Origin of the sequence: Paraburkholderia dioscoreae, assembly GCF_902459535.1 — a bacterium.
Classification (GTDB): Bacteria; Pseudomonadota; Gammaproteobacteria; order Burkholderiales; family Burkholderiaceae; genus Paraburkholderia; species Paraburkholderia dioscoreae.
In genome coordinates, this window is sequence record NZ_LR699553.1 from 2,399,772 (window position 1) to 2,515,114 (window position 115,343).

At 63.1% G+C, this 115,343-nt stretch carries 96 protein-coding genes and 5 pseudogenes; 35 read left to right on the plus strand and 66 right to left on the minus strand.

The features are described 5' to 3' along the window. The first annotated feature begins 223 nt into the window (after window positions 1–223). A complete protein-coding gene (locus tag PDMSB3_RS10670; RefSeq protein ID WP_007181750.1) occupies window positions 224–1,153 on the plus strand; it encodes a LysR family transcriptional regulator in 930 nt (309 codons plus the stop codon). A 47-nt stretch (window positions 1,154–1,200) separates the two neighbouring features. Here the strand turns inward: PDMSB3_RS10670 and PDMSB3_RS10675 are convergent, their stop codons facing one another. Further along, window positions 1,201–1,452 (minus strand): DUF1488 family protein, encoded by a 252-nt coding sequence (locus PDMSB3_RS10675; protein WP_007181749.1) that lies wholly within the window; start codon window positions 1,450–1,452, stop codon window positions 1,201–1,203. 252 nt (window positions 1,453–1,704) lie between these two features. On the opposite strand from PDMSB3_RS10675, the gene PDMSB3_RS10680 reads away from it, so the two are divergent. Next, complete coding sequence (locus PDMSB3_RS10680) at window positions 1,705–4,041, plus strand: hypothetical protein (protein WP_165186097.1); 2,337 nt, start codon at window positions 1,705–1,707, stop codon at window positions 4,039–4,041. 244 nt (window positions 4,042–4,285) lie between these two features. Here the strand turns inward: PDMSB3_RS10680 and PDMSB3_RS10685 are convergent, their stop codons facing one another. The 5 genes from PDMSB3_RS10685 to PDMSB3_RS10705 all read right to left on the minus strand — a co-directional run bounded on the left by PDMSB3_RS10685 (window position 4,286) and on the right by PDMSB3_RS10705 (window position 9,684). After that, complete coding sequence (locus PDMSB3_RS10685; RefSeq protein WP_007181747.1) at window positions 4,286–5,731, minus strand: amidohydrolase family protein; 1,446 nt, start codon at window positions 5,729–5,731, stop codon at window positions 4,286–4,288. 51 nt (window positions 5,732–5,782) lie between these two features. Next, window positions 5,783–6,541, minus strand: coding sequence for an ABC transporter permease (locus PDMSB3_RS10690; protein ID WP_035518100.1), 759 nt, complete (start codon window positions 6,539–6,541; stop codon window positions 5,783–5,785). Between the two features lie 161 nt (window positions 6,542–6,702). Continuing rightward, on the minus strand, window positions 6,703–7,536 hold the full coding sequence (locus PDMSB3_RS10695) for an ABC transporter ATP-binding protein (RefSeq protein WP_007181745.1): 834 nt from the start codon (window positions 7,534–7,536) through the stop codon (window positions 6,703–6,705). A gap of 2 nt (window positions 7,537–7,538) precedes the next feature. Further along, the gene (locus PDMSB3_RS10700) at window positions 7,539–8,585 is read right to left on the minus strand and encodes an aromatic ring-hydroxylating oxygenase subunit alpha (RefSeq protein WP_165186099.1); all 1,047 of its coding nucleotides are present in this window, start codon (window positions 8,583–8,585) and stop codon (window positions 7,539–7,541) included. Window positions 8,586–8,658: 73 nt separating this feature from the next. Continuing rightward, window positions 8,659–9,684 (minus strand): ABC transporter substrate-binding protein, encoded by a 1,026-nt coding sequence (locus PDMSB3_RS10705; RefSeq protein WP_035518600.1) that lies wholly within the window; start codon window positions 9,682–9,684, stop codon window positions 8,659–8,661. Between the two features lie 573 nt (window positions 9,685–10,257). On the opposite strand from PDMSB3_RS10705, the gene PDMSB3_RS10710 reads away from it, so the two are divergent. The 3 genes from PDMSB3_RS10710 to PDMSB3_RS10720 all read left to right on the plus strand — a co-directional run bounded on the left by PDMSB3_RS10710 (window position 10,258) and on the right by PDMSB3_RS10720 (window position 12,113). Continuing rightward, entirely contained in the window at window positions 10,258–10,437 is a 180-nt protein-coding gene (locus PDMSB3_RS10710; RefSeq protein ID WP_007181742.1) for a hypothetical protein, read from the plus strand. Between the two features lie 212 nt (window positions 10,438–10,649). Beyond that, window positions 10,650–11,732 (plus strand): glycosyltransferase family 2 protein, encoded by a 1,083-nt coding sequence (locus tag PDMSB3_RS10715; protein WP_007181741.1) that lies wholly within the window; start codon window positions 10,650–10,652, stop codon window positions 11,730–11,732. A 159-nt stretch (window positions 11,733–11,891) separates the two neighbouring features. Then, complete coding sequence (locus tag PDMSB3_RS10720; RefSeq protein WP_007181740.1) at window positions 11,892–12,113, plus strand: hypothetical protein; 222 nt, start codon at window positions 11,892–11,894, stop codon at window positions 12,111–12,113. Window positions 12,114–12,233: 120 nt separating this feature from the next. Here PDMSB3_RS10720 and PDMSB3_RS10725 read toward each other — a convergent pair whose 3' ends face one another. From PDMSB3_RS10725 to PDMSB3_RS37835, 13 genes are all read right to left on the minus strand, one after another. Further along, window positions 12,234–13,538, minus strand: a complete 1,305-nt coding sequence (locus tag PDMSB3_RS10725; RefSeq protein ID WP_165186102.1) for an MFS family transporter — start codon at window positions 13,536–13,538, stop codon at window positions 12,234–12,236. A 236-nt stretch (window positions 13,539–13,774) separates the two neighbouring features. Beyond that, entirely contained in the window at window positions 13,775–15,505 is a 1,731-nt protein-coding gene (locus PDMSB3_RS10730; protein ID WP_007181738.1) for a SpoVR family protein, read from the minus strand. Beyond that, window positions 15,502–16,773, minus strand: coding sequence for a YeaH/YhbH family protein (locus PDMSB3_RS10735; RefSeq protein ID WP_007181737.1), 1,272 nt, complete (start codon window positions 16,771–16,773; stop codon window positions 15,502–15,504). Before PDMSB3_RS10735 ends, PDMSB3_RS10730 begins: the two co-directional genes overlap by 4 nt. Before the next feature lie 140 nt (window positions 16,774–16,913). Then, window positions 16,914–18,836 (minus strand): PrkA family serine protein kinase, encoded by a 1,923-nt coding sequence (locus tag PDMSB3_RS10740; RefSeq protein WP_007181736.1) that lies wholly within the window; start codon window positions 18,834–18,836, stop codon window positions 16,914–16,916. An 806-nt stretch (window positions 18,837–19,642) separates the two neighbouring features. Beyond that, on the minus strand, window positions 19,643–20,404 hold the full coding sequence (locus PDMSB3_RS10745; protein WP_165186105.1) for a 2-keto-4-pentenoate hydratase: 762 nt from the start codon (window positions 20,402–20,404) through the stop codon (window positions 19,643–19,645). Between the two features lie 414 nt (window positions 20,405–20,818). After that, window positions 20,819–22,618: a methyl-accepting chemotaxis protein gene (locus PDMSB3_RS10750; RefSeq protein ID WP_165186108.1), complete on the minus strand. Its 1,800-nt coding sequence runs from the start codon at window positions 22,616–22,618 to the stop codon at window positions 20,819–20,821. Window positions 22,619–23,066: 448 nt separating this feature from the next. After that, window positions 23,067–24,107 carry a LacI family DNA-binding transcriptional regulator gene (locus PDMSB3_RS10755; protein WP_007181733.1) on the minus strand — a complete coding sequence of 347 codons (1,041 nt, stop codon included), beginning with the start codon at window positions 24,105–24,107 and terminating at the stop codon, window positions 23,067–23,069. Between the two features lie 191 nt (window positions 24,108–24,298). Further along, window positions 24,299–25,387 (minus strand): ABC transporter permease, encoded by a 1,089-nt coding sequence (locus tag PDMSB3_RS10760; protein WP_165186110.1) that lies wholly within the window; start codon window positions 25,385–25,387, stop codon window positions 24,299–24,301. Beyond that, window positions 25,384–26,982, minus strand: coding sequence for a sugar ABC transporter ATP-binding protein (locus PDMSB3_RS10765; protein WP_007181731.1), 1,599 nt, complete (start codon window positions 26,980–26,982; stop codon window positions 25,384–25,386). The genes PDMSB3_RS10760 and PDMSB3_RS10765 overlap by 4 nt, the downstream gene beginning before the upstream one ends. Before the next feature lie 301 nt (window positions 26,983–27,283). Then, complete coding sequence (locus PDMSB3_RS10770; RefSeq protein WP_165186113.1) at window positions 27,284–28,246, minus strand: sugar ABC transporter substrate-binding protein; 963 nt, start codon at window positions 28,244–28,246, stop codon at window positions 27,284–27,286. A gap of 352 nt (window positions 28,247–28,598) precedes the next feature. Beyond that, a complete protein-coding gene (gene corA, locus PDMSB3_RS10775) occupies window positions 28,599–29,576 on the minus strand; it encodes a magnesium/cobalt transporter CorA (protein ID WP_007181729.1) in 978 nt (325 codons plus the stop codon). A 181-nt stretch (window positions 29,577–29,757) separates the two neighbouring features. After that, window positions 29,758–29,901 carry a hypothetical protein gene (locus PDMSB3_RS37830; protein WP_232064174.1) on the minus strand — a complete coding sequence of 48 codons (144 nt, stop codon included), beginning with the start codon at window positions 29,899–29,901 and terminating at the stop codon, window positions 29,758–29,760. Between the two features lie 37 nt (window positions 29,902–29,938). Continuing rightward, window positions 29,939–30,187 (minus strand): hypothetical protein, encoded by a 249-nt coding sequence (locus tag PDMSB3_RS37835; protein WP_232064175.1) that lies wholly within the window; start codon window positions 30,185–30,187, stop codon window positions 29,939–29,941. A 309-nt stretch (window positions 30,188–30,496) separates the two neighbouring features. Between PDMSB3_RS37835 and cydX the strand changes: the two genes are divergently transcribed. Both cydX and PDMSB3_RS10790 read left to right on the plus strand, forming a co-directional pair. Beyond that, on the plus strand, window positions 30,497–30,646 hold the full coding sequence (gene cydX / locus PDMSB3_RS10785; protein ID WP_007181728.1) for a cytochrome bd-I oxidase subunit CydX: 150 nt from the start codon (window positions 30,497–30,499) through the stop codon (window positions 30,644–30,646). Continuing rightward, window positions 30,643–31,257: an AAA family ATPase gene (locus PDMSB3_RS10790; RefSeq protein ID WP_007181727.1), complete on the plus strand. Its 615-nt coding sequence runs from the start codon at window positions 30,643–30,645 to the stop codon at window positions 31,255–31,257. The genes cydX and PDMSB3_RS10790 overlap by 4 nt, the downstream gene beginning before the upstream one ends. A 138-nt stretch (window positions 31,258–31,395) precedes the next feature. On the opposite strand, the gene PDMSB3_RS10795 is transcribed toward PDMSB3_RS10790, so the two are convergent. The 3 genes from PDMSB3_RS10795 to PDMSB3_RS10805 all read right to left on the minus strand — a co-directional run bounded on the left by PDMSB3_RS10795 (window position 31,396) and on the right by PDMSB3_RS10805 (window position 34,572). Then, window positions 31,396–32,493 (minus strand): saccharopine dehydrogenase family protein, encoded by a 1,098-nt coding sequence (locus PDMSB3_RS10795; protein ID WP_007181726.1) that lies wholly within the window; start codon window positions 32,491–32,493, stop codon window positions 31,396–31,398. Window positions 32,494–33,083: 590 nt separating this feature from the next. Further along, window positions 33,084–33,542 carry an Lrp/AsnC family transcriptional regulator gene (locus tag PDMSB3_RS10800; RefSeq protein WP_007181725.1) on the minus strand — a complete coding sequence of 153 codons (459 nt, stop codon included), beginning with the start codon at window positions 33,540–33,542 and terminating at the stop codon, window positions 33,084–33,086. Between the two features lie 145 nt (window positions 33,543–33,687). Next, window positions 33,688–34,572 carry a LysR family transcriptional regulator gene (locus PDMSB3_RS10805; protein ID WP_007181724.1) on the minus strand — a complete coding sequence of 295 codons (885 nt, stop codon included), beginning with the start codon at window positions 34,570–34,572 and terminating at the stop codon, window positions 33,688–33,690. Window positions 34,573–34,770: 198 nt separating this feature from the next. Here PDMSB3_RS10805 and PDMSB3_RS10810 point away from each other — a divergent pair, with 198 nt between their 5' ends. Both PDMSB3_RS10810 and PDMSB3_RS10815 read left to right on the plus strand, forming a co-directional pair. After that, a complete protein-coding gene (locus PDMSB3_RS10810) occupies window positions 34,771–35,289 on the plus strand; it encodes a Spy/CpxP family protein refolding chaperone (RefSeq protein WP_007181723.1) in 519 nt (172 codons plus the stop codon). Window positions 35,290–35,591: 302 nt separating this feature from the next. Continuing rightward, complete coding sequence (locus tag PDMSB3_RS10815) at window positions 35,592–36,029, plus strand: PGDYG domain-containing protein (RefSeq protein WP_035518598.1); 438 nt, start codon at window positions 35,592–35,594, stop codon at window positions 36,027–36,029. A 91-nt stretch (window positions 36,030–36,120) separates the two neighbouring features. On the opposite strand, the gene PDMSB3_RS10820 is transcribed toward PDMSB3_RS10815, so the two are convergent. Continuing rightward, window positions 36,121–37,425: an MFS family transporter gene (locus PDMSB3_RS10820; RefSeq protein WP_007181721.1), complete on the minus strand. Its 1,305-nt coding sequence runs from the start codon at window positions 37,423–37,425 to the stop codon at window positions 36,121–36,123. A gap of 281 nt (window positions 37,426–37,706) precedes the next feature. Here PDMSB3_RS10820 and PDMSB3_RS10825 point away from each other — a divergent pair, with 281 nt between their 5' ends. Continuing rightward, window positions 37,707–39,776 carry a hypothetical protein gene (locus PDMSB3_RS10825; protein WP_007181720.1) on the plus strand — a complete coding sequence of 690 codons (2,070 nt, stop codon included), beginning with the start codon at window positions 37,707–37,709 and terminating at the stop codon, window positions 39,774–39,776. A 141-nt stretch (window positions 39,777–39,917) separates the two neighbouring features. Here PDMSB3_RS10825 and PDMSB3_RS10830 read toward each other — a convergent pair whose 3' ends face one another. From PDMSB3_RS10830 to PDMSB3_RS10865, 8 genes are all read right to left on the minus strand, one after another. Next, window positions 39,918–40,283 carry a DUF3022 domain-containing protein gene (locus PDMSB3_RS10830; protein ID WP_007181719.1) on the minus strand — a complete coding sequence of 122 codons (366 nt, stop codon included), beginning with the start codon at window positions 40,281–40,283 and terminating at the stop codon, window positions 39,918–39,920. 108 nt (window positions 40,284–40,391) lie between these two features. Continuing rightward, window positions 40,392–41,222, minus strand: coding sequence for a YhfC family intramembrane metalloprotease (locus tag PDMSB3_RS10835; RefSeq protein ID WP_165186116.1), 831 nt, complete (start codon window positions 41,220–41,222; stop codon window positions 40,392–40,394). Window positions 41,223–41,293: 71 nt separating this feature from the next. Then, complete coding sequence (locus PDMSB3_RS10840) at window positions 41,294–42,376, minus strand: LacI family DNA-binding transcriptional regulator (protein ID WP_035518597.1); 1,083 nt, start codon at window positions 42,374–42,376, stop codon at window positions 41,294–41,296. Window positions 42,377–42,443: 67 nt separating this feature from the next. After that, window positions 42,444–43,409: a 2-hydroxyacid dehydrogenase gene (locus PDMSB3_RS10845; RefSeq protein WP_007181716.1), complete on the minus strand. Its 966-nt coding sequence runs from the start codon at window positions 43,407–43,409 to the stop codon at window positions 42,444–42,446. A gap of 4 nt (window positions 43,410–43,413) precedes the next feature. Next, window positions 43,414–44,703 (minus strand): MFS transporter, encoded by a 1,290-nt coding sequence (locus PDMSB3_RS10850; protein WP_165186118.1) that lies wholly within the window; start codon window positions 44,701–44,703, stop codon window positions 43,414–43,416. 111 nt (window positions 44,704–44,814) lie between these two features. After that, window positions 44,815–45,798, minus strand: a complete 984-nt coding sequence (locus tag PDMSB3_RS10855) for a sugar kinase (protein WP_007181714.1) — start codon at window positions 45,796–45,798, stop codon at window positions 44,815–44,817. A gap of 171 nt (window positions 45,799–45,969) precedes the next feature. Next, complete coding sequence (locus PDMSB3_RS10860) at window positions 45,970–46,743, minus strand: TIM barrel protein (RefSeq protein ID WP_165186121.1); 774 nt, start codon at window positions 46,741–46,743, stop codon at window positions 45,970–45,972. Between the two features lie 172 nt (window positions 46,744–46,915). Next, window positions 46,916–47,806: a LysR family transcriptional regulator gene (locus tag PDMSB3_RS10865; protein ID WP_007181712.1), complete on the minus strand. Its 891-nt coding sequence runs from the start codon at window positions 47,804–47,806 to the stop codon at window positions 46,916–46,918. Between the two features lie 121 nt (window positions 47,807–47,927). On the opposite strand from PDMSB3_RS10865, the gene PDMSB3_RS10870 reads away from it, so the two are divergent. The 6 genes from PDMSB3_RS10870 to PDMSB3_RS10895 all read left to right on the plus strand — a co-directional run bounded on the left by PDMSB3_RS10870 (window position 47,928) and on the right by PDMSB3_RS10895 (window position 54,219). After that, complete coding sequence (locus PDMSB3_RS10870; RefSeq protein WP_007181711.1) at window positions 47,928–49,025, plus strand: YeiH family protein; 1,098 nt, start codon at window positions 47,928–47,930, stop codon at window positions 49,023–49,025. A gap of 157 nt (window positions 49,026–49,182) precedes the next feature. Continuing rightward, complete coding sequence (locus PDMSB3_RS10875; RefSeq protein ID WP_007181710.1) at window positions 49,183–49,920, plus strand: glutathione S-transferase; 738 nt, start codon at window positions 49,183–49,185, stop codon at window positions 49,918–49,920. A 112-nt stretch (window positions 49,921–50,032) separates the two neighbouring features. Then, the gene (locus PDMSB3_RS10880; RefSeq protein ID WP_007181709.1) at window positions 50,033–51,766 is read left to right on the plus strand and encodes a ClcB-like voltage-gated chloride channel protein; all 1,734 of its coding nucleotides are present in this window, start codon (window positions 50,033–50,035) and stop codon (window positions 51,764–51,766) included. Between the two features lie 166 nt (window positions 51,767–51,932). Beyond that, entirely contained in the window at window positions 51,933–53,270 is a 1,338-nt protein-coding gene (locus tag PDMSB3_RS10885) for a C45 family autoproteolytic acyltransferase/hydolase (RefSeq protein WP_007181708.1), read from the plus strand. 267 nt (window positions 53,271–53,537) lie between these two features. Further along, the gene (locus PDMSB3_RS10890; protein ID WP_007181707.1) at window positions 53,538–53,792 is read left to right on the plus strand and encodes a hypothetical protein; all 255 of its coding nucleotides are present in this window, start codon (window positions 53,538–53,540) and stop codon (window positions 53,790–53,792) included. Between the two features lie 196 nt (window positions 53,793–53,988). Then, a complete protein-coding gene (locus tag PDMSB3_RS10895) occupies window positions 53,989–54,219 on the plus strand; it encodes a DUF2795 domain-containing protein (RefSeq protein ID WP_007181706.1) in 231 nt (76 codons plus the stop codon). A gap of 155 nt (window positions 54,220–54,374) precedes the next feature. On the opposite strand, the gene PDMSB3_RS10900 is transcribed toward PDMSB3_RS10895, so the two are convergent. Further along, window positions 54,375–55,442, minus strand: coding sequence for a LysR family transcriptional regulator (locus tag PDMSB3_RS10900; RefSeq protein WP_165186124.1), 1,068 nt, complete (start codon window positions 55,440–55,442; stop codon window positions 54,375–54,377). 281 nt (window positions 55,443–55,723) lie between these two features. Between PDMSB3_RS10900 and PDMSB3_RS10905 the strand changes: the two genes are divergently transcribed. Continuing rightward, on the plus strand, window positions 55,724–55,936 hold the full coding sequence (locus tag PDMSB3_RS10905; RefSeq protein ID WP_007181704.1) for a hypothetical protein: 213 nt from the start codon (window positions 55,724–55,726) through the stop codon (window positions 55,934–55,936). Window positions 55,937–55,945: 9 nt separating this feature from the next. Here the strand turns inward: PDMSB3_RS10905 and PDMSB3_RS10910 are convergent, their stop codons facing one another. Next, window positions 55,946–56,563, minus strand: coding sequence for a TetR/AcrR family transcriptional regulator (locus PDMSB3_RS10910; protein WP_007181703.1), 618 nt, complete (start codon window positions 56,561–56,563; stop codon window positions 55,946–55,948). A gap of 218 nt (window positions 56,564–56,781) precedes the next feature. On the opposite strand from PDMSB3_RS10910, the gene PDMSB3_RS10915 reads away from it, so the two are divergent. The 3 genes from PDMSB3_RS10915 to PDMSB3_RS10925 are packed head-to-tail and all read left to right on the plus strand — an operon-like array spanning window position 56,782 to window position 62,599. Beyond that, on the plus strand, window positions 56,782–57,933 hold the full coding sequence (locus tag PDMSB3_RS10915; RefSeq protein ID WP_007181702.1) for an efflux RND transporter periplasmic adaptor subunit: 1,152 nt from the start codon (window positions 56,782–56,784) through the stop codon (window positions 57,931–57,933). Then, window positions 57,930–61,067: an efflux RND transporter permease subunit gene (locus PDMSB3_RS10920; protein ID WP_165186127.1), complete on the plus strand. Its 3,138-nt coding sequence runs from the start codon at window positions 57,930–57,932 to the stop codon at window positions 61,065–61,067. The genes PDMSB3_RS10915 and PDMSB3_RS10920 overlap by 4 nt, the downstream gene beginning before the upstream one ends. 2 nt (window positions 61,068–61,069) lie before the next feature. Beyond that, complete coding sequence (locus PDMSB3_RS10925; protein WP_165186129.1) at window positions 61,070–62,599, plus strand: efflux transporter outer membrane subunit; 1,530 nt, start codon at window positions 61,070–61,072, stop codon at window positions 62,597–62,599. 831 nt (window positions 62,600–63,430) lie between these two features. Here the strand turns inward: PDMSB3_RS10925 and PDMSB3_RS10930 are convergent. From PDMSB3_RS10930 to PDMSB3_RS10960, 8 genes and pseudogenes are all read right to left on the minus strand, one after another. Next, the gene (locus PDMSB3_RS10930) at window positions 63,431–63,706 is read right to left on the minus strand and encodes a hypothetical protein (RefSeq protein WP_007181698.1); all 276 of its coding nucleotides are present in this window, start codon (window positions 63,704–63,706) and stop codon (window positions 63,431–63,433) included. Beyond that, complete coding sequence (locus PDMSB3_RS37840) at window positions 63,707–64,087, minus strand: hypothetical protein (protein WP_035518095.1); 381 nt, start codon at window positions 64,085–64,087, stop codon at window positions 63,707–63,709. A 96-nt stretch (window positions 64,088–64,183) separates the two neighbouring features. Next, window positions 64,184–65,269, minus strand: a complete 1,086-nt coding sequence (locus tag PDMSB3_RS37845) for a hypothetical protein (protein ID WP_405044916.1) — start codon at window positions 65,267–65,269, stop codon at window positions 64,184–64,186. 73 nt (window positions 65,270–65,342) lie between these two features. After that, window positions 65,343–65,549: pseudogene (locus PDMSB3_RS10940) on the minus strand (IS3 family transposase); the annotation flags it as partial. A gap of 12 nt (window positions 65,550–65,561) precedes the next feature. After that, window positions 65,562–66,610 (minus strand): annotated as a pseudogene (locus PDMSB3_RS10945) (IS110 family RNA-guided transposase). 213 nt (window positions 66,611–66,823) lie between these two features. Beyond that, window positions 66,824–67,800 (minus strand): annotated as a pseudogene (locus PDMSB3_RS10950) (IS3 family transposase); the annotation flags it as partial. Window positions 67,801–68,059: 259 nt separating this feature from the next. Then, complete coding sequence (locus PDMSB3_RS10955) at window positions 68,060–68,938, minus strand: lipid A biosynthesis lauroyl acyltransferase (RefSeq protein WP_007181697.1); 879 nt, start codon at window positions 68,936–68,938, stop codon at window positions 68,060–68,062. 426 nt (window positions 68,939–69,364) lie between these two features. Further along, window positions 69,365–71,866 carry a penicillin-binding protein 1A gene (locus PDMSB3_RS10960; RefSeq protein WP_007181620.1) on the minus strand — a complete coding sequence of 834 codons (2,502 nt, stop codon included), beginning with the start codon at window positions 71,864–71,866 and terminating at the stop codon, window positions 69,365–69,367. A 492-nt stretch (window positions 71,867–72,358) separates the two neighbouring features. Between PDMSB3_RS10960 and PDMSB3_RS10965 the strand changes: the two genes are divergently transcribed. The 3 genes from PDMSB3_RS10965 to PDMSB3_RS10975 all read left to right on the plus strand — a co-directional run bounded on the left by PDMSB3_RS10965 (window position 72,359) and on the right by PDMSB3_RS10975 (window position 75,339). Beyond that, on the plus strand, window positions 72,359–72,985 hold the full coding sequence (locus tag PDMSB3_RS10965) for a hypothetical protein (RefSeq protein WP_165186132.1): 627 nt from the start codon (window positions 72,359–72,361) through the stop codon (window positions 72,983–72,985). A gap of 392 nt (window positions 72,986–73,377) precedes the next feature. Continuing rightward, window positions 73,378–74,058 carry a PspA/IM30 family protein gene (locus PDMSB3_RS10970; RefSeq protein WP_007181618.1) on the plus strand — a complete coding sequence of 227 codons (681 nt, stop codon included), beginning with the start codon at window positions 73,378–73,380 and terminating at the stop codon, window positions 74,056–74,058. Between the two features lie 87 nt (window positions 74,059–74,145). Next, window positions 74,146–75,339 carry a tetratricopeptide repeat protein gene (locus tag PDMSB3_RS10975; RefSeq protein ID WP_165186135.1) on the plus strand — a complete coding sequence of 398 codons (1,194 nt, stop codon included), beginning with the start codon at window positions 74,146–74,148 and terminating at the stop codon, window positions 75,337–75,339. Window positions 75,340–75,446: 107 nt separating this feature from the next. Here the strand turns inward: PDMSB3_RS10975 and PDMSB3_RS10980 are convergent, their stop codons facing one another. Further along, window positions 75,447–76,139 carry a TetR family transcriptional regulator gene (locus PDMSB3_RS10980; protein WP_197740226.1) on the minus strand — a complete coding sequence of 231 codons (693 nt, stop codon included), beginning with the start codon at window positions 76,137–76,139 and terminating at the stop codon, window positions 75,447–75,449. Window positions 76,140–76,282: 143 nt separating this feature from the next. On the opposite strand from PDMSB3_RS10980, the gene PDMSB3_RS10985 reads away from it, so the two are divergent. The 3 genes from PDMSB3_RS10985 (at window position 76,283) to PDMSB3_RS10995 (ending at window position 80,676) form a co-directional block, all read left to right on the plus strand. Continuing rightward, on the plus strand, window positions 76,283–77,773 hold the full coding sequence (locus PDMSB3_RS10985; protein ID WP_165186138.1) for a flavin-containing monooxygenase: 1,491 nt from the start codon (window positions 76,283–76,285) through the stop codon (window positions 77,771–77,773). A 90-nt stretch (window positions 77,774–77,863) separates the two neighbouring features. Further along, window positions 77,864–78,853: an alpha/beta fold hydrolase gene (locus PDMSB3_RS10990; RefSeq protein ID WP_165186140.1), complete on the plus strand. Its 990-nt coding sequence runs from the start codon at window positions 77,864–77,866 to the stop codon at window positions 78,851–78,853. Between the two features lie 419 nt (window positions 78,854–79,272). Beyond that, the gene (locus PDMSB3_RS10995) at window positions 79,273–80,676 is read left to right on the plus strand and encodes a methyl-accepting chemotaxis protein (protein WP_007181612.1); all 1,404 of its coding nucleotides are present in this window, start codon (window positions 79,273–79,275) and stop codon (window positions 80,674–80,676) included. Between the two features lie 58 nt (window positions 80,677–80,734). Here PDMSB3_RS10995 and PDMSB3_RS11000 read toward each other — a convergent pair whose 3' ends face one another. From PDMSB3_RS11000 to PDMSB3_RS11015, 4 genes are all read right to left on the minus strand, one after another. Then, window positions 80,735–81,553, minus strand: coding sequence for an ABC transporter permease subunit (locus PDMSB3_RS11000; protein ID WP_007181611.1), 819 nt, complete (start codon window positions 81,551–81,553; stop codon window positions 80,735–80,737). Further along, entirely contained in the window at window positions 81,553–82,482 is a 930-nt protein-coding gene (locus PDMSB3_RS11005; RefSeq protein ID WP_007181610.1) for an ABC transporter permease subunit, read from the minus strand. Before PDMSB3_RS11005 ends, PDMSB3_RS11000 begins: the two co-directional genes overlap by 1 nt. Beyond that, complete coding sequence (locus PDMSB3_RS11010) at window positions 82,479–83,645, minus strand: ABC transporter ATP-binding protein (protein WP_007181609.1); 1,167 nt, start codon at window positions 83,643–83,645, stop codon at window positions 82,479–82,481. Before PDMSB3_RS11010 ends, PDMSB3_RS11005 begins: the two co-directional genes overlap by 4 nt. Before the next feature lie 92 nt (window positions 83,646–83,737). Next, complete coding sequence (locus PDMSB3_RS11015; protein ID WP_165186143.1) at window positions 83,738–84,838, minus strand: polyamine ABC transporter substrate-binding protein; 1,101 nt, start codon at window positions 84,836–84,838, stop codon at window positions 83,738–83,740. 494 nt (window positions 84,839–85,332) lie between these two features. Between PDMSB3_RS11015 and PDMSB3_RS11020 the strand changes: the two genes are divergently transcribed. The 3 genes from PDMSB3_RS11020 (at window position 85,333) to PDMSB3_RS11030 (ending at window position 88,607) form a co-directional block, all read left to right on the plus strand. Further along, a complete protein-coding gene (locus PDMSB3_RS11020; RefSeq protein WP_007181607.1) occupies window positions 85,333–86,637 on the plus strand; it encodes an Nramp family divalent metal transporter in 1,305 nt (434 codons plus the stop codon). Between the two features lie 272 nt (window positions 86,638–86,909). Then, on the plus strand, window positions 86,910–88,259 hold the full coding sequence (locus tag PDMSB3_RS11025; protein ID WP_007181606.1) for a phospholipase A: 1,350 nt from the start codon (window positions 86,910–86,912) through the stop codon (window positions 88,257–88,259). 144 nt (window positions 88,260–88,403) lie between these two features. Next, a complete protein-coding gene (locus PDMSB3_RS11030) occupies window positions 88,404–88,607 on the plus strand; it encodes a DUF1289 domain-containing protein (protein ID WP_007181605.1) in 204 nt (67 codons plus the stop codon). 154 nt (window positions 88,608–88,761) lie between these two features. Here PDMSB3_RS11030 and PDMSB3_RS11035 read toward each other — a convergent pair whose 3' ends face one another. The 4 genes from PDMSB3_RS11035 to PDMSB3_RS11050 all read right to left on the minus strand — a co-directional run bounded on the left by PDMSB3_RS11035 (window position 88,762) and on the right by PDMSB3_RS11050 (window position 93,988). Continuing rightward, entirely contained in the window at window positions 88,762–89,418 is a 657-nt protein-coding gene (locus PDMSB3_RS11035; RefSeq protein WP_007181604.1) for an OmpW/AlkL family protein, read from the minus strand. Window positions 89,419–89,488: 70 nt separating this feature from the next. Then, complete coding sequence (locus PDMSB3_RS11040) at window positions 89,489–90,679, minus strand: NAD(P)H-dependent flavin oxidoreductase (protein WP_165186145.1); 1,191 nt, start codon at window positions 90,677–90,679, stop codon at window positions 89,489–89,491. A gap of 133 nt (window positions 90,680–90,812) precedes the next feature. Continuing rightward, window positions 90,813–92,237: an aldehyde dehydrogenase family protein gene (locus tag PDMSB3_RS11045; protein WP_165186148.1), complete on the minus strand. Its 1,425-nt coding sequence runs from the start codon at window positions 92,235–92,237 to the stop codon at window positions 90,813–90,815. Between the two features lie 158 nt (window positions 92,238–92,395). Beyond that, window positions 92,396–93,988 (minus strand): ABC-F family ATPase, encoded by a 1,593-nt coding sequence (locus tag PDMSB3_RS11050; RefSeq protein WP_165186150.1) that lies wholly within the window; start codon window positions 93,986–93,988, stop codon window positions 92,396–92,398. Window positions 93,989–94,252: 264 nt separating this feature from the next. Here PDMSB3_RS11050 and PDMSB3_RS11055 point away from each other — a divergent pair, with 264 nt between their 5' ends. After that, the gene (locus PDMSB3_RS11055; RefSeq protein WP_007181599.1) at window positions 94,253–94,459 is read left to right on the plus strand and encodes a dodecin; all 207 of its coding nucleotides are present in this window, start codon (window positions 94,253–94,255) and stop codon (window positions 94,457–94,459) included. Window positions 94,460–94,585: 126 nt separating this feature from the next. Here PDMSB3_RS11055 and PDMSB3_RS11060 read toward each other — a convergent pair whose 3' ends face one another. The 4 genes from PDMSB3_RS11060 to PDMSB3_RS11075 all read right to left on the minus strand — a co-directional run bounded on the left by PDMSB3_RS11060 (window position 94,586) and on the right by PDMSB3_RS11075 (window position 99,496). Beyond that, the gene (locus PDMSB3_RS11060) at window positions 94,586–95,680 is read right to left on the minus strand and encodes a BMP family ABC transporter substrate-binding protein (protein WP_007181598.1); all 1,095 of its coding nucleotides are present in this window, start codon (window positions 95,678–95,680) and stop codon (window positions 94,586–94,588) included. Between the two features lie 57 nt (window positions 95,681–95,737). Then, on the minus strand, window positions 95,738–96,667 hold the full coding sequence (locus PDMSB3_RS11065) for an ABC transporter permease (protein WP_007181597.1): 930 nt from the start codon (window positions 96,665–96,667) through the stop codon (window positions 95,738–95,740). A gap of 45 nt (window positions 96,668–96,712) precedes the next feature. After that, window positions 96,713–97,819 carry an ABC transporter permease gene (locus PDMSB3_RS11070; protein ID WP_007181596.1) on the minus strand — a complete coding sequence of 369 codons (1,107 nt, stop codon included), beginning with the start codon at window positions 97,817–97,819 and terminating at the stop codon, window positions 96,713–96,715. A 75-nt stretch (window positions 97,820–97,894) separates the two neighbouring features. After that, complete coding sequence (locus tag PDMSB3_RS11075; protein WP_165186153.1) at window positions 97,895–99,496, minus strand: ABC transporter ATP-binding protein; 1,602 nt, start codon at window positions 99,494–99,496, stop codon at window positions 97,895–97,897. Between the two features lie 251 nt (window positions 99,497–99,747). Between PDMSB3_RS11075 and PDMSB3_RS11080 the strand changes: the two genes are divergently transcribed. After that, window positions 99,748–100,680 carry a LysR substrate-binding domain-containing protein gene (locus tag PDMSB3_RS11080; RefSeq protein ID WP_007181594.1) on the plus strand — a complete coding sequence of 311 codons (933 nt, stop codon included), beginning with the start codon at window positions 99,748–99,750 and terminating at the stop codon, window positions 100,678–100,680. Window positions 100,681–100,747: 67 nt separating this feature from the next. Here the strand turns inward: PDMSB3_RS11080 and PDMSB3_RS11085 are convergent, their stop codons facing one another. Next, window positions 100,748–102,145 (minus strand): 8-oxoguanine deaminase, encoded by a 1,398-nt coding sequence (locus tag PDMSB3_RS11085; RefSeq protein WP_165186156.1) that lies wholly within the window; start codon window positions 102,143–102,145, stop codon window positions 100,748–100,750. Window positions 102,146–102,682: 537 nt separating this feature from the next. On the opposite strand from PDMSB3_RS11085, the gene uraH reads away from it, so the two are divergent. From uraH to PDMSB3_RS11105, 4 genes and pseudogenes are all read left to right on the plus strand, one after another. Further along, window positions 102,683–103,036, plus strand: coding sequence for a hydroxyisourate hydrolase (gene uraH / locus PDMSB3_RS11090; RefSeq protein ID WP_007181592.1), 354 nt, complete (start codon window positions 102,683–102,685; stop codon window positions 103,034–103,036). 317 nt (window positions 103,037–103,353) lie between these two features. After that, window positions 103,354–104,547, plus strand: coding sequence for a urate hydroxylase PuuD (locus PDMSB3_RS11095; RefSeq protein ID WP_007181591.1), 1,194 nt, complete (start codon window positions 103,354–103,356; stop codon window positions 104,545–104,547). 138 nt (window positions 104,548–104,685) lie between these two features. Beyond that, window positions 104,686–104,817: pseudogene (locus PDMSB3_RS11100) on the plus strand (transcriptional regulator); the annotation flags it as partial. Continuing rightward, window positions 104,814–105,071: pseudogene (locus PDMSB3_RS11105) on the plus strand (HipA N-terminal domain-containing protein); the annotation flags it as partial. The pseudogenes PDMSB3_RS11100 and PDMSB3_RS11105, both read left to right, overlap by 4 nt. Window positions 105,072–105,121: 50 nt before the next feature. Here the strand turns inward: PDMSB3_RS11105 and PDMSB3_RS11110 are convergent. The 11 genes from PDMSB3_RS11110 to PDMSB3_RS11160 form a co-directional block, all read right to left on the minus strand. After that, window positions 105,122–105,634, minus strand: a complete 513-nt coding sequence (locus PDMSB3_RS11110) for an ureidoglycolate lyase (RefSeq protein ID WP_007181590.1) — start codon at window positions 105,632–105,634, stop codon at window positions 105,122–105,124. After that, complete coding sequence (gene alc / locus PDMSB3_RS11115; protein ID WP_007181589.1) at window positions 105,631–106,644, minus strand: allantoicase; 1,014 nt, start codon at window positions 106,642–106,644, stop codon at window positions 105,631–105,633. The genes PDMSB3_RS11110 and alc overlap by 4 nt, the downstream gene beginning before the upstream one ends. A 72-nt stretch (window positions 106,645–106,716) precedes the next feature. After that, window positions 106,717–107,238, minus strand: coding sequence for a 2-oxo-4-hydroxy-4-carboxy-5-ureidoimidazoline decarboxylase (gene uraD / locus PDMSB3_RS11120; RefSeq protein ID WP_007181588.1), 522 nt, complete (start codon window positions 107,236–107,238; stop codon window positions 106,717–106,719). Then, window positions 107,235–108,185: an allantoinase PuuE gene (gene puuE, locus PDMSB3_RS11125; protein WP_007181587.1), complete on the minus strand. Its 951-nt coding sequence runs from the start codon at window positions 108,183–108,185 to the stop codon at window positions 107,235–107,237. Before puuE ends, uraD begins: the two co-directional genes overlap by 4 nt. A gap of 233 nt (window positions 108,186–108,418) precedes the next feature. Next, window positions 108,419–109,285: an aspartate/glutamate racemase family protein gene (locus PDMSB3_RS11130; RefSeq protein WP_007181586.1), complete on the minus strand. Its 867-nt coding sequence runs from the start codon at window positions 109,283–109,285 to the stop codon at window positions 108,419–108,421. Window positions 109,286–109,323: 38 nt separating this feature from the next. After that, window positions 109,324–110,805, minus strand: a complete 1,482-nt coding sequence (locus tag PDMSB3_RS11135) for an NCS1 family nucleobase:cation symporter-1 (protein ID WP_165186159.1) — start codon at window positions 110,803–110,805, stop codon at window positions 109,324–109,326. A gap of 336 nt (window positions 110,806–111,141) precedes the next feature. Then, window positions 111,142–111,882, minus strand: a complete 741-nt coding sequence (locus PDMSB3_RS11140; RefSeq protein ID WP_165186161.1) for a GntR family transcriptional regulator — start codon at window positions 111,880–111,882, stop codon at window positions 111,142–111,144. 311 nt (window positions 111,883–112,193) lie between these two features. Beyond that, window positions 112,194–113,120, minus strand: coding sequence for a muramoyltetrapeptide carboxypeptidase (ldcA, locus tag PDMSB3_RS11145; protein WP_007181584.1), 927 nt, complete (start codon window positions 113,118–113,120; stop codon window positions 112,194–112,196). A 28-nt stretch (window positions 113,121–113,148) separates the two neighbouring features. Further along, the gene (gene tadA, locus PDMSB3_RS11150; RefSeq protein WP_407670562.1) at window positions 113,149–113,724 is read right to left on the minus strand and encodes a tRNA adenosine(34) deaminase TadA; all 576 of its coding nucleotides are present in this window, start codon (window positions 113,722–113,724) and stop codon (window positions 113,149–113,151) included. 137 nt (window positions 113,725–113,861) lie between these two features. Then, entirely contained in the window at window positions 113,862–114,263 is a 402-nt protein-coding gene (locus PDMSB3_RS11155) for a DnaJ family domain-containing protein (protein ID WP_007181582.1), read from the minus strand. A 155-nt stretch (window positions 114,264–114,418) separates the two neighbouring features. Next, window positions 114,419–115,024, minus strand: a complete 606-nt coding sequence (locus PDMSB3_RS11160; protein ID WP_007181581.1) for a 2'-5' RNA ligase family protein — start codon at window positions 115,022–115,024, stop codon at window positions 114,419–114,421. Window positions 115,025–115,343: the final 319 nt, after the last annotated feature.

Below are 115,343 nucleotides of genomic sequence, written 5' to 3' on the forward strand. Positions count from 1 at the left end.
ATGCCCAATGCATGACGAGAGTCGCATGTCTTTGTACATCGGGCGGGTTCGTACAGATTAACGCGCGCCATGTGACTGACGCGATAGCGTGGCTGTCATTCCACTCATGACACGACATCATTCGTCGGCCTTGCCAGACGGCATTTCGCCGCGCCGGCGCGTGAATTCAAACGGATTTTCGCGTTAGCATGTCACGCATTAATGCATAACAAAGGACTATCACATGCCATTTGACGAGCGCATGCTGAACGGCATGGGCGTCTTGACGGCGATCGTCGATTCCGGCAGTTTCGCGGCGGCGGGCGTTGCGCTCGACATGTCGCAATCCGGGGTCAGCCGTTCGGTCGCGCGGCTCGAAGCGCGTCTCGGCATCCGGCTGTTCGATCGCACCACGCGCTCGGTCGTGCTGACCGACGAAGGCCGGCGCTTCTACGAACAGATCGTGCCGTTGCTGGGGGGACTCGAAGAAGCGGCGGCCTCCGCCGCGCAGGGCGCGACCGCCGTTCGCGGACGTTTGCGCGTGAACATGGATCCGTTCTTTTCACGCCTCGTGCTGGGGCCAAGGCTCGGCGGCTTTATCGACAGGCATCCCGATCTGCAGCTCGAACTGATCACCCGCGACCAGTTGGGCGACATGGTCGCCGACGGTTTCGATCTCGCGATCCGTTTCGGCGACCCGCCGGTGTCGACGCTGATTGCCCGCAAGCTGCTGGACACGCGGATTCTCACCGTGGCCGCGCCGTCGTATCTGAAGAAACACGGGCATCCGGTGAACCCGGCCGATCTCGAAAGCGGCAAGCATGTGTGCATCAAGTTCCGCGATCCGCTGACGGGCTACCCGTTCAACTGGGAATTTCATCGCGGCCGCAAGAAGATCGTGGTGACGCCGCAAGGCCGTTTGACGGTCAACGACGTGGGCACCTTGCACAGCGCCTGCGCAGCGGGCCAGGGCGTCGCGCAGATTCTGGAGCTCGGCGCCGAATCGCTGATGGCGAGCGGCAAACTGGTCGCGCTGTTTCCTGACTGGAGCGACGAGGTTTATCCGCTGTACGCGCTTTACCCTTCGCGGCATCATCCGCCGGCCAAGGTTCGGGCGTTCTTCGAATTTATCGTTTCGCTCACGGGTGGCGCGCCGCGCGAACCGGCGGCTTGATTCCGGACCCGGCGACGTGCGCGCGGCGGCCCCTCGCGCCGTCTGTATCAGGAAATCGTGTAGCGGTTTTGTGGGCCGCCGAGATACAGGCCGCGAGCGAGCGTCAGGATTTGCTCGCGATGCCGGTCGAACGCCGCGAGCACGGCGGGTTCATCTGCGCCCACGCTGGGGCTCAGATTCGAAATCACCGAACGGGTGACGATGAAAGCAATTTCGCGCGCATTGTCATAGCCCCAGAAATTGACGCAGTGGTGCGAGGCGTCATAGCTGCGGCTTGGGTTCGGGAAGTTGAGGGACATTTCGTACTCCCGGGGTATAGGGTTCTCGTCCCACGGTGCGCTGAATGGCGAGCGTGGTCAAGCGGTTGTTTGTAAGTGTGGAGGGCTGCCCTGACCTTGCGTTGCCGGGCAAGCAGCCAGGGGAGATTTGCGTCGCGCATAGGGTCATCCTCCTGTAACACACCGCGGCATGACCGCAGTGCTTTCATCGTGATGGCAGTCCGCTCCGGCGGATTGCAACGCAACTTCTCATTCACCATCACGAGATGTCCTATGTCAAACTCCGTCTCCGATTTTCACCCCACGTTCTCGACGACATCTGGCGCGCTGTCCCACAAGCTCGACGCTGTCGCCCCGACGCCTGGAACCGTCATACCGAAAGGCACAACGACGCCGACCGAATTCGCCAGCGCGATGCTGAAGAAGTACGACGGTGGCGATCAATCGATCAACTACGCCAACGACGCCAAGACAACGCTCGTCCAGGAACAGACGACGAAGCTGCTGATGACCGGCTACCCGCGAGACTTCGTCGCCGCGCGAATGCGTCTGGAGAGTCTTGCGCCCCTCACGGCGCAGATGGACGAGGAAACACGGGAGCGCTTCGCCGCGCGCGCGAAGACCGTGCTCAGCGAGCCGAACCCACAGCGCGACACCGACATCCGGCAGCTCGAAACAGAGGTGCAAACGGAACTGCAACGAACCCGTGCCGACCCGCTGCGCCGCCTGAATGCCATCTTCAATATGCCGGCCGGCGCCGGCCTGCTCGGCGACGGCGGCGCGCAACGCCTGCAGCAACTGCGCGGCCAGTACAGCACATTCAGCGCACCGGGCATGACACCGCAGCAACGCGAGGCGAGCTTCGCGCAGGCCGTCAAGATCAAGACTGATATGCAGCGCGACATCCACAACAAGGTCAGTGACATTTACGCGGCCACTCAGAAGTCATCGAACGAATCGGCCGCCCGCGTGAATGGCATGCTCGACGAGGCGGAAAAGTACACGCCCGACACCATCAATCTGCCGCACAACTCCGACGATCCCGACTGGGACGCCCAAACGCGCAAGCCCGCCTACGCGAAGACCTTTCCGTACCAGTCGATAATGGAGAAGCTGCTTTCCGACGACGGCCATTCGAGCCAGGAGCGCGGCACATCCTCGGCGCGCAAGCGCCCGCCCGAGCAGATCGCGCAGGATCTGCTGACGTTCCAGCACGGGATGACGGATCCGGGCTCGGCGATACACCGCCGCGTACAGGCCCTGCAGGACAAGGCGCTCGCGACCCTGGACAAGCCCGGAGCGGACCTGGACCAGGCCGAGCGTCCGAAGACGTACGAGGACGTTGCCCAGACACCCCCCGCCGTCGACAACGACTACGTCAACAATCTCGCGAAGAACTACGGCGGCGCGCTCAAAGACATCGACGAGAAAAACCGCGCGATGCTGCGCGAGCACATTCCCGGCCTCGCCGACAAGATCCTCTACGGCATCGGCCGGGTGTTATCCGGCCTGTCGCCGATCCCGGGCGCCGATTGGCTGGCCAACAAGTTGCTCGACGCCGAATTCCCCGATCAAGGCGGACTGAGCAGTGAGCAGGTGGGCCTGATCGACGCCGGGACGGCGCTCGCCGGTCTGCTGCTCGGCGGGTTCGAACCCGAAGGGGAGCACCTCACCGGCGCCGGCGAGACTCATCCGTCTGGCGCCGGCGTGGCTCGCGGCAAGCCGGCGCCGTCGCTGGCCGCCAGTTCGGTGGACACGTTCGAGCACAATTTCAAGGGTGGCGACAGCCTGGCGGAAAAAACGAACTCCGCGAGATCCGATAATCAACGCACGTCAGATAGGCCTACGCTGCCCTCGCGCTATGCGGCCCAGCCCTCGGGCGCGTTGCAGCCTGACCCGGCCCACGCTGGAGTCCTCATCGATTCAACGGGGCAGCGGTACATTCAGGATCACGGCCACAGCTATCCGGTGCGCTACGACCCGGCCAACCAGACGTGGCGCCTTGTGCAACAGGACAAACCGACTGCTCCGGGCGTTCCCATCGAGCGTCGGCCGGACGGTAGCTGGCAACCGCATGGCGATGTCGGCCTGCAAGGTGGCGGAAACGAGTCCAGAGAACGAACAACTGCCGTGGGCGACGAGCAAAGGGCCTACCAGATCCAGCGGGCACAGCAGACATTAACCAGCTTGCAAACGCGAATGCAAACTGTCGCGCAGGATCTGGTCTTCACTGGCCGAAGGATTCAGGAGATAGGACAGCTTCGAACAGAGTATGAACAACGGAGGGCGGACCTGACGCAACGGAAAACTCAGACAGAACAGGAGAGCGCCAACCTGTTGGCTCAGCTTCAACAACTCCGTAGCACCGGGCAGCCGCGTGACCCGCAAGCGGAGGTGCGCATCCGCGAGCTCAGTGAACGAAGGCAATCCATTCGCGCGGACATCAGGCGGTTCAACGAAGACCTGGTGCGGCTGAAACTGGAACTGGATAATTTACGCCCGAGATTCGATCAACTTGCCGGCCAACGGCTGCAATATCAGGATCTGGAGACGCAACTTCAGGCGCAGATAGGGGCCGCGCAGCTTGAGTTGAGTCAGTTGCTGAATTAGTCGGAAGGGGCGATGCGGCAGTACCGGCCGCATCGTCTTGCCGCGTCGGCTGCCGCGCCGACATGCTCGCGATTGACCGGGCGGTCGGCAGTGGTGCCCCGTGGTTCATATCCACAGGCTCGACCACTTGAATGCTCGATGGGCTGGGTTCTGCATCGTCCACTTGCCGTCGACGCAGAATGCTTGCTGTACCCGTCGCGTCAACGCGCGGCGAGCAGCGGGTCAAAAAGCCAAGCCGCCCACCTCAAACCACTTCCTCCAGCAGTTCCCGAACAGCCGCCCTCGCCTCACGCGCCAGTTCCCTGAGATCGACACCGTCGATCTGGTCATCGGCCACCACACGCTTTCCGGCAGAAAACAGCGCGGCCAGCGAAGGCCTTCCGCCCGACGCCACCGGCCCGATCGCCGGATCGTGCAAGCCGAAATACCGCGGGTCGTCGAGCCGGTACACCGCGAGATCCGCGGCGAAACCCACCGCAATCCTGCCGACCTCGTCGAGGCCCATGATCCGCGCGCCACCCGCGGTGCCCCAATGAATCACATCGGCCACGCTCGCCGCGCTCGCGCCGCCTTCGAAGCTGCCGCCACGAAACGCGGGCTGCGCCATCATGCCGAGCCGCGCGCGCTGCGCGAGCCATGTCATGTGCACTTCGGAGATCATGTCGGCCGCTTCGTTCGACGCCGCGCCGTCCACGCCGATCGACACCGGCACGCCCGCGTCGGCCATCTCGCGCACCGGGCAAATGCCACTGCCGAGACGCCCATTGCTCTGCGGACAATGGGCGACGCCGGTGCCGGTTTGCGCGAGCAGCGCGATCTCGTCGGCGTCGACCTTGACGAGATGCGCGTACCAAACGTCGCTGCCGAGCCAGTCGTGCTCGCCGCAAAACGCCACCGGCGACTGCCGGTACAGGGCATGCGCGCTATCCTGGTAGCCCACCGTCTCCGAGAGATGGCTGTGCAGACGCAGCCCCAGACCACGCGCCACCGCCGCCGTCTCGCGCATTTCGGCGGGCGAGATCGAATACAGCACGGTGGTCGGCGCCATCACGACACGCTGCATCGCGCGCGGCGAAGCGTCGTGATAACGGGCGGCAAGCCGTTCGACATCAGCGATGTAGGCATCCAGCGTTTCGGGCCGCAAAGCGCTCGGCAATTCAGCTTCGAGCTGACGTGTCCGCGTGGCGCCACCGCGCAGCAACACGAAACGCAAGCCGAGTTTCTGCGCCTCTTCGAACAGGATCGCCGAACTGTCGAACGGCATGTCCGGGTAATACACATAGTTGTGATCGGCCACTGTCGCACAGCCCGAGCGCGCCAGTTCGATCAGGCCGATGCGCGCCGCGAGCCGGAAGCGCCGCTCGTCGAAGAGCGCCCTGAAGCGATACGGCGTCGCCGCGAGCCACGGCGTGAGCGTGGCGTCCAGCCCTGCCGTGTCGCCCTTGAGCAGCGACTGGAACAGATGATGGTGCGTGTTGACCCATGCCGGGTAGATCACGCAATCGGTGGCGTCGACGATCGCCTCGCCCGGCCGTGGCGTGAGCGCGCCGATCGCTTCGATCGTGTCGCCGGCAATGCGGATGTCGGGACCATTCGCGCGCGCGGGATCGTCGGCCGAACCACGGCCGCCGGTCATGATCGCCGCCGCATTGCGGATCAAGGTGGAAGGTGTCGTGTGATGTGTCGTCATGAGTTCGAGCCTGAGTTCGTCGCCAATGCATTCAAAGGCATTCAAAGGCATTCAAAGTTGACTGTCGTGCCAGCCGCGCAAGCCTATGCGCGACACCCACGCCGTGATGGCGAACAGCACGACGCCCGTCACGGTGATCAGCAGCAGCGCCGCGAACAGACGCGGAATATTCAGCTGGAAACCCGCCTGCAAGATCTGATACGCGAGCCCCGCGCCGCTGCCGCCCGTACCGGCGACGAATTCCGCCACCACGGCGCCGATCAGCGACAAGCCGCTCGAAATCCTCAGTCCCCCGAAAAAATAGGGCAACGCGCTCGGAATCCGCAAACGCACCAAGGTCTGCCAGCGGGTCGCGCGATTGATCCTGAAGAGGTTGATCAGCCCGGGGTTCACGCTGCGCAAACCGAGCGCCGTGTTCGAGATGATCGGGAACAACGCCACGAGCGTCGCGCACAGCACCAGCGCGGCGTCCATATCCTTGACCCAGATGATGATGAGCGGCGCGATCGCCACGACCGGCGTGACCTGCAACAGGATCGCGTAGGGAAACAGGCTCGCCTCGATCAGCGGACTCTGCACGAACAGCAACGCGATCACGACACCCAGCAGCGTGGCCAGCGCGAACGCCAGCAGGGTGATCTTCAAGGTGGCGAGCAGGCTGCCGAACAGCAGCGGCGCATCCTGCACCAACTCGCTCACGATCGCCGAGGGCGACGGCACCAGATACGCCGGCACCTTCATCACCACGCACCAGGCCTGCCACGCTGCGAGCACCACTACGCCGACGACCCACGGCGCCAACGCCTTCATCACGCCCGGACGTTGCAACCACGGCCGCCGCCGGGCACTTGTAGCAGAGCTTGTAGCGGGCCTGGCAGCAGGCCTCGCACCCTGCGCCGCAGCCGCTGTCGAAGAGGCGGCCGCCGCCCCTCGCCCGCCATTGCCCGAACGACCCGCAAGCACTTCGCCCGTCATGATTGCACTCCTGTTTCTTCGTTCGCAAACGACGCGCGATGCGCATCGGTGATCAACTCCGAGAGCGTCTTGCAATGCTGCAGGAACGGCTCGCTGACGCGATAGGCATCGTCGCGTTCGAGCGGACCGTCGATCGGCACGTCGGCGATGATGCGGCCCGGCCGCGCCTGCATCACGACCACCCGGCCCGACAGATACACCGCCTCGTAAATGCTGTGCGTGACGAACACCACCGTCATGCCGCGCCGTTGCCACAGGGCGCGCAAATCGCTGTCGAGGCGGTTACGGGTGAATTCGTCGAGCGCGCCGAACGGCTCATCGAGCAGAAGCAAATCCGGCTCGGTCACGAGCGCGCGAGCCAGCGACGCGCGCATCTGCATACCGCCGGACAGTTCGCGCGGCAACGCCTTGCCGAATTTGGCGAGCCCCACGCCGTCGAGCGCAGCGGCCACACGCGCGGCGGCTTCGCGGCGCGGCACATGGGCGAGATCGAGCGGCAGACGCACGTTGTCGGCGACCGTCGCCCACGGCATCAGCGTCGCTTCCTGAAACACCATCGACATGCGCCGCCCCGGCGAGCCGACCGTCTCGAACGGCTGTCCCCACCAGCGCATGTGGCCATGCGTCGGCGTTTCAATGCCGGCGAACATTTTCAGCAGCGTGCTCTTGCCGCAACCCGACGGCCCGAGCAGCGAAACGAACTCGCCGGGCTCGATGGCAAGGCGCACGTCCTCCAGCGCAATCGTGCCGTTCGGATAGCACTTGTCGACGCGCTGCACCGAGAGCGACGACGCGGCCCTGTCAGGAGTAAAGGTTTCAGTCGCCGCCATGATCACTCCTCCACGTGAATGGGCAAGACTTCGCGAAATACTTCGGACTCGCCATGATCGTTCAGCAGCTTGAGCAGCATGCGGCGCATCAGCAGGCCGGGCTGATCCGACTCCATATGGCACTCCTGCTGACGGCGCACGTCGATGCAGGCGTCGTAGTCGGTGGCTTCGAGAATGTCGCGGTCTTCGTCGGTGATCGGGCGATCCCAGTCGATCAGTTCCTGCGTCGAGCAGGCGTCTTCGGTGTCGTTGCGATAGAGCCATTGCGACAGCATCAGCGTGCGGTCGTCGATCGGCGTCGCGCAATTGTAGATGATGTGATGGATACCGCTCGCCGGATACACGCAGCCGAAGCGCCGCGCGAACGGCATGAACCAGCGGTTGATCAGATGGCGCTCGGTGACCTCCTCCGTCGTGCCGGTGATGCGATAGCTCGCGGGCGGATTGCGCACGGGCACGTGCGTCTCGGCTTCGAAGCCCCATTCGTGCGGGCGGAATTCGTATTTCGACGGCTTGGGGTTATCGAACAGGCCGAAGTTGCCTTTATGCACGAAGCTGAAATGCGAGTTGTCGAACGAGTTTTCCATCATGCGCAGCGGACTCGTTTCCCAGCGCTCGTAAAACTGCAGGATGCGGCGATAACCGGGCGCGTCGTCCTCGGGAAACTCGGGGATCGGCTGCAACGGCTCGTCGAGCGCGACCCACGCATAGCCGTAGCGTTCCTCGCAGCGATACGACGGCACCACGGCGCGCGACGGAATCGCCCCGCCGCTGTTCTGTGGAATCTTCACGCATTGACCCGAACAGTCGTAGGTCCAGCCGTGATAGCCGCAGGCGATATTGCCGTCGCTATCGACGAATCCCTTCGACAGTTTTGCCGTGCGGTGGCAACAACGATCGCGCAACGCGTGCGGCTTGCCGCCCGCGCCTTTCCATAACACGATCGGCTCGCCGAGCAGGGTGAACGGCTGCGGGCCCGTATCGAGTTGCGCCATCGGCATGATGGCGTACCAGAAGCGGCGCAAGACGTTTTGACGGGTGACCAGCATGTGATGCTCCTTGTCGGGCGTTCAGACGTTCAGGCGTTCAGGTGATGTGAGGTATCCGCGTCGAGGGCCGGCCTCAAGGCATCACCTTCGCGTTCTGAATGAATTGCAGCGTGTAGGCCGCGTGATAATCGGTGGCGGGCTTGAGGAGTTTGGCGTCGACCATGTAGTCGAAGGTCTTTTTCCAGCGCGCGTCGGTCATCGTGCCGATGCCCTGCGTGGCCGCATCGCCACCAGTCACGAGTTTGAGCTTCTTCAGTTGCGCTACGCCGTACGCGAGTTGCGCATCGCTCATCTGCGGGTTGTCTTTCTTGATTAGCGCATTGCCCGGTGCGGGGTCGTTCAGGTAGCTCTTCCATCCTTCCATCGAAGCCTTCACGAAACGCGCCACCACGTCCGGCCTGTTTTTCATGGTGTCGCGCATCGTGACGATCGTGCTGTTGTACGGCGGATAGCCGTCGTCGGCGAACAGGAAGAAGTGCGCGTTCGCATGAGCCTGCTCGGCCTGGAACGTTTCAGAAGACGGATACGCCTGCATCGCGACGTTCGGATCGGCGAAGAACGGTTGCAGGTTGAAGGTGTACGGGCGCGCTTGTGCTTCCGTATAGCCGTACTTCGCCTTCAGCCACGGCCACCACGTCGTGCGGCCCGAACCGGCGACGAGGATCGTCTTGTTCTTCAAACCGGCGAGACTGGTCACGTCGGCGTGGGTCATCATGCCTTGCGGGTCGTACTGGAACGCGGCGGCCACCGTGGCGACGGGAATGCCGGCTTCCACGCTCGAGAGCACCTGAAAGTCGTAGCCGAGCAGAAAGTCCGCCTGGCCGCCGGCAAGCAACTGCATGCCGTTGACTTGCGGGCCGCCCATCCTGATCGTGACGTCGAGCCCATATTTCCTGTAGATGCCGGTCGCGACGGCCTGATAGAAACCACCGTGCTCGGCTTGCGCGTACCAGCTGGTCAACAAGCTGACGTGGTCGTCGGCATGAGCCGGCAGCGCCACCGCGAACGCGGCGCCGGCCAGCGTGGCCGCAGCGGCGGTGCGCGTCGCGAATGAACGGGCGGACACTGCAATGCGGGAGAGAAGATGCGAAATGCGCATGACTGAACTCCGTGTGAATGTGGGCAAGGTTGGGAACGTGAGAAGGCAAGGCCGAATGCCGTACAAGGAACGGGCGATGTGACCGCTGCGCTGCGCGCAAGCCGAATCGATACGACGCGCAGGCATGCGCGAACGCAGATCGCCGCGTGTAATCGCGTTGAGGCACAACAGTCGGGTGAACATCTGGGGCAACTGCATCGCACGCTCCTTGTTGGCGGAACCGGACGGTTCCGTTCAAACGCCGAATCGCTTCGACGTGGGCGCACGATGCGCCCCAAGAGCAATGCCCCACGGTGACCGGCATGGACATGCCGGCTCGCTAGCCGCTTCTACTCTGTTTTTCCTTTAAGCGAATGTTGTGCCAACTACCGCAAAGCGGCATGTGGCGCGCGCAGCCAGGCGTTTCGGCGCAACCCATGCGCGGCGCTCGCGTACGACTGCACTCGCGCGATGCGCGCCGGCACTGTCCAGGTGCAGATGCGGCGCGGAGATGTTTCGCTCATGGAGCGCCGGATCATGAGGCCGGGTCTGCGGCTTGCTGCAATCGTCATGTCATCCACTCGGGAGAGGAACATGAGCGAAACCAGAGAACGCGTCAACGGAAAACCGGCCGACATCGAGCATCCGCAACCGGCGGTACATAGCGATAACGAGAAGAGCAAGCTGCCCGAACGCGACGACGAAGGGCGCAACGAGTCGCCCGCGGACCGTCCCGGCAAAAAACCCGGCGAGGGCGAGCCGTCGGTCAGCTGACATATTAAGCATTGGCCTACAAGCGGCTTTGCTGCGTTCTCGCAGCGAAGCCGCATAAATATTCCCCTTCGACGCCCTTTCATACGCCAAACATTTCTTCCTGATTTTTACCGATTATTTTTCCGATGTGATGGACTAATTTTCTGCTTGCAGCGACCTGTACGCCAAGCGAACCGGCTGCCTCCCCTCAACAGATAACAAAGGAGACGCTCATGTCCATCACCTCCACTTCCTTCCACCGGCCCAAGGTCTCCATCTGTCTGCCGACTTGCGATCGACCGGAACTGATCGCGACGTGCATCGACTCGTGCCTCACGCAAAGTTACGGCAATCTGGAAATCGTGATCGGCGACGACTCGAAGGACACCCGCACGCAGCAGTTGATCGCGGCGCGCTATGCGCAGGAGCCGCGCGTGTGCTACAGGAAGAACCAGCCTTCGCTCGGCCAGGCGCGCAATGTCGCGAGCTTGTTCGAGCGCGCGAGCGGCGACAAGATCCTGCTGATCCACGACGACGACCTGCTCACCACGGACGGCGTCGAAAAACTCGTGTTGTTATGGGCACTGCATCCGCAACTGGATGCGGCATTCGGCGACCAGTACGAAGCCGATCACGGCGGCGCCATCGACTTCACGGCAAGCGCGAGCCTGAACGCCGCGTTCCGCCGCACGAAGGACGCCGAAGGCCTGCAGCCTCTGCCGGGCAGAACCGGGCTGGTTCAGATGTTCCCCAACAACGGCTGGATGGCCAATGCCGAACTTGTCAAGCGGATCGGCTACAAGGAAGCGTATGGCGTGTGCTGCGACTTCGTGTTCGGCACAGAGTTGTGTCTCGCGGCGCGCGAGGTGTTCTATCTGCACGACTATGTCTCGGTGTATCGCAAGACGGCAAGCTCGATCTCGCATAGCACGCGCGGCACGACGGTCGCAGCGACGCTCAGCGCGTATGCGTTCGTCAACGCGCTGAAGTTGCCGGCACAACTGGAGCCTTCGCGCAGGCTGGCGTTGCGCCGTCTCGCGCCGATCGTCGTATCGGTCCACGCGAAGAATCGCCAGGCGCTCACCGGCTTCAAGGTCGCCTTCACCCATCTGTTCGCGTACAAGTATGGGTTGAGCGTGCGGCTCTACTACCATCTTCTGATGCTCACGCGCAGCGCGTTGAGCGTGCACCGGCAAGCAGTGGCTGCGGCCGCGGTCGCAGCCGTGGCCGCTGCGCCCGCCGTTGCCGCAGATCCGGCCGCCGCCGTCAAGGAGTTCGTCTCGGAGTTCGTCAGCGATCGATCGGAGCCGGTGTGACGCAGCGCCGGCGCGGCACTCGCCGCCGGTCCGTGCGGGGCGATAAGCGTGTTTTCTGCTAAGCATCCTCTGCTAAGCAAACGCGTATTTGTTGCTTGGTCTGGCGTGGCGCGCTGATTAGGATAGGTGTGAACATCATCAGACCTGAGGCGAGACGCCATGTCCGACAGTGCCTGTTTCAAGCCGCGTGTGATCGAACCGGTCGTCGTCAACCAGCCCGAAGGATTGGGCCTCGCGGTGGAGTTATGGCTCGCGCAACCCGTGGATGGAATTGACGGACGAGCGCTGCAGATTCATTTGCGCAGCGACGCAAAAATGGCCCAGGCCGAAGCGCTGCGCGATCTGCTGCATGCGTTGGGAACGGAGATCATCGTGGCGTGAGCCTGCACCGCGCCTTCGATGCGCGCGGCCCGCTCGTATCGCCCGGGCCGCGAAGAAGCAGCGCGCCGGGTTACCCCGGGCGCCGCGCCTGAACCACATTCGCCGTCGTGCGTTAAGAGCTTACGGTTCGTGCCGCAGATACCCTTCTTTCGACGGGTCACGCATACGCAATGCCACGACGCCGGCAATCGCGCACATCGCCGTCACATACCAGTAGAACGTGGACTCGCTGCCCGCCTGCTTCAGCCACAGCGCGACATATTCCGCCGAGCCGCCGAAAATCGCATTGGCCACCGCGTACGACAACCCCACGCCAAGCGCGCGCACTTCCGGCGGAAACATCTCCGCCTTGATCAGGCCGCTGATCGACGTATAGAAACTGACGATCGCGAGCGCCGCCACCACCAGCCCGAAGGCCGCATACGGGCTCGTCACGTCTTTCAGCGCGTGCAGCAACGGCACCGTGCCGATGGTCGCGAAGAATCCGAAGAACAGCATCGAACGGCGCCGCCCGATGCGGTCCGACAACGCGCCGAACGCCGGCTGCATCAGCATGTAGACGAACAGCGCGCCAGTCATCACGTTGCTGGCCGTCTTCGCATGCATGCCCGCCGTGTTGACCAGGTACTTCTGCATGTAGGTGGTGAACGTGTAGAAAATCAGCGAGCCCCCGGCCGTGAAGCCGAGCACGGTCATGAACGCGCCCTTGTGCAGCCACAGACCGCGCAGCGTACCGGCCTCCTTGCGGTGGCGCGTTTCGGCGGTGGTGGTTTCGTCGAGCGATTTACGCAGATACAGCGCGACCAGTGCCGCCAGCGCGCCGATCACGAACGGCACCCGCCAGCCCCACGCCTTCAGCTCTTCAGTGGAGAGCGTCTGTTGCAGCACCACCAGCACCAGCAGCGCGCACAACTGCCCGCCGATCAGCGTGACGTACTGGAACGACGCGAAGAAACCACGCCGGCCCTTGAGCGCGATTTCACTCATATAGGTTGCGCTGGTGCCGTATTCGCCGCCCACCGACAAGCCCTGGAACAGCCGCGCGACCAGCAGCAGCGCCGGTGCCAGCGCGCCGATCTGCGCGTAGGTGGGAAGCACCGCGATCACCAGCGAGCCGCCGCACATCATGAACACCGACACCATCATGGCGGTGCGCCGCCCGTGCTTGTCAGCAAGGCGGCCGAAGAACCAGCCGCCGATCGGACGCATCAGGAAACCGGCGGCAAACACGCCCGCAGTGTTCAGCAGCTGTGTGGTCGGATTGCCGCTCGGGAAGAACGCCGGCGCGAAGTACAGCGCGCAGAACGAATACACGTAAAAGTCGAACCACTCGACGAGATTGCCCGATGAAGCGCCAACGATCGCAAAAATGCGCCGCCGCGTGTCGTGAGCCGAAGCCACGGATTGGTCGGTCAGGTCGGTCATGTTTATTCTCTTTCCTTGTCTTTAAACGGAGTTAGCGGTCGTGGCGCCGCCTTCGCAACACGCGCGTCGAGGTGCCGCGGTGGCACGGTTCGCGCGTCAGCGAATTTTACAGAATTGCAAGGAAGAGATGGCGATTTGTCAGGTCTTTAAAAAAAGCCCCTGCCAGTCGCGCGACTGGCAGGGGCTTTTCACTGATTCAATCCGATTTTCCGTGCGACCGCAGATTCAGGAAGACGTCACACCCTCACCGCCGGCGGCACATAGCGGCACTCATAGCGCTTGCGGACCGTTCCGTTCTCATCGACGCTTTCCAGATACACGTCGAACTGCCACAGCCGGGCCATGTGCTTGAGCACTTCGTCGCTATCGCCGGAAAGGTGCCGGTTGTCGCTCATGAAATGCCGCAGCGTCAAACTCCGGTCGCCGCGCGTATTCACCGACCACACCTGAATGTTCGGCTCGCGGTGATGCATGTCGTACTGCCGCGACAATGCCTGACGCACGTACTGATAGCCGCTGTCGTCGTGAATCGCGGAGACTTCGAGCGCGTCGCGCATGTCGTCGTCGAGCACCGAGAAAAGGCGCATTTCGCGGATCAGATGCGGCGACAGATACTGCGCGACGAAACTCTCGTCCTTGAAGTTGCGCATCGCGTAGTGCATGGCGGGCAGCCACGGGCTGCCCGCCAGTTCCGGGAACCACTTGCGGTCTTCTTCCGTCGGCGTCTCGCAGATCCGGCGAATGTCGCTCATCATCGAAAAACCGAGCGCGTACGGATTGATGCCGCTGTAATACGGCTTGGTGACCGGCGGCTGGTAGACCACATTGCTGTGCGAATGGAGAAACTCCATCATGAAGCCGTCTTCCAGCTTGCCCTGGTTGTACATGGTGTTGAGCAAGGTGTAATGCCAGAACGTCGCCCAGCCCTCGTTCATTACCTGGGTTTGCCGTTGCGGATAAAAATACTGACCGACCTTGCGCACGATGCGAATCACTTCCCGCTCCCACGGTTCCAGCAGCGGTGCGTTCTTCTCCGCGAAATACAGCAGATTTTCCTGCGGCTCCGGTGGATAGCGCTCCTCGATTTCCTCCGGCAAAGGGGTATGCCGAGTCGGCAAGGTACGCCACAGCTCATTCACCTGCGATTGCAGATACGCTTCGCGTTCGCGGCGCGCCGCGAATTCCTTTTCGAGCGACAGCTTCTGCGGACGCTTGTAGCGGTCCACGCCGTAGTTCATCAGCGCGTGGCACGAATCGAGCAGTTCTTCGACCCGGTCGAGCCCGAAGCGCTCCTCGCACTCCGCGATGTAATTCTTCGCGTAGACGAGGTAGTCGATGATCGCGTGTGCATCCGTCCACAAACGGAACAGATAGTTGCCCTTGAAGAACGAGTTATGCCCGTAAGCCGCATGGGCGATGACGAGCGCCTGCATCGTCATCGTGTTCTCTTCCATCAGATACGCGATGCAGGGGTTCGAATTGATGACGATCTCGTACGCCAGTCCCATCTGCCCGCGACGGTAACTTTTTTCGGTGGAGAGAAAGTGCTTGCCGAACGACCAGTGACGGTAGTTCACCGGCATACCGACGGACGCGTACGCATCCATCATCTGTTCGGCGCTGATGAGTTCGAGCTGGATCGGATACACGTCGAGTTCATATTGCTCTGCAACACGGGCAATATGCGAGTCGTACTCTTCGATCAATTCGAAGGTCCAGTCGGACGGGCACGGCAGAGGCCGTCTATCGGCTACGTTCATACGGACTTCCCTTTGCCCCTCGTTGGGCGTTCCGGTGTGTCCCCGTGCTGCAGCGGTGTCGACTGCTCCGGCTGTGGCGGCTCCCGTGTCGTCCGCCTTCGCCTCGGCATGCCCCGACTGTTGCTGCTGCGGCACGCCTTTCCCGCGCTCCGGCACGCCGTTCTCCGGCTCGCCGTGCGCTTCGTTGTGCAGGTGCTTGCTCGTCATGAATTAGCCGCCTGCTTTTCGAACAGCTCCCGAAACACCGGATAAATATCGGCCGCGGTCTCGACCTTCTTCATCGCCATGTGCGGCTGGCTTAAGGCCAGTTGCGCGTATTCCAGCCACAGGTTCTGCTCTTCCGGTGTCACCTGAATATACGCAAAATAGCGCACCTTCTCCAGGATGTCATCCGCGAGTATCTTGCGGCACTTTGGCGAGTCGTCGGTCCAGTTGTCGCCGTCCGACGCCTGCGCACCGTAAATATTCCATTCAGTCGGCGAATAGCGCTCGTCCATCACCTTCTTCATCAGCTCCAGCGCGCTCGATACCACCGTGCCGCCGCTTTCGGTCGAATGGAAGAAGGTGTCTTCGTCGACCTCTTCGGCGCGAGTGTGGTGGCGGATGAACACCACTTCGATCTTTTCGTAGTTACGCTTGAGAAACAGATACAGCAAGATGAAGAAGCGCTTGGCGAGGTCTTTGCGCTGCTCGTCCATGGAACCGGACACATCCATCAGACAGAACATCACCGCCTGGCTGGAAGGCGTGGGCTGCTTCACGCGGTTCACGTAGCGCAGATCGAACGGATCGATGAACGGAATCCGCCAGATGCGCCCGCGCAAATGGTGAATTTCCTCTTCGAGCAGTTTGATCTCTTCGCGACGATCGTCGGGATCGGCTTTCATCGTCTCGAGTTGCCGTTCCATCTCGTGCAACTGGTTGACGAGCGGCGCACCGAGCGCGATGCGGCGGCCGAGCGCGCTGCGCAGCGAACGGACCACGTCGATGTTGTTCGGCGTGCCTTCGGCAGCCCAGCCCGCGCGAATGCTTTTCCACGTGGGCACGGCCATCAGATGGGTTTTGACGAGACGCGGCAGTTCGAGGTCGTCGAAGAAATACTGCATGAATTCTTCGCGGCTCAGTTCAAACACGAAGTCGTCCTGCCCCTCGCCTTCATTGCTGGCCTGATTGCCTCCGCCTCCACCGCCGCCCCCTTGCGGGCGCTGGATCTTGTCGCCGCGGATGTAGTCGGAATTGCCCGGATGCACCATTTCCCGCTTGCCGCCGGGACCGTGCCGGAACGACGGCTCCGCGATGTCCTTGCGCGGAATGGTGATGCTCTGGGTGTTCTGAATATCCTTGATGCTGCGATCGCGCACGGCTTCCGAAACGGCGCGACGAATGTAGTTCTTGACGCGACGTAAAAAACGTTCGCGATTCGCAATGCTCTTGTTCTTGCCTGCCAACCTGCGGTCGATGATTTGATGAAGCACGCCCGGTCTCCAATCCCATGCAGCTGCGCTAATTTCCGGTGCGCGAGACGCACGCTGCGCAATGCAACGCTATGTCCATACAGCTTGCGCCTCGCAAGGTGCCCGCGCAATCCGGCCGCGCGGGCGGCACGCAATGCGCATCATGACGACTTGCGCACGCGCAGATACCAGTCACACAGCAAGCGCACCTGCTTCGGCGTATAGCCCTTCGTCACCATACGATTGACGAAGTCTTCGTGCTTGCGTTGCTCTTCCGCCGAGCCTTTGGCGTTGAACGAGATCACCGGCAACAGCTCTTCCGTGTTCGAGAACATCTTCTTTTCGATCACGACGCGCAGCTTTTCGTAGCTGACCCACGCAGGATTCTTCCCTCCGTTGGCAGCACGCGCACGCAGCACGAAGTTCACGATCTCGTTGCGGAAGTCCTTCGGGTTGCTGATGCCCGCGGGTTTCTCGATCTTCTCCAGTTCGGCGTTCAGCGCCGCGCGGTCGAAACTCTCGCCGGTGTCGTGGTCGCGGAATTCCTGATCCTGAATCCAGAAGTCCGCGTACGTCACGTAGCGATCGAAAATGTTCTGACCGTACTCGGAATACGACTCCAGATACGCGGTCTGAATCTCCTTGCCGATAAATTCCGCATAGCGCGAGGCGAGCACGTCTTTGATGAAGGACAGATATTTCTGCTCGGTTTCCGGCGGGAACTGCTCGCGTTCGATCTGCTGTTCGAGCACGTACATGAGGTGCACCGGATTGGCCGCGACCTCGGTCGAGTCGAAGTTGAATACACGCGAGAGGATCTTGAACGCGAAACGGGTCGACACGCCGGTCATCCCTTCATCCACGCCTGCGAAATCGCGGTACTCCTGATAAGACTTGGCCTTCGGATCGGTGTCCTTCAGGTTCTCGCCGTCGTACACCTGCATCTTCGAGAACAGGCTCGAATTCTCCGGTTCCTGCAAGCGTGTGAGCACGGACATCTGCGCCATCATCTTCAAGGTGCCCGGTGCGCACACCGCGTTCGCCAGCGAAGAATTGCGCAGCAGCTTCTCATAGATCTTGATCTCTTCACCGTAGCGCAGGCAGTACGGCACCTTCACCACGAAGATCCGGTCGAGTAGTGCTTCGTTATTGCGGTTGTTGCGGAATGCCTTCCATTCGGACTCGTTCGAGTGAGCCAGAATCACGCCGTCGAACGGGATTGCACCGAAGCCTTCCGTACCTTTGAAGTTGCCTTCCTGGGTAGCGGTCAGCAGCGGGTGCAGCACCTTGATCGGCGCCTTGAACATTTCCACGAATTCGAGCAGGCCCTGATTGGCGAGACACAAGCCGCCGGAGTAGCTGTAGGCGTCGGCATCATCTTGTGCGTACTGTTCGAGCTTGCGGATGTCGACCTTACCGACCAGCGACGAAATGTCCTGATTGTTTTCGTCGCCCGGCTCGGTTTTGGCTATACCGATCTGGCGAAGGATCGACGGGTAGCGGCGCACTACGCGGAACTTGCGGATATCGCCGTTGTATTCGTGCAGGCGCTTGACCGCCCACGGACTCAGGATGCTTTTCAGATAGCGGCGTGGAATGCCATATTGTTCTTCGAGAATCGGGCCGTCTTCCTCGTAGTCGAACAGACCGAGGGGCGACTCGTTCACGGGTGAGCCCTTGATCGCGTAGAACGGCACGCGCTCCATGAGCTGCTTAAGACGTTCCGCGATCGACGATTTACCGCCGCCGACCGGGCCCAACAGATACAGGATCTGCTTCTTTTCTTCAAGCCCCTGGGCCGAGTGCCGGAAGTAGGCGACCACCTGCTCGATCACCTCTTCCATTCCGTAGAACTCACGGAATGCGGGGTATACCTTGATGACCTTGTTCGCGAAGATGCGCGACATGCGCGGATCGTTACGAGTGTCGATCTGTTCCGGCTCCCCGATCGCCGTCAACATGCGTTCGCCAGCCGTGGCGTACGCGGCGGGATTGTCTTTGCAGAGCGCGAGATACTCCTCGAGCGAGAGCTCATCTTCTCGCGTTTTCTCGAAGCGGGTCGCGAAACTGCTGTAGATATCCATGCTACCTCCTCGCCGAAGTCTAGACCGATGTCGTGCGCGGCGCGCTATTCGGAAACGACATCGCTCGAATTCATCCTAAACCCTTTTAAATTTTTTTTCACGAACTACGTTGCGAAAATCGCGCCGTATTCGCCTCCCGACATTCCTCACTTGGAAACAAAGTTTCGACCACCTACAATCTTGCACTCATATCGCAGCGATTGCGGTCATGCGCCGCTGCCTTCACTCATACCTCGACGCCACATCAGCGCGTGGCCGAAGTGCTGCTCAGTGTTCCTGCCATACTGCCGTGCGCGAGCCGTTACGTTCATCGAACAATCCCACTTCTGCATCAAACAGCGTGTCCGCACACGCACATCTCGTTGCCGAAAGCGCAGACGTCTGCCCGCTTTCTGTGTCCGGCCACTTTTTTCATCAACGCGCGACACAAGCGTTCGGTCTACACAAACAGTTGGCTGTTACATGTTGATGCGCAGTTCGTGTGCCCTGCCAATCCGAAACAGACTGCTCCCGTGCCGCTTCACCCGGTTCGTCAACGCGCGAGCGGTTTTGTTCCGCACGCTTCCGCAGGCGCGTCACAATTCCCGCGAGAGGCGGATAAGTTTCCGCCATCCCAGACCGCTTCGTATTAACCGCGTGAGCGGCATGGTTAGCCACAGGTATAACTGGATGACGGCAAGACCGTGCGCCGTTCCAATAGGTGTATACGGCACAGCGGCCCTCACGGATGCGATGAATGTAAAACGGCTGCCCGCAGGCAGCCGTTCGAGTGAAGTTTCGTAATGCGCTGTTACATGCGCGACCTCTCAGGTTAGTTCGATTTCCACTTCCCCGAGGCCATCGATGTGTCCGCGCACGATGCCCGCCTTGTGCAGCCGGTGAGCGCCGACGTACGAACCGGTGGTGAGCGTCCAGTCCGGCTCGATGGTAATGCCCATCGCGGCGCAATGGTTGACGAACCACACCAGCAGTTCGCGCGGATCGCCCGCCGGATTGCCCGTGGCCTCCGGTATCAGCGAATCGCCGTCGAAACTCAGCTCCAGTTCGGGTGAAACGAAGTCGAAGCCGCGCGCCAGTCCCGCATACGCGACCGGATGGCCCGTAATCAACGCGCCGTTGTTCTGGGCGTCGGCCAGTTGCGCAAGCGGCGCGACGTTCGGCCACTCGGTGAAGCGGCTGTCGACGATCTCGATGGCCGGCAACACGACGCCGACCTTTGCCAGCACCTCGTCGCGCGCATAGGCACGGCCGCGGGGCTCGATCGCCTCCGCGAAGCGGAATGCGATCTCCAGCTCCACCAGCACCCGGAAGAATCTGTCATGGGCGATGCGTGCCGGCGACGGCAGCACCAGCGAGGCCGGAATCGGTGCACCCGCGGCGGCGCCGCCCGGCACTTTGGCGCCGATCTTCCAGCCGCCGGTCGATTCGCCGAGGCCGGCGATGACCGCCTGCTGGATCGCGTACGCGGTTGCCGCATCGGGCGGCAGGCTGTCGGGTGCGGGCACATCGATCGGGCGATGCTGCCGGCGTGCTTCGACGAGGCGGTGCGCGAGGTCGTGAGGCGTCATGTCGGTCCTTTGGGGCTGGCGCATTGAGCGGTTGAGTATGGCGTGCTGGTGAATGGAGGGCCATGTGTGGCAGCGCTCGAAGGCGGCGAAACCACGCCCGTCGGACTGACGCCGCGCGTCAGCGATTGCCGCTACATGCCTGGCAGCGCCCCCAGGGGAACTCCCTTCGGGGCGCACCCCGAGAGGAGTTCCGTCGGGGCGTCCGTCAATGTACCGGATCATGACGCTCGCCAGGGTACGGACTGCGATCGCAAACGTTACTTAACGCGCTCACCATAAAAAAAGACCGTGAATGCAGACGCAATCGCGGTCTTTTTGAGCAACGTAGCCACGGCGCCGGCAATTACCCATCTACTGGGATCCGCCGGCCCGGCGGGAATGAACGTTGCGAACGGGAATTTACGGCGAGACCCGTCAGAACGTTTCCCAATCGTGATCGCTGCCGGAGCGGGAGCCGGCAGTCGCGGTGGCTTTGGCGGCCCCCCGTGCCGTCGCGGCAGCGGTCTGTGGCGCCGTAGCCGGCGCTTTCGTCACAGCCGCGGCTGCAGCGGCAGTTGCAGCGTGCGACGCGGGTCGCACGGCAGCGGCATGCGAACCTTTACGCGCGACCACCCCACGCGGCGGCGCGCTCGCACGCTTCGGCGCCGGGCTAGCCGGTGCTTTGTAGCCGGCTTCTTCGAGCTGGAACACGGCGACCGCTTGCCGCAGCTTGCCGGCCTGATCTTCGAGCGATGACGCCGCGGCTGCCGCTTCTTCGACGAGCGCGGCATTTTGCTGCGTGACTTCGTCCATCTGCGTGACGGCGCGCGCCACCTGATCGATGCCGCTGCTCTGTTCTTCCGAAGCCGCGGCGATTTCTCCCATGATGTCGGTCACACGCTGCACCGCGCCGATGATGTCGGTCATGGTGCGGCCGGCTTCGTCGACCAGTGCCGAACCCGACTGCACGCGCTCCACCGAAGTATCGATCAGTTCCTTGATTTCCTTCGCCGCAGCCGACGAACGCTGAGCGAGGCTGCGCACTTCGCCCGCCACCACCGCGAAACCGCGTCCGTCTTCGCCGGCGCGTGCCGCTTCCACCGCCGCGTTCAGCGCCAGGATGTTGGTCTGGAACGCAATCCCTTCAATGATCGAAATGATGTCGGCGATCCTGGCCGAGCTCTGGTTGATGTCGCCCATCGTGCCGACCACCTTGTCGACCACCGCGCTGCCCTTGTTGGCGATCTCAGACGCATTGGCCGCAAGCGAGCTCGCCTGGCGGGCGTTGTCGGCGTTCTGTTTGACCGTGCCGGTGAGCTCTTCCATGCTCGAGGCGGTTTGCTGCAGCGCCGAGGCCTGCTCTTCGGTACGCGAGGACAGGTCGATATTGCCGGCGGCGATCTGGTGTGTGGCCGCCGCAATCGATTCGCTGCCGCTGCGCACGGTGCGCACCGTTTCGGTAAGGCTGCGCTGCATCCTGGCGATGCCTTCGAGCAGCCGCCCCATTTCGTCGCGCGAGGTCACGACGACCGGCCGGCGCAGATCGCCCGCCGAAATCGCGTCGAAATGGCCGAGCGCCGCGTCGAGCGGCCGGGCGATCGCGCGGCTGAGCGTCAGGTACGAGATCGCCGCGGCCAGCACGCCGATCAGCAAGGCGCCCGAACTGATCAGGCGGAACAGTTCGAAGCTGCTTTCCGCTGAGTCGTAGCCGTCTTTCGCCGAGGTGAACTGGTATTTGCGCAAGGCGTCGTCGGCATTGGCGAGGTCGTTGTAGGCGACCTGCAGGCGCTTGGCGCCGTCCACCACCTTGCTTTGGTCGTTCGCGGCGATGGTCGCCGCGAAGGCGTCCAGTCGCTGATGCAGCGCGTCACGTCTGGAGACGACGTCCTGCGCGAGGCGATCCTCCTCCGGCCCGCGCGGCAGATCCATATACTGTTTCCACCACATATCGGACGTGACACGCATGCCGCGCGCGCGCTCGAGTGTCGGCGCGGCTTCCGGCGTACCGATCATGAATGCCGCGCGGTCGAGCGCCAGCCGCTCACGCGCCGCGTAAAGTTCGGCGTTGCCGATGTTGACCGCGCTCGGCATGGCATTGGTGAAGGTATCGCTTAAGGCGTGGTTCGAACGGCTCATTCCGAACAGCCCGAATACACCGATCGCCACCAGCAGCGCGGCGAGAAAAGCCATCGTGAGGCCTATCCGCGCCTTGATCGTGATGCCCTTGTTCAACATGCCTGGTTCCTGGCTGAAAAATGAGAGTGGCTTGCGCAGCGGGAATAGCGTGTGGTGGCTGCGTGTCGGCGCTCGTTCGAAGCGGCGCTCTAATAATTCTGTTTACGGCATGGTGCCGGCTTCCTTGAAGGATTTATATGGTATGAGGAAAGCCGCCGTAAGCAACAGGAAGAAATTACAAACCGCTGACGATGCCACAGTGTTGGAGTTCGATGAATACGCAGGGCGCAACGGCGCGTGCGGTGGGAAGTCAGAAAGGGACAAGGGCTGCGCCGTTGGGGGGTAGATACGGGGCAGTCATGGCGTGCCGACGGCGAGCGCGCCAGCCATGCCACGCGCGCCGCGGCACGCATTCCGCCTATCGGCAGCGGTTAGGCGCGGATGCGCTGCACAAGCGGCCGCGCTCCGCTGTGCAAACGCGCATAGGAAAGTCGCGCACGGCGTCGACTCAGGCCGCCAGATTGCGTTTGGCCGCACCGCCCCAGGTCGCGGTGGACTCGCGCACGATCAGCCGCGGCGATACGACGCGCCGGCGGCCCGGCGGACGCGGGCTGCCGGACGAGGTGCCGGCAATCCGCTCGATCAGCGTCTGCGCGGCCATGTCGCCGAGCGCGCGCACCGATTGCCCGACGGTCGAAAGCGCCGGATAGGTGAAACGCCCCAGTTCGATATCGTCGAAACCGATGATCGAACAATCACGCGGCACGCTGATGTTGCGTTCGGCGGCTGCGCGCAGCGCGCCGATACCCATCATGTCGTTGCAGGCAAAAATCGCCGACGGTTCGATCGTGTCGAACAGCTGCCCGGCCGCACGGTGGCCGCCGGTGCCCGAAAAATCGCTTTCGACGATCGCGTCGGGCGGAATCTCGATGCCGCGCTCGGTCATCGCGCGGATAAAACCGTGCACGCGCATCGCGCTGACGGCCGTCTGAACCGGCCCCGTAATGCAGCCGATCCGTACGTGCCCCAGTTCGAGCAGGTGCCGGGTCGCGAAATATGCGCCCTTCTCGTGGTCGATCTGTACCAGATCCGCGTTCAGCCCTTCGATGTTGCGATCCAGAATGACCAGCGGCTCGCGCGAGTCGGCGAGCGTCTGCGCGAGCACGGCGTCGTCGCCGGCGGAGGCGACGATCAGGCCGTCGATCCGCTTTTCCTGCAGCACGCGCAGATAATTACGCTGCTTGGCCGGATCGTCGTCGGAATTGCAGAAGAACACGCAGTAGCCGTTGCGCGAGCAACCGTCCTCGATCCCGCGCGCCAGTTCCGCGAAATACGGGTTCGTGGTGTTCGGCACGACGAGCCCGATCGTCGCCGTCGACCGCGCCTTCAGCGAGCGGGCCACCGCCGACGGAACATAGTGAAGCTGACGGATAGCGTGTTCGACCTTCGCGCGCACGTCGGCCGACACCGGCCGCGAGTTGTTCACCACGTGCGATACCGTCGTGAACGACACGCCCGCCACGGCCGCTACATCCTTGATCGTCGCCATAACCTGTTGCTCTCCTGCCTGTTTTGCCCGCCGGCCACGCCATCTGGCGACCCACCGGCAGTCTTCTTCGAAGACTGACCAAACCCATGAATTCTTGCGCCTTACCGCTCATGACGCTGTGACTGCCCTTGCTGCGTTGTGCTCCGGCTCGCTGTGCCGGCGTATGTTCCAGCACGTGCCGGCCACCCCGGTCAGGCGCGCTTGCGACGGCTGCGATACGTATCCAGCACCACCGCCACCACGATCACCGCGCCGGTGATCATCCGCTTGGTCGGCTCGTTCGCGCCGATCTGCGCGAGGCCGGCCGCCAGCACCGATATGATCAACACGCCAAAAAAAGTGCTGATGACCGAGCCGCGCCCGCCCATCAGGCTCGTGCCGCCAATCACCACGGCCGCGATCACCTGCAGCTCCAGACCGACGCCCGCATTCGGATCGGCCGCCTCCAGACGCGAGATCTGGAACAGCGCGGCCAGCCCCGCGAGGCCGCCCATCAGCGCAAACACGATCACCTTGTACGGCCGCGGATTGACGCCCGCCAGCCGCACGGCTTCCTCATTGGTGCCGATGCCGACCAGGTAACGGCCGAACACCGTGCGCGTCAACACCAGTTGCGCGACCACCATCACCGCCACCGCGATCAGGAAGGCCGGCGAAATGCCGACCGCGATCGGGTTCGACAGGAAGTCGAACGCGTCGCCGATATAGGCGGTGCGCGAATTCGTCATCTGATACGCCATGCCGCGCGCGGCTTCCAGCACGCCGAGCGAGACGATGAACGACGGAATCCGCCAGCCCACCGTCACCGCGCCGGTGATCGTGCCTGTCAACGCCGCCGCCGCGACACCGAGCAGCGCCGACGGCAACGGCCCCCAGCCCCACTTCAGCGCGGCCACGCTCACCACCGACGCGCCCAGCGCCAGCACCGACCCCACCGAGAGATCGATCCCGGCGATGATCAGCACGAAAGTCATGCCCACCGACATCACCACCAGATCGGGAATCTGATTGGCGATCGTGCTGAACGTGTCGTACGTCAGAAAGTGCGAACTCAGCAGCGAGAACAGCACGATCATCGCCAGCAACGCCCCGGCGAGCCCGAGGTAATTCGAAAAGCCCAGGCGCGTGCCGGCCGGCTTGCCGCTCGCGAGCGGCGCCGACGGGTCGGCGGGCGGCGTCACACCGCCCGCGCCACCTGCGCCACCTGCGCCACCTGCACCATCCGCGCGGCCCGCGCCCGGCTTGTCGCCCGGCGCTTCAGGCAACGACTGATCGTTCATGACAGACTCCCTGCTTCGCTGGTGTCGGGGGCGGCGTGCAGCAACGCGTCGCGGCTGCGGTAGCCGGCGAAAGCCGCGGCCAGCAACGCATCCTGCGACCAATTGTCGCGCTCGAACACACCCATCATGCTGCCCGCGGACATTACGCCGATCCGGTCGCAGATCAGCATGAGCTCGCGCAGATCGCTCGACACCACCACGAGCGCGCGGCCTTCGCGAGCCAGCGCACCCATCAAGCCATATATATCGAACTTCGCGCCGACGTCGATACCGCGCGTAGGTTCGTCGAATAACAGCACGCGGCAGTCGCGCGCCAGCCAGCGGCCGATCACGACCTTCTGCTGATTGCCCCCCGACAGCTCGCCGACAATCTGCGCCGGCCCGGAAGTGCGAATCCGCATCGCGGCGATCTGCGTCTGCGCCAGCGCGTTCTCCCGCTTCGCATCGACGATGCCGTGCCGCGCCACACTGCCGATATTGCCGAGCGACACATTGGCCGCGATCGGCTGCGGCAGCAGCAGGCCTTCGCCCTTGCGGTCTTCGGTGATCAGCGCGATGCCGGCGCGCACCGCGTCCGCGGGCGAAGCGATCTGCACCGGCGTGGGCGGCGCGCCAGGCGTTTTAGCCAGCGCGACGCTGCCGCTGTCTTTCTGATCGGCGCCGTAGATCAGCCGCATCAACTCCGTACGGCCCGCGCCGATCAGGCCGCTGATGCCGAAAATCTCGCCCGCGCGCACTTCGAACGACACCTCGCGCACCACCTTGCCGCGCGTGAGCCGCTCCACTTTCAGAAGCGGCGCGCCGATATTGCGCGCGCCCAGATCGATCCGCTCACCGAGCTCACGGCCGACCATCCATGTGACGATCTCGTCACTGGTCAGGTTGGCCATCGCGTCGACATGCACCAGCCGCCCGTCGCGCAGAACCGCGATCCGCCCGGCCACCCGCGCCAGCTCTTCGAGCCGGTGCGAAATGTAGACGAGCGCCACGCCGCGCGCCTTCAGCCGGTCGATCTGTTCGAACAGCAGATCGACCTCGCGCGCGGTCAGCATCGCGGTCGGCTCGTCGAGAATCAGCACGCGGCAGTCGTCGATCAGATTGCGCGCGATCTCCACCATCTGCTGATGGCCGATACCGAGTTCGCCGACCAGCGTGTCCGGATCGATCGCGTCGAGGCCGACCTGCGCCATCGCCTGCCGCGCGTCTTCGCGCAGCTTGCGCCGGTCGATCCAGCCGAAGCTGAACGCGCCGAGCCTCGGCAAGCGGTTCAGGAACAGGTTTTCGGCCACCGATAAAGTCGGCAGCAGATTCAGCTCCTGCATCACCATGCGCACGCCGAGCGCCTCGGCTTCGGTGCGGCTTGCCGGCGCGTAAGGCTCGCCGGCGAGGCGCATCGTACCGGCGGTCGGCGCGACCAGCCCACCCATGATTTTGGACAGCGTACTCTTGCCTGCGCCGTTCTCTCCGGTCAGCGCCAATACCTCACCGGCGCGCAGCGACAGCGAAATGTCGGCGAGCACCGGTTCGGCGTAGGTCTTGCCGATGCCGCTGACGGACAGTACGGCAGGCATGGCGTCGTGATCGGTCGAATCCATCGCAATCCTGGTTCCAAAGCGGTGGCGGCGGCCTCACACGATCCGCTCGCATGAAGCCGCCGCCGGCCGCCTTGCGTCATGCCGGCCCAATGCGCGAAATGCGCAGGCGCTAACAGCCACGCACCCCTCCCGTCGCGCGGCGCCGTCATGGCGCTTATCTCTGGAATTAACGGCGGCGCGGCAGGTTTCTTGAGCATTTATTGAATAGACGCAAGTCCGTGCGCGTCTCATGCAGCGGGCAAGAGACATGCCGCGACACTGGCCTGCGTACCCACTTATCCCGGCACTCACCGGGCCATGCCTACTTCGTGATCAGATCGCACGGCGTTTCCACCACGCCAGACAGATCCGATTGCTTCTTGTGCTCGCTCAACGCCTTCAGCGCGGTGTCGATACCAAACACGGCCTGCTTGGCGGCATACTGATCCGCGGTGGCGAGCACGCGGCCGTCCTTGAGCATCGGCCTGATCGCGTTGATGTTGTCGTAGCCGACCACCAGCACCTTGCCCTGCTTGCCGGCCGCGCGCACGGCCGAGACCGCGCCGATCGCCATGTTGTCGTTGCCGGCGAGGAGCGCCTTCAGATTCGGGTATTCGTTGAGCATTGCCGAAGCCACCGCATTGCCCTTGTCGATTTCCCATTCACCCGATTGCACCGAAACGACCTTCGCGCCGACCTTCTGCATCGCGTCCTTGAAGCCCGCGGTGCGTTGCTGCGCGTTGGTGGTGGTCGACACGCCTTCGATAATGCCGACCTCGTCACCCGCCTTGAGCTTCCTGGCCAGGTAATCACCGACCTTCTGCGCGCCCTTGCGGTTGTCCGGGCCGACGAACGGCACGTTCAGGTCTTTGGACTTGAGCACGTCCGGATCGAGCCGGTTATCGATATTCACGACGATGATGCCCGCGTCCACCGCCTTCTTGACGACCGGCACCAGCGCCTTCGAGTCGGCCGGCGCCAGCACGATCGCGTCGACCTTCGACACGATCATCTGCTCGACGATACGGATCTGGTTCGCGGTATCGGTCTCGTCCTTGATGCCGTTGGTGATCAGGTCGAACTGGGACGGATTGTGCTTCTGATAGTCCTTCGCGCCGGTTTCCATGGTCAGGAAGAATTCGTTGGCGAGCGACTTCATCACCAGCGCGACCTTCGGCTTGTGAGCGGACGCGTTCTGCGCGTACGCAGACGAAAACGGCAAAGCGGCGCTAGCGGTGGCGAGGACGGCAGCCGTCAGGATGCGGCGGCGGATGCGTTGGCTCATGCATATCTCCAAGGTCTGTCAGGCTCGCTGCGGAGCCTTATTTTTCGTTAGTGCGTTTTAATAGTGCGCAAACGTTTGCGAGGCTCATTCTCAGCGCAGTCCGCTCGGCTTGTCAACGCCGCACGGTGTTGCAGTGCGTCGGCGCGCGGCCTGTGCGGCGCAGGCGATCGATTCGAACCGGCGCGCCGGTTCAGCGCGCCGGCAGGTTGCGTGTGGCAAAGATCCCTCGCTGGGTCTGGGCATGGCAGATTTGCCGCCAGCCGCAAGATTACAGGCCGACGGGCCGCCTATGCTGGACTTTTATTGCGCGCGATGCAAGCCCGAACAACGCGGGACGATGCCTTGCCCCTCGTCAGAGCCAGCCGACCTTGCGGAAGCGCCAGTACAGCACGAGGTCGACAGTCAGCATGACCGCCAGACAGATCGGATAGCCGTACTTGTAGTGCAACTCGGGAATGGTCTGAAAGTTCATCCCGTAGATGCCGGCGATCATGGTCGGCACCGCGAACAGCGCCGCGAACGAGCCGAGCCGTTTGGTCACCTCGCTCTCGGCGAGCGAAATCATGCCGAGATTGACCTGCACGGCGGTGACGACCATTTCGCGCCGTCCGTCGATGATTCTGACGATCCGCTCGAGATGGTCGTAGACGTCGCGGAAGTACGCCTGCATGCCGTCGCAGACGCTCGGAATGCGGCCACCCGTCAGTTTGCTGATGGCTTCCTGCAGCGGTGCGATATGGTGCTGCAGAATCACGAGACGGCGCTTCAACGAATAGAGATCCTGGATGATCGCGCGCGACGCCGCGGAATTGTTGCGGTCGAAGATGCGGTCTTCGATCTCCTCGATCTCGCTGTTCATCGCCTCGATGATCGGGAAATACCGGTCGACGATATCGTCGGCGAGCGCATACAGCACGAACGCCGAGCCTTCCTTGAGCAATTGCGGCTCGCGCTCGCAGCGCGCGCGCACGTTCTTGAAGCCGAGGCGCGTACCGCGCCGCACCGAAAGCACATAGTTGCTGCCCACGAATACGTCCACTTCGCCGATCAGCAGTTCGCCATGTTCATCCATTTCCACCGTGTGCATCACGGCGAACAGCGACTCGCCGTACTCCTCGATCTTGGGACGCTGGTGGCCGTTCTGCGCGTCTTCGATCGCGAGTTCGTGCAGGCCGAACTCGTGTTTCATCACGGCCAGTTCGCCCGGGCCCGGGTCCATCAGCGCGACCCAGACGAAACACTCGGGCCGCGCCACGTAGTCGCTGATGCTATCGATATCGATGTCTGCCAGCTTCCGGCCGTCCTGATAGGCGGCGCAATTGATCAGCATGTTTGGATTACCTTGAAAACGGAACAGACCGGCCACACACTCTTACGACGCGTAAGCCAGGCGGCCAGTCTGCATGGACAGATTTGCGTTAGCCGCCATGTTAATGGCTCCGCGTGGCGCTCAGGTATCGAATTGTCAAGCCGCAGGGGTGCGGGCCGAACGGCCGCGCTGCAGACAACGCCTATTGAGCGACCCGTTGCAGCGCAATGCGATGATCTTCGCCGAACGTGACCGACGCACGGTTCGTGTAGCGCGTATCCGCCGTCACCGTGAAGCGCATTTCGACAACCGGATCGAACTGCGTCGACACGCCGATGCGATGCACCCCCGGCTCAGATAGAAGACCACGTGCTCGCCGTTCATCAGGTCGGTGACCTGTTCGCCTCGATATACACGATATACACGAAGGCATCGCGAAAACGGACGATCACGTCGCGCGAGCGCTCACGCCTGAGATCCACGGCGACGAGCCCCGCGCCCGGCTCCGTGTAGCCGGGCTGGACGATGCGTGCGGCCGGCACTGGCTTGAACGAAACAGGCTCGGCGGGTGTCGACGCGCAGCCGGCGAGCACGCCCAAGCTCAACGTGGCCGGCGTGCCGAGCCTCGCCAAGGCGACCGGCGCGGCTTTGCGGCGGTAAATCCGGACGCATCGGCATGCGGGTTCTCCCGTATTGTTGATTGTGGTCCCGCTTTGCTGCCTCTTCTAACAGCAGGCTGGACGGTGACGCGTTGCTGTCCTGTCCGCTACCGCTCATTGCTGCTCATCTCTGCTCATCTACTGCCATTCATGATAGCAACGCGTGGCCGTTCCGCCAGCCTGGCCGAATGGACGACCCCATGCCCCCTTGCGTGGCGCCGCGTTCTTCTTCATGATCGCTGCAAAGGGCAGTTCCGTAAGCTGCCGGTCAAGGAGACAGCAATGTGGTATTTCACATGGATTCTCGGCATTGGCGTGGCATTGGGCTTCGGCATCATCAACGTGATGTGGCTGGAGGCCGGCGGCAAGTTCGCGCGTGACCCGCAGCGCGCCGACGCCATAGCCGCCACGCCTGGGGACACGCCTTCGTGACGCATCTGGTTTTCTTCTGCGGTCACGCAGGCACGGGCAAGACCACGCTCGCAAAGAAACTGCATGGTCCGCTGACGAAAGCGAGCGGCACGCCCTTCTGCCTGCTCGACAAAGATACGCTCTACGGCGGCTACAGCGCGGCCGCGATGGCCATGCTGACCGGCGACCCGAACGACCGCGACAGCCCGCTGTTCCTGCAGCATCTGCGCGATCCCGAATATCGCGGCCTGCTCGATACCGCCCGCGACAATCTCGAACTCGGCGTTAGCGCCCTCGTGGTCGGGCCGCTTTCGCGCGAAGTGCGCGAGCGGCGCCTGTTCGATCGCGCGTGGCTGGGAGTTGGCGCGGAAGTGGTGATACGGGTCGTGTGGGTCTATACGTCGGAAGAGACGGCGCAGCAGCGGATCATAAAGCGCGCGAATCCCAACGACGCCTACAAACTCGCGCACTGGGACGAGTACCGGCAGCGCCGCTTCGTGCCTAGCGGCGATATCTGCGACGACCTGCTGATGTTCGACAATACCGCGCCTGCTTCAACAGACTACGAAGCCCTGCTCGCGCGCATTGTGGATGAGCCGCAGGCGGCGATCATGCCGCCGGTGCCGGTATAACCTGCGCCGCGTCCGGCGAAAAAATTACGCCCCGCATCGCGGGGCGTTTCAAAGGCTCTCTGCGGAGCCTTCGTTCCTGCTTGCGGCAACCCGTTCAGCCTGCCGCCGCGTTGTCGCACAGCCCTCTGTGCCGAGTCCTCAGACCGTAGCCAGCGTCTCCAGCGACTGCCCCTCGTACAACTGCCCGAAGCGGTTCGCGAGGAAGTCGCGCAGCGACACCTGCTCCTGACGCACGAAGCCCTTTTGCGGCAGCTTTTGCTCGCGGAACAGGTCGAGCACCGCGCACATCGCGCCGGCCGTGGTGATCTGGATCGCGCTCATCGGCACACCGCACACCGTCTTCGCGAAGATCTTGCGGGTGAAGACTTCCTGCACCAGTTGACCGTCGCGCATGCCGCTCACTGTGATGAACACCAGCACCACGTCTTGCGCGGTGGAAGGCACCGAACGGCGCAGGATGTTCTTGAGCGTGTCGCGGTCGCTGGCAAGACGCAGGTCTTCGAGCAGGAACTGCATCAGGTTGCGGTGGCCCGGATAGCGCACCGACTTGTAGTCGAGCGACTCCACCCGGCCCGACAAGGTTTCGCACAGCGTGCCGAGGCCGCCGGAGGTGTTGAAGGCTTCGTATTCGGTGCCGTCGAGCGAGAAATGTTCGAGGCCTTCGAGCGGCTGCACCCACTGCGTGCGACTGTCGCGGATCGCTTCACACGGCTGGCAGTACTCGTTGATCAGACCGTCGACGCTCCACGTCAGGTTGTACTTCAGCGCGTTGGTCGGGAATTCCGGCAGCGCGCCCACGCGCATCTTGACGTCGCGGATTTCCGTGAAGCGGTTCGCCAGTTCGTGCGCGGCAATGCCGATGAAGCCCGGCGCGAGACCGCATTGCGGCATGAAGGCGTGATCGGCGTCGTCGGCGATCGCGCGGATCGCATGCGTGGCGCGCACGTCTTCCGTCAGGTCGAAATAGTGCACGCCCGCACCCTTGGCCGCCGAGGCCACATTCACCGCGAGGTAATACGGCAGCGCGTTGACGAGCGCGTCGAAGCCTTGCACGGCGGCGCGCAGCGCGGCGGCATCGGCGGAATCCACGCGGCGGGTCGGAATGCCCTGGGCCGCGAGCTTGTCGAGCGCGTGCTGGTCACGGTCGAACGCGACGACGTCGTAGTCGCCGGTTTCACGCAGCATATGGGCGATGGTGTGACCGATCAGACCTGCACCAACAATAGCTACTTTCATGCGCTTCTCCTTTGTCGACCGGAGCGGTGCTTTTGCGTGGGATCGGAGTACGCGCTGTGCATGGGACCGGAGTAAGGCGCTAAAGCGCGAACTCTGGGCGGCAGCGAGAACGCGAACTCCGATCGACCGCTAAAGCGCTAATTCCGGTCCTGTTCTGTGTGCTGTTTCCAGCTTGGGAAGTGCGCTGCGCTTGTGGCGCCGCGCGCGGCGGGCTAAACCCTTGAGTCACAGTTTAGGGAGAAGCAAAAACACTTCATACGCGCAAAATGCTGCGCTATGACCAAGAACTTCGACGTTATGACGAGTGCCTTAGTCGATATGTCGAAAAGCTGTTAAAACGACGTAAACGGGTTGAGAAGCGCGGGTTGAGAAGCGCGGGTTGAGCGGCGCGGCTAAACAGCGGGGCTAAACAGCGCAGCCTGAACAGGGCGAATCGAAGAGCGCGGCCCTAGCGGTGGGAAGCGAGCACCGCAGCCCGAACAACGGAAAGCGAGCGGCGCACAACGCACGGGCGGCACGAACGGCGTCAACGCGCGCAATCAACCGTGCCTGACTGAGCGGCACACAGCGAACAACGACACGCCACGCGCTCACACCATGCCGCGGTCGATTTTGCGTGCGAGAATGATCGAGGTCGTGGTCCGCTCCACGCCTTCCAGTCCGCCGATCTGGTCGAGCAGATCGTTGAGACGATCGGGCGAATCGGCGCGCAGCCATGCGACGTAGTCGAACTCTCCGCTCACTGCGCACAGCAACTGCACTTCGGGCATCTTGCCGAGGCGTTTCTGCACGGCCGGCCCGTGCTTCGGCGCGATGATGATGCCGACATAGGCCATGATGCTCGAATCGAGCACGTCCTGGCCGAGCCGCACGCTGTAGCCGGCAATCACATTGCTGCGCTCGAGCCGCGCGATTCGCGCGATCACCGTGGTACGCGCCACGCCCAGTTGGCGCGCGAGATTGGCGACGCTCTCGCGAGCGTTGGCTTGCAGAAGCGCAACCAGATTGCGGTCGAGATCGTCGAGTTGGTCGAGGCGCGGAGGTCTCATCGAAAGCGAATGAAGTGGTCAGGTGAGCCGGATTATCGCGCGTCTTCAGCGGCGCATGGAGAACTCGCAGGGCCGATCGCCATGCATGCGGCGACAGCATGGCAGGCATTCCGCATGTCAAGGAAGCCCGCGTCGGCTGCCAGGCTTACGCTCCGAAACGTTCGATCACGAAATCGATGAAGCTGGTCAGCTTGGGCGTGGCGCGGCGATCGCGCGGATACAGCAGATGGACCGGCACGCCCTCGGGCAGATAGTCTTCCAGCACAGACACCAGTTCGCCGCTGGCTATTTCTCTGGCGAGCAGCGCCTCCGGCTGCAATACCAGCCCGAAGCCGTGCAGCGCGGCCACCTTGAGCGCCTGGCCGTTGTTCGCGCGAAACCGTCCGGCGCGCAGATGGTTTTCGTCCGCGGTCTCGCCGCCCAGGCGCCACGAACCTTCGCGGCCCCAGTGCAGAAACCCCAGGCATTCATGCTGCATCAGATCTTCCGGCGTGCGCGGCGTGCCGGCACGCGCCAGATATGCCGGCGACGCGCATGCGCGCATCCGGTAGGGCTTCAGCGGCCGCGCGACGAAACTCGAATCCGGCAACTGGCCGATCCGCACCGACGCGTCGAAGCCCTCTTCCACCAGATCGATCACACGGTTCGAAAGGTCGAGTTCGAGCGTGATGTCCGGCCACGCGGTCAGGTACTCGGTCATCGCCGGGGCGAAGACTTCGACGCCGTAAGTGAGCGGCACCGTCACCTTGAGCACGCCGCGCGGCGCGGCGGCCATTGCCTCGGCAAGCGACTCGGCATCTTTCACGTCGGCCAGGATGCGCCGGCATTGCTCGTAATACTGCCGGCCAATCTCCGTCAGGCTTTGCCGGCGCGTCGTGCGCGTCAGGAGCCGCGTGGCGAGCCGGGTTTCCAGCGAACGGATATGCTTGCCCACCATCGCAGACGAAATATCGAAGCGCTCGGCGGCCGCCGTCAGGCTGCCCGCCTCGACCACGGCGACGAAGATCTCCATGCTGACGAATTTATCCACCCGCTATTTCCTGTTCGTTTCGGTTGTAAGCGTTTGTCGCACAACAGCCGCATTGTAGGGATATCGTGATACTAATAGCGGCGACGGCAAACTGGGCAGCCGGCCGGCGTGCATAATCATGACCCGCGCATGACCGCCACACGACGGGCCGCTCGCACGCGAGCCTTGTCCCAATTCGAACAGACATCAGGAGTTTCGATGAAAAAAGCACTGGTAATGTTGGCCACCGCAGTCGCCATGAGCGGCGCGTTTGCACAAACTTCCGCGCCGGCGTCGGCACCGGTGAACGCCGCTTCGGCACCCGCCGCGAAGGCCGGCCACGAGCGCAATGTCGAAGACCGCATCGCCTACCTGCATTCGCAACTGAAGATTACTTCAGCACAGGAATCGCAGTGGAACGCGTTCGCCGACGTCATGCGCAGCAATGGCCAGACAATGGGCGAGCTATTCCAGCAACGCCGCGCCGCTACCAACGTGTCGGCACTCGACGACATGAAGCAATACGCGACGATCGCACAAGCGCATGCGGACGGCATGAAGAAACTGGTGGATGCATTCGATCCGCTGTACAACAGCTTCTCGCCGGAGCAGAAGAAGCTGGCTGATGCGACGTTCCATCAGCCGGGCGGGATGGAAGGCCACGGTCATCATGGCAAAGGCAAGGGCAAAGGCGGCAAGGCCGCCACCCCGGCCAGCGACGCCACTGTGAAGCCGTAACGAACCGATTACCCGCCGCGCGGATTTGCCGCACGGCGGGCGCCGGCCCGCACTCGAGCTTTTCCCACAGGCCGCGGTATCTATCGCGACTCGGCCCCGGCACCTCTCTCGAAGCCTCCTTGAATCTGCGTGTCGAACCGGCAATTTTCCGTCTCTGCAACTACGCACCACTGACGGACGATCCGCGCCACCGTCCATTGCAAAAAATGCGGTTGTCTGATGCATCTGGCATGATGCGAGTGTACGCGGCCGAACACCTGAACTCCGGCGCCGCTGCCCCACTCTTCATGCCTGCCCGCTTTATGACCGACCTCAAAAATCTCGATCTGAGTCAAGACGTTAACGCATGCCGTGTCGTAAAAGACGAAACGGTCAGCGTGGAATTTGCCGCCTCCGAAGGCGAACTGATGAGCCTCGAAGGCCCGAACCGCTACGTTCGCGGCGACGCATTGATCACCGGCTCGACGGGCGACCGCTGGGTCGTCTCACGCGAACGCTTCGACGCCAAATACGTTCTCGCCGACGCAGCCGTCTCACACGGCGAAGCGGGCACGTACCGCAATCGCCCCGCCGTCGTGCTGGCCAAACAGATGCATGAAGCGTTCACGCTCGCGCGCTCGGCCAACGGCGGCGACGTGCTGCGCGGCGCCGCCGGGGACTGGGTCATGCAATACGCGCCTGGCGATTACGGCGTCGTACAGGCCGCACGATTCGCGAAAGTTTATCGGCTGGCAAGTTAAACGTGGTCAGCAACGCTGACCACGCAGGCGCCCGAGTTGTGACGGCCAGGACTGCGCGATCAGCGCGTGTCGTCCAGGCTTTGCTTGCGGGTTACGGTTCGTGCCGCAGATACCCTTCTTTCGACGGGTCACGCATACGCAATGCCACGACGCCGGCAATCGCGCACATCGCCGTCACATACCAGTAGAACGTGGACTCGCTGCCCGCCTGCTTCAGCCACAGCGCGACATATTCCGCCGAGCCGCCGAAAATCGCATTGGCCACCGCGTACGACAACCCCACGCCAAGCGCGCGCACTTCCGGCGGAAACATCTCCGCCTTGATCAGGCCGCTGATCGACGTATAGAAACTGACGATCGCGAGCGCCGCCACCACCAGCCCGAAGGCCGCATACGGGCTCGTCACGTCTTTCAGCGCGTGCAGCAACGGCACCGTGCCGATGGTCGCGAAGAATCCGAAGAACAGCATCGAACGGCGCCGCCCGATGCGGTCCGACAACGCGCCGAACGCCGGCTGCATCAGCATGTAGACGAACAGCGCGCCGGTCATCACGTTGCTGGCCGTCTTCGCATGCATGCCCGCCGTGTTGACCAGGTACTTCTGCATGTAGGTGGTGAACGTGTAGAAAATCAGCGAGCCCCCGGCCGTGAAGCCGAGCACGGTCATGAACGCGCCCTTGTGCAGCCACAGACCGCGCAGCGTACCGGCCTCCTTGCGGTGGCGCGTTTCGGCGGTGGTGGTTTCGTCGAGCGATTTACGCAGATACAGCGCGACCAGTGCCGCCAGCGCGCCGATCACGAACGGCACCCGCCAGCCCCACGCCTTCAGCTCTTCAGTGGAGAGCGTCTGTTGCAGCACCACCAGCACCAGCAGCGCGCACAACTGCCCGCCGATCAGCGTGACGTACTGGAACGACGCGAAGAAACCGCGCCGGCCCTTGAGCGCGATTTCACTCATATAGGTCGCGCTGGTGCCGTATTCGCCGCCCACCGACAAGCCCTGGAACAGCCGCGCGACCAGCAGCAGCGCCGGTGCCAGCGCGCCGATCTGCGCGTAGGTGGGAAGCACCGCGATCACCAGCGAGCCGCCGCACATCATGAACACCGACACCATCATGGCGGTGCGCCGCCCGTGCTTGTCGGCAAGGCGGCCGAAGAACCAGCCGCCGATCGGACGCATCAGGAAACCGGCGGCAAACACGCCCGCAGTGTTCAGCAACTGCGTGGTCGGATTGCCGCTCGGGAAGAACGCCGGCGCGAAGTACAGCGCGCAGAACGAATACACGTAAAAGTCGAACCACTCGACGAGATTGCCCGATGAAGCGCCAACGATCGCAAAAATGCGCCGCCGCGTGTCGTGTGTGGAAAGTGCCACTGGAATATCAAGATTTGTCATTGGTCTTTTGTGCTCCTGGATGTCCCCTGTTAATTATTAATGGCGTGGTTCCTCCACGCCTTTATGCGTCTCTTGGTTCGGCATTCTAAATGAATGTTGTGCTTCCTGGTTTGACGTTCTGCATCTCTAATTTAACGCTGGGCGTACCAATGATTTTTGTGTCAAAAAATGTATGTCCACTTCTGTCGGACCACCAGGCAGAGCGAACATGAGACGCCGTTCAACGTGCGCCGACGGCATGATGCTGTGACTGACCGAGGCGCCTTCCCGCAGGAGTTTCAATGAAAGTCAATGCAGCCTCTCACCCATTCTGGCCCGACGACGCGTCGAATATTCCGGACAGCGCACAGCACCGGCAAACTCGTGCTGCCCTGCGAGGCACCAGCAACAGGGAAAACTCCCAACAATCTCCGGCGGCCATCGCGAATGCCAGCGTATCTCAAAAGACCGCTCCACCTTCGCCGCCCAACGGGTCCGTCGCAAGCCCAGCCGGCAAAGAGATTGATGCCGAAACTCATGCCATTGCCGCGCAGGCGGTGATCGGCAACGAGATCGCAGCCGATATGGAAACGTTCAACGCGTCGCTCGGCAAGGTCGATGAGGATGTCGAGCGCGGCGGCGATACGACCGCCGACATGATCGAAGCAGCGTCGGCCTACAACCAGGCGCAGCAAGTGGGCGCACTAGACAAACCCACACCCGAGCTGCAGTCGAAGATCGCCCGGGTCGAGACTGCTTTGCGCGATTCCAAAGGCGATGAGTCGCTGGGCACGATCGGGCAAAAAGCCGGCGTCGACCTGTCCGCGCTGACTCATCAACCGGACGCCGCTTCAACCTACGGCAAATATGGCAAGGCGGCGAGCACCTATACGCGCGCGCTCATCTTCGACGAAGCGCGCTTCAACAATTCCGCCGTGCTGAAAAACACGCCTCTCGCAGCGTTGCAGCGGCCGAACCAGAGCGTGCTCGATCCTCTGGGACCGTACGGCCGGCTAGGCACCCTGACAGGCACCCGTCTGAACTCCGCCGCAAGTTATTTCACAAAAGGCGGGCTGTCATTTCTGTCCGGCATGGAGAAATTGCGCAAGGGTCAGGATCCGACAAAGGACTTCGTCACCGCAGGCGCGACTACCGGACAAGGCATCAACGAGCTCACCGTCGGCATCGGTACCGACGTCGGCAATCATCTGGTCAAGCTGCGGCAGACGAAAGCAGCGGCGCAAATAGCCGGCGGCCAGAGCACGGGGACTGGCGGTTCCGCGCGCCCCGCGACTCCAGGTCAGAGCGGCGTGACGCAGGGCGTTGCGGAACCGGTCGCGGGACCCAGCCGCACCGCGGAGTTCACCGACTTCGATTCACACGGCAAGGACGACGCCGAGATCGACACGCTCGAAAAGAAGACCGCTGAACACATCGACGAACAGCTCACGCAGCAGCAACAAAGCTTGCGCGAGAGCGTCATCGCCAAGCTCGAGAAGACGAATCGTGACGTGCAGCAGCTCGAATTGAAGGACGCGACGGACGACCTCGCGCCGCAGTACTTCGAGATGCAGGACATGGCGAAAAAGTTCAAGGATTCGACGGCCGATGCGGCCAACGACGCCCACGAAAATATCAAGACAATCGACGCAAAGGCACAGGACGTCATCGCCAAACTCAAGAACCAGGGTTTCGATACCGCCGATGCCGCACGCCAGTCCGGCAAGCCGGAGGCGATCGAACTCGGCAACCAGCTCGACCGGCTGGCGGGCCTGAAGCACGCAGCCTATGACCAGTTCAACAGCGCCATGCAGGAACGGGAAAACGCGCTCAGCGATACCAGAACCGCATTCGGCGAACTCGGCAAGCTGCTGAAGGATACGCCCGCGAGCGAGCGTCCATCGAAATTGAAAGAGTGGTCCGACAAATACACGGATTTCTTCGCGCAACGTCAGGCCAACATACTCTCGAAGACCGACGGCTGGCCCGACTGGATGAAGATATCGAAGCCGCTGCGCATGCAGATGGTGCCCGCCGCGATCAATACCGTTCTTGGCGGCGCGACGTTTGGCGTCTCGTTGGACACGTATCTGAAAAAGCAGCAGGCTGGCAAGCTGACGCCTCAGGACAAGATGGACCTCGCGGCATCCGTGATCAATCTGTCGAGCGGCATGATCGGATTCGTGCCGGTTATCGGGCCTGCCCTGTCGTTTGCGCTCGCGACAGCCGGTCTTATCGTCGGTGGAATGTCGGATCAGTACGATGCCCGCAAGCGCGAAACCGATACGTACAACCTGAAGGAAAAGATACGCGAGGAATACAACGCGAAGCATCCCGATAAGCAGATCGCCGAGCCCTTCGACGGAGATTGAGCGGCGCCGACGTGCGTGACGAGGCCGTTCGCACGTCGTGCCGCCTCATGCGCTCGCCCATGCGAACGCGGCGTGAGATCGCGTCATTTTTCCGTGGCGGCATCGCGGCAAGCGACCCAACCGTGATTCGGGCGAGCGCCGTTACGCAAACTCGTCGCCGAGTTCGATCGTGATTTCGCGCGGCACCGCCTCGCCGTTCGCATATTGCTCCTCCAGCGAACCCAGCGAGGCCTCGACATATGCGCGCAGCACCGCAAAACTGCGCCCGCGCACACGCGCGGGCATCGCGCGATAACGTGCCAATGCTGCCGGTGCAATCGCCACGGTCATCACGGTACGGCGCGCCGCCGCACCGAAACGCATCGCCACCCAGTGAATCGCCAGCATCGGCGCGCCTTCCTGCACCGCGCGCTGAATGAACTGCGTCTGCTCGGGAAACAGATCGCTGATGACACGCGCCAATTCCTCGAACTCGGGATTGGCGCAGTCGTATTGGTAAGCTTCCATGAGGTATGCCGAAAAAATAGGCGTGAAGAGAGGCCGCTTGTAGAGAACCGCCCACGGTTCAATGTGGCGCGCGCATCAAGCGACAATCAGGCGGCAATCAAGCGGAGATCAAGCCGCCACCCCGGGACGCCTGAACGCCCGGAACAGCAGCCCCGCGACGATCACCGCCCCCACAGCGTACACGGCGTCCACCGCCGCGAGCGGCACGAGTTGCGCCTGGAACATTGCGGCGGGCACGTCCACCAACGCGTGCAACGCGATCGCGAGCGGCAGGATCCCACGCCAGCCGGCGCGCAAGCCGCGCCACATCAGCACCGACAAACCGATCTGGAACACCAGCGCGGCGACGCGTTCGAGCGCGAAAATGCCCGCGGTCTGCGGCGTCAGGCTGGCGAGAATCAGGTGGATGCGCATCAGCGATTCAGTCGGCAGATTGCTCAGGTAGCCGTCCAGTTCGCCGCGGTTTTCGAAGACCGCGAACAGGAGCCATTGAATCTGCACCAGCACGCCGACGAGCCACGCTTCGGCGCCGCCGTGGCCGAGACCGTAGGTCAGCGCGGTGCCATCCGTCGTGATGTCGGTCTTGCCTGCCGCGAGCGCCGTGGCGCCGGACTTCGCCGCCGCGCGTTTGAGCAGCAGCCGCATGCCGATGAACCGCCCCACTTCCTCGCAGATACCCGCGGCCAGCGCGCCGTACACCACGAAGGCAACCGGATTCGACAGGAACTCCGCCGTCGCTTCGTTCCGATGCAGCACGAAGTCGTTCAGCGCGCGCTCGATCACCATCGCGAACAGCGCGAACACGGCGACGCCGGCGATCGCGTCGCGCGGTTTGAGCGCGAGCGGCCGACGCAGCCGGCGGTAGATCAGGAAGGGCAAAGCGGCGACGAAGAGTGTCGCGAGGGCGAGGCTCGAGAGGGTAAGCGGTGCAACAACCATGAGTTTCCTTGCGATGACCGGCGCGCACCCGCTGCGTGCCGCAGCCCGAATGATCGCAGATCGGCGCGAATTCAGCGCAAAGTGGAGGCGCGCACGATCAATTCGCCCGGCAGCAAGCAGTCGCGCGCGGTGGTCTGAATACCTTCGATGCGCTCATGCAGGAACTCGACCGCACGGTAGCCGATCTCGTAGGTCGGCTGGCGGATCGTCGTGACGCCGGTCAATTCGGCCCAGTCGGGGTCGTCGATGGAGAGCAGCGCGGCGCGGGCTTGCCAGTCGGCTCCATAGCGCGCCTTCAGATGCAACGCGAGACGCAATGCGACGGGTGCGTTGGCGGCGAACAGGGCAATCCGCGCGGGCTTGCCCGCGGCGCCGGCGGCCGCGTCGATTGCCCGGTCCAGTTCGGCCAGGCCGCGCTCGACCTCGCCTGCGTCCGCGAGGTTCAGCACAAGCGTGTGACCGCGTGCCGCGCCCTCGCCGCCGCTATTGCCACCTTCGGCATGCCGGGCGCTCATCGTCTCGCGAAACGCTGCTTCACGCAATTGCCGCGAGCTGACCTGCTCGAAAGGCTGGACGACGAACCAGATATCGTCGAAACCATTGTCCAGCAGATGCCGCGTGCCGAGTTCGGCCGCCGCCCGGTTGTCGAGACCGACCATATCCGCGACCAGTCCGTCCACCAGACGGTCGACCAGCACCGCCGGAATCCCGCCGCCGCCCACCGGCCGCAGCGTTTCCTCGCGCACGCCGGTTGCGTTGACGATCACGCCTTCCACCCGGTACGTGGTGAGCAGTTGCAGATAGCGCCGCTCCATCTCGACTTCGTTGGCCGCATGGCAGATCAGCGGCATCAGGCCGAGCGCGTGACATGCCGCTTCGACACCTTGCAGCACTTCGATCGAGTAGGGATTGGTCAGGTCGGCCAGCAGCATGCCGATCAGACGATTGCGGCCACGCTTGAGGCCGCGCGCCATCTGGTTCGGCTGATAGTCCAGACGTGCGATCGCGGCTTCGATTCGTGCGCGCAGTTCGGGCGACAGCACACTTATCTCGCCGTTCAGATAGCGCGAGATGCTGGTCTTGCCGGTGCCGGCTTCGCGCGCGACGTCGGTGATCGTCGCGCGGCGCGGCATGGACTGCGGCGTCGTGCTCATCGGTTCCTCGTGGTTCCGCTTGTGGTTCGCCGCATTGTCCGGCTTGTCGTTCTGCTTGTCGCCCGGTTCATGCGGCGAGCACTTCGCGGTTGACGACATTGACGGCCAGCGTGCCGTCCAGCGCGGCGACGAGGTTTTCCGCCGCGTTGCGCGCCATCGCGTGCCGGGTTTCGTGAGTCGCCGAACCGATATGCGGCAGCGCGACCACATTCGCGAGCTTCAGGAGCGGCGAGTCGGCCGGCAGCGGCTCGGTCTCGAACACGTCGAGACCGGCGCCGTGGATCGTGCCCTTTTGTAGGGCTTCGATCAGCGCCGCTTCGTCGACGGTCGCGCCGCGCGAGGCGTTGATCAGGATCGCACTCTTCTTCATCGACTTGAGTTCGGCCGCGCCGATCAGATGCTTCGTCTCTGCCGTGAGCGGCACTTGCAGGCAGACGAAGTCGGAGGTGGCGAGCAGTTCCGCCAGGCCAACGCGCCGCGCGCCGTAAGCTGCTTCAGCCTGCGGGTTCGCGCTGCGGTTGGTGTACAGCACCTTCATGTTGAAGCCGAGCGCCGCACGCCGCGCCACCGCGCCGCCGATCCGCCCGAGCCCGACGATGCCGAGCGTCTTGCCCTGCACGTCGACGCCGAACTGCGCCGGCCCGATGCTGTGCTGCCAGTGCCCTGCCTTTACCCAATCGGCGAGTTCCACCACTCGCCGCGCCGAAGCGAGGATCAGCGAGAACACCGTGTCCGCGGTCGATTCGGTCAGCACGTCCGGCGTGTGCGCGAGCACGATGCCGCGGCGCGTGAGATCGGCCACGTCGAACTGGTCGAAGCCCACCGAGATGGTCGACAACGCCTTGAGCCGGGTCGCGCCTTCGAGCATTGCCGGCGTGATCTTCACGCTCGAACCGATACCGCCGTCCGCGTCTTTCAGCGCGGCCACGAACGTGTCGTGCTGCGCGGCGTCGACCTGCACGACCTGCGCGTGCTGTTGCAGATACGCGAGCACATCTTCAGGCAACGGTTTCCAGGCGACGATCTTCTTCATCAGCTTATTTTCCTTGCAACGGGGTGGCGAGCGGCGGCGCACTGTTCAGCGCTTGCGGCTGCGGTTTGACGACCAGCGTCAGAATCACGGCAGCAATCAGCGCCACGCTCATGAACGCATACGACGCGGCGGGCGAACCGGTGGCGCCGTTCAGATAACCGACCACATACGAGCCGACGAACGAACCGAGGGCGCCCATGCTGTTGATCAGCGCCATCGCGCCGCCCGCGACGTTCTTCGGCAGCAGCTCCGGCACGATCGCGAAGAACGGGCCATACGGCGCGTACATCGCGGCACCGGCGATCACCAGCAACGCATATGAAAGCCAGAAATGCGCGGAGCCGAGCGCATACGAAGCCGCGAACGCCACCGCGCCGATCAGCAGAAACGGCCACACGAATACTTTACGGCGGTTGAGTTTATCCGATGCCCACGAAGCTGCAAGCATTGCGATGGTTGCGGCGAGGTACGGCAGCGCCGAGAGCCAGCCGGTTTCGACCATGCCGAGCGTCGAACCGTTCTTCAGGATCGACGGCAACCACAGCACGAAGCCATACACGCCGATGCTCCAGCAGAAATATTGCGCGCACAGCTTGATCACCGCGGGCGTTTTAAAGGCCTCGCTATAGTTGCGCACCGGTTTGATCGCGGCCTGCTCTGCGCGCAGCGTTTCGGCGAGGTCGTCCTTCTGCTGCTGCGTGAGCCACGACACCTGCTGCGGCTTGTCCTGCACGATGAACCACCAGATCACCGCCCAGATGATCGCGGGCGCGCCTTCGGCGATGAACATGTGACGCCAGCCGAACGAATGCACCAGATAGCCCGACACCACTGACATCCACAGCACCGTCACCGGATTGCCGAGAATCAGGAACGTGTTGGCGCGCGAGCGCTCGCTCTTGGTGAACCAGTTGCTGATGAAAATCAGCATGGCCGGCATGACCGCGGCTTCGACCACGCCGAGCACGAAGCGGATCACCATCAGCGACGCAATGTTGCTGACCATGCCGGTCAGCGCCGCGCATCCGCCCCACAGAATCAGGCTCCAGAACACGAGCTTCTTGACGCTGCGGCGTTCCGCGTAGATGGCGCCGGGAATCTGGAAGAAGAAATAGCCGAGGAAGAACAGCGCGCCGATCAGCGACGACAGCCCCTTGCTGATGCCGAGATCCTGGTTGATGCCGGCGGCCGACGCGAACCCGAAGTTCGCGCGATCCAGATAGGCGAGGCTGTACGTGATGAATACGATCGGCATGATCGTCCACCAGCGGCGAATCGCAAGCGATGAGGTCATGGGTGTCTCCTTTGACTTCCCGAAACAATGATGGACGGTCATGGGGCGCTCTGTTCGAGCGCTCTTGCTGTTATCGAGGCAGACTTGCTGAGCAGGTCTTGCGGGTTTTCTTCAAGCCGCGGCGGCGATGGACGTCGCGTCGGCCGATTCGAGCGCGTCGAGTTCGGCGCGGCCCGGCAGCCCCTCCGAATCGCCGATCACCTGAATCGCCAGCGCGCCGATACGGTTGCCGCGCGCCACGGCTTGCGGCAGCGACTTACCTTCGAGCAACGCACTGACCACGCCGACGGCGAAACCATCGCCCGCGCCGACCGTATCCACGACCTTTGCGACCGGCTGGCCGGCGATCAGCGCGGCGTCGTCGGCGGTGCGGAAGTACGCGCCCTGCGCGCCGAGCTTGATGATCACGCCGCGCGCGCCATGGTCCAGATAGAACTTCGCGATGTCGTCGGGCTGCGTATAGCCGGTCAGGATCTCGCCCTCGCCGATGCCGGGCAGCACCCAGTCGGCCAGCGCGGCCAGCGCGTTCAGGCCTTCGACCATTGCGGCGCGCGACGGCCATAGCGTCGGGCGCAGATTCGGGTCGAAGGAAATCGTCTTGCCGGCAGAACGCATTTCGCGCGCCAGATGGAACGCGAGTTCGCGCGAGCTCGCCGAAATCGCGGGCGCGACGCCGGTCAGATGCAGATGGCGCGCCGGCAACACGTAGTCCGCCGCGTAGTCGTCCAGCGACAGATGGCTCGCCGCCGACCCTCTGCGGAAATATTCGACCGCCGGGTCACTGCCGTCGTCGTTTCTGGACTTCAACTGGAAGCCGGTGGGATAGCGCTCGTCGGTGGTTACGCAGCGCTGGTCGATGCTTTCTTTTGTCAAGGTGTCGCGCACGTACTGACCGAACGAATCGTTGCCGACGCGGCTCATCCAGCCCACCTTGAAGCCCAGCCGCGACAGGCCGATCGCCACGTTCAGATCGGCGCCGGCAATGCGCTTCGTGAACTGGCCGACGCCCGCGAGCCGGCCGGTTTCGGCGGCCACGAACATGGCCATTGCTTCGCCGTAGGTGATGACATCGAGTGCTGCGCCTGTGTTGCTCATGCTTCGCTCCTGCGGATTCCGGTTTGCTGCGGGTTAGGCGTTTCTGGCGTTTCTGAAGCGTGCCGCTTGCCCTGTGTCGTCTGCCTTGGGCTTCTCGCCGCGTGCTTCCTGCCGCGTGCTTTTCGCCGCGCGCTGTTTTCGGCTTTGCCGCGCGCTCAGTTCCAATGCCGCTCACGCAGCGGCCAGCCACGCAACGTAATGCGCCGCGTCCGTCTCGACGCAACTCGCATCAAACGGAAATTCGATGCCGCGCGGCACATGGCGCGGCAGATGGTCGAGCACCGCGGCGAATTGAGCGTCGTCGGCGGCCGGCGCGGCGGGAAAGCGCCGTGCTCCCTCGCCCACCGCCGTCTTGCAGTGGATGTATTCCACGTGCGCCGCCAGCGGTGCGGCGGCGTCGAGCGGCGCGACGTCGCGCCATGCCCAGTTGCCGATGTCGAAGGTCATGCCGAGCAGGCCGGCGTGACCTTCGCGCGTCAGCGCATCGAACAGGCCGGTGAACTGCGCGAGCGAGCCGCCCTCCGCCAATTGCCCGTTCTCGACCACGAGCCGCAACTCCGCGCAGCGCAGGTGATCGGCGATCACGGCGGCATTGGCGTCGGCGGCAAAACCACCGAGCTGCAACTTCACGAAGCGCGCGCCGAGCGCGATCGCTTCTTCGATCGAGAGGCGCAACGCGTCGGCGTCGAGTTTGCCTTGCGCGGTGTAAAGCGAAGCCGGCGTGGAATACACCGACCACAAACCCAGGTCCGCAATCTGCCTGCCGAGCACGCGCAGATTGTGCGGCGTGGCGTCGGTTTCGTCGCCGAACAGTTCGCGGCGCACTTCGAAGCCCGCCGCGCCGGCCTGCCGGCTCGCTTGCGCCCACTTCAGGTGGCCGTCCGTGCGGACCGCGTCCATCCCGAATGCGCTTGCGACGATCACCACGTCTACTGCGTCAGCCATATCAAATTCCCTCAAATCTGTCTCGCCACGGCATTTGGAACCGGTTCCAAATGCACTTCAAAAAAAAGCGCCGAAGCGCCTGCGATGCCCGAATAGTGCGCCGAGGCCGCCGTCGCACACCATAGTGGAAATCCCCAGGCGCGGTTGGCGTCGGCATCGGCCTGTGCTCATTTCAAGGTCCGTCGCCAAGACACAGCGCGAGAAAACGCTCCACGACCCGCGACGGCGCGCTCGCATGGGGCACGAGAATCGACAGCCGCCGGGTGAGCGGCTCCGGGCTCAGCGACAGCAGGCATAGCGCGCGGTCTTCGTGGCGCATCGACATCGCCGAGACGAAGCCGATGCCCATGCCCGCCCGCACCGCTTCCTTCACGCCTTCCACGCCCGCGATCTCCAGCGCCACGCGCATCGGCACGCCCGCCCGCGCGAACGCCCGCTCGACGATCTGCCGCACGCCCGAGCCCGCCTCGCGCAACACCAGTGGATGCTTGCCGAAGGCCGCCAGGTCGGGCGGGCCGCCGTCGCCCAACTGCGCCAACGGATGCGAGCGCGGCATGATCGCGACGATTTCGTCTTCGCGCCAGGCATGCACGGCGGTGTCCGGCGGCAGATCCTCGCCGACCGGCCCTTCGATCAACGCGATATCCACCGACCCGAGCGCGCTGACGATCTCGGTGGTATTGCCGTCCGCGGTATGCAGCGTCACGTCCGGATAACGGCGATGAAAGTCGGCGATCAGATACGGCAGCAGGTAGCTCGCCGGCGTGGTGCTCGCGCCGATCCGCAAGGTGCCCTGCTCTAGGCCGCGCAAAGCGTCGCGGTACGCGTGCGCCTGCCGCCAGGTGTCGCGCAGCCGCGTGGCGTAACTGGCGAGCTGCTCGCCCGCCGGTGTCAGGCGCACGCCGCGGCCGTCGCGCTGATAGAGCGGCTCGCCGAACTCGTCCTGCAACTGCCGCAACTGGCCGGACACGGCCGGCTGCGACAGATGCAGCGCCACAGCCGCCCGGCTGATATTGCGATGCTCGGCGACAGCGGCAAACGTTATAAGTTGGTCCGGGGTCATGACAGGCCAAGTATCGGGTGAGATGATATTTCACATTCTAAATGATGATTTTTCATATCGATATATCTACTTTAGGATTAGCCCATCGAATCCCCGTCAGTCACAGAAAAAGGGCTGCACCATGTCTACCGCTCATCTCACCGCTTCCAGTACGACGCCTGCCGAGTCCTCCGCCCGGGGCCAACTCAACGGCATTCTATTCGTCGCGCTGTTCGCCGCCGCCGTCACCCGGATCGCCGAGATTCCCGCTATTGCCGGATTGGGCCTGAGCCCGCTGATCGTCGGCATCGTGGCGGGCGCCATTTACGGCAACGCGCTGCGCGACGGCATGCCCGCCAGTTGGGCGGCGGGCGTCAACTTTTCGGCGCGCAAGCTGCTGCGCATCGCAGTCGCGTTCTTCGGGCTGCGCGTCAGCCTGCAGGAAATCGCTCAGGTCGGCGTGCCCGGCCTCGCGGAATCCGTGCTGATCGTGGTGAGCACGCTCGTGATCGGCACGTGGGCGGGCATGAAGATCATGAAGCTCGACCGCGACACGGCCTTGCTGACCGCCGCGGGCAGCGCGATCTGCGGCGCCGCCGCCGTGCTCGCCTTCGAATCGACGCTGCAATCGAAGCCGCACAAGAGCGCAATGGCCGTGGGCAGCGTGGTGCTGTTCGGCACGCTTTCGATGTTCCTGTACCCGGTTCTGTTCAAGGCAGGCTGGCTGCATCTGGACACGGTCGGCGCTGGCCTCTTTTTCGGCGGCACGATCCATGAAGTGGCGCAGGTGGTCGGCGCGGCCAGCAACGTGAGCCCGGAAGCGACGCACATTGCCACCATCGTCAAGATGACCCGCGTGATGCTGCTGGTGCCGGTGCTGCTCGTGGTAGGCATGTGGGTGAACCGCTCCGCGCGCCGCAGCGCCGCTTCGGCCAGTACGCAAGACGGCGTCCACAGCCACGCACCGCGCAAACTGGCGATTCCCTGGTTCGCGCTCGGCTTCCTCGCCTTCGTCGTGATCAACTCGTTGCATGTGCTGCCGCAAGCCGCGACCAGCACGCTCAACACGCTGGACACCTTCGCGCTGACCATGGCCATGACCGCGCTCGGCATCGAAACACGCATTTCGCAGATCCGTCAGGCCGGCCCCCGTGCACTGACCACCGGCTTCATTCTGTATGTGTGGCTGATTGCCGGCGGACTGGGTATTACATGGACTGTCCAGCGCCTGTTCGGCTAAGCCGCCCTCGCCTGCAGACCCACCCCGCCGCGCGCGGGGTTTTGCGCATTCCGGAGACCCATCCGGGCCGCCCGCGCGGCATACTGGTTGCTGACGTCGTCAGCTCATGCAGTGCGCTCAGGCGCCCTGTCAATGCAACCGGAATGAGGATCGATCGATGAGTCTGGAACTTTACTATTGGGACGGCCTGCAGGGCCGCGGCGAATTCGTGCGGCTCGCGCTGGAAGAAGCCGGCGCCGACTACGTGGAAGTGGCACGCGGCGAACCGTCGAAAGGTCTCGGCACGAAGGCGATGATGTCGGTGATGAAGAGCAAGGACGAGCCGTATCCGCCGTTTGCGCCGCCGTTTCTGAAAGACGGCGATCTGGTGATCTCGCAGACCGCCAACATCCTGCTCTATCTCGGCCCGAGGCTGAATCTCGCGCCCACGGTGGACAGCCTGCGGTATGTCGCCAACGGCCTGCAACTGACGATTGCCGACCTCGTCACCGAAGCCCACGACACCCACCACCCGCTCGCCAGCTCGCTTTATTACGAAGATCAGAAAGACGCCGCCAAAGTGCGCGCGCACGACTTCATCGACAACCGCATTCCGAAGTTCATGTCGTACTTCGAGCGCGTACTCAAGCAGAATCCGGCCGGCGACCAATTCATGGTGGGCGACACGCTCACTTACGTCGACCTGTCCATGTTCCAGCTTATCGACGGCTTGCTGTACGCGTTTCCACGCGCGCTCAAACGTTTCGGCGAGCACTACCCGCGGCTCGCCGCGCTGCACGACAGGGTGATCGGGCGGCCGAACATCGCCGCGTATCTGCAGTCCGAGCGGCGCATCGAACATAACGAGGCCTGCATCTTCCGGCACTACCCGGAACTCGACAAGGCGGCCACTTGACCGGTGCCGTTTTCCTTCGTTCGCTCACCGCATCGCGCCCGCCGTTTCAGGCGGGCGCGATGCTGTTGCAGTGCGCGTTCTTCAACCCGTTCTCACGCCCCGTACCGCCGACGTGCTTTCATTCCTGCTGAAGCTGCGCACCCGCGCACAAGATCTGTTCCGCCTCTCCGAAGCCCACACGATGCTGGTCTGGTCGGTCGTGGTCGGCGTTGCGGGCGCCTTCGCCACGATCGCCTTTCGCGAGGGCATCGCGCTGCTGCAATTCGCGGTGGTCGGCAAGGCGGGGAGCTTCGTCGAAATGGCGCGCAGCCTGCCTTGGACCGTGCGGATCTGGCTGCCCGCGGCAGGCGGCCTGATCGCCGGCTTCTTTCTGCTGATCGCGCGGCGTTACGAGGACAAGGGCAACCACGTCGACTACATGGAAGCGGTCGCGATCGGCGACGGCGTCGTGCCGGTCAAGCTGAGCTTGTGGCGCAGCGTGTCGTCGCTGTTCACGATTTCGAGCGGCGGCTCGATCGGCCGCGAAGGTCCGATGGTGCAACTGGCGGCGCTGGCCGCGTCGCTGATCGGACGCTGGGTGCATTTCGACCCGTCGCGGCTGCGTCTGCTGGTGGCGTGCGGCGCGGCGGCCGGTATCACCTCCGCGTACAGCGCGCCGATTGCGGGCGCGTTTTTCGTCACCGAGATCGTGCTCGGCTCGATTGCGATGGAAAGCTTCGGGCCCGTGGTGGTGTCGGCCGTGGTGGCCAACATCACGATGCGCGAATTCGCCGGCTACAGACCGCCGTACGAGATGCCGGTGTTTCCGCCGGTGGCCGGTCTCGAGGTGCTGCTGTTCGTCGCGCTCGGCTTGCTGTGCGGCGCGGCCGCCCCGCAGTTTCTGCGGCTGCTCGACGTATCGAAGAAAAGCTTTCGCAAGCTGCCGGTGCCGCTGCCCGTGAGGCTCGCGCTCGGCGGTCTGGTGGTCGGCATTCTGTCGGTCCGCACGCCCGAGGTGTGGGGCAACGGCTATAGCGTCGTCAACTCGATTCTGCACTCGCCGTGGACCTGGACCGCGCTCGTCCTCGTGCTGGTGTTCAAGCTCGTCGCCACCGCGGCCACTTCGGGCTCCGGCGCGGTAGGCGGGGTGTTCACGCCGACGCTCTTCGTCGGCGCGGTGGTCGGCTCGCTGTTCGGCCAGGGCATGCACGCGCTGTGGCCGCACGGCACCTCGGCGCCGTTCGCGTATGCGATGGTCGGCATGGGCGCGTTTCTGGCGGGCGCCACCCAGGCGCCGCTGATGGCGATCCTGATGATCTTCGAGATGACGCTCAGCTATCAGGTCGTGCTGCCGCTGATGCTCTCGTGCGTGGTCGCCTATTTCGTGTCGCGCGCAATCGGCAAGACGTCCATGTATGAAATCACCTTGCGCCGCAATCACCAGGAACAGGAACGCTCGCGTCTGCGCGCCACGCAGATGCGCGAGCTGATCCGTCCCGCGGAAACCGTCGTGCCGCCCAATGCGACCGTGCACGACATGACGCGCGTGTTCCTCGAATATCCGGTGAAGTATCTCTACGTGGCCAACGAGTCCGGCGCGTTTCTCGGCGTGGTCGCGCTCAAGGACATCACCTCCGACCTGCTCGACGGGCGCGACACTTCCACGAAGACAGCGGCGGACTATCTGCAGCCGCATTTCGACGTGCTCACGCCGGACATGCCGCTCGGCGTGGCATTGCAGCACTTCCTCGCATTTCAGGGCGAGCGCCTGCCGGTGGTCGAAAGCGCGGCGCATCCCACGCTCGCCGGCGTGGTCTATAAAACCTCGTTGCTCGACGCCTACTTCCGCATGAATCCGACGCGTTAAGCGCCGCGCACACAATCTGCTTTCAGCGCGCGCCCGCAGTCCGCTTGCGGCCCGTGCAAAGCACGGCAAATTCTCTACAATGGACAGAGCGCTGCGGCGAACGCCGGCAGCGCGCGTTACGCCAGAACGGGCGCACCGAGATGCCCGTCCTTCGATCGGAGCGAAGATGAGCGAACCGTCCCTCGATGCCGTGCGCCGCGACCAGGCGGGCTGGATTTTCCTGCATATCGAAGGCGAACCCTACGACCGCGGCGAGCAGCACGGCCAGTTGCTCGCCACGGAAATCCAGAACGCGATCCGCACCGCCCGCTACCTCGCGAAGTGGGACACCGGCGAAGACTTCGACACCTTCGTCGACGCCGCAGTCGCCCAGTTCACCAACAAACTCGACACCGAATTCGCCGACGAAATCCAGGGCATTGCCGACGGCGCGAGGCTGCCGTTCGCCGAAGTGCTGGCCTGGAACGGCTACATGGATCTGCTGCAAAGCTGGTGGCCCACCCACGCGGCGCAGCAGCAGCCGAGCCTCGGCCTGAAACCGTGGCGCGGACGGCGCGGGCACCACTGCAGCGCGTTCATCGCCACCGGCCGCGCAACCCGCGACGGCCGCATCGTGATGGCGCACAACTCGTGGGACCGCTACGCGGCCGGGGACGCATTCAATGTCGTCTTCGACATCGTGCCCGACCGCGGCAACCGCATCCTCATGCAAGGCTTGCCCGGCTGCATTTCCAGTCTTACCGATTTCTGGGTCACCGCCGCCGGGCTGATGGTGACGGAAACCACCATCTCCAATTTTGTCGGCTATAACGCGGCGGGCGCGCCCGAGTTCTATCGCTCGCGGCGGGCGTCGCAGTACGCGAACAGCATCGGCGAATGGTGCGAAATGTTCGCGGTCGCCAATAACGGCGGCTACGCGAATAGCTGGCTGCTCGGCGACGCCAAGACCGGCGAGATCGCGCGCTACGAACTGGGCCTGCACTTCTCCGGTTTCGAAAGCACCCGGGACGGCTTCTACAGCGGCTACAACACCGCGACCGATCTGAAGATCCGTAATCAGGAATGCCTCGGCGAAGGCGAAGACTATACGGACGTGCGCAAGAATGGCGCGCGGCGCCTGCGCTTCATGCAACTGGAAGAAATGCATCGCGGCAAGATCGACGTGGAACTCGCGAAGGAGATGATCGCCGACCATCACGACGTCTATCTCGACCGCAACGACAACCCGTGCTCGCGCACCATCTGCGGGCATCTGGAACTGGACGATGCGCGCTTTGGCGGTACGGATCACGGACCGTTCAATCCGTGGGGCGCCAACGACGGCAAAGTGGTCGACAGCGAAATGGCGCGCGAGATGGCGTTCAGCGCGCGCTGGGGCCATCCGTGCGGGCGGCCGTTCGACGCACAGGCGTTCATGAAGCGGCATCCGCAGTGGAACTGGCTGAACGGCTATATGCGCGACCGGCCCTCGTGGCCGTGGACACGCTTCGAAGTACTGCGTTAGAAGCCGCGCCTGCCACGCTGCAACATGAGCGCCGCACGACCGTTCGCGACGGCGCTGCTGCGTTGTTGGCTCGTTTCTGCCATCATCTGAAATCGACAATACGGTTTTGTCGCAAACATGCGTGCGCTGCAAAATTTGCCATCTAAGATGAAAAGACGCGCGTACGCCGCGCGCAACGCCGCGTGTAGCATCTGCCGTCCTTTCGACGCGGGGACGGCACAGCGCTTGCTCTACTGTCAGCGCCGCATGAGTTTAGGAGGTCGGGTGATGAAAACCTCGACGCTGTTGATCATGGTGACGCTGTCAGCCTCGTGTTTTGCCGCGCCGGTTCGCACCGCGCCGGACAGCACGAGCGCAAGTAGCCTCGCCGAACGCGCCAACGCCGCACCCGTCGCCCCGGCGGCGCCGGATGTCGCCGCCACGGACGACAATCGTCCGCAACAGTGGCAACATATCGCGTTGCCCAAGTCGCGACATCTGGATCGAAGCTTCATGGGGCAGAACGAGCATTTGCAGACCTGACGCCGCGTGCAGACGTGCGTGCCAGGGTGGTAGGTGCGAAAGTTTCTGCGGAATGAAGCCGCGGCGGGGGCGAGAGCGGATCTACGCTGCCGGATGGCATTCTGCTTTCGGTAGTATCGCGTGAGCCGCTGCAGCCTCGCCCCCTTGGCCAGCAACGGCAACCGTCACGTCCAACCGTATCAACAGGAGCGTTTGCATGACCGCATCGGCCATTCCCGGCGAATCAATTGATCTGCAGATCGCCGATCTTCTGGGCGAAGTCCAGTTTCCAACCAATAAAGATGCGCTCGTCGACGCCGCGCGCGAAGCCGGTGCGAGCAACGAGGTGCTGTCGATGCTCGACGGTTTGCCGGAACAGGATTACGCCGATGTGAGCTCGGTGACGCGTCTGGTCAGCGGAAACTACAGTCCGGGGTTGAGCGGTTGAGCGGCTAAGGGGCTGCGTGGAAGAGGAAGAGCGCCGGTCTTGTCGCCGGTTCGTTCGTGTGTGCTTGTGCTTGCATCGTGACACTCGCGCTTTTGCGGCGCGTCGCAGCCAGCAGACCCCTCCACGCGATTTTCCTCGCGCGCCGCGTGCCAGAACTAGAACGGTGACGAAGCCGCGATCCGCGCGCGCGCGGCCTTATGCGCAGGGCGCGCCGTGTCCGCGGACAGCGCCGGTGTCGGGAGGCCTTTCGCACCCGCCGCCATCTCCACCCTATCCACCTTATCCGCCACGGCACGCACAGGCGTCATCGTGCGCGGATCGCGCGGTTGCTGACCCGGCTGCTGGAAATGCTCGACCAGATGGTCGATGAAAGTCCGCACTTTTGCCGGCAGATGCAGGCGGCTCGGATAGGCAATGGTGATTTCGATCTGCGGCAAACGGTAGTTGGACAGCAGCGGCACGAGCCGCCCGGACGCCAGATCGCGACCGATCAGATAGCTCGGCAGAATCGCCACGCCCATGCCCAGCAGCGCGAATTGCCTGAGCATCTCCGCGTTGTTCGCCACGATCGCGTTCGTAGGACGCACACGCACTTCGCCGTCCGGGCCGGTGAAGACGCGCTCCTCGCCACCCTGCTCGGCCGGCCGGCTCAGGCACGGATGCGCCAGCAGATGCTCGGGCCGAGTCGGCGTGCCGTGCTGTGCCAGATAAGCGGGCGTCGCGCAAACCGTCATATAGCCCGTGGTCAGCCGCCGCGTGACGATGCTCGCGCCGCGCATGTGCCGTGCAACGAGAATGCCGACATCGAAGCCCTCTTCCACCAGATCGACATGCCGATCCGCGAGCGTGACGTCGGGCACGACATCCGGATACCGCGCGGCATAAGACTGCACCACCGGCGCGAGACTATGCAGCCCGAACACCACGGGCGCGACGATCCGCAAGGTGCCGACCGGCTCGTGATTGCGCGCCACCACCATCTGCTCCACGCCTTCCAGGTCGTCGAGAATGTGGCGCACGCGCTCTAGATAGGTGGTGCCGGATTCGGTCAGCGACAGGCGGCGCGTGGTGCGATTGAGCAGACGCGTGCCGAGGCGCGCTTCCAGATCGGCGACGTGGCGCGTGACGACCGCGGTGGAAAGATCCAGCGCGCCCGCCGCGCCGACGAAACTACCGAGGTCGGCCACTTTGACGAATACGCGCATCGACTGCAATTGGTTCATGGGACGACTCCTGCCGCGGTAAAGCCGGGCCGGCGCAGCCCTCGCGCCTATGTCGACCCGGGCGACAAGGCGCGCGCGGGTTTGCCCAACGCTTCCGATTGTATCGACCCGATCATGTCCCAACCCTGACCTGGACATGACAATCCGGACAGATTGCCGAGGCGCTCGCGCACAGTTTGGGAAGGTTTATTGCGAGGTTCCCGAGAGGTTTATTGCGGATTTTGACTAGGTATAAACCCTATGATGCTGGTATCATAGCGCCCGAAAGGAAATCAATCGCTATGACACATCGTTTTCAGCTTTTCGAAAAAATCGCGTTCTCGCTGGTGTGCTGGTCCGCTGCGGCCTGCTCGGCTTTCATCGCGTACGAACGTTGCCCGGACATCAAGGTGATCCTGCACGTGGGCGAAGAAGTCCTGCGCTACAGCGGGCAGTATTCGTTCGCTTGCGCCACGCCGGTGGCCGACGCCTGCACGCAATTGCCGGCCGACTGATCCAGCGCTTTACGCTTCGCGTCCGAACACCACGCGCGCGAAAAATCCCGCCAGCACCTTTTCAGCCATCTCCGCCGGCACGTTCTGCGGGTCGACCGTGTAGAAAAACTGCACGCCGTCGCACAACCCCATCAAGCCGATCGCCAGCGTCTCTGGCGGCATCGGCATCGGCGTGCCCACGCGCGCCGAAAACTCGCGAATGTACGCGCTCAACTGCTCGAGCTTCTCGTGCATGAACGCGTTAAAGCGCATCCGGAAACGGCCGTCGCGCACCGCGAGCAGCTTCGCCTCCACCCACAGCAGGAAACACTTGTTCTCGCGATGCAGGTTGCTGTAATAGCGCAGCACCCGCTCTTCCATTTCTTCACGCGATGCCGCGTTCGCGAAGATCGCCTGCAATCCCGCCTGCATGACCTCGTGGTCGCGCCGCAGTAGTTCGAGAAACAGTTCGCTCTTGCTACGGAAGTTCGAGTAGAACGCTCCGCGCGTATAACCCGCTGCCGCCGCGATGTCTTCGACACTCGCCGCGACAAAACCTTTCTTCATAAAAATGGCTTGCGCAGCATCGAGCAGACGCTCCCGCGTCTGGTCTTTGCTCTGCTCGCGTGTCAGTCGTTGCCGTTTCATGGGCGCAAGTCTAGCACTGAAAAGAATTCGAATTCACCCCAACATTCAAATACAGGTGTGTATTAGAATGCAAATCGTCATTCGAAGTCAGATGCGTATGCCAATTGCATGATTGGCCGTCGTGTCTTCGCTGGCGGGCCGCTGCGGCTTGCCGTGTTCGTTCGCTGTCTCCAGTTGGGGTAAATGTGAAGCGTCCCGGTCTCCCCGCATCGCCCGCGATGCGTCCGCAGTTTCATCGGTATTGTCATCCCGCGCGCGCACGCTGGGCTGCATTCGTGCTGGTTCTCGCCGGCGTCGTCACGCTCGCCGCGTGTTCGAAGAAGGAAGCGGCGGCGCCCGAACCGCGCCCGGTAGTCGCAGTCGCCGTGCATGCGGACGGCAGCGCGACGCAGGCGGCCTCGCTGCCCGGCGAAGTTCAGGCTCGCTATTCGACGCCGCTGTCGTTTCGCGTCGGCGGCAAGATCATTGAGCGGCGGGTGCGGCTCGGCGATGTGGTGAAGAACGGGCAGATCGTCGCCCGGCTCGATCCGGCGGACGCGCAGAAGAACGCCGCGAGCGCGCAAGCGCAACTCGCCGCCGCCCAGCACGCCTTAGTGTATGCGAAGCAGCAGCTCGATCGCGATCAGGCGCAGGCCAAAGAAAACCTGATTGCTCCCGCGCAACTCGAACAGACCACGAACGCGTACGCGTCCGCGGTTGCGCAGCGCGATCAGGCCGCGCAGCAGGCAGCGTTGTCGAAAGACCAGTTGCAATACACTACGCTCGCCGCCGATCACGCCGGCGTCATCACCGCCGAACAGGCCGACACCGGCCAGAACGTCTCCGCGGGCCAGGCCGTCTACAACCTCGCCTGGAGCGGCGACATCGACGTGGTGTGCGACGTGCCGGAGAACGCGCTCGCCGCGCTCTCGGTCGGGCAAACCGCCAGCGTCACGCTCGCCGCGCTGCCGGGGCGCAAGTTCGCCGCGCGCGTGCGCGAACTCTCGCCCGCTGCCGACCCGCAAAGCCGCACCTATCGCGCCAAACTCACGCTCGACAATCCCGGCCCGGACGTGCGCCTCGGCATGACCGCGGATATCGAACTCGCCACGCAAGCCAGCGCTTCGGCCGGTCAGCATGGTTTGTTCACCGTGCCCGCCACGGCGCTGTTCCACGACGGCACGCAGCCCGCCGTGTGGATCGTGCGCGCCGCGGACAACGCGCTGGAACTGCGCCGTGTGACGGTCACGCGCTATAACGAACGCACCATCGTGATCGGCCAGGGCCTCAAGGACGGCGAACGCGTCGTGCTGCAAGGCGTGCATACGGTGACCGCCGGCGAAAAAGTCCGTGCGATTGCGCCGCTGCATCCCGAGGACTTCGCTTCATGAGCACCACGCATGAAGAGGGACGCTTCAACCTGTCCGCATGGGCGTTGCGCCACCAGGCGCTGGTCGTTTTCCTGATCGCGCTCGCGACCGCCTTCGGCATCCTCGCCTACACGCGGCTCGCGCAATCCGAAGACCCGCCCTTCACGTTCCGCGTGATGGTGATCCGCACCTTCTGGCCAGGCGCCACCGCGCGCCAGGTGCAGGAACAGGTGACGGACCGCATCGGCCGCAAATTGCAGGAAACGCCCGCCATCGATTTCGTGCGCAGCTACTCGCGCCCCGGCGAGTCGCTGATGTTCTTCTCGATGAAAGACTCGGCGCCGGTCAAGGACGTGCCCGAAACCTGGTATCAGGTGCGCAAGAAAGTCGGGGACATCGCGGCGACGTTGCCACAAGGCATTCAGGGCCCGTTCTTCAACGACGAATTCGGCGACGTCTACACCAACATCTACACACTCGAAGGCGACGGCTTCTCCGCCGCGCAACTGCACGACTACGCGGACCAGTTGCGCACCGTGCTGCTGCGCGTGCCGGGCGTCGGCAAGGTCGATTATTTCGGCGATCCGGATCAGCACATCTACATCGAGATCGCGAATACGCAACTCACGCGTCTCGGCATCTCGCCGCAGCAACTCGGCCAGGCGATCAATTCGCAGAACAGCGTCTCGCAGGCGGGCACGCTGACCACCACCGACGACCGCGTGTTCGTGCGCCCCACCGGCCAGTTCAAGGACGTCAACGCGCTCGCCGACACGCTGATCCGCATCAACAACCGCTCGTTCCGTCTCGGCGACATCGCCACGATCAAACGCGGCTACGACGACCCGGTCGCCACGCAAATGCGCTCGGGCGGCAAGGCGGTGCTCGGTATCGGCGTGACCATGCAGCCGGGCGGCGACGTGATCCGTCTCGGCAAGGCGCTCGATCAGCAAATGGCTCAGTTGCGCCGCGCACTGCCCGTCGGCCTGCAACTCGTCGAGGTGTCGAGCATGCCGACCGCCGTCGCGCATTCGGTCGACGACTTTCTCGAAGCCGTCGCCGAAGCGGTGGCGATCGTGCTGGTGGTGAGCCTCGTTTCGCTCGGCGTGCGCACCGGCATGGTGGTCGTGATTTCGATCCCGGTGGTGCTCGCCGTCACGGCGCTGTGCATGTATCTGTTCGACATCGGCTTGCACAAGGTGTCGCTCGGCACGCTGGTGCTCGCGTTGGGGCTGCTCGTCGACGACGCGATCATCGCGGTAGAGATGATGTCGGTGAAGCTGGAACAAGGCTGGAACCGCACCCGCGCGGCGGCCTTCGCGTACACCAGCACCGCGTTTCCGATGCTGACCGGCACGCTCGTCACCGTCTCCGGTTTTCTGCCGATCGCGTTGGCCAAGTCGAGCACCGGCGAATACACGCGCTCCATTTTCGAAGTGTCGGCGATCGCGCTGATCGCCTCGTGGCTCGCCGCCGTGGTGCTGATTCCGCTGCTCGGCTATCACCTGCTGCCCGAGCGCAAACGCGAGGCGCACGAGACACATCTGCCCGACGATCACGAGCACGACATCTACGACACGCGTTTCTACCGGCGCCTGCGCGGCTGGATCGGCTGGTGCATCGAGCGGCGCTTCGTCGTGCTGGCGATCACAGTCGTACTCTTCGTGCTGGCCATGGCGGGTTTCACGCTGGTGCCGCAGCAGTTCTTCCCGAGCTCGGACCGCCCCGAGTTGCTGGTGGATGTGCGCCTGCCCGAAGGCGCCTCATTCGAAGCCACATTGCGTGAGGCCACGCGGCTCGAAAAAACACTAGTGGGCCGTCCGGAAATCGATCATACGGTCGACTTCGTCGGCACCGGCGCGCCGCGTTTCTATTTGCCTCTCGATCAGCAATTGCCGCAACCCAATTTCGCGCAGTTCGTGATCACGGCGAAGTCGGTAAAGGATCGCGAAAAGCTCGCGCAGTGGCTCGAACCGCAATTGCGCGACCACTTTCCGGCGATCCGCACGCGCCTGTCGCGCCTCGAGAACGGACCGCCCGTCGGCTATCCCGTGCAGTTCCGCGTAAGCGGCGACGACATCGCCACCGTGCGCTCGATCGCCGAGCGCGTCGCCGCGACCCTGCGCGCGGACCACGGCACGCGCAACGTCCAGTTCGATTGGGACGAACCCGCCGAGCGCTCGGTGCGCTTCGAAGTCGATCAGAAAAAAGCGCGCGAACTCGGCGTGAGCTCCGAAGACATTTCGAGCTTCCTCGCGATGACGCTCTCCGGCTACACCGTCACGCAGTACCGCGAACGCGACAAGCTGATCAGCGTCGATCTGCGCGCGCCCAAAGCGGAACGCGTGGATCCCGCGCAGCTCGTCACGCTGGCCATGCCAACGCCGAACGGTCCCGTGCCGCTGGGCACGCTCGGCCATTTGCGCAACGACCTCGAATACGGCGTGATCTGGGAACGCGACCGTCAGCCGACCATCACCGTGCAGTCCGACGTCGCGCCGGGCGCGCAAGGCATCGACGTCACGCATGCGGTGGACAAGGCGCTGAGTCAGATTCGCGCTACTCTGCCGGTCGGCTACCGGATCGAAATTGGCGGCTCGGTCGAGGAAAGCGGCAAAGGCCAGACGTCGATCAATGCGCAGATGCCGATCATGATCATTGCCGTGCTGACGCTGCTGATGATTCAGCTGCAAAGCTTCGCGCGCGTGCTGATGGTCGTGCTGACCGCGCCGCTCGGGCTGATCGGCGTGGTGCTCACGCTGCTGCTGTTCGGCCAGCCGTTCGGCTTTGTCGCCATGCTCGGCGTGATCGCGATGTTCGGCATCATCATGCGCAACTCGGTGATTCTGGTCGATCAGATCGAGCAGGACATCGCCTCCGGGCATAAGCGGTTCGATGCGATCGTCGGCGCGACCGTGCGGCGTTTCCGTCCGATCACGCTGACCGCGGCCGCCGCCGTGCTCGCGCTGATTCCGCTGTTGCGCTCGAACTTCTTCGGGCCGATGGCGACCGCGCTGATGGGCGGCATCACGAGCGCCACGATTCTCACGCTGTTCTATCTGCCCGCGTTGTACGCCACGTCGTTCCGCGTGCGTGTCGATGAACGCGAGCCGCAGACGCCGTCCGCGTCCGGCACGACGCATACGGGGAATTGAGCATGACCACTTCCACACTCTTCCGACACTCGCGCATCGCCGCGCTCACCGGCATGGCATGCGCGCTTGCCGCCTGCTCGTTCGGGCCGGGCGGCGAGCCGCCCGCCATGCCGCAACCCGCGCACTACGGCGCCGAAGCGCAACCGACGCAAACCGTGCCCGCGCAAGGCGTCACGCAGCAGTTCGTGGTCGGCGCAAAGCCGGTGCCCGAATGGTGGAAGCTTTATCAATCGGACACGCTGAACGCTTTGGTCGACGAAGGCCTGCGCAACAGTCCGACGCTCGCCGCGACCGACAAAAGCCTCGCCGCCGCGCGCGAGCAGTTGCGCGCGCAGATCGGCAGCTCGATGCTGCCGACCATCGACGCCGGCGGCCAGGCGACCCGCAATCGCGCGCTGGCGATCCCCGAGATCGGACCCAACACGTTTCTGTACAACGTCTTCGTCGGTCAATTGCAGGCGCATTACACCTTCGACCTGTTCGGCGCCGCGCGTCTCGCCGATGCCGCGCTCGCCGCGCGCGTCGACGTTCAGGCCTATCAGTTCGACGCCGCGCGCCGCGCGCTGGCCGCCAATGTCGTGACGGCCGCGATCACCAGCGCCGCGCTGCATGCTCAGATCGAGACGACCGAACGGCTCGTGACCATCGCCAACGATCAGGCGCGCGACACGCAGCGGCGGTACGTGCTGGGCGCGGTCTCGCATGCCGATCAGTTGAGCGCGCAACAGAGCGCGGCGAGTCTGTCGGCGAGCTTGCCGGGTTTGAAGCAACAATGGCTGAGCACGCGCCACGCGTTGGCGGTGCTGCTCGGCAGAACACCTGATGCGGCGCCGGACGATCTCGAGCTTGCGCAATTGCATGTGCCTGAGCAGGTACCGGTGGTGGTGCCTTCGGAGCTGCTGCGTTCCCGGCCCGACATTCAGGCCGCCGACGCCGCGCTGAAGGCCGCGGCGGCCGACGTCGGGGTCGCCACGGCGCAGATGTTCCCGAGTCTGTCGTTGAGCGCGTCGATGGGACAAGGCGGGTTTAGCTGGCCGGTCGCGCTCTCGGGCGCGGGCGCGATCTGGAGCATCGGAGCGTCGCTGTCGCAGCCGCTGTTTCATGGCGGCGCCCTGTTCGCGCAACGGCGTGCGGCGGTCGATACCTACGACGCCACGGTCTCGCAGTACAAACAAACGGTGCTGGCCGCGTTCCAGAACGTCGCCGACACGTTGGCCGCGCTCGAACACGACTCGCAGGCGCTGGACGCCGCGAATATTGCGGCGCGCTCGGCGCAAGGCGTCTTCGATGAAACCTCCGGACGCTACCGGCTGGGCGCGCTGCCTGTTGCGTCGACCCGCTCGAGCGAGCAGCAGTTTCGCAACGCGCAGCTCGACGAGATCCGCTATACGAGCGCGCGGCTGACGGACACCGCGGCGTTGTTCCAGGCCATGGGGAATCCGCCGATTGAGACGGGGGTGGGTGGGGCTTCGGCTTCGGCTTCGGCTTCGGCTTCGGCGGCGAGCGCGCGGAGCGCGGGGATTGCCGAGTAGCTAAACCTAGGATTCCATACGGATGGTCAGGAAGTTATCCCCACTTTTTTTGCACAAGTCCGTGGATAAGTCTCTCCCCACGGCGTTGAACCTCATGCCATAAGCCTTTGCGGGCGATGTGAGGGAACATCGAGCATCCCCCTCAGACCGCCAAACATCGTTCCCCGACGTTTCCCCTCAATGGGATAGGGCCGACAAAGAAGACATGTGTTTTGCAAACCATTCAAGCCAACGGCGATACCGGTGCCTTTTAGAGAAGCCACTTATTGAAGCCGAAAGCTGACGGGTTGGTTATGCACGCTGCGCTGCACACACGATGGGGAACGTTAGGAACCTTCCCCACGACGCGCGATGATAGGGCTACAGCTCCCAGCGCTGCCCGTCTTTCGTGAGCAGCAAGGGCGCACAGCAGCACGCGTCTTCAAGCACTGGTATGTTATTGAACCAGCACCCGTCGTACGACGCCCTTATGCCGCATACGCAGTTCATTGCATAACTTGCGCTTGCGCTCAGGATGAAGAACCCTCTCCACAGGTTCCTCGCCCCGATGCTCTTTCAGGTACCGGCAAAGCCCATCCGCGATAAGGAACGGGCGCTGATGCCTGGCCGGCAACTCAACGCCATAAATCACACTCCCATGATTTCTGCCAGGTTCACGCTGCCGCTGCTGCGGGGGCGCTTCTAACTGCCTTCAGCACATGCTTGCGTGCCTGCCAGAAATCGTAGTCGAGCTGCATTCCGAGCCACAAGTCAGTCCGACCACTTCGCTATTACGTCACACAACAGCCGGTGACGCCGAGGTGACGCCACCGATGTCCCTTCGAAGCGCTATCAATCTTCTGAAAGCTTGTCTAACGGGTTTTCCGTGAACGTCATGTACTGCTTGAGATCAGGTTGGCCCATTGACAAAAGTTTGACGATCCCGCCGCCGAACCTGCGCACGAATTCGTCATCAATCCTGAAGTTGAACTCGTCCAGTAAAACGGGTATTTCACTTGCCCCCTTCAAAGCTGAAGACAGCCTTTCAGGCATGACGCACTGCAAGATCAACTGTTGGCGATTCTCGTCGTACGTCACCACTATTGAACACGGCAGAAATTCAGTCATTTAATACCCCCGGCACTCTTGATAATCGTTCCACGCATTCTGCTTGCAAAGCGCTTTCCCTCTTTCGCCGCCCATAACGTAGGCGAAGTTATCGCACCGCTGCAGCTCCACCTCATATTTGGCATGGCAGTATGTTTCACGCCACTCGTTATCCCCACTGCTGCCACATTTAACCATTCCGCCATCACCACCACCAGCCCCAAAGAGCGCGCTGTAGAGCGTCGATCTTTTCGCTGAGCTGGTCACATCGGGTACGAGGACAGGATAAGGGACTTGCGCCTGATCACTCAGCATCACCTCCGTTGTCTCGCCCCATGCCGGAACTATTGCGCTCAGCTCACTACCAAAAAGTTTCCCCACCGGCTCGGCTTTCCACGGCATGTAGCACTCAACGCACATGCTTGGCACGAAGGGCCGGGTATCTGTCTGGAGTCCAGTGAGATTAGCAGGCGGCGCGACCGGCTCATTGCCCAGCTCCTAGTTGGTGAGCCACATTCCTAACTCAGCGTCGCTGATCGGCTGCCACCATGCGCCGTTAGTTGAGCCCTTAGCCAAATGTGACGAGACCAAGCCATTCGCGGCGTACTGGTAATCGACTGCCAGTACACGAGCAAGTCCGCCATTCAACGAACTTGCCGGTTCGTTATACTGAAAGGACTTTACGCGACCACGCTCGTCGCATCCAATGCTTGCCTGACCGCTATTACCCACTATCTGTGTCGCGCGGTTCTCTGCATCGCGACCGAGGGTTCGCATTGCCCAACCGGATACGGCGTCCCGCGTCGTCGCGATGTTGCCACGCGCATCATAGGTGTAGGTCCAGTCCTCAGTCTTCACACCATTCCGGACGACAGTGGCAGACACGAGACGGCCCGCCTGATCGTAGCGCGCCCCGACCGTCATCTGATCGCCCGCCGCAACCGCCTGCATTCCCTGTTCGCCCGTCGGGTCGGTTGTCTGCCACTCTGCGTAGCCGGTGACGTTACCTTGTGTGTCATAGACGAACGCCCTGATCTTGCCAGGCATCGCGACCAGATGCGGGCGCAGTGAACTGTTGTCGCTGTACTCCACGGTTGTTACCGTCTTGCTGCCTGCGACCGTTGCAACTGCTTTCGTTGGCCGGTTGGCGCCGTCCCACGTGTACTGTGTATTCCCGTCCGGCGTAGCTCTTTGCTTCAAGTTCCCTGCGGTATCCCAAGTGCGTGACACCGTGCCACCAGGTGTGACAATAGAGCCAGGGCGCGACGTGTCGCCAACACTAAAGGAATATGTGCTGTTGCCAGCCAGGTTGCCGACCGTGGTCGTGCCCGAGCCATACCTCAGTGAAACATTACGCGTCGTGTCAGGATGCGTGATCGAGATCGCACGTCCACTGGAATCGTAGGTCCATGTTGCGATCCTCGAGCCCGATTCGTCCTTGATGCCAGTCAATGCGTTTGGAAAGCGGACATCTTCGTACAGATACTGACGAACGTATCCAATTGGCGCGGTTACCGAAGCCAGATTACCTTTCGCATCGTACGCATAATGCGTGGCATTGCCCGAAGGAGGCACGACGCTCAAGATGCGGCCGCTACCGTCGTAGGTCAGACCAAGTGACCTTGCCCCTGTTTGACGAACCCCATAACCGAGGGAGTTATGCGGCCTCGCCTTGTTGGGCCGCCAGCCAGTTCTTCTCAAACGTCATGGGGCTGACGTAGTCGAGTGTCGAGTGTAACCCGCGTGCGTTGTAAAAGCCCAGCCAGTTAATCACCTCATCCATTGCGGCACGCCTCGTGGCGAAGTGTCGTCCATGCATGCGTGCTACCTTCAGCGAACCCCACAGACTTTCCGTCGGCGCGTTGACGCTCCTATGTCAAGCAGCGGCCGTCGAATCGGCCAGATCGGCCAAGATGAGCGGTACAGTTCACGGACGATATAGCGCTTCAGGCAGCGATGGATTTCCTTGTTCGACATGCCTTCCTTTGTCCGACGATCCACATACGCACGGGTACGCGGATCACTGCGCATCCGAACCATGGCAATGGTCCATAGGGCGTTATTTGCAGACCGATCTCCGCCCCTGTTCAAACGATGCCGGACCGTCTTGCCGGACGACGCCTGCAACGGACTTGTGCCGCAAAGTGCCGCCAGCGCAGCTTCGCTTTTCAGACGTTCGGGATTGTCACCTGCGACAGCAACCAGTACCGCAGCGGTCTGCGGGCCAACGCCGAATCTCTCGCGAACTCGCTTGGCATGCTCGCTGGTGAGGCTGTCAAGCATGGTATCGAGTGCTTTGAGCTCTTCTGCCAGCGTCAGCCAACGCTTTGCCAGCAACCGCAGCGTAGTGGTGAGCGTTTGCAACATTGGCGTTTTGCCCAACGAGCGAAGACGGGCGCAACCCTCAACGCATTCTGCAACCTTCGCTTTCAGAAGACGATCACGGATTTCCTGCGGCGCGCTGACGAGCAAAGCCCGTAACTGGTTGATAGCTTGCGTCTTTGCCTTGACTGCACTGCGCCTGGCAACGGAGACGGCGCGCATCGCCTCGGCGGCACCGGACTGCTCCTTTGGAATAGCCGTAGCCCTTCCGGCGAGGACCGCACGCGCAGCGTTTTCGGCATCAGTGGGATCTGACTTCCCTCTGGATCGGCGCATGGCGCGATCGGGACGATTCACTTCAAGCACCTCGATCTCATGATCGCGCAGCACGCGGGCCAAACCCGCTCCGTAGGTGCCGGTACCTTCAACGCCGGCGCGGCGTAGCTGGCCGAACGAGTTCGCCCATGTCAACAGGTCGAGATATCCTGCCGTGTCGGTCGTAACCGACAGCGTTCCGAGAAGCTTGCCTGTGTCGCTGATCACAGCCCCGACATGCGTATCCAGATGCGTGTCAACCCCCAGAATCACTTCGTTTTGTTCCATGCGTGTATCCGTTGTAGTGGGCGCATCGCCAACCCCACTCGCAGGACAGGACACTCATGGTGCAGTACAAAGCTCCTATCAGGTCACAGACGGTGAGCCCGGCAACGCTCGGGGAACGCCGGAACCCGATCGACAGGTCAACGCCAGGGCAGCTCGGCCAATCCCAACACGGGTCAGATCGGTCCGACGTTCGAGGCGTATTCTGAACTGAGTGTCCCAACAATCGCCACGTCGGCTCATCGATGAACGCATGCCGTAGGCCTTCAGCGTGTCCTGAAACAGGCCGCTGCAATACTGGCTGCCCCTGTCGCTATGCACGATTACGCCGGCTTGTGGACGGCGTCGGAACCATGCCATGCGCAGCGCGTCCGTGACCAGTTCCGCTTTCATGTGCGGCTGCATCGACCAGCCCACCACCTGCCGGCTGAACAGGTCGATGATGACCGCGAGGTAGACCCAGCCTTCGGCTGTCGCCAAATAAGTAATATCACTCGTCCAGACCTGGTTCGGTGCGGTGGCGGTGAAATTGCGCTCCAGCAGATTCGGCGCAACCGGCAAATCGTGGTTCGAGTTCGTTGTCGCGATGTACTTGCGCTTGTGGCGAGCCCGAATGCCATGCTGAGCCATCAGCTTGCGAACCCGCTCCTTGCCCACGCGCACGCCAAGTGCGAGCAGTTCCTTCCACATGCGCGGCCAGCCGTATTCGCCTTTGACCTGCGCGTGAATCGCCTTGATGTTTGCCAGCAGTGCGTCGTCACTCACGCGGGTTCTGTGCGGCTTGTCCTGCGCAGTACGTTGCCGGTGCTGATGATATCCGCTCGGGCTGACATCCAGCACTTCGCATAGCAGTGAGACCGGCCAGTAGCGTCGATTACGCTCGATGAACGCGTACTTCACATCGATTCCTTCGCGAAGTACGCCGCGCACTTTTTTAGAATATCTCGCTCCATCTTCAGGCGAGCCACTTCTGCACGCAGCCGTGCCAGCTCCATCTGTTCCGGACTCACCGGCTTTGCGCCAGCTCCTGCCAGCTTGCCTTCCCGGTCGGCCTTTACCCAGTTGTACAGCGTCTGATCAACCACACCCAGTGTCGCCGCCACCGCCGCCATGCTTTGCCCGGCTTTGACCAGCCGCACAGCTTCCAGCTTGAACTCGAGCGTGTACTGCGCTCGCTTTGCCTTGCTTGTCATCAATGTTTTCTCCTTGCGTGAGTTTACCGCTCAGCAAGGGATTCGTTTTTCGGGGGCAAGCTCAATCGGAGACCTTGTGCATCGCAGGACACTTTATCCACAGTTTGTGTTGACAGACCTGTTGATAACATCCGGAGATACTCGCTAAGTCCTTGGCCGCGCACCAGATTCTTCCACCGACGCGTTTAACGACGCCCTCTGCTCAAACCAGGACCGGCGCAGCGCCCCACTCATTGCCGCAGGCCGACACCGGCTCGCATCAATAAACACTCGCCTCGCCCGCCGGCCGATTCTTGAAGCGCTTGTGCACCCAATAATATTGATCAGGAATCCGACTAACCTGCGTCTCGAGAAACGCGGTGAGGCGCCGCGCGTCGACCGCGACGTCGTCGGACGGAAAATCGCTCAGCGCTTCGAAGATATTCAGCTTGTAGCCGCGATAGTTCGGCAGCACTTCCGTCACGAACGGCACCACCCGCGCATTCGCCGCACGCGCCATCCGCGAGACGGAGGTCAGCGTGCAGGCCGGCACGCCGAAGAACGGCACAAACACCGAATCGCGCAAGCCGAAATCCATATCGGCCGCCAGCATCACGGGCTTGCCTTCGCGCAGCGTGCGCAACGCCCGCCGCACGCTGTCGCTGCGCGGAATCATCTCCGTGCCGAAGCGGCCGCGCTGGCGCTTCGCCATCGCGTCGAACAGGAGGTTCGACATCGGCGTATAGAGCGAGGCGACCGGATGCCGCGTCGAATACATCATGCAGCCCGCCTCGATGCCGACGAAATGGAAGCCGACGAAAATCGTCGGCTTCCCCGTCATATCTGAGAGATCGATCGCGCTCTCCACCTCGACCAGGCGCGCGAGCGCGCGCGCATTGCCGAACCACTGCGGCCCGCGCTCGACATAACTGCGGATGACGTGACAAAAGTGCGCCCGCGCCAGACGCTCGCGCGCCTCGTCGCTCATTTCCGGGAAGCACAGCTTCAGATTGGTATGCACGACACGTCGGCGCGTGCTCGGAATGCGGTACAGCAAGGCGCCGATGCCCGTCCCGATTCGTGCGACCACGCTGTACGGCAAAAAGGCAAACGCGCGCAGCAGACCTGTCGTCAGACAGATCAGGATTCGATTTTTCAAAGGCGGAGCCCGGTGGATGCTGGATGGCAAACACGCCGGCCGCTGCAATCTCAGCCTTGCCAGCGGACGAAGTGACAGGCGCGCGCGTCATACCGGGTCTCGCGCGGCGCGGAATTCGAGAATGGACGTCCCGCTTGCGGCGAAACGCAGTGGTGCCGGAGGCCGAACCCGTTCAGGGATCAGGCGTCCATCAGGCGTCCTTTAGGACCCTTGATAAATGCACCGCCGACGTGATTAAAACACACCGCGCATGCCGCGCACACAATCCGCCGGGTGGGCCACCCGACAAGCGCCGTGAAAGCCGCGCCAGGCGGCGATTCCTGCTGTTTCAGAAATTGTTTCAGAAACTGGCATGCGCGGCGCCCGCCAGTTTCATGCGGCCCGCACGCGCCTGCTGCACCCTGAAGCACGTCCCCTTGCGGGACGTCAGGGCTTGTTCGACTCGAACAGATCCATGATCTGCTTCTTCTCGTTCGACGAGACGCTCGGCGGCGGCACCGCCGGCGGCGTCATGCCAGCGGGTCCTACGCCGCCGACCGCATCGCTCGCGCCCGCGGTGGGATTCGCCGAATCCAGACCGATGCTGGCCACGAAGCCGTTGCCCGGCGTCATGTCCGTATAGAACAGCTCACCGTCGACGGCTGTCACGCCGTCCGGCTGCGCCGGTTCGCTTTGCGGCACCCCGCGCAACGCACGCTGCATGTATTCCACCCAGATCGGCAATGCCAGCTGCGCGCCGAATTCGCGGCTGCCGAGGCTCTTCGGCTGGTCATAACCCATCCACGCCACCGCCACGAGCGACTGCTGATAACCGGCAAACCAGCCGTCCTTCGCGTCGTTGGTGGTACCCGTCTTGCCCTGCAGGTCCGAACGATGCAGCGCATTGGTGCCCGCGCCCGTGCCGGCGGTCGCCACCGAATGCAGCAGGCTGTTCATGATGTACGCGTTGCGCGGTTCGAGCGTGCGCGGTGCATCGCGTCCGGCCGTGAGCGGCTGCGCTTTGGAGAGCGGCTCGCCGCGCGCGTCCGTCACCTCGTTGATCAGATACGGATTGATCCGGAAGCCGCCGTTCGCGAACACCGAATACGCGCCCGCCGACTGCAGCGGCGTGACGAGGCCCGCGCCCAGTGCCATCGGCAGATAGGGCGGAGTCTTGTCGGCATCGAAGCCGAAACGCTGCGTGACGAAGTCCTGCGCGTATTTGGTGCCGATGAACGACAGAATACGGATCGACACCAGGTTCTTCGACTTCTGCAACGCGAGACGCATCGGCATCGGACCGTCCGGCTGGTCGTCGTCCTTCGGCTCCCACGCGTCGCCACCCGGCGTGCTCGACGGGAAATACAGCGGCGCGTCGTTGATGATCGTGGCCGGTCCGAGACCCTTGTCGAGCGCTGCCGAGTAGATAAACGGTTTGAAGCTCGAACCCGGCTGGCGCCACGCCTGCGTGACGTGGTTGAACTTGTTCTTGTTGAAGTCGAAACCGCCCACCAGTGCGCGAATCGCGCCGTCCTGCGGCGTGAGCGATACCAGCGCGCCTTCCACCTGCGGCAGTTGCGTGATCTGCCAGTTGCCCTTGTCGTCGGCAACCAGACGCACGATCGAGCCTGGCCTGATCTCCGTGGCCGTCGCTGCGCGCGCGCTCAGCGCGCCCGCCACGAAGCGCAGACCGTCGCCGCTGATCGCCACCTGCGTGCCGTCCACCAGTTGCGCCTTGACCTGCTTCGGACTTGCGTCCGTCACCACGGCGGCGATGATCTCGCCGTTGTCGGGGTGATCGGTGAGCGCGTCGTCGATCGTCTGATCGCGGTCGTCGCCCGGCGCGGGCAGTTGCACGAAACCCTCCGGCCCGCGATACCCATGCCGCCGCTCGTAGTCCATCACGCCCTTGCGCACGGCGCGATAGGCGGCGTCCTGGTCGGCGGAGTCGATCGTGGTGGTGACGTTCAGGCCGCGCGTATAGGTTTCGTCCTTGTACTGCGCATACATCATCTGCCGGACCATTTCGGCAATGTACTCGGCATGCACGCTGTATTCGTTGCCCGGATTCTTGGTGTGGATCTCTTCCTTCACCGCCTGGTCGTATTGCTCCTGGCTGATGTATCTGAGTTCGAGCATGCGCCGCAGAATGTACTCCTGACGGATCTTCGCTCGCTTCGGATTGACCACCGGGTTATACGCGGAGGGCGCCTTCGGCAAGCCCGCCAGCATCGCCGATTCCGCCAGCGTGATGTCCTTCAGATCCTTGCCGAAGTACACGCGCGCGGCCGCGGCGAAACCGTAGGCGCGCTCACCCAGATAAATCTGGTTCATGTACAGCTCAAGAATCTGATCCTTGGTGAGCGCGCGCTCGATCTTGTACGCGAGCAGCATTTCGTAGATCTTGCGCGTGTAGGTCTTCTCACTCGACAGGAAGAAGTTGCGCGCCACCTGCATGGTGATCGTGCTCGCGCCCTGCGAGGCGCCGCCGTGCGAGAGGTCGGAAACACCCGCCCGCAGAATACCGATGAAGTCGACGCCGCCGTGCTCGTAGAAGCGATAGTCTTCGATCGCGAGCACCGCTTTCTTCATCTGATCGGGAATGTCCTGGAAGCGCACGAGACTGCGCCGCTCTTCGCCGAATTCGCCGATCAGCACATGGTCCGCGGTATAGACACGCAGCGGCACCTTCGGGCGATAGTCGGTCAGCGCGTCAAGCGACGGCAGTTGCGGCCCCATCACCACCAGCGCATAGCCGATGATCAGCGCGCCCACCACCGCGACGGTCGCGATCAGGCCGGCGAACCAGATGGCAATGGTCGCGCCGATGGAACGGCGGCCGGCCCCGGCGTCGCGCGAAGCTGCATTGCGTCCTGGCGTGCGTTGGTAGGAATCCCGGTCTTCACCAGACGGAGAATTGGATGAATGCGGTCGTTTGATGATTGGCATGACTGGAATAGTGGGCGCATAACCGAACGCCTTTCTGCACGCGCTCCTGGCGCGCACATGGATCGTGATCGAGCATCGTAGCCTGAGGCGCGAACCACCGCACGGCCCTCTGCCCCCGGCCGGCCGCACGGCACGCCCGGGACCATGTCCGGCGCAACGTAACAGCGCATTTTAAAAGAAATCGAGCGCGGTCCAAGTCAGTTTTTTTGTAAGAATTCCCTTCGCGCGAAAGGAGTCTGTAGTTCCGGGCGGCCAAATGAGCGCTTTCGCGCCCGACGGGAGTTATTCACAGAAAATGTTGAAAGGCCTGTGGACAAGCCACCGGCAACCGCTACAAGCCGTTGATGTCACGGGATTTTCATGTCGCGCCCGTTCCGCATCGGCGCAACTCGTCTTATGATGGACTCGGCGCGCGCCAACACCTGCGCGCGCCGCGGCGTCCGCCAAATGCCCGCTTTGAACCGCCCATGCCAACAAGTATGCGAGCCGACCATGAATAAGCCCAGCGAACGCATCGTTGTATTCGTCACGACCGCGCAGAAACGCGCGATCACCGCCACCGCCGAGAATCTGGGCATTAGCGTCAGCGAACTGATGCGGCGCGCGGTGCTGAGCTTCGGCGCGACCAGCGAACAGGTGAAAGCGGCGAGCATCGTCGACCGCTTGCGCGCGCCGCGCGCGCCGGACGCGCTCGACGCCGCGCTGCAACGGGTCGCACGCGGCACACGGCACGCGCGCGCCGCGCTGCCGCCGGCGTCGCAAACGCACGGCGACGGCGCAACGGGCGGGGTCATGGATAGCGCTGCGGATGCGGCTGCGTCCACGCCGGCTGCGGCCGGGTGGCCGCGCGCGCCCGCGAAAGGCCAGCCCGCGCCGTTGCTGCCGGCGGGTGTCGCTGCCGCCCTCGCAGCCGAAATCGACGAGGAAGCCGCGGCAACAGCGGAAGCGGTCGCGCGCGTGGCGGCGGCCAAAGCGGCTTCCGCGGAAGGATCCACGCCTCAGCAGAGCGATACGGAAGCGCAATTGCGCAGCGGGCTCAAACGCCCACGCCTCGACAGCGCGAGCGAGGACGACGATCCACTCGGCGACCCGAGCACGAAGGGCGGCCGCTTCGCTTGACGAACAGCTGCGCGGCCTGAATCGGCACGTTAGCGTTGCATATCGTTACACGAGCGCTCACGCAAACCTCACGCAAACGTGCGAGCTTTCGGCATTGCACGCGCGCAAAGTCGGCGAATCTGTCATCGCTCCCTTTAAGGCGGTTTTAAGAGAGCACGTGGTGTAATATCCGCGAGCGTCAGAATGACGCGCCGCGCGATTTAACCTTTGAGCTGCCTGCCGCTCGATATCCGAATCGAACAATTTACGCCGCCGCTATTGCAATCAGTGCGTGCGCCCCGACCTCCGGTCCGAACGTTGCGCAGCTTCGCGCGCAGCGGCGTAAAGTAGCAGTTGAATGCAGTTAGGCGCGCGGGATCATTCAGCGCCGTTTACATTCTTTGGAGGTTTTCATGTCGCTTTTTGACAGCATTTCGCGCACGCTCAAAGGTCTCCTGAACGACGCAGCCGATTCCGTGCAGGATCCGTCGCGCGACTCGCGCCAGATCGTGCGCGAACTCGACGAGAGCATCGCCAAAGCCGAGAACTCGCTGATCGAGATTCAGGCACAAGTGGCCACGCAGCAAAGCAAGCGCGATGTTGCCGCGGACAAGGCGAAGAAGTACGAAGACGGCGCCAAACGCGCGCTGCAATCCGGCGACGAAGCGCTCGCGCGCGAAGCCCTCGGCGCTCAAGCCACGGCCGAAGCCGAACGCGACGCGCTGGCGAAGGAACTGACCACGCTGGAGCCGTCGGTGGCGCAGTTGAAGAGCCAGATCGAAGACATGCGCACGCGCCGCAACGACCTGAACGCACGCTCGAACATTCTGCAGGCCAAGCAGCAGATCGCGCAGGCGAAAGATGTGGCGGCCACCGCGTTGGGCGGCATCGGCGGCAAGAACCTGTCCGAAGATTTCCAGAAGCTGGAAGACAAGGTTGCGCTCTCGAATGCCCGTTCGGACGCCCGCCTGAATTCGGCCGACGTGAAGAGCGGCAAGGCGCTCGACGACAAGCTCGCGGATCTGAACCGCGGCCCCTCGGTCGAAGATCGTCTCGAAGCGTTGAAGAAGCAGATCAACACGCCGACCCAGTAATTGCGTCAGCAGCAGTACATACCGGCGCCTTCGTGTGAGTCGCCGGAATCGACTGAAGGAGACGGGCGCATCGCGCCCGGTCCGTAAATGAAAAAATTTCTTGCAACCGCGTTTGCCTCACTGCTGTTCGTGTCGGCTGCGGCGTTCGCCGTGCCTACCGTGCAGCAGATCGAATCGGCCATGTCGCAGGGCAACTGGCAACAGGCCGACGCCGGCCTGAGCGAAGTGCTGCAGGCGCATCCGAACAATGCGCACGCGCATTATCTGTACGCCCAGGTGCTCGACCGCGAAGGCCGTTCTGCCGACGCGCTCGCCCAGGTGCAGCAGGCCAAGACACTCGACCCGCAAATCCGGTTCACCGACCCGACCCGTTTCGCGCAGACTGAAGCGCGCATCCGTAAGGACGCGGAACGTGCCGGCGCAGCGGGTGGCAACACCACCAGCCACGCGGCCAACCCGTTCGTGCAGCAAACCTCGCCGGCAGTGCAGCAGCAGTCGGCCATGATGTCGCAAGCGCCGCAACGGCATGGTCCGGGCATGGGCATGTGGATCGGCATCCTTGTCCTGATCGGGGTGATCGCGCTCGTGCTGCGCTGGACCTTGCGCCGCGCCCGCACGCAAGGCGATACGCGCGCCGACGACGATCGTCGCGTGCAGCTCAAGCGCGCCACCGACATGCTCAACACCGTGCGTTCGCTCAAGCTCGACGTGAAGCTCTCCACCGTGCCAGGCCATGAGGCGCTGGAGAAGGAAGTCGAAGCGACCGAAGACCAGTTGCGCGGCCTCGTCGAAAGCCTGTCGAACAGCAAGAGCCCGGTGCCGCCCTATCAGCTCGACGAACTCGAGCAGCGGCTCGGCAGCCTGCGCGCGCGGGTGGACGGCAAGCCCGATCCGTATGCCGCACCGGCCGCCGGCACGCAACAATCGCCGTATGCACAGGAAGCCGAACGTTTCGGCAATCCGCCGCAAGCGCCCTATCCGCAGCAAGGACCGTATCAGCAACAGCCGCAGGTTATCGTGCAGCAAGGCGGCGGTGGCTTCGGCGGCGGCATGGGGGGTCTGCTGACCGGCGTGCTGCTCGGCGAAGCGCTGAATTCCGGGCGTGAACGTGTGGTGGAACGCGACGTGGTCGTCGACGACGAAGCGCGCCGCCGCGGCAACGACGGCAGCAATGGCGGCGGCCTCGATTTCGGCCAGGGGTCGAACGACTGGAGCGACAACAGCGGCGGCGGCGTCGATATGGGCAGCAACGACGACTCCGGCGGCTGGAACGATACCTGATCTTGATCAGCGGCTGAAATCCGTCCCATTCAGCCAAGCATCTGCAAGCGAAAGAAACAAGCTCCGTCACACGGAGCCTGTTTCTTTATGGCGCTTCGTTTCAGGCTTCAGGCACGCATCGATAGAAGCACCCTGCCCGTCTCATGCTGCACCTGCAACACCGCACCCGCGAACAGCCTGACAATGAAACGCTCCGCATACGCGATCAGCGCATCGCGACGCACTTCGTCTGCATCGATATATTCAGCCGATAGATGGAACAGTTGCAGCACGATCTGCGTGCAGACTTCGTCGACGGTTTCGCGCGAGAGCGCCGGCATCAATTCCAGTTCAACCACGTCGTCGGCCATTTCCGCCGACACCTCGTGCAGGTTGGCGCGCACGGCTCCCCGCAACGCCCGCGATGTGCCGTGATATTCGGCCAGCGCGCTCAGAAACGCCTCGCGGTTCTCCAGCGTGAATGCAAAGAACGCGACACAGGCACGACGCGGCACGCTATGCGGCCCGTCGTCGTGCGCGGCGAGCCAGCGCTCCCGCCGCAGCATCGGCCGCAAACGGCGGCTCACCGACTCGACGGCTTCGCACGCCAGATCGTCGAGCGTGTCGAAGTGGCGATAGAAGGTATTGGGATTGAGCCCGGCCTCGCGAGCCAGTTCGCGCAAACCCAGGCTCGTAAAACTGCGGCCGCCCGCGGTCAGGCGCAACGCGGCCTCGATCAGCTTACGCTTGCCGGCCGGCAATTCCTGGTCGCCGGCAATGCCATGCTCGGCGGCGGTTGCCGCTTCGGGGACGGGTGTCATGTGGTTTCAATCGATGTGCGCCACGCGCGTTTAATAGCAGTACTCTAAACGATCTTGACGTCAGGTGCACAGTTGTCTACCCTGCGCGTTATGCTGCAGTAGACACATGTAGACACCTGAATTCGCCTATGCCGGAGACCGCCGTGACGCCTGCCTCATCTGCTCCACCTGCTGCGCCACGCATCGCGATTGTCGGAAGCGGCTTTGCCGGCATCGGCATGGCGATCCGTTTGCAGCGAATGGGCATCACGTCGTTCACGATCTACGAGGCGGCCGGCGATATCGGCGGCACGTGGCGCGACAACACCTATCCCGGTGCGGCCTGCGACGTGCCCTCGCATCTCTATTCGTTTTCGTTCGAGCCGAATCCGGCCTGGTCGCGCGCGTTCGGCGGCCAGGCGGAGATCTTCGCGTATCTGAAGCATTGCGCCCGCAAATATGGCGTGGAGCGCTACGTGCGTTGCAACGCGCGTGTGGCCGCGGCGCGTTTCGACGAAGCGCGCCAGCTCTGGCGCGTCGAGCTCGATGTGAACGGTGTGCGCGAAAGCATCGAGGCCGACGTGGTGATTGCCGCGAGCGGTCCCCTGTCGCGCCCGGCCATGCCGCGGATCGCGGGGCTCGACCGCTTCGAAGGCAGGCTGTTTCATTCGGCGCGCTGGGATCACGCGTATCCACTCGACGGCAAACGCGTCGCGGTGATCGGCACCGGCGCGAGCGCGATCCAGTTCGTGCCGCAAATCCAGCCGCGCGTCGCGCAACTCGATCTGTTCCAGCGCACCGCGCCGTGGGTAATGCCCAAGCCCGACAAGCCTGTCGGTGCGCGCGCCCAGTGGCTGTTCCGGCATCTGCCGTTCACGCAGCGCTTTGTGCGCAGCGCGATCTACTGGCAACTCGAATCGCGCGCCATCGCCTTCGTGGTCAATCCGAAACTGATGAAGATGCCGATGAAGTTCGGCCTGAGCTACCTCGAACGGCGCGTCAAGGATCCTGCACTGCGCGCCAAGCTCACGCCGACCTACCGGCTCGGCTGCAAACGCGTACTGCTTTCGAGCGACTACTATCCCGCGCTCAGCCAGCCGAACGTAGACGTGGTGACGAGCGGCATTCGCGAGATCGTTGCCGACGGCATCGTGACTGAAGATGGCGCGCATCATCGCGCCGACGCGATCATTTGCGGCACAGGCTTTCAGGTCAACGACGTCGGCGCGCCGTTCGACGTGACCGGCCTCGACGGCGCGGATCTCGGCACCATGTGGCTGCGCGACGGGCCGGAAGCCTACCTCGGTGTCAGCATTGCGAACTTCCCGAACTTCTTCATGATCGTCGGCCCGAATACCGGGCTCGGCCACAACTCGATGATCTACATGATCGAGTCGCAGGTGCAGTACATCGCCGATTGCCTGCGGGTACTGCGCCGCCGCAAAGCACGCACCATGAATTTGCGAGCCGACGTGCAGCGTGATTTCAATGCGCGTTTGCAGAAGGAAATGCAGCGCTCCGTGTGGGTAAGCGGATGTCATAGCTGGTACCAGACCCGTAGCGGCAAGGTCACTGCGCTGTGGCCCGGGTTCACCTTCAGCTTTCGCAAACGCACACGGCGTGTGCGTCCGCACGACTATCGCTTCGCGCCCTGACGACATGAGCGGCGGCGAATGAACTGGGAGAAAGACGCCGCCGATGCAATCCGATTCGAAGCCAATCGAACTAAAAGGGAGACAACACTCATGGCAAGCATCGACTCCACCAAGCCCGCCTCGACCATCCCGCTGCCGCCGCGTTCGCTCGCCGCGCGCCTCGGCATCACCAGCGTGCCGCGCGACGAATTGCGGCAGCGTTATACGCAAAGCGGCTCCAGGTTCGTGAAGATCATGGGCGCCGACGTGCACTATGTCGACGAAGGCAGCGGCGACATCATCGTGATGATGCACGGCTTCGCCTCTTCGCTGCATACGTGGAATCGTGTCGCCGATGAACTCAAGCGCGAGCACCGCGTGATCCGCCTCGATCTGCCGCCGTTCGGCGTGACAGGACCGCTACGCTCCAGCAGCGGCGCAATCGAAACAATGGATCTGCCGACCTATCGGCGTTTCATCGACACGTTCATGCAGGCGCTCGGCATCTCGCGCGCAACCTTGATCGGCAACTCGCTCGGCGGGCTGATTTCGTGGGACTACGCGGCGCGCCATCGCGACGCCGTTGAGCGGCTCGTGCTAATCGACTCGGCCGGCTTTCCGATAAAGCTGCCGATTTACATCGGTCTGTTCAATAGTGCGCTGGTGCGGGTGAGTTCGCCCTGGTGGCTGCCTGAGGCCATCATCAAAAGCGCGGTGCGCAACGTCTATGGCGATCCGCGCAAGATCGACCCGGTGACGCTGCGTCGCTACGTCGAGTTCTTTCACGGCGAAGGCACACGCGCCGCGATCGGCAAGATGGTGCCCACGCTCGATTTCAGGCAAGTCGAGACGAGCGTGCTGAAAACACTCGATGTGCCGGCGCTGGTGCTATGGGGTGCGAAGGATCGTTGGATTCCGACGGCGCACGCCGCCGAATTCGCCAGCCGCATTCCGGGCGCGAAATCGGTCATGTATGCCGGGCTAGGCCACATTCCAATGGAAGAAGCGCCCGAGCGCGTAATGACGGATCTGCGCGCGTTTCTCGGTACGCATGGCGCGCATATTGCGGCTGGCGAAGACGCGTCGCGCGCGCCGGCCTGAGCTGACCGTTTTTTCCTGCTGTTTTTCCCGCTGTTCCATTCAATCGATGATTTGCGCGCGAATCTCGCGCGCAAATCTCCACGCGTTTCCCTTTCGTCGCACGACGCTGCTCAGCCGCCGCCGAGCAGGCGCAACAGCCCCCAGAGAAATTTGCAGAGTATGACGATCAGCTCCCACAGGTGGTAGAGCTGTTGCCAGCCCGCAACGCGCGCGAAGGAGTCGATCATGTTTTCCGGCAAGAGAAGGTAAGGTCCGCGGTCAGGCTACGCATAAAGGTTTAACCGCACATAATAACCACTGCGGGATACCCCGTATCAAGTCATTTGAAAGTCTGCCGTAAATGCATTGAGGAGACGCTGCATCCGCGCTGGATGACTGTGTCAATTGACTGCGCCAGGCGCGCCATTCAGGAGACGACCATGACGCGTTTCAGCTTTCGCCGGACGACCCATTCACAAACGGTAGTCGGCGATATTGCCGCGCAAGCCGGCAAACTGGGTATCGAGATCTGCGACGTATCGGGCCACGTCGAGGAAGTGGCTGCGCGCGTGCAGCGCCAGGCGCACGTATGCCGGGCGCTGCGCGAATCGGCGGCGCAGACGCTCGCGGGCAATCATCGCATTGCCGCTGCCGCTCGCGAAATGAGCCACGTATCTGCCGAAGCCGCAACCGGCGTGCAGCAATCGCAGCAGACGCTCGAAGCGTCGCTGACCGATATCCACGGACTCGTGGAAGGCGTGACCGTTATCGAAAGCCAGATCGGCGCGCTGCGCAGCGCGCTCGCGCATGTGAGCCGCGTCTCCGAGGAGATCTCGCTGATCGCCCGGCAGACGCATCTGCTCGCGCTGAACGCCGCGATCGAAGCCGCGCGCGCCGGCGACTCCGGCAAGAGCTTCGCGGTAGTCGCGGCCGAGGTGAAGAATCTCTCGGCGAAGACCGCGCAGGCCACCGGACAGATCGAGACAACGCTCTCGCAACTCACTCAGCAAACCGAACAGTTGATCAGCGAGGGTTCCGCCAACACCGCGCGAGCACACCGGGTGCGGGAAGGCACGCGCAAAATCGGCGACGTCGTACAGGCAACCGGCGACGCGATCGCGCATCTGAACAATGAAGCGGGACAGATCGCCATGTTGACCGGCGAGATCGAAATACAGTGTGACGGACTCGAGGCACAGGTGCTGGAAATGGCGAGCGGTGTCGAGAATTCGAGCGAAAACTTCGCGCACGCGAAGGACCGTCTGGGGAATCTGCTCGGTGTATCGGAAACGTTGATCGAACTGACCGCCGCGACGGGTGTGGAAACGGCGGATACGCGTTTCATCGAGGCTGTGCAGAAGGCCGCGGCCGCGGTGAGCAAGGCATTCGAAACGGCCGTGGCGCGCGGTGAGGTGTCGATCGAGGATCTGTTCGATCAGCATTACGTGCCGGTGACCGGGAGCAATCCGCCGCAGTTCCTGACGCGGTTTACCGCGTTGACCGACCGGGTATTGCCGGCTATTCAGGAGCCTTTGCTCGATCTCGATCCACGTGTGGCGTTTTGCGCGGCGGTCGATTTGCGGGGCTATCTGCCGACGCACAATCGCAAGTTTTCTTTGCCGCAACGTGATGACGTGGTCTGGAATATGGCGAATAGCCGTAACCGCCGGATGTTCGATGATCGGACCGGGATTGCGGCCGCCTCACATACGAAACCGTTCCTGTTGCAGACGTACCGGCGCGATATGGGGGGCGGGGAATTTGTGCTGATGAAAGATGCGTCCGCACCCATTTTTGTCGGCGGCCGGCATTGGGGCGGCGTTCGGATTGGGTATAAGGTTTGAGGTTTTTTGGGAGGCCGGTTGGGTACGTGGAACGCGCCCAACCGCTTCCACCCGTCCCCTAAACCGCCATCACAGCCCGCTTTCTCTCCGCCCGCTGCATGAAGTAGTTGGCGACCACGACCCCAACCGTCACCACGGCAATAAACAGCGTGGCCAAAGCGTTCATCTCCGGATTCAGCCCCAAACGAACGCGCGAGAAAACGACCAGAGGCAGCGTCGTCGAACCGGGCCCGGACAAAAACGCCGACAGCACCAGATCGTCGATCGACAAGGTAAACGACAACAACCAGCCCGAAACAAGCGCCTGCGAAATCAGCGGCAACGTGATGAAGAAAAACACCCGCAACGGCGTAGCCCCAAGATCCAGCGCGGCCTCTTCGAGCGAAGGATGCAGTTCCTTCACCCTCGACTGCACAATGATCGCCACATAAGAGATGCACAGCATCACATGCCCGATCCAGATCGTGAAAATGCCACGTCCGGCCGGCCATCCCAACCACTTGGCCATTTCGATGAATAGAAGCAGCAGCGAAATACCCTGAATCACCTCGGGAATCACCAACGGTGCGTTGATCATCCCCGTATACAGCGTGAAGCCGCGAAACCGTCCCATGCGCGCGAGCACGAACCCGGCCCACGTACCGATGATCACCGACGCAAACGCCGTCAACAACGCCACCCGCAACGACAACCACGCCGCCGCGATCAACTCGTCATCCTGCAACAGAGCCGCATACCAACGTGTCGAAAAACGCGTCCACACCGTGACCAGTTGCGATTCGTTGAACGAATACACAATCAGACTCACGATCGGCACGTACAGAAACACAAACCCGATTCCCAGGGCAATGAACTGCAAAATCCGGTTCGGCTTCATCAGCGCTTTTCCTCCATCGCCTTTGCCTGCGAGTACTGGAAAAGCGCCATCGGCACCAATAACAACAACACCATCGCGCACGTCACGGCGGACGCCATCGGCCAATCGGCATTGTCGAAAAACTCATTCCACATCACCCGGCCGATCATCAGCGTGTTCGCTCCGCCCAGCAATTCGGGAATCACGTACTCGCCCACCGCCGGAATGAACACCAGCAAACACCCGGCGATGATGCCGTTCTTCGAGAGCGGCAACGTGATCTGCCAGAACGCTTTCCAGGGTCGCGCACCGAGGTCGTAGGCAGCCTCCAGCAGCGTCATGTCCATTTTCACCAGATGCGCGTACAGCGGCATGACGAGAAACGGCAGATATGAATAGACCATGCCGATGTAAACGGCGGTATTCGTGTGATACAGCTCGATCGGTGTGTGAATCAGCCCGATCGACATCAGGAAATTGTTCAGCAAGCCGTTGTTCTTCAGGATTCCGATCCACGCGTACACGCGAATCAGAAACGACGTCCAGAACGGCAGCATCACGGCCATCATCAGCAGGTTGCGGCTGGCCGGATTCGAACGCGCAATGTAATACGCCATCGGGTAGCCGATCAGCAGGCACAACAGCGTCGAGATCGCGGCCACCACCACGGAATTCACGTAGGTCGCGAAATAGAGGCTGTCGGTCAGCAGAAACGCGTAATGCGACAGGTCGAGCGTGATGTGAATCGCGCCGTCCGCGAAGTTGGTCAACTCGGTGTACGGCGGAATGCCGAGCTGCAAATCGGCGAAGCTGATCTTGACGACCAGCAGGAACGGCACGAGGAAAAACAGCAGCAGCCAGATGAACGGGCCGGCCACCACCGCGGTGCGGCCGGTCAGGTTGAAGCGCCGCACCGGCCAGGTGGCGAAAGAATTGAGCGAGCGCTTCATGACGTCAGTACCACGCCGGCCGACGCGCTCCAGCGCACATACACCTCGTCGCCCCACGTGGGCGGATCGATCTCCGTCAACGCGAGGCTCGTCACATTCGCAATCACCGTTTTGCCCGCGTCGAGCTTCACGTGATACAGCGAATAGCCGCCCATGTAGGCAATATTCGTGACGACGCCCTTGCCCCAGTTGTACGCGCCCTCAGGCGGTTTGCGCGTAAGCGCGATGCGCTCGGGGCGCACCGAAATCGTCACCGGCATGCCGAGCGGACCGGTGATACCGTGGCTGACGTACAGGCGGCACGGCAGATCGGGCGTTTCGATGAATACGTGATCGGGTTCGTCTTCGACCGTATGGCCGTCGAACAGATTCGTCGAGCCGATAAACTCGGCCGAGAAGCGGCTGTTCGGATACTCGTAGACTTCGTGCGGCGTGCCGAGCTGAATGATCTCGCCTTCGCTCATTACGGCAAGACGGCTCGCCATGGTCATCGCCTCTTCCTGATCGTGCGTCACCATCACGCAGGTCACGCCGACCTTGTCGAGAATGTTGACCAGTTCGATCTGGGTGCGTTGACGGATCTGCTTGTCGAGCGCTGACATCGGCTCGTCGAGCAGCAGCAGCTTGGGCCGCTTGACCAGTGATCGCGCCAGCGCCACGCGCTGCTGCTGACCGCCCGAGAGCTGGTTCGGCTTGCGCTTCGCGAAGCGGCCCATCTGCACGAGGTCGAGCGCGGTCTGCACGCGGTCCTTCAGCTCGGCCTTCGGCACGCCTTCCTGCTTCAGACCGAAGGCGACGTTCCCCTCCACCGTCATGTGCGGAAACAGCGCGTACGACTGAAACATCATGTTGACCGGCCGGCGGTACGGCGGCAATTGCGCGAGGTCTTCACCGTCGATCAGGATCTTGCCCGAAGTCACGCTCTCGAGCCCGGCCATCATGCGCAACAAGGTGGACTTGCCGCAGCCGGAACTGCCGAGCAGCGCGAACAGCTCGCCCTTTTTCACCGACAGGTTGACCCCTTTGACCGCCACGGTCTCACCGAATTTCTTGACGACGTCGACGATCTGGACGAAGTTGTCCGCTGCGTCGCCCGCAACGGCGTTCAGGCTCGGGGACGACGCGGCGGCCCCCGCCAGCGCGCCCGACTGGTCACTACTCATCACAATGCTTTACTCCGGCGTTTGACGAACAAAGCCCCCGGTGAACACCGAGGGCTTCATGACGATGCTTACCCGTTCACACTGGCCGCGAGTCAGCGGCCGGACTTGAACTCGGTCCACAGCCGCGTTTGCAGCCGCTGGATTTCCGGCGGCAGCGGCTTGAGCAGAAACAGGGTCTTGATGACTTCAGGCGACGGATAAACCGCCGGGTCGTCCGCCACGTCCTTGTCCACGTATTTGCGCGCTTCGAGGTTGGCGCTCGGATAGTACACGGCGTTGGTGATCGCCGCGTGAACCTGCGGCGTCTCGATGTAGTTGATCCACTCGAGCGCGGCGTCCTTGTTCTTCGCGTCCTTTGGAATCGCCATCACGTCGAACCATACCGGTGCGCCGCCCTTCGGAATGTAATACTCGATCTTGTAGGCCTTCTTCGCCTCGACCGCGCGATGCTTGGCGATCACCACGTCGCCCGACCAGCCGTACGCAAAGCACACGTCGCCGCCCACCAGGTCGTTGATGTAGCCCGACGAGTTGAACTGCGTGATATACGGGCGGATCTTCTTCATCATCTCGAGCGCGGCGCGGTAGTCGGCCGGGTTCGTGCTCATCGGATCCTTGCCGATGTAGTGCAGCGCGGCGGCGAACATCTGGTCCGGGGCGTCGAGCACGGACACGCCGCAGGCCTTCAGCTTCGAGATGTTTTCCGGTTTGAAGAGCACGTCCCAGCTGTCGAGCGGCACGTTCTTGCCGAGGATCTGCTGCGCTTGGGTGACGTTGTAGCCGAGGCCGGTCGTGCCGTATGCCCAGGGCACGGTAAATTTGTTGCCGGGATCGGCGCCCGCGACGAGCGCCATCAGCGAAGGATCGAGGTACTTCAGGTTCGGCAGCTTCGATTTGTCGAGCGGCGCGAAGATGCCGGCGGCGATCTGCTTGCCGGCGTAATTGCTGGTGGGCACGACGATATCGTAGCCGGAATTGCCGGTGAGAAGCTTGGCTTGCAGCGTGTCGTCGCTGTCGTAGTTGTCGTATTTGACCTGGACGCCGGTCTGTTTCGTGAAGTTGGGAATGGTGTCCTTGGCGATGTAATCGGACCAGTTATACACGTTCAGTTGCGTGTCTTTCGCAGCGGCCGTCAACCAGGGCGTCGCACACAAGACCAGCGCCGCCACTTGCCCCACTACCCGTCTTTTCATCCCGTTCTCCGATCCTGACCGTCTTCGCCTACGCCGCGGCACCAGCGCGCGGCTCCCCTGAAAAACCCGAAAAGTACCATCAATTATTGCGCGCTTCAAAAAAAACGCCGGGCTGTCGCGCAAACGGTACAGCGCAAGCCGCACCGATGGAAAATTGGCCGCAATTTTAGCGGGTTATGAGCGCCTGTCTACCCGAAAAAAACACCCGCATTGGCCGGGCCGTTGTCCCGTTGTCAAGTTGCCGCCTGAAGGCGAGCCGCGCTCGTGCAAAGGGTCGCGGCCAATGAGCGTTTTCCCGACTCGCTCATGGCTTCTTTCGCGACTTCCATCGCGAGCGCCAAAGTTGCGGCGAGTTCAAGCCGCCTCACGCACGACGGAGCACAATAGCTCTTAACAGCCCAAACGACACGGCTCGCCGCCAATCCCGTGGTGACACGCCCCGCCCGGCGGGCACGCAGCTTGCGGGAGGATGCGGTCTTGAACCTCAGGCGCTGATGAACACCAATCCGTCCGCATTACGACCCAACCGCCGCCGACGCCTGCCGACCAATGGACCGGCACGTCCGCCGCACTGGTTCTCGTTCGTCGGCGCGGGCGCGCTGATTGCGGTCGGCTATATCGATCCGGGCAACTGGGCGACCGCGCTCGGTGCCGGGGCCGGCTACGGCTATCGCCTGCTCAGCATGGTATTGCTGGCGAGCCTGATGGCGATGCTGCTGCAATGGCTGTCGTCGCGCCTCGGCGTGGTGACCGGGCGCGATCTCGCGCAGATCTGCCGGGAGCGCACGAGCCGCCGCGGCACCCTGTTCCTGTGGCTGACAAGCGAGGTCGCGATCATCGCGTGCGACGTCGCCGAGGTGGTCGGCAGCGCCGTCGCGTTGCAATTGCTGCTTGGCGTGTCGCTCACGGTAGGCGTGTTGATGTCGGCGGTATGCACGTTCGCGCTGCTCGCGCTCCAGCAGAAAGGCGGCCGCAAGCTCGAAGCGGTGATCGCGGCGCTGATCGGCTTCGTCGGCCTGTGCTTCGTGGTCCAGCTCGCGCTCGCGCGGCCAGACTGGCACGCGGCGCTCGCCGGCACCGTGCCGAGCGTCGAGTTGCTGCGCAATGCGGGCATGGTGTGGCTCGCGGCGGGCATCGTAGGCGCGACCGTGATGCCGCACAACCTCTATCTGCACTCGGCGTTAGTCAAACACCACGCACCGGAGGGCAGCGACGCGCAGATCAAGGCCGCGCTGCACGTCGTCAATCTCGACACCTTCGGCTCGCTCTCGTTTGCGTTCGTGATCAACGCGGCGCTGCTGATCGTGGCCGCTGCCGTGTTCTACGTGAGCGGCCACCGTGACGTGACCGATCTCGCGGATGCCCACCGGCTGATCGCGCCGCTCGTCGGCACGCACTGGGCCGGCATCCTGTTCGCGGCCGCGCTGCTCGCCTGCGGATTGAGCGCGACCGTCACCGGCACGCTGGCCGGCCAGGCGGTCATGGAAGGCTTTCTGCGCATCCGCCTGCCGCGCTGGCAGCGCGCCCTGCTGACCCGCGCGCTGGCAATCGGGCCGGCGCTTTTCGCAGTTGCGCTGTTCGGCCAGCACGGCTCCAATCAGTTGCTGGTGGCAAGCCAGGTGGTGCTGAGCCTGCAATTGCCGCTCGCGGTCGTGCCGTTGATCCGTTACACGTCGGACGCCGGACTGATGCGCGGCTGGCGCGTGCGCGGCGTGCCGCTCGCGCTCGCGTGGCTGTCCGCCGCGTTCATCGTAACGCTCAATGGCGCGTTGCTATGGCAACTGGCGTTTGGCAATTGAAAGACCTTTTTCAAGCCGACTGTAAATAATGTGACTTTGTAAGTATTCTCTGAGTATCTCGATATGACCGGCGGTATTGCCCGTAGCTAAAGCGCGCCGGCCGCGCGATCCGTTTCATCCCGGCTGCCGGGTTCTTGCGGCAGCCGTTTTTTTGCCCATTTTTTGCGCCCTTTGGCGCGTCCGCGCGATCGATCCGGTGCGCCTGGCATGTGTCGTGGTTCTACGCCTGCCGCGTCCGTTTCGCTCGTTGCCCTGCTCCTGGACGACAACCCATGCGCTTTGACGCTTCAATCGACCGCGTTGCCCGCAATGCCACTTCTCACGCTCGCCGCCCTGTTACACGCTTCGCGCGCTTTGGCCCACGCTTTGGCCGCACCATGCTGCTAGCTGCGCTGGTTGCCGGCGCGGCGATGTCCGGCCAAGCCCGCGCGACGGTGGCGATGCTGCAACCGCCTCGCGTGGCCGCCGCCAACGAGCCGTTGCAGATCACGATGCTCTACTCCGCCGACGACGCCAAAGCGCTGACCATCACCGTCCCGCCGACCATTCGCGTAAGCCTGAGCGCAGGTGAGCAATCACCGCAGCCGCTCGACCTGCAACGCGAGCCGGGTGTGCCCAACACGCTGCATCTGCGGCCCGGCCAGTTCCGCAAGGTGCGTTTCTCGGCGCTCTGGCCGGAATCGGCGCGCGGCGAGGTGCGCATCGACCCGGTGGGATTCGACGCATCGCCCGCGCTTGTCGCGATCAATCGCGGGCCGCAGCAGGACGCGATTGCGCAGGCGGAACGCACGGAAAGCCAGGCGACCACGCCCGCGCAGGCTGCGGCGACGGCGGCCGTGGTCGACGGTCCGACCGGCGACGCCATCTCGCCGCCCGGCGACTCGCTCGCAACGACCGGACGCGGCGTGCTCGCGCACCTCTCCTATTACGAGCCGATGTACATCGCCGCGGGCCACAACGGCGATACGAACGCGCGGCTGCAGTTGAGCTTCAAATATCGGATCCGCATACCGGACGATCTGCGCTCGAAGGCTTTCCTCGACAACCTGTATTTCGCCTACACGCAGACTTCGATCTGGGATCTGTCCGCCGACTCGCGCCCGTTCCACGACACCACCTACTCGCCGCAGTTGTTCTACTACGTGCCGGACACCGGCTGGAAGAGTCCGTTCTTCACCCGCATGGGCTTTGCGGCGGGCGTCGCGCACGAATCGAACGGCAGGGCCGGCGCGGATTCGCGCAGCATCAACATGCCGTTTATCCGGCCAACGTGGGAATTCGGCGATCTGAGCGCCAACCATCTGACCGTGTCGCCGAAGATCTATTACTACGTGGGGACGAGCAGCAACCCGGATATCGCCGACTATCGCGGCTACGTCGATCTGCTGGTCAAATACGGCAGCCCGGACGGCTGGCAGTTGGCGACCACGCTGCGTAAAGGCACCAGGCACTGGTACGGCAGCGTGGATACGCAATTCACCTATCCCCTCGCCAGACTGCTGGGCAGCGCATGGGGCGGCTATATCTGGGTGGGCTACTTCAATGGCTACGGCGAGGATCTACTCGACTACAACAATCGCCAGCACTGGATGGCGCGGATCGGCTACAGCATCGCGCGCTGACACGCGCGGGCCGCGCCGCCACGAAACATGCCGCGAATGCCGCCAAACGTGCGCCAACGGCGGCCTCGCCGTTCGCCACGCCGAGGCCGCCGCCGCGCATCGGCTAACATGGCGGAACTTCGCTTCTTCGCCCCAAGGTTTCCGATGGCATCAAATCTCCACGATCTTCCCGACAGCCCGTGCATCGGCGTCTGTTCCACGCTGTTCGACGACATATGCAAAGGCTGCGGCCGCACCGCGGCAGAAGTGTCCAACTGGGTTTTCCTGAGCGACGAGGAAAAACGCGCCGTGTGGGTTCGCATCGAGCAGGAAGGCACGGCTATGAGGTTTGCGAACGACAGACTGTAGGCCTTTTGGCCAGAGCCGGACGCGACCTGTCCGACGCTTGCGGCAACGCCGCGCCCAACCTGAAGCGCCAAAGGAAACGCCGGGATTGAACTGACCCCGGCGTTTTTACATGGCGAATGCTGTTGGTTGTGCACGCAAGCACCGCGCAAAAAAATCAGAAGCGCATCCCGACACCCACGCCGACCACCACCGGATCGATGCTCAGGCGACCGAGCGGCTGACCGCCGAGCGTAGCATCCGTGTGCATCCAGATCTTCTTGATGTCCGCATTGACGAACAGCGACTTGGTCACCTGAACGTCCACGCCAGCCTGCAATGCCGGGCCCCAACTATGATTGCTGATCCCGATCGACTGGCCGCCCGCGTTCAGGCCATTGTTATAGAACAGCGTGTAGTTCAGACCCGCGCCGAGATAGGGACGAATGCGCCCCGCGTGGTTGAAGTGATATTGCAGCAGCAGCGTAGGCGGCAATACGTTCACGCCACCGAGATTGCCCAGGCTCGAGGTCAGCTGATGCCGCGAGGTGGCGAGAATCAACTCGACGCCGAGGTAATCGCGGATCATATACGTCAGATCCAGTTCCGGCACGATGGCGTTGTTCACATCCACGTTAAGCGCCGACAGCGATTGGGTGGTGCTCACGTTCGGCATGATGCTGATGGCGCGCAGGCGCACCAGTACGTCGCCGGCGTGAATGCCGCTCATCGTGTCGTCGCCCGCGGCATGCGCCTGCAGGGCAAAGGCGCTGGCGCACAGCACGCTCGAAGCGATGGCGGCGGCTTTGATTCGGTTCCTCAACGAGTGCTTCATGTGCTTCCCCAATTATTTGTTTGCGTGTGGGAATTGTCGAAGTTCCCGTCGCGCGACATGTTGACGCGTATCAAATCAGCGAGAATGCCCATCGCCCTGCGACAGCCGGTCGCGTCGCCCCCGTAAGCAGCAGTTCGAGCAGATCATGCACGCTGCGAATGGCCGTGCCGAACGGCAACGCTTCCCGGCCGCGGAAGAACAGGCCGTTTGCCACGTCCCCGCGCAATGCCGCCGCGAGCCGCGTATCGATGCAGAAATGGCCGAACTTCTCGATGCCGTCGCGCCAGCCACACGTGCTGAGACATTCGAGCGCGGTGGGGCAAACGTGTTTGAGCGCGCCGACTTTCTCTCGAATTCTCGTTTCATGGCGCAGGTAACGCGCGAGCCACGGCGTTTTCACGGCGCGCGCGGGCAATCCCGTCACGCTGACGAATTCGACGATGTCCTCGGGCGTGGCCTCGGCCAGCACGCGCTTGAAATTCGGATGCGCGTCGCCTTCCTCGGTCACGGCGAACGGCGTGCCGAGCTGCACGCCGCTTGCACCCGCGCTCAGCAGCGCGCGCACGGCTTCGTGACTATTGATGCCGCCGGCGACGATCAGGGGCACGTCCCGGCGGTTCAGGCCGAGCGAGGTGAAGACCGTGTCGATCTCTTCGAGGACGCGGAAAAAATCGAAGCGCTGATCATGCTGATCGGCCAGGTTGTTGACGCCGAGATGGCCGCCCGCGTGCGCCGGATGTTCGATCACGACGGCGTCGGGCAAACGGCCTTTTTTCATCCACTTCTTGAGCACGAGCGCGACGCCGCGGCTGTCGGACAGAATCGGAATCAGCGCGATGTCGTGCCCTTGGGTCATGTCCGGCAAATCGAGCGGCAGGCCCGCGCCCATGACGATCGCATCGGCACCGTTCTCGCACGCGACGCGCACGTAGTCCGCTTGCGCGCTGACCGCTTTCATGACGTTGACGGCGATCATGCCGCGGCCCTCGCTCAATGCTTTGGCAGCGTGGATCTCGCGGGCCAGCGCGGTGAGGTTGGCCTGTTCGAGCGTGGCACGGTCGGGCGACTCGCGGCAGAGCTCGATCAGATCCTGATGATGGTGCCGCAGGTCGATACTGGCGATCGTGCCCAATGCGCCTTCGCGGGCGACGCTACCGGCCAGCCGGTGCGCCGAGATGCCGACGCCCATGCCGCCTTGCACGATCGGCAGTAACGAGCGGCCGCGAATGACGAGCGGCGGGAAAGAGTGAGAGTTGAGCATGACTGCCCCAATGGCGATTATCAAAACGGTGATAATCGCCGGTCGGGGGCAGCCGGCGTTGTTTCAGGTCAATGAGCCGGCAGATGGCTCAGTCGCATATGCCGGTCAGTTGATGCCGGTCATCAGAATCGGTTCACACCCGGAATTGCATGGATTTGAGTTCGAGATACTCTTCGAGTCCGTAGACCCCGTTTTCGCGCCCGAATCCCGACTGCTTGAAACCGCCGAAAGGCGCGGCCATATTCCACGTGCCGCCGTTGATATCGACCTGGCCGGTTCGAACCCGCCGCGCGATGCCGACGGCACGCTCGTCGCTGCCGGCCCATACCGCGCCGCCCAGGCCATACGGCGAATCGTTGGCGATCCGAACGGCTTCCTCTTCGTCCTTGTAGGTCAGAATCGACAGGACCGGGCCGAAGATTTCCTCCTGAGCGATCGTCGCCTTGGGATGCACGCGGCCGAACACAGTGGGTTTGACGAAGAAGCCCTTCGACAGCCCATCGGGCAGGCCCGCCCCGCCTGTCACCAGCTCGGCGCCCTCCTCGATCCCCTTCGCGATGTATTGCTGCACGCGCGCCTGCTGCGCGGCCGAAGCCAGCGGGCCGAGACGGGACGTCTCATTGCGCGGATCGCCGGCTACGTACGTCTCGGCGGCCCGCTTCGCCAGCGCGCGCGCTTCCTCGTAGCGCGCCTCGGGCACCAGCATGCGCGTATGCGCGGAGCATGTCTGTCCGGAATTCAGAAAGCACGCGCTAACCGTGCCTTTGACGGCCACGGCGAAATCCGCATCGTCGAGAATGACCGAAGCCGACTTGCCGCCGAGTTCGAGCGCGACGCGCTTGACCGTCGCCGAGGCCAGCTCGGACACCCGTTTGCCGGCGCGAGTCGAGCCGGTGAACGACACCATATCCACCGACGGATGGCTCGCCAGCACTTCGCCCACCACCGGCCCATAACCGCTCACGAGGTTGAATACGCCGGCCGGCAACCCGGCCTCGTGGATCGCCTCGGCAAGCACGAACGCGGTCAGCGGCGCGATCTCCGAGGGCTTCAGCACCACTGTGCAACCTGCGGCGAGCGCCGCCGCGACCTTCAGCGTGACCTGATTGAGCGGATAGTTCCACGGCGTGATCGCCGCCACCACGCCGACCGGCTCGCGCACCACCAGCGAATTGCCGACGCGTTCCTCATACTGGAACTCGCTAGCAAGCTTCGCATATGCGCCCCAGTTATAGACCGGGCTGCCCACCTGGATGGCACGCGCGAGTTTTAGCGGCATGCCGACTTCGCCGGCAATCAAACCGGCCAGTTCGTCGGTGCGCGCTTTCAGATTCGCCGCGACGTTGCGCAGATACTCGCCGCGTTCGGCGGCGGGCGTCGCGGCCCACGCGTCGAAGGCCACGCGGGCGGCGGCGATCGCGCTCTCGGCATCGGCCTCGACCCCTTCGGGGATGCGGCCCATGATCTCTTCCGTGCCCGAGTCGATCACGTCGATCGTGCCGGTGCCGCACGGCGCGATCCACTTGCCGTCGATATAGAGTTGCTCGTACGTCTTCATGATGATCGGTCCCTGTCTGTGTCTCCGGAATGGTCTTCTATTCTAACCAGCAGGCCGGACCGGGCCGGTGCGCGAGGCGCCCGCCATGAAAAAAGCCCGCTTCTTCGAATAAGCGGGCTTTGCGGTGCAACGTGCTACAGCGAGCGGTTCAGGTGCGCTTACTGCACGCCCTGGCTCAACAGGAAATCTTCGTAGTTGCCGCCGAAGTCGTTCAACGTGCCGTCGGTCTTCACTTCGATGATCCGGTTCGCGAGGCCGCTCACGAACTCACGGTCGTGCGAAACGAAAATCAGCGTGCCTTCGAACTTGTCGAGCGCGATCTGCAGCGACTCGATCGATTCCATGTCCATGTGGTTGGTCGGCTCGTCCATCAGCAGCACGTTGTGGCGGCCCAGCATCAGCTTGCCCCAGATCATGCGGCCCTTCTCGCCGCCAGAAAGCACCTTGACCGACTTGCGGATGTCGTCCGCATTGAACAGCAGGCGGCCGAGCGTGCCGCGCACCATCTGCTCGTCGTCGCCTTCCTTGCGATAGACGTCGATCCACTCCATCAGCGTGACGTCGTCCGGAAACTCTTCGTACGTATCCTGCGGCATGTAGCCGATGTTCGCGTTCTCGGCCCACTTCACCGTGCCGTGATCGAGCTCCAGCTTGCCGAGCAGCGAGCGCAGCAGCGTGGTCTTGCCCGCGCCGTTCTCGCCGATGATCGCGATACGCTCGCCCGGCTGCACGCTGATGCTGAAGTCGTTGAAGATGGTGCGCTCGTACTTCTTCGAGATCTTCTCGGCCACCACCGCGATGTTGTGCAGCTTCTTTTCGTACTCGAAGCGGATGAACGGGTTCTGCCGCGACGACGGCTTGAATTCCTCGATCTTGATCTTGTCGATCATCTTCAGACGGCTGGTGGCCTGACGCGCCTTCGACTTGTTCGCCGAGAAGCGGCGCACGAAGTCCTGCAGGTCGGCGACGCGTTCCTTCGCCTTCGCGTTGGCGTTCTGCTGACGCTCGCGCGCCTGCGTGCTCGCCAGCATGTAGTCGTCGTAGTTGCCCGGATAGACCTTCAGCGTGCCGAAGTCCATGTCGGCCATGTGCGTGCAGACCTGGTTCAGGAAGTGGCGATCGTGCGAGATGATGATCATCGTCGAGTTGTACTGGTTGAGCACGTCTTCCAGCCAACGGATCGAGTTGATGTCCAGGTTGTTGGTCGGCTCGTCCAGCAGCAGCACGTCCGGCTTCGAGAACAGCGCCTGCGCGAGCAGCACGCGCAGTTTCCAGCCCGGCGCCACGTTGCTCATCGGGCCGTTGTGGTTCTCGATCGCGATGCCGATGCCGAGCAGCAGTTCGCCCGCGCGCGCCTCGGCCGTGTAGCCGTCGTACTCGGCGAACTTCGCTTCGAGTTCGGCGGCGTGCATGTAGTCGTCGTCCGTCGCGTCGGGGTTCGCGTAGATCGCGTCGCGCTCGGTCATGGCGGCCCACATTTCGGCGTGGCCCATCATCACGACGTCGAGCACGCGCACGTCTTCGTACGCGAACTGATCCTGGCGCAATTTACCGAGGCGGATGTTCGGTTCGAGCATGACGTTGCCCGAACTCGGCTCCAGGTCGCTGCCCAGGATCTTCATGAAAGTGGACTTGCCGCAGCCGTTCGCACCAATCAGGCCATAGCGGTTCCCTCCCCCGAATTTGACCGAGATGTTCTCGAAGAGCGGCTTCGGCCCGAATTGCATGGTGATATTGGCGGTAGACAGCACGGCGCGTCCCTTTGAATGTGATATCGGCGAAAAACCCAACATTTTAGCAGGTTATCGCGAATTCAACCCGCACGTGCGTCGCATTACTGGCTTTGGACGCCGCGCGGCGTGTGCAGAACGTCGGCACGCAAATCCGCGGCGGCGGACCGCGCACGGCATACCGGGCACGGCCCGTGCGGTATGACTCGCTCATGCGAGAGCCCTCCGCGGCGCTGGCGTTACCTATACTTTTTGAACACCAACGAAGATCAAAGGAGGAAGTTCATGTCAGAACACGTCTACAAACAGATCGAACTGACCGGTTCGTCGACCAAATCGATCGACGACGCCATTAGCACGGCCATTGCAAAAGCGTCGAAAACGCTGCGCAATTTACACTGGTTCGAAGTGACGGAGACTCGGGGCCAGATCGAAAACGACAAGGTTGCTTTCTGGCAGGTGACCATCAAGGTCGGGTTGCGCATCGACTGATGGCGCGCGGGCGCAATCGTCCGCGGAAAAATCCGGAGTTAAAAAAAGCTGCGTCCGCACTGGACGCAGCTTTTTGAAACAGCGGTCGCCGGAAATGCCGCCTCGTCGATCCTGACCTTGACGCCCTTACTTCGGCAGCGACCCGTCCACGCCTTCCACATACCAGTTCAGGCGTTGCAGTTCCGGATCGGTCAGCGTCTTGCCGGCCGGCACCTTCACCGCGCCCGACTGATCCTTGATCGGGCCGGTGAACACGTCCCACTTGCCGCCCGCCAGTTCGTCGCGCCTGGCCGAAACCTGCTTCTGCGCTTCAGCCGGAATCGCGGACGTATTCAGATCTTCGAGGTTGACGGCCTTCTGCGGAATGCCCCACCACACCGGGTCGTTCTTCCACTTGCCGTCCAGCACCTGCTGGATTGCCGCGTTGTAATACACGCCCCAGTGCGCGACCACCGAACCGAGGTGCGCGTCAGGACCGAACTTCTTCATGTCCGAATCCCAGCCGAACGCATGCACGTGCTTTTCCGATGCCGTGGCGAGCGTGGCGCTCGAATCGGTGTTCTGCAGCAGCACGTCCGCGCCCTGCCCGATCAGCGTTTCGGCCGCCTGCTTTTCCTTGCCCGGATCGAACCAGCTGTTGATCCAGATGACCTTGGTGTGCACCTTCGGATTCACCGAACGCGCGCCGAGCGTGTACGCGTTGATGTTGCGGATCACTTCTGGAATCGGCACCGAAGCCACGAAGCCGAGCGTGTTGGTCTTCGTCACGTAGCCCGCGGCAACGCCGGCGAGGTACGCGCCCTGGTACATGCGCACGTCATAGGTGCCGAAGTTCGGCGCCTTCTTGTAGCCGGTTGCGTGCAGGAAAACGGTGTCCGGAAAATCTTTCGCGACCTTCAGTTCGAAGTCCTGATAGCCGAAGCTCGAACCGATGATGATCTTGTTGCCCTTGTTCGCCAGATCGCGGAACACGCGCTCGGAGTCGGCCGATTCCGGCACGTTTTCAATGCGGGTGATCTTGATCTTGCTGCCGAACTTCGCTTCCGCTTCCTTCGAGCCCTGGTCGTGCGCGAAGGTCCAGCCGGCATCGCCCGGATTGCCGAGATAGACGAACGCGACGCCCGGCGCATCGGCGGCCTGCGCGCTTTGCGCGAGCGGCGCGGCGAGCGCCAGCGAGGCCGCGCCCCAAGCAAAAGCGGTCAGCAGATTTCTTCTCTTCATGTTTTCTCCTGTTGTGTTTATCGAATGATGTGAAACATGTGGTCGATGGATGCTCAATCAGCCCGCCGAGAAAAACGGCTTGCCCAACGATGCAGGTGCATTCAGCCGAATCGTGTTCGGATTGCGCGAAATCAGCACCAGCACGACGACCGTCGCGACGTACGGCAGCATCGCGAGGAATTGCGTCGGCACCGGCACGCCGATTGCCTGCGCATAGAACTGCAGCCCGGTCACGGCACCGAACAGCAGCGCGCCGATCAGAAGACGCCCCGGGCGCCACGTCGCGAACACGACCAGCGCAAGCGCGATCCAGCCGCGGCCCGAAGTGAGCTGCTCCTGCCACAAATGCAGGTTGACGATCGAGTAGTAGCCGCCCGCGAGCCCCGCCATGCCGCCGCCGAAGGCCACCGCGCCGTAGCGCACGCCGACTACCGGAAAACCGACTGAGTGCGCCACCTGCGGCGATTCGCCGACCGAGCGCAGCACCAGACCCGCGCGCGTGCGGTAAAGGAACCAGCCGATCACCGCGAACATCAGGAACGCGAGGTAGTCGAGCGGCGTGAGGCTGAAAAGCGCGGGCCCGAGCACCGGAATCTTCGAGAGGCCGGGAATGGTCCACGTGTCGATGGTCGCGCGCACCGCGGCCGACGTGTAGGGCTTGCCGACATACGCCGAGAGGCCGATGCCGAAGATTGTCAGCGAGAGGCCGGTGGCGACCTGGTTGGCGAGCATGGTGAGCGTGAGAAAGGCGAACAGCAGCGACATCGCGAGACCGGCGCCGATCGCGGCGAGCACGCCGAGCCACGGGTTGCCGGTGATCGCGGTGACCGCGTAGCCGCTCACCGCGCCCATCAGCATCATGCCTTCGACGCCGAGGTTGAGGACGCCCGATTTTTCGGTGACGAGTTCGCCCGCGCCCGCGAACATCAGCGGGATCGCGGCGGTGACGGCGCTCGAGGTGAGCGCGCTGGCTTGTTGAATGTCCATTTGGATCCGGCGCAAAAAATCAGTGAACGATATGCAGTGTGCGAGTCAGTGAACCTGGGCAGCCAGGGTTCGGCGGCGCACACGGTAGTTCACGAACAGATCGGCACCCAGCAGGCAGAACAGCAACAGCCCCTGGAACACGCCGGACAGCGCCTGCGGCAGTTGCATCGAAGTCTGCACCGCTTCGCCGCCGAGATACAGCAGCGCCATCAGCAGGCTCGCGAGCACGATCCCAACCGGATGCAGCCGCCCCACGAACACGACGATGATCGCGGTGAAGCCATAACCCGGCGACCACGTGGCCTGCAATTGCCCGATCGGACCAGCGATCTCCCCCATGCCGGCGAGGCCCGCGAGGCCGCCGCTGATCAGCAGCGAGGTCCAGATGGTTTTCTTGTCGGAGAAACCGGCGTAGCGCGCGGCGAGCGGCGCGAGACCGCCGACGTTCATGCGGTAGCCCGCGAAGCTCTTGCGCATGAAGACCCACACGAGCGGAATCGCGATCAGCGTGACGAATACCGAGGCGTTCAGGCGCGTGCCGCGCAGCCATTTGATGTGCCAGTCGCCGGCGAAGGTCGGATAGAGCGCGTCGCCGCCGAACATCTCCGAAAGCGGGAAGTTCATGCCTTGCGGGTCGCGCCATGGGCCGCTCACCAGATAGATCAGCAGTTGCGTGGCCACATACGTGAGCATCAGGCTGACGAGAATCTCGTTGGTGTTGAAGCGGCTCTTGAGCAGCGCCGGAATCGCCGCCCACGCCATGCCGCCGAGCACGCCGGCGATCATCATGGTCGGCAGAATCCACCAGCCGCTGGCCTGGTCGAAATAGATCGCGACGCCGCTCGCGGCAATGCCGCCGAGCAGCATCTGCCCTTCGGCGCCGATGTTCCAGACGTTGGCGCGATAGCCGATGGCAAGACCGAGGCCGATCAGGCACAACGGCGACGCCTTCAGCAGCAGCTCGGACCAGCCGTTCACGCTGGACAGCGGCTCGATGAAAAATGCGTGCATGGCCTGCAGCGGATCGCGGCCGACGAGGCTGAAGATCAGAAAGCCGATCGCGAGCGTGAGCAACGCGGCGATCAGCGGCACGGCGAGCTGCATGGTGCGCGAGGGCGTCGTGCGTGCTTCGAGTCGATACGGAAGGATCATGGGTAGCGTGTGATTTATAGGGTTCTCGTTCTGATGCGGAGCGACGTCACGCGTATTCGCGAGACAGACGCCGGCTCAGGCATGCGCCGGCTGTTCCGCGGAAGGCGCCGCGCCCTCGCGCTCGCCGAACAGGCCCGCCATCCAGCGGCCGATTTCCTCGGCGTTGGTCGCCCCCGTGGCGCGCACCGGCGAGAGTCTGCCGCCGGCGAGCACCGCGATGCGATCGCAGATGTCGAACAACTCTTCCAGTTCCTCCGAGATCACCAGAATCGCCACGCCGCGCGCCGACAGGTCGAGTAGCTGCTGACGGATGAACGCCGCCGCGCCCACGTCGACGCCCCATGTGGGCTGCGCGACCACCAGCACCTTGGGCGCCTGCAGAATCTCGCGGCCCATGATGTACTTCTGCAGATTGCCGCCCGACAGACTTTGCGCGAGCGCTTCGGAGCCGCCGCAGCGCACGTCGAAAGCGTCGATGCAGCGCTTCGCGAACGCGCGCATCGCGCCCGACCTGATCCAGCCCGTCCTCACCATCTGCTGACGATGCGCGGTCAGCAGCGCGTTTTCCGACAGCGTCATGGCCGGCACCGCGCCGCGGCCGAGGCGCTCCTCCGGCACGAAGCCGAAACCGAGCGCGCGCCGGCCGCCCGCGCCGAGCCGCCCGGCCGCCTTGCCGCAAATCGTGACCGCGTCGGCGCGCACGCCCCGCTTTTCGCCCGACAGGGCCGACAGCAGTTCGGCCTGCCCGTTGCCCGACACGCCCGCAATGCCGAAGATCTCGCCGGCATGCACGCCGAACGACACGTCACGCAGCGACGTGCCGAACGGGTCGTCGCTTTCCACCGAGAGTTGCTTCACGTCGAGCAGCACCGCGCCCGGGTTGTGCTCGCGCCGCGTGTAGTCCGGCAGCGAATGGCCGACCATCAATTGCGCGAGCGACGCGTGGGTTTCGCCTTTGGGCCTCACGTGACCGGTCACGCGGCCGCCGCGCATCACCGTCGCGGTGTCGCACAGTTCCTGGATTTCGTCGAGCTTGTGGCTGATGTAGAGAATGCTGCAGCCTTCGGCGGCCAGCCGCCGCAGCGTCTCGAACAGCTTGCGGACCGCTTGCGGCGTCAGCACCGAAGTCGGTTCGTCCATGATCAGCAGACGCGGGTTCTGCAGCAGGCAGCGCACGATCTCGACGCGCTGCCGCTCGCCCACCGTCAGGCTATGCACGTGGCGCTGCGGATCGATGTCGAGGCCGTAGTCGGCCGAGACTTCGCGAATGCGCCTGGCGAGCGATTTCAGATCGAAGGGTTCGTCGAGCGCGAGCGCGATGTTTTCGCCGACCGTGAGCGTCTCGAACAGCGAAAAGTGCTGGAACACCATACCGATACCCAGCTTGCGCGCGGCCGCCGGGCTCGCGATCTCGACCGTCTGACCTTCCCACTGCATCTCGCCGGCGTCGGGCCGCACCGCGCCGTAGATGATTTTCATCAGCGTGCTTTTGCCGGCGCCATTTTCGCCGAGCACGGCATGGATTTCGCCCGGCGCGACGATCAACGTGACGTCGTCGTTGGCTCGCACGGCCGGATATTGTTTGGTGATGCCCTGAAGCATCAACCGGGGCGCCGTCTGTGCCGGCCTGTCCGCCGGCTGCGCGGCGGCGCCGTTGCTATAAGAAGAGTCGCTCATGTGATTCCGTAGTGCGTCAGTGACTTCCGGATACAGCGCGTTCGCCGCCCTTGCCGGCAAGCGATCCGTCACCACAACCGGATGACAATACCTAATTCGACCCAGTCAGTCGAGCCATCAAAATTCCCCGCAAACCCGCGTCGCAGCGCGCTCTGCGGGTATGCCACCCTTGACGCGGTTTTTCGTTCATATTAAAAGTCATATACACCCACGCCCACTCGATCAGCCAGAACATATATTTCGGAGAAGTCATGAGTCAGCAACGCGAGGCGATCGATACCTACCTATTACGCGTCTTGCACACCCTGTTGATGGAACGCAGCGTCACGCGCGCGGCCGTCAAACTGAATCAGTCACAACCCGCCATCAGCGCGGCGCTGCGCCGTTTGCGCGACATCACCGGCGACCCGCTGCTGGTGCGCGGCAAATCCGGCATGGTGCCGACGGAATACGGCCTGCGCCTGCTCGAACCGGTGCAGAACGCGCTGCGCGAGATCGAACGCATCAAGTTCCAGCAGCACAACTTCGATCCGGCCACGTCCATTCGTTGCTACCGGATCGGCTGCCCGGACTATCTGAACGTGCTGTTCGTGCCGACGGTGGTTGAGCGCTTCCGGCAGGCCGCGCCGAACGCGACGCTCGAGTTTCATTCGCTGGGCCCGGCGTTCGACTACGAACTCGCGCTCGAAGACGGCAAGCTCGACATCGTGGTCGGCAACTGGCCGGAGCCGCCCGAGCAGTTGCACCTGTCGAACCTGTTCGTCGATCAGATCGTCTGCCTGATGAGCAACGCACATCCGTTCGCCAAACGCGGCGGGCTCACACTCGACCAGTACCTGAATGCGCCGCATCTTGCGCCTACTCCTTATTCGGTGGGCCAGCGCGGCGCGATCGACGTGCATCTCGCGCGCGAGCGGTTAAAGCGTCATGTCGTAGTTACGTTGCCGTACTTCAATCTGGCGCCGTACGTGCTGATCAAGTCCGATCTGATCTTTACGACCACGCGCCTCTTTGCCGATTACTACGCCAAATTCCTGCCGCTCACGGTCGTGCCCGCACCGCTCGATTTCCCGCCAATGCAGTACTACCAGTTGTGGCACGAACGCGTGCATTACTCCGACGAAGTGCGCTGGCTGCGCAGCCTGGTCGCTGAAGCGACCAGGACGTTGATCGACAAGCCTTGAAGCTTTTACGTTTATGTGGGTTATCGGCGGCGCTCTGCGTCTCATCACCGATAGCCCTGCTCTTGCGTTACGCCGCTCCCTCGTAGAGCGTCTTCGCCAACCGGTTGTGTTGCTCGATCACCGGCCCGAGCTCCAGCGTCGTCAACTGTCCGTCCTTCACGACCACCTTGCCGCCGATCACGCTGCAACTCACTTGCGACGGCGCGCAGAACACGAGCGCCGCAACCGGATCATGCAACGCGCCCGCGAACAGCGGCTGACGCAAATCGAACGACACGAAGTCCGCCGCCATGCCGGGCGCCAGCGCGCCGATATCGTCGCGATTGAGCACCTTCGCGCCGCCGAGCGTGGCGATTTCCAATGCTTCGCGCGCGGTCATCGCATCGGGACCAAAGCCGACTCGCTGCAGCAATAAAGCCTGGCGCACTTCGGCGACCATCTGCGCGCCGTCGTTCGACGCCGAGCCGTCGACGCCCAGGCCCACCGGCACGCCCGCCAGACGCATGCGCCTGACCGGCGCGATACCCGAGGCGAGCCGCATGTTCGAACACGGACAATGCGCGACGCCGGTGCCGGTGCGCGCGAACAGTTCAATGCCCGCGTCGTCGAGTTGTACACAGTGCGCGTGCCACACGTCGTGACCGACCCAGCCGAGGTCTTCCGCATACTCCGCCGGTGTCATGCCGAACTTCTCTCGGCTATACGCGACGTCGTTGATGTTCTCCGCCAGATGCGTATGCATCGACACACCGTACTGCCGCGCCATGACTGCCGATTCGCGCATCAGATCGCGGCTCACCGAGAACGGCGAGCATGGCGCGACCACCACGCGCAGCATCGCGTAACGCCCTTCGTCGTGGTACGTCTCGATCAGGCGCTGCGTGTCCTTCAGAATGTCCGCTTCACGTTCGACCACCGAATCCGGCGGCAGGCCGCCGTCTTTCTGCCCCACGCTCATGCTGCCGCGCGCCGCGTGAAAACGCATGCCGATCCGGCGCGCCGCGGCGATGCTGTCGTCGAGCCGGCTGCCGTTCGGATAGATATACAAATGGTCGCTCGAAGTCGTGCAACCGGACAGCAACAGCTCGGCCATTGCCGTCAGCGTCGAGACTTCGATCATCTCCGGCGTGAGGTTCGCCCACATCTTGTAGAGGCTCGTCAACCAGCCGAACAACTCGGCGTTCTGCGCGGCGGGAATCGCGCGCGTCAGGCTTTGATACATGTGATGGTGCGTGTTCACGAGACCCGGAATCACCAGGTGGCCACGCATGTCCAGCACTTCGTCGGCCGTTTGCGGCAATTGCGCCGTCGGTCCGACCGCGACGATGCGGTTGTCCTCGATATACAGGCCGCCGTCGCGCAGTTCGCGCCGGGCGCCATCCATCGTGACCAGCACGTCCGCGTGCTTCACCAGCATCGTTTTCTTCGGCTTATTCGTTTGATTAGCCGCTTGTTCCATCGTCATTCGTTTCTCCGCTTCATTGCTTCCGTGCAAAGCCGTTCGAACGCGATGTGACGGCACGCCACCGTGCCGCCGCGTCGCATGGAACGCCGTTGGCCCGGTTACCCAGCGCGTTTGCGCCGTCTTCGGGGTGGGTTGCGGCCGGATCGTCGTCGATTCCCGTTTGCTGCAACGCACAGACGTAACCTTCGACGGCCAAAATAATGCTGGCAACTCACGCCAATGCGATACCCAACTTCACGCCGCCGATATAGTGGGCCTTTTTTGGCGCCGGTACGATCCGCCGGTAAGACAAATACGCTGTCATGGTCGAAGGAATCGGCTCTTTTCGGCTTTCAGCAGGCTGTCTGTCATGCGCCAGGTATTATCTTTCCTATCTCGCGCGCGCTGAGCGGAACAACCTTTTTACAATGGCTGCCACGGCGCTCGCTTCAATTCGCCGACGGGTATGTAGCCACTGACGTGGAGCCTCGATCCGCCGCAAACGTATCTGGATCGGGCTGCCGCCGAAACCTCGCATTCACATAAGGAAAATTGCGAATGGGAAAGCTCACTACCCATGTGCTCGACACCGCGAACGGCCGTCCCGGCGCGGGCATCAAGGTCGAACTCTTCGCGCTCTCGGGCGACACGCGCCGCGCGCTCAAAACCACCCTGACCAATGACGACGGCCGTTGCGACCAGCCGCTGCTCGAAGGCGACGCGCTGGTTCCGGGCGAATACGAACTCGTGTTCGGCGCCGGCGACTACTTCGCGTCGATCGGCACGAAGGTGCCGGAGCCGCGTTTCGTCGATCGCGTCGTGTTGCGCTTCGGCGTGGCCGATGCCAGCGCGCATTATCACGTGCCGCTGCTGGTGTCGCCGTGGTCGTACAGCACGTATCGCGGCAGCTAGCGAGACATCTGCCGCGAGCTGTCGGGAAAACGAGGTCGAGATCGCGCCGCCTGACGATCGCGCCCGATTGCATTGCGCAGATGCTCGCTGAGCCACATGCGAGCACCCGCGAAACGCAATCGAACGCACGCGGTTGCAGCGAACCCGATCCGCCCCGACAAACCAATAAAAAACGGCGTCGTGCGAACTGAGCGCACCGCGTCTTTCGCCCCGCGATCCGCGCTCTGACGTGCCGCCCTGCCAACGACCCGCCAACCGGGTTCCAGAAGGCGCAAAACGTCGTTGCGTGTACAACGAATCAGAAGTGGAGGAGTTTCATGGAAGGCTTTATCACAGACTGGTTGAATCTGGCGATTCGCTGGTTTCACGTCATCGCCGCGATTGCATGGATCGGCGAATCGTTCTATTTCGTCGCGCTCGACAACAGCCTGAAGCCGCCCGCGGACCCGAACCAGCGCAAGCGCGGCGTATTCGGCGAACTGTGGCACGTGCACGGCGGCGGCTTCTACAACATGCAGAAGTACACCGTCGCGCCGCCGGAAATGCCGGAGGATCTGCACTGGTCGAAGTGGCCTTCGTACACCACGTGGCTCTCGGGCTTCGGTCTCTTTACCGTGCTGTATCTGTTCTCGCCGAGCACCTACCTGATCGACAGGAACGTGCTGGATATGGGCCCGGTGGTCGCGGTCGCCTCGGCGCTCGGCTTCCTCGCCGCCGGCTGGATCGTGTACGACTCGCTGTGCCGCATTCTCGGCAACAAGGACAAGGTACTCGGCGTCTGCGTCGGCGTGTACGTGCTGATCGCGGCATGGCTCGCGTGCCATATCTTCGCGGGCCGCGCGGCCTATCTGATCATGGGCGCGATGCTGGCCACGATCATGTCGGCCAACGTGTTCTTCGTGATCATTCCGGGCCAGCGCAAGATGGTCGACGCCATGCTCAAGGGTGACACGCCGAATCCGATCTACGGCAAGCGTGGCAAGCAGCGTTCGGTGCACAACACGTATTTCACGTTGCCGGTCGTGTTCGCGATGCTGTCGAACCACTACGCGATGACCTACACGCATCCGTACAACTGGGCCGTGCTGCTGGTCATCATGCTGGCCGGCGCGCTGATCCGTCAGTTCTTCGTGATGCGTCATCGTGGCCAGGTGCTGTGGTATCTGCCGCTGGTCGGCATCGCGCTGATGTTCGTCGCCCTCTTTTGGACCATGCCGAAGCCGGTGGTGTCGCAAGCCCAGGCCGCGAACTCGCCGGTGCTCAAGGTGGCCGATATCGCACCGGTGCTGCAGCAGCGCTGTGTGGCTTGCCACTCCGCGCATCCGACGATGATGGGCAGCGCGCCGGCCGGCGTGCTGCTGGATACGCCGGATGAGATCTCGCAGAACGCGCAGCGGATCTATCAGCAAGCCGTGACGCTGAAGGCCATGCCGCTCGGCAACGTGACGCATATGACCGACGACGAGCGGATGAAGATCGCCGCGTGGTTCGAAGGTGGTGCGGTGAAGTGATGACCGGCCGGGCGCGCGGCCCGGCATGGCAAAAGATGAGCAATGTGAAGCGGGCTTTTCGCGCGAGCGGAAAGCCCGCTTTTCTTTGGCCGCCTCGGCGTCGGTTCCTTAAACGCTAATAGTCAGTTGTAGCCTTTAGATATGAGCGTGTCCGTGCTCGTGCGGCTGCTCGAAGCGGCAGGCTACGACCTCAAGTTCGTCGCGCATGGACACGGGCGCACGCTCGAAGACATCCTCGCTGAACAAGGCAATCCAGGCGCGAACTCATGAGGCTCGATGTTCAGGTACTGGGCAAGAATGTCGCCACGCTATTTCGCGAGCGCGACGACTACGTCCTCAAATACAACCTCAACGCGAGCGCGGCGGACTTCGTCAGCCTGACCATGCCGGTGCGCGACGAGGCCTGGCGCTGGCCGCGCGATCTGCATCCGTTTTTCCGGCAGAACCTGCCGGAGGGTTATCTGCTGAATCTGATCCGCGAGCAATTCGGACCGTTGCTCGACGGCACCACAGCATCAGTGATGCTGTGGGTTCTTTTTAAGTCAACCTGCCAGCTACGTCAAAGCGATAGAACTCAAACCGCCACCGCGCTCAAAGCATCTTCCGTGAGCCACAACGACTCGGCCAGATCCTGCTCATTGAGATTGAGCCCGTCCCCGCCGCGATCGACAACGAGAAAGTCGCTCACTTCACCCAACGCAATCAGCGGATGGTGCCACACGCCCTTCGCATAGTTCACGCCCTGCCAGCCGCTCGTCACGAACGCGCGAATCCTCGACGCATCCAGCTCGCCTGCCGGCACCACGACCACCAGATACGGCTTGTCGTTCAGCGGCACGAACGCCTGGCTGCCAAGCGGATGCCGCTCGAGCATCTTGACCTCGAACGGCAGCGTGCGCGGCTGCCCGCGAAACAGGTTCACGAGCGGACGGCCGTTCTCGTCGGCGACGTCCACTTTCGCGAGATCGTGATAGCGGATCGTCGTGCCGAGGTTGATCGGAATCTGCTTCGCGCCTTCGAGTTCGATCACGTCGCCGAATGCGGCGAACGCTTCCTTCGTCAACGGTTCGATCGCGAGCGTTTTCATGATGCGAGCGTGCCCCACAGACGCAGACGCGACACGCCGCCGTCCGGAATGATATTGAAGCGCACGTGCGTCACCGGACCCAGCGCCGCGATTTCGCTTTCGAAATAGTGCTGGTTGTCCATCTTCAGCTTCTGTTCGCCGAGTAGCACCGGCCAGAACATGGCTTGCGTGATCAGCGAACTGTCCGTGCCGCCCGTCACGTACGCGGCCTGAATCGAGCAGCGGTCCGGATAGTTGCCCTTGAAGTGCGCCGTATCGACTTCGATCTTTCTGATCACGCCCGGTTGCGCCAGCGCGACGATGGCCCAGTCGTTGCCCGGCTCGCGACGGCGGCGCGTTTCCCAGCCATCGCCCATATTAACGCCGCGGCCCGGCATCAGGATCGTCGACGCGGCGCCGAAGTGCTGGTTGTTCGCGGCGACCAGATAAGCGCCGTTTTCCATCGCGGCCAGATCGAACTGTTCCGTGCGGCTCGCGCCGGCCCAGTCGACTTGCGGCTGACCATACACGCGAAGACGCGCAATGCCGCCGTCCGGGTAAATATTCACACGCAGGTGCGTATACGCGTTCGCGTCGCTGACTTCATGATAGTGGTGGCTATTGCCCTGCAATGTGGTCGACGCAACGATTTCGGTCCACTGCGTCGACTGGTTCGGCACGCCGTCCACCACGCGCGCGGCTTCGACCGATGCCGCCGGCGGGAAGTTACCCGTGAAGTGGCTGGTGTCGAGATCCAGGCCCTTGATCACGCCCGGACGCGCCAGCTTCACCACGCACCAGTCATAACCGGTGACGCGCTTGCGGCGCGTTTCCCAGCCGTCCATCCATTTGCCGTTGTCGTCGTACTTGCCCGGAACGAAAACGGCCGGTTCTGGATTCAGCATGCGTTCCTTCGGTGCGAAGAAATCGTCGCTGGCCTCGAGCGCCTGCGCGCCCAGACGCGGGTCCGCCAGGTTCACATAGCGGCGCGTGAATTCCGGTGCGTTGGGGTCGAGAATCGGGAGTGCCATTTTTGTCTTCCTTGATATTTGCCAGTGCTGAAAAACGTTTCGGGTTCGAGGTTCGCGACGCGTGGTTCAACCTCACGCGTCGATCAGGTCGTCGAGCCGGAAACGTGCGATGCGGTAGATCTGATCGAGGCTCGCGCGCAGTTCTTCAGCGCGGCTGTTGTTCACGCGCGCCTCGAAGTTCGCGATGATGCCGTGACGGTCATACCCGCGCACGGCGAGGATGAACGGAAAGCCGAACTTCTCGCGATAAGCGGCGTTCAGCGCGAGCAGTTTGTCGAATTCTTCCTGCGTGCATTGTGCGAGCCCGGCGCCGCTCTGCTCACGCGTGGATTCGGCCGTCAGTTCGCCGCGCACGGCGGCCTTGCCCGCGAGTTCCGGGTGAGCGTTGATCAACGCCAGTTGCCTGTCTTCGCCGGCCGTCTCGACCACGTTCGACATCTTGCGATGCAACTCGTCGATGCTGGCGAACGGCCGTTGCTGCGCGGCAATTTCCGCGACCCACGGCGAGTGCTCGAAAATGCCCGACAGCGCTGCCACGAACGCGTCGGTCGAGATGCTGTTGAGTTGGTCCAGAGTGTATTGCATCGCCTTCATGCCGCTGTCCCGCGGTTGCCTCGTTGGTAAGGGTGATGTTCGCGCCAGTGGCGCGCAATGTCGACGCGCCGCGTCACCCACACGCGATCGTGCTGTTCGATATGATCGAGAAAACGTTGCAGCGCGCGAAAACGACCAGGCCGGCCGAGCAGACGGCAATGCATGCCGATGGAAAGCATCTTTGGCGCTTCGTCGCCCTCTTCGTAGAGCACGTCGAATGCATCGCGCAGATACGTGAAGAAGTGGTCCGCCGTGTTGAAGCCTTGCGGGCTTGCAAAGCGCATGTCGTTGGTGTCGAGCGTGTACGGCACGATCAGTTGCGGCACCGTCGCGCCGCCGGTAACGCCGACGTCCATCCAGAACGGCAGATCGTCGCCGTAGTAGTCCGAGTCGTAGAGGAAACCGCCGTATTCGGCGACCAGACGACGCGTATTGGGACTGTCACGGCCGGTGTACCAGCCAAGCGGACGCTCGCCCGTCACACGTTCGATCGCTGCCATGCCGAGACGCATGTGCTCCGCTTCTTTCTCCGGCGACACGTCCTGATAGTGAATCCAGCGATAGCCGTGGCAGGCGATCTCATGGCCGAGTTCCACGAAGGCGCGCGCCAGTTCCGGATGCCGCTCGATCGCCATACCTACGCCGAACACCGTAAGCGGCAGGCCGCGCTTTTCGAATTCGCGCAGGATGCGCCACACACCCGCGCGCGAGCCGTATTCGTAGATCGACTCCATGCTCATGTGGCGAGCCGGATAAGCCGCGGCGCCGACGATTTCCGACAGGAACTGCTCCGAGCCGGGGTCGCCGTGCAGGACGCAGTTTTCACCGCCCTCTTCGTAGTTCAGGACGAATTGCACCGCGACACGCGCTTGCCCCGGCCAATTGGCCTGCACCGGGTGGCGGCCGTAGCCGGTCAGATCGCGTGGGTAGTTCGGGTCGAGTGGCATGGTTTGACGAATGCGTGGTGATGGTACGTAAAATTCGCGTGGAATTCACGCGGCAGGCACGTGGGGCTGACGTGAGATGCACGCTGCGTACATCTCGCGCCGGCGCAGGTCGTAAAACACCGGAAACAGCACGTGAAGCGGCAGAAAAAAACCCTTCAGGCACCCCGCGCCGAGTTGGACCAGTGTAGCGAAAACACCCGGACCCGCCCATACACCCGGGCAGATAGTGCGTGTCACACTGAATGTATGTGCCGCCCTGCTTCCGTAGTGTTTACCCGCAACGAATCGGACGTTGCCGCATTCTCCGGTGCACTCGCGGAGGAAACGCCGGCAGAGTCGCGTGGTGGCAGCGGATTCGGATCGGCTTCAGCCGGACTGAAGGACTCCAGCGCGCCGTCGTAACGCTTGGGCAGCGGCCGCGCGTAGTCACCGCGCTTGGCCGTCGAAAGACGCAGCGTGACCAGCGCCTCGGTCCATTTCACCGCCGCGGTCACACCCTCGATCACCGGCGCGCCGAGCGCGTCTTCGATTTCCGCGCACAGTTCGGCCATACCCGCGCAGCCGAGCACGATCGCGTCCGAACCGTCCTCGTCGAGCGCGCGCCGGCATTCGTCGAGAATGATGCGACGCGCCGCCGAGCCTGGCTTGTCGAGGTCGAGTACGGCGACGTCGGTGGCGCGCACGTTACGGCAAAACCGCTTCATGCCGTAGCGCTCGGCGAGGTGCCACGCCATGCCGCATGTGCGCGCCAGCGTGGTCACCACCGAGAAGCCCGGCGCGAGCACGCTGGCCGCGTGCATCGCCGCCTCGGCGATGCCGATCACGGGGCCCCGCGCCAACTCACGCGCCGCATAGAGACCGGGATCGCCGAAGCAGGCGATCACGTAGCCATCGCAGCCTTCGCGCTCGCCGGCGGCGACCTCGGCGAGCAAACCCGGCGTCGCGAGTGCTTCGTCGTAATAGCCCTCGATCGACGGCGGTCCCATTGTCGGATTCACGGCGATGACTTCGGTGCCCGGCGCGGCCACTTCACGCGCGCAGCGGCCCATCGCCTCCGTCATGCGTTGGGTGGTATTCGGGTTGATCAGTTTGATGCGCATATCGACTCCTGTTGCATCTGCAAAATTCAGCATGCGATTCAGCGTGCAATCACACGATAGAACAGCGCGGCGAGCCCGGCGCCGATGAACCACGAGAAGTTCGCCATACCGTCGAGCGAGGGCACCATCACGCAGATCACCGCGATCACGGCTGCCGGCAGCAGCGCGGCCACGGCCCGATAGTTCACGCCGTTGCGATACCAGTACGAGCCGGTGGGCGCGACCGTGTACAGATCGTCGAGAACGATTTTCCGACGCTTCACGAGGTAGTAATCGACGATCAGTACACCGTACAAAGGTCCGATGAAGCTGCCGAGAACGTCCAGCGTGTAGTGAATCACGGCCGGGTTGTTGAACAGATTCCACGGCGTGATGAAGATCGACGCCACCGCCGCGAGCATACCGCCCGCGCGCCAGCTGATCAGGCGCGGCGCGACATTGGAAAAGTCGAACGCCGGCGAGACGAAATTGGCGACGATGTTGATGCCGATCGTCGCGATCGTGAAGGTCAGCGCGCCGAGAATCACCGCGGTCGGGTAGTCGATACGGCCCACGGTTTCGACCGGGTCCGTGATCAGCTCGCCGAACACCGGCAGCGTGGCCGCGGTCGTGATCACCGTCACCAGCGAGAAGGCCAGAAAGTTGACCGGCAGCCCCCAGAAGTTGCCACGCTGCACGCTGCGAAAGCTCTTGCCGTAGCGCGAAAAGTCGCCGAAGTTCAGCATGGGTCCGGAGAAGTACGACACCACCAGCGAAGTCGCCGTGATCATCACCGGCACGACCTGCATGCCGTGATATTTGACACCGCCCAGATTGATGCCGATGTTGCGCCACCCTGCGCGATACACCATGTAGCCCGCGAGAATGAACATCACCACATAGACGGCCGGCCCGGCAAAGTCGATGAACTTCTTGATGGTCTCCATGCCGTGCCAGAACACCAGTGCCTGCAAGACCCACAGCAGCATGAAACCGGCCCAGCCGAGCGTGGACAGTCCCATGAAGCCGTGGTGATGAACATCGGCATACGGCAGCAACTGCGGAACGAACTTCAGCACCACGATCACCAGCGCGCTCGACGCCAGATAGGTCTGAATGCCATACCACGCAACCGCGATCAGGCCGCGAATCACCGCGGGAATATTCGCGCCGAGCACGCCGAAAGTCGCGCGGCATGCGACCGGATAAGGTACGCCGTTCGCCTGGCTGGGCTTCGCGATCAGGTTGCACAAGAGGTTCACGATCGTGATGCCGACCAGCAGCGCGATCAGCACCTGCCAGCTCGTCAAGCCGAGCGCGAACAGACTGCCCGCGAACACATAGCCGCCGACGCTGTGCACGTCCGACATCCAGAACGCGAAGATGTTGTAGGCGCCCCAGGTTTGATGGCGCAACGGCGCGAGGTCTTCGTTATAGAGCCGCTCGCTGTAGCCTGCCGGCATCGACGGATCGCCGGGCGCGCCGCCGTCGGTGTAAGCGGGAATTGCGGGACTGCCGGGCGCTGCACTGAACTGAGCCATGATTCCTCCTTGGGATAGGGACCATCGATAGCGAATCGAAGGACGTTGCATCGGCCATGCCAGTCGCGCGCTCTGTCCGCTCGGAACAAAGGGCATGCGAGCCGCTGGTTGGCCGTGCCGCGGATATCTCCGTACTGAAGTACTTGTGGTTATCGCACCGCCGGCAGCCGCGGACCGCCGGCGATGCGTTGCTGCTACTTCAGGTCCGCCTCCCGGCGGCGGACACGCGTGCGCAAGCCGGCAGCGCTCACGCCGAGCCGCCTTGCAACGCCTTGATTCGTTCAGTTCAATTCAGTGCGGCGCGCACCACTAAAGCGCGCACGCCGGCCGCCTGCCTCAGCCTGGAGCGGACTTTGTCGTGGGTAAATCTCCAGGCGCACCGTTGAGTGCGCCGAATACTTCACGCAGATCGGCCGCGCCGCGCGCGGGGCGGTCCAGCATCTTCAACTCGACGCTTTGCAGATGGAGCGACATCAGTGCCGCCGCCTCTTTCGCATCGCCGGCGTCGAGCGCGGCGAGAATGGCTTCGTGGTCCTCGAACGAGCATGGGCTGCGTCCGAGCGACTCGTACAGCGCGGAAATCAGCGTGGAGCGCGCCACCAGCCCGTTCAGGCAGTCGCACAACACGGTGTTGCCGGTGAGCCCCGCCAACTCGGTGTGAAACTCGCCCGACAGGCGAATCCACGCCGGAAAATCACGCGTTTCGAACGCTTTACGTTCCCGGCCGATCATGCTGCCAATGCTCTTCAAACGCCGCACGCCGTGACCGCTGCAAATCTTTTCCACCACCGCCAGTTCGATGATGCGGCGCATCTCGAATACTTCATGCACTTCCTGCAACGACGGGCTCGCCACGAACGCTCCGCGATTCGGTTCGAGATCGACGAGGTGGTCGGTGGCCAGTTGCGCTAACGCCTGCCGGATCGGGCCGCGCTTCACGCCGAATACTTCGCATAACTGCGCTTCTGTCAGCTTGGCGCCCGGCGCGAGCCGATGCTCGAGGATCGCCGCGCGGATGCGCTCGGCGATCGCTTCGGGTTTCGAACTATTGGCGGCGGCGGACTCTGTGTCGGACATGATGTTCGTCTCGGTATGTTGGTCATCATAGGATGGACATAAACATTGTCAACAATTTTTGATTTAAATTTCGACAATTTCTACGGTGAAGGTGGACGGACTGGCTGTTGGACTTGGCTTGGCAGCCCGTCCTGTCTATGTATAGGTTTATTAGGCGGGAACGGCACCGTCTGTTGAGAGCAGATTTTGTCAACAAAATCGCTGAACCTTCACGGAGCATCCTGTTGGTAGCAGCTTTTAAAACATGACCGTTAGTTGCGATATTGAATTGAAAGAAAACGGGCGACTGCCCGCTTCCCTTCTCCGCCGGTTCAGGCGAGGTATGGATAGTCCGACAAGCTCAGTCTGAATCCATGCGCGTCGGCAACCAGATGCGCGTTCGCGCCAACCGGCAGCGTCAGCATGTTGCGAACATGCCCGAATTGCAGGCCGGTGACGATCGGAATGCCGATCACCGACCTCGCCTGCTCGATCACTGCATGCAGATCGTAGCCATTGTCGTAGTCGTACGCTTTGGCGCCGGAGAAGTCGCCCAGCACGAGCGCCTGCTGCTGCGCGAGGATGCCGGACAGGTGCAGTTGATAAATCATCCGCTCGACCCGGAACGGTTGTTCGTTGACGTCCTCGATGAACAGGATGCCGCCCTTCACCGGCGGCATATACGGCGTGCCGATCAGCGACACCAGCACCGCCAGATTGCCCCCCCACAACATGCCTGAGACGTCCACCGGCTGCGCCTGCGGCGTGTTGCTCGAGACCGTCATGGTCGGCTTCGTCAACGCGGACCAGAAGTGCTGCATGGTGAATTCGCTGAGTTCCTCCGCGCCGAAGTCGCTCATCACCATCGGACCGCCGAAGGTCTTCACGCCGGCGCGCGCCAGCAACGCAAGCTGGATCGCGGTGAAATCGCTGTGCCCCACCAGAGCGACAGGCTGATCGGTCAGCCGCCGTTGCAGCCCGTCATAGTCGAGCCCGTGCAGAATGCGCACCGCGCCGTAGCCGCCGCGCACGGCCAGTACGATGTCCGGCAACTCGCGCGACGGGTCGGCGAGCCGGTTCAGATCGGCTGCGCGCTGACCGTCCGTGCCTGCGAAACGCTGGTAGCGGCGCTTCGCCGCTTCCGCGCCCTCGACACGATGTCCCTGCGCATGCAAACGTTGCAGCGCGCGATGCAGCACCTCCGGATCATGCGGATACCCGGACGGAGCGATCAGTTCGATGGTGCGATGGACGGCCATGAGCAAGACCTTATTGGACGTTGTTGTTTCAGGGCGCTTTCGCCGGGCCCGCTTCGCCACTCGCGTCGGCGCGTGCCGACGCGCGCGCTTCGCGGCTTGCGCGCCGCCGTTCGGCAAAGAACGATTTGAGCGCCGCGCCGCATTCGCTTTCGAGCACGCCGCCGGTCACCGAGGTGTGATGATTCAACTGCGGATTCGCGAACGCATCGACGACACTGCCGCACGCGCCGGTTTTCGGATCGCGCGCCCCGAATACGACACGGGCGATGCGCGCGTGCATGATCGCGCCGGCGCACATCAGGCACGGCTCAAGCGTCACGTAAAGTTCGCAGCCCGGCAGACGGTAGTTTTCGACAGCCTGCGCCGCGGCGCGCAACGCGACCATTTCCGCATGCGCAGACGGGTCGTGCGCACCGATTGGGTGATTGAAACCTTTGGCGATGACTTCGTCGCCTCGCACGAGCACTGCGCCGACGGGCACCTCGCCGACGGCGCGCGCCTCTTCGGCGGCAGCTTGTGCGAGCGCCATGAAACGGCGATCGCGCTCTGAGACCGCGGATAATGCGGGCGAATCGCCAAGCATGGACTCTGCCGCCTTCTCCATGATGGCGGCGGTGCCTGAATCCATCGCGATCGGTTCGGCGACACCATTCGCCGAGGCTGGAGAACTCATGGCATCCGGCGCTTCGTGAGATTTGAAAGCATCTGAATCCGGCACCGCGGAATGGGCGAGCGGCTCGCTCACTGCGAACCCGCCTCTGCCGCACCGAGACTGCCGACGCGCTCAGACAGCCGTTCAGCAATCCGCCGACGGTATTCGCGCGGCAGAACCAGCGGGCCACCGCGCAATGATTCAAGCGCCATATCGAGCGCCAGCATGCGCGCCTGAAGCCGGCAGCGGGTAGCCCGGTCGCTCACGGCATTCAGCTCCGCCTGCAGGTCGCGCAACGCGCGCAACTGCTCGACAGCGGGCGGCACGAAACCCGCGTTCTTCAAAATCCGGTTGGCGACACGCACTTCTTCTGGGACCAGCACATCGTCTCCCAGGGATAGCGGCGCGCCCGCGCCCGGTAACTGGTCGAACTCGCTGCGTGCGGCTGCGGCGGCAATACGCTGTTCGACTAACGCATCAAGCAATTTCATCTGCGATCCACTACGTTGCGGCCCAAGCATTCTATCAGGCAGCGCACGATCGTTCCGGCTCTCCAACCGACGAAACCTCCTGCGGTACGCGGCTCCGGGCCGTCGCATCTCAACAGGTCAACATTGGGTCAACATTGCCCGGGTGCCGCCGCGCGCTATGAGCCGTGATCCGCCAAAGGCCATCGCGCCAGCAGGACATGCCGCGTACGCCCGAGCAGACTGTGCACCAGCGCGAACTCGCGCACATTCCAGCATACCGGCTCAACAGGGCGTGCGGCGGCCCACGGCATGCCATATGCCAGCGTGACGTGCGGCGTATAGTCCACTGCGACCGGCGCGGCATGCTCTCCGAAATCCGCGTTTTGCAACTCGCGGCACAAAGCGTCGTGCAGCTTATGCAAACCAACCACACCCTCGCCGCCAGTCAGCACCAATGGTCCCGGTCGAGGCTTCGAGGCAAAGCTCACCACCGTGTCGAATTCGACGCTGAACGGCTCCATCCTGATCGACGCGGCAGCTTTCATCGCCGCGTCGACTCGCGCCTGCGGCAAACCTCCCGCGAAATTGCCGAGGTGCTGCAAGGTGACGTGCAAACGGGCCGCCGCGAGCGGCTTGCTGCGCGCGCGCGTCTCGGCGCAAAGCCGTTGCGCCAGCTTCGAGATGCCGGCCGCTGTGTTGGCGTCCGGAAAGACGGCAAAAAACAGGCCGTCTGTCGGCGTTGGCGGTGCCTCGAGTCCCGGCAACCAAAGTTGTTCAGGCATGCGGTTCCTGACCAGATAAAGCCGGCATGTAAATGAATCTCCGTTCATTGCGCGGGCTTGCCTGAGCGCCTGATCGATTCAAACCACCCCACTATGTGAAGTTGCGCGATCGCCTTGCTATGACAAGCCCGGGACTAGCAAGGTGGATGCGGGCCGCCGGCAAACACGCCGTTGCCGCAGGTAAACGCCGTTGCCTCAAGCAAACACGCCGTTATTCGGCGTGCACTCGTTCCCGTTATAGCGCTGGCGCCTCTCACTCAAAAACCGCTCGTAGCGACCAGCCCGTGCTCAATACTGTACATTCATACAGTATGAACAG

Coding starts and splice junctions, on each gene's coding strand:
- PDMSB3_RS11085 (WP_165186156.1), bottom strand. CDS start 102,145: ATGACGATGGAACAAGCGGCTAATCAAACGAATAAGCCGAAGAAAACG.
- PDMSB3_RS10695 (WP_007181745.1), bottom strand. CDS start 7,536: ATGGCGGCGACTGAAACCTTTACTCCTGACAGGGCCGCGTCGTCGCTC.
- PDMSB3_RS10865 (WP_007181712.1), bottom strand. CDS start 47,806: ATGACCCCGGACCAACTTATAACGTTTGCCGCTGTCGCCGAGCATCGC.
- PDMSB3_RS10815 (WP_035518598.1), top strand. CDS start 35,592: ATGACCGACCTCAAAAATCTCGATCTGAGTCAAGACGTTAACGCATGC.
- PDMSB3_RS11010 (WP_007181609.1), bottom strand. CDS start 83,645: ATGAGTAGTGACCAGTCGGGCGCGCTGGCGGGGGCCGCCGCGTCGTCC.
- PDMSB3_RS11005 (WP_007181610.1), bottom strand. CDS start 82,482: ATGAAGCGCTCGCTCAATTCTTTCGCCACCTGGCCGGTGCGGCGCTTC.
- PDMSB3_RS10810 (WP_007181723.1), top strand. CDS start 34,771: ATGAAAAAAGCACTGGTAATGTTGGCCACCGCAGTCGCCATGAGCGGC.
- PDMSB3_RS10750 (WP_165186108.1), bottom strand. CDS start 22,618: ATGTTGAACAAGGGCATCACGATCAAGGCGCGGATAGGCCTCACGATG.
- PDMSB3_RS10675 (WP_007181749.1), bottom strand. CDS start 1,452: ATGTCCCTCAACTTCCCGAACCCAAGCCGCAGCTATGACGCCTCGCAC.
- PDMSB3_RS10795 (WP_007181726.1), bottom strand. CDS start 32,493: ATGAAAGTAGCTATTGTTGGTGCAGGTCTGATCGGTCACACCATCGCC.
- PDMSB3_RS11160 (WP_007181581.1), bottom strand. CDS start 115,024: ATGCCTGAACAACTTTGGTTGCCGGGACTCGAGGCACCGCCAACGCCG.
- PDMSB3_RS10930 (WP_007181698.1), bottom strand. CDS start 63,706: ATGACTGAATTTCTGCCGTGTTCAATAGTGGTGACGTACGACGAGAAT.
- PDMSB3_RS11040 (WP_165186145.1), bottom strand. CDS start 90,679: ATGCTCAACTCTCACTCTTTCCCGCCGCTCGTCATTCGCGGCCGCTCG.
- PDMSB3_RS10870 (WP_007181711.1), top strand. CDS start 47,928: ATGTCTACCGCTCATCTCACCGCTTCCAGTACGACGCCTGCCGAGTCC.
- PDMSB3_RS10920 (WP_165186127.1), top strand. CDS start 57,930: ATGAGCACCACGCATGAAGAGGGACGCTTCAACCTGTCCGCATGGGCG.
- PDMSB3_RS10690 (WP_035518100.1), bottom strand. CDS start 6,541: ATGAAGGCGTTGGCGCCGTGGGTCGTCGGCGTAGTGGTGCTCGCAGCG.
- PDMSB3_RS37840 (WP_035518095.1), bottom strand. CDS start 64,087: ATGCCGTGGAAAGCCGAGCCGGTGGGGAAACTTTTTGGTAGTGAGCTG.
- PDMSB3_RS10990 (WP_165186140.1), top strand. CDS start 77,864: ATGGCAAGCATCGACTCCACCAAGCCCGCCTCGACCATCCCGCTGCCG.
- PDMSB3_RS10685 (WP_007181747.1), bottom strand. CDS start 5,731: ATGACGACACATCACACGACACCTTCCACCTTGATCCGCAATGCGGCG.
- PDMSB3_RS11110 (WP_007181590.1), bottom strand. CDS start 105,634: ATGAAAACGCTCGCGATCGAACCGTTGACGAAGGAAGCGTTCGCCGCA.
- PDMSB3_RS11025 (WP_007181606.1), top strand. CDS start 86,910: ATGCGCTTTGACGCTTCAATCGACCGCGTTGCCCGCAATGCCACTTCT.
- PDMSB3_RS10745 (WP_165186105.1), bottom strand. CDS start 20,404: ATGACGCCTCACGACCTCGCGCACCGCCTCGTCGAAGCACGCCGGCAG.
- PDMSB3_RS10890 (WP_007181707.1), top strand. CDS start 53,538: ATGAAAACCTCGACGCTGTTGATCATGGTGACGCTGTCAGCCTCGTGT.
- PDMSB3_RS10770 (WP_165186113.1), bottom strand. CDS start 28,246: ATGAGCCAACGCATCCGCCGCCGCATCCTGACGGCTGCCGTCCTCGCC.
- PDMSB3_RS11020 (WP_007181607.1), top strand. CDS start 85,333: ATGAACACCAATCCGTCCGCATTACGACCCAACCGCCGCCGACGCCTG.
- PDMSB3_RS11035 (WP_007181604.1), bottom strand. CDS start 89,418: ATGAAGCACTCGTTGAGGAACCGAATCAAAGCCGCCGCCATCGCTTCG.
- PDMSB3_RS10730 (WP_007181738.1), bottom strand. CDS start 15,505: ATGACGAGCAAGCACCTGCACAACGAAGCGCACGGCGAGCCGGAGAAC.
- PDMSB3_RS10885 (WP_007181708.1), top strand. CDS start 51,933: ATGAGCGAACCGTCCCTCGATGCCGTGCGCCGCGACCAGGCGGGCTGG.
- PDMSB3_RS10850 (WP_165186118.1), bottom strand. CDS start 44,703: ATGACCTCATCGCTTGCGATTCGCCGCTGGTGGACGATCATGCCGATC.
- PDMSB3_RS11095 (WP_007181591.1), top strand. CDS start 103,354: ATGGAAGGCTTTATCACAGACTGGTTGAATCTGGCGATTCGCTGGTTT.
- PDMSB3_RS10710 (WP_007181742.1), top strand. CDS start 10,258: ATGAGCGAAACCAGAGAACGCGTCAACGGAAAACCGGCCGACATCGAG.
- PDMSB3_RS10765 (WP_007181731.1), bottom strand. CDS start 26,982: ATGGATTCGACCGATCACGACGCCATGCCTGCCGTACTGTCCGTCAGC.
- PDMSB3_RS10725 (WP_165186102.1), bottom strand. CDS start 13,538: ATGACCGACCTGACCGACCAATCCGTGGCTTCGGCTCACGACACGCGG.
- PDMSB3_RS10860 (WP_165186121.1), bottom strand. CDS start 46,743: ATGGCTGACGCAGTAGACGTGGTGATCGTCGCAAGCGCATTCGGGATG.
- PDMSB3_RS10680 (WP_165186097.1), top strand. CDS start 1,705: ATGTCAAACTCCGTCTCCGATTTTCACCCCACGTTCTCGACGACATCT.
- PDMSB3_RS10905 (WP_007181704.1), top strand. CDS start 55,724: ATGACACATCGTTTTCAGCTTTTCGAAAAAATCGCGTTCTCGCTGGTG.
- PDMSB3_RS10915 (WP_007181702.1), top strand. CDS start 56,782: ATGCGTCCGCAGTTTCATCGGTATTGTCATCCCGCGCGCGCACGCTGG.
- uraH (WP_007181592.1), top strand. CDS start 102,683: ATGGGAAAGCTCACTACCCATGTGCTCGACACCGCGAACGGCCGTCCC.
- PDMSB3_RS10720 (WP_007181740.1), top strand. CDS start 11,892: ATGTCCGACAGTGCCTGTTTCAAGCCGCGTGTGATCGAACCGGTCGTC.
- PDMSB3_RS10855 (WP_007181714.1), bottom strand. CDS start 45,798: ATGAGCAACACAGGCGCAGCACTCGATGTCATCACCTACGGCGAAGCA.
- PDMSB3_RS11045 (WP_165186148.1), bottom strand. CDS start 92,237: ATGAAGACGTACGAGCAACTCTATATCGACGGCAAGTGGATCGCGCCG.
- PDMSB3_RS11075 (WP_165186153.1), bottom strand. CDS start 99,496: ATGAGCGACTCTTCTTATAGCAACGGCGCCGCCGCGCAGCCGGCGGAC.
- PDMSB3_RS10875 (WP_007181710.1), top strand. CDS start 49,183: ATGAGTCTGGAACTTTACTATTGGGACGGCCTGCAGGGCCGCGGCGAA.
- PDMSB3_RS11140 (WP_165186161.1), bottom strand. CDS start 111,882: ATGTCCGACACAGAGTCCGCCGCCGCCAATAGTTCGAAACCCGAAGCG.
- PDMSB3_RS11060 (WP_007181598.1), bottom strand. CDS start 95,680: ATGAAGAGAAGAAATCTGCTGACCGCTTTTGCTTGGGGCGCGGCCTCG.
- PDMSB3_RS10840 (WP_035518597.1), bottom strand. CDS start 42,376: ATGAGCACGACGCCGCAGTCCATGCCGCGCCGCGCGACGATCACCGAC.
- PDMSB3_RS10975 (WP_165186135.1), top strand. CDS start 74,146: ATGAAAAAATTTCTTGCAACCGCGTTTGCCTCACTGCTGTTCGTGTCG.
- PDMSB3_RS10830 (WP_007181719.1), bottom strand. CDS start 40,283: ATGGAAGCTTACCAATACGACTGCGCCAATCCCGAGTTCGAGGAATTG.
- PDMSB3_RS10960 (WP_007181620.1), bottom strand. CDS start 71,866: ATGCCAATCATCAAACGACCGCATTCATCCAATTCTCCGTCTGGTGAA.
- alc (WP_007181589.1), bottom strand. CDS start 106,644: ATGGCACTCCCGATTCTCGACCCCAACGCACCGGAATTCACGCGCCGC.
- PDMSB3_RS10700 (WP_165186099.1), bottom strand. CDS start 8,585: ATGCTGGTCACCCGTCAAAACGTCTTGCGCCGCTTCTGGTACGCCATC.
- tadA (WP_407670562.1), bottom strand. CDS start 113,724: ATGGAGAAGGCGGCAGAGTCCATGCTTGGCGATTCGCCCGCATTATCC.
- PDMSB3_RS11055 (WP_007181599.1), top strand. CDS start 94,253: ATGTCAGAACACGTCTACAAACAGATCGAACTGACCGGTTCGTCGACC.
- PDMSB3_RS10835 (WP_165186116.1), bottom strand. CDS start 41,222: ATGGTTGTTGCACCGCTTACCCTCTCGAGCCTCGCCCTCGCGACACTC.
- PDMSB3_RS10715 (WP_007181741.1), top strand. CDS start 10,650: ATGTCCATCACCTCCACTTCCTTCCACCGGCCCAAGGTCTCCATCTGT.
- PDMSB3_RS11015 (WP_165186143.1), bottom strand. CDS start 84,838: ATGAAAAGACGGGTAGTGGGGCAAGTGGCGGCGCTGGTCTTGTGTGCG.
- puuE (WP_007181587.1), bottom strand. CDS start 108,185: ATGCCACTCGACCCGAACTACCCACGCGATCTGACCGGCTACGGCCGC.
- cydX (WP_007181728.1), top strand. CDS start 30,497: ATGTGGTATTTCACATGGATTCTCGGCATTGGCGTGGCATTGGGCTTC.
- PDMSB3_RS10755 (WP_007181733.1), bottom strand. CDS start 24,107: ATGGCGACGATCAAGGATGTAGCGGCCGTGGCGGGCGTGTCGTTCACG.
- PDMSB3_RS10965 (WP_165186132.1), top strand. CDS start 72,359: ATGAATAAGCCCAGCGAACGCATCGTTGTATTCGTCACGACCGCGCAG.
- PDMSB3_RS10970 (WP_007181618.1), top strand. CDS start 73,378: ATGTCGCTTTTTGACAGCATTTCGCGCACGCTCAAAGGTCTCCTGAAC.
- PDMSB3_RS11000 (WP_007181611.1), bottom strand. CDS start 81,553: ATGAAGCCGAACCGGATTTTGCAGTTCATTGCCCTGGGAATCGGGTTT.
- PDMSB3_RS10705 (WP_035518600.1), bottom strand. CDS start 9,684: ATGCGCATTTCGCATCTTCTCTCCCGCATTGCAGTGTCCGCCCGTTCA.
- PDMSB3_RS10820 (WP_007181721.1), bottom strand. CDS start 37,425: ATGACAAATCTTGATATTCCAGTGGCACTTTCCACACACGACACGCGG.
- PDMSB3_RS11065 (WP_007181597.1), bottom strand. CDS start 96,667: ATGGACATTCAACAAGCCAGCGCGCTCACCTCGAGCGCCGTCACCGCC.
- PDMSB3_RS10825 (WP_007181720.1), top strand. CDS start 37,707: ATGAAAGTCAATGCAGCCTCTCACCCATTCTGGCCCGACGACGCGTCG.
- PDMSB3_RS10895 (WP_007181706.1), top strand. CDS start 53,989: ATGACCGCATCGGCCATTCCCGGCGAATCAATTGATCTGCAGATCGCC.
- PDMSB3_RS10845 (WP_007181716.1), bottom strand. CDS start 43,409: ATGAAGAAGATCGTCGCCTGGAAACCGTTGCCTGAAGATGTGCTCGCG.
- PDMSB3_RS10760 (WP_165186110.1), bottom strand. CDS start 25,387: ATGAACGATCAGTCGTTGCCTGAAGCGCCGGGCGACAAGCCGGGCGCG.
- PDMSB3_RS11070 (WP_007181596.1), bottom strand. CDS start 97,819: ATGATCCTTCCGTATCGACTCGAAGCACGCACGACGCCCTCGCGCACC.
- PDMSB3_RS10910 (WP_007181703.1), bottom strand. CDS start 56,563: ATGAAACGGCAACGACTGACACGCGAGCAGAGCAAAGACCAGACGCGG.
- uraD (WP_007181588.1), bottom strand. CDS start 107,238: ATGAAGGCGATGCAATACACTCTGGACCAACTCAACAGCATCTCGACC.
- PDMSB3_RS11155 (WP_007181582.1), bottom strand. CDS start 114,263: ATGAAATTGCTTGATGCGTTAGTCGAACAGCGTATTGCCGCCGCAGCC.
- PDMSB3_RS10670 (WP_007181750.1), top strand. CDS start 224: ATGCCATTTGACGAGCGCATGCTGAACGGCATGGGCGTCTTGACGGCG.
- PDMSB3_RS10995 (WP_007181612.1), top strand. CDS start 79,273: ATGACGCGTTTCAGCTTTCGCCGGACGACCCATTCACAAACGGTAGTC.
- PDMSB3_RS10800 (WP_007181725.1), bottom strand. CDS start 33,542: ATGAGACCTCCGCGCCTCGACCAACTCGACGATCTCGACCGCAATCTG.
- corA (WP_007181729.1), bottom strand. CDS start 29,576: ATGCTGATCAATTGCGCCGCCTATCAGGACGGCCGGAAGCTGGCAGAC.
- ldcA (WP_007181584.1), bottom strand. CDS start 113,120: ATGGCCGTCCATCGCACCATCGAACTGATCGCTCCGTCCGGGTATCCG.
- PDMSB3_RS11135 (WP_165186159.1), bottom strand. CDS start 110,805: ATGGCTCAGTTCAGTGCAGCGCCCGGCAGTCCCGCAATTCCCGCTTAC.
- PDMSB3_RS10740 (WP_007181736.1), bottom strand. CDS start 18,836: ATGGATATCTACAGCAGTTTCGCGACCCGCTTCGAGAAAACGCGAGAA.
- PDMSB3_RS10900 (WP_165186124.1), bottom strand. CDS start 55,442: ATGAACCAATTGCAGTCGATGCGCGTATTCGTCAAAGTGGCCGACCTC.
- PDMSB3_RS10980 (WP_197740226.1), bottom strand. CDS start 76,139: ATGACACCCGTCCCCGAAGCGGCAACCGCCGCCGAGCATGGCATTGCC.
- PDMSB3_RS10925 (WP_165186129.1), top strand. CDS start 61,070: ATGACCACTTCCACACTCTTCCGACACTCGCGCATCGCCGCGCTCACC.
- PDMSB3_RS11080 (WP_007181594.1), top strand. CDS start 99,748: ATGAGTCAGCAACGCGAGGCGATCGATACCTACCTATTACGCGTCTTG.
- PDMSB3_RS11130 (WP_007181586.1), bottom strand. CDS start 109,285: ATGCGCATCAAACTGATCAACCCGAATACCACCCAACGCATGACGGAG.
- PDMSB3_RS11030 (WP_007181605.1), top strand. CDS start 88,404: ATGGCATCAAATCTCCACGATCTTCCCGACAGCCCGTGCATCGGCGTC.